Annotated in this window: 96 protein-coding genes and 2 pseudogenes (2 of these 98 only partly in view); 43 read left to right on the top strand and 55 right to left on the bottom strand. The window is 62.3% G+C overall.

Annotated features, from left to right (window positions below; translation table 11 throughout):
• The 4 genes in view from hutI to hutU are tightly spaced (at most 1 nt apart) and all read left to right on the top strand, a layout consistent with a single transcriptional unit that may run on beyond the window.
• Nucleotides 1-504, top strand: partial view of an imidazolonepropionase gene (hutI, locus tag AYK65_RS27050; protein ID WP_081162243.1) — the 3' end only. It extends 744 nt beyond the left edge of the window; only the last 504 of its 1248 coding nucleotides appear in the window; the start codon falls outside the window, past its left edge; its stop codon occupies nt 502-504.
• Nucleotides 501-2036, top strand: coding sequence for a histidine ammonia-lyase (gene hutH / locus AYK65_RS27045; protein WP_081162240.1), 1536 nt, complete (start codon nt 501-503; stop codon nt 2034-2036). The genes hutI and hutH overlap by 4 nt, the downstream gene beginning before the upstream one ends.
• Before the next feature lies 1 nt (nt 2037).
• Nucleotides 2038-2853, top strand: coding sequence for an N-formylglutamate deformylase (hutG, locus tag AYK65_RS27040; protein ID WP_081162237.1), 816 nt, complete (start codon nt 2038-2040; stop codon nt 2851-2853).
• Nucleotides 2850-4529, top strand: coding sequence for a urocanate hydratase (hutU, locus tag AYK65_RS27035; protein ID WP_026614954.1), 1680 nt, complete (start codon nt 2850-2852; stop codon nt 4527-4529). Before hutG ends, hutU begins: the two co-directional genes overlap by 4 nt.
• A gap of 173 nt (nt 4530-4702) precedes the next feature.
• Here hutU and AYK65_RS27030 read toward each other — a convergent pair whose 3' ends face one another.
• The 5 genes from AYK65_RS27030 to AYK65_RS27010 are packed head-to-tail and all read right to left on the bottom strand — an operon-like array spanning nt 4703 to nt 10160.
• The gene (locus tag AYK65_RS27030) at nt 4703-6136 is read right to left on the bottom strand and encodes a M81 family metallopeptidase (protein ID WP_081162234.1); all 1434 of its coding nucleotides are present in this window, start codon (nt 6134-6136) and stop codon (nt 4703-4705) included.
• Nucleotides 6137-6147: 11 nt separating this feature from the next.
• Nucleotides 6148-8067: a beta-N-acetylhexosaminidase gene (locus AYK65_RS27025; RefSeq protein ID WP_081162231.1), complete on the bottom strand. Its 1920-nt coding sequence runs from the start codon at nt 8065-8067 to the stop codon at nt 6148-6150.
• A gap of 23 nt (nt 8068-8090) precedes the next feature.
• Entirely contained in the window at nt 8091-8867 is a 777-nt protein-coding gene (locus AYK65_RS27020) for an SDR family oxidoreductase (RefSeq protein ID WP_081162358.1), read from the bottom strand.
• Nucleotides 8868-8886: 19 nt separating this feature from the next.
• A complete protein-coding gene (locus AYK65_RS27015) occupies nt 8887-9750 on the bottom strand; it encodes a MurR/RpiR family transcriptional regulator (protein ID WP_081162228.1) in 864 nt (287 codons plus the stop codon).
• A 20-nt stretch (nt 9751-9770) separates the two neighbouring features.
• Nucleotides 9771-10160, bottom strand: a complete 390-nt coding sequence (locus tag AYK65_RS27010) for a RidA family protein (RefSeq protein WP_026614949.1) — start codon at nt 10158-10160, stop codon at nt 9771-9773.
• A gap of 115 nt (nt 10161-10275) precedes the next feature.
• Between AYK65_RS27010 and AYK65_RS27005 the strand changes: the two genes are divergently transcribed.
• Both AYK65_RS27005 and AYK65_RS27000 read left to right on the top strand, forming a co-directional pair.
• On the top strand, nt 10276-10767 hold the full coding sequence (locus AYK65_RS27005) for a hypothetical protein (protein WP_046119257.1): 492 nt from the start codon (nt 10276-10278) through the stop codon (nt 10765-10767).
• A 22-nt stretch (nt 10768-10789) separates the two neighbouring features.
• A complete protein-coding gene (locus AYK65_RS27000) occupies nt 10790-12265 on the top strand; it encodes a M81 family metallopeptidase (RefSeq protein ID WP_046119256.1) in 1476 nt (491 codons plus the stop codon).
• A 182-nt stretch (nt 12266-12447) separates the two neighbouring features.
• Here the strand turns inward: AYK65_RS27000 and AYK65_RS26995 are convergent, their stop codons facing one another.
• From AYK65_RS26995 to AYK65_RS26970, 6 genes are all read right to left on the bottom strand, one after another.
• Complete coding sequence (locus tag AYK65_RS26995) at nt 12448-12948, bottom strand: GNAT family N-acetyltransferase (protein WP_026614946.1); 501 nt, start codon at nt 12946-12948, stop codon at nt 12448-12450.
• A gap of 2 nt (nt 12949-12950) precedes the next feature.
• Nucleotides 12951-14084, bottom strand: coding sequence for an ABC transporter ATP-binding protein (locus tag AYK65_RS26990; protein ID WP_026614945.1), 1134 nt, complete (start codon nt 14082-14084; stop codon nt 12951-12953).
• Nucleotides 14085-14167: 83 nt separating this feature from the next.
• Nucleotides 14168-15382 (bottom strand): ABC transporter substrate-binding protein, encoded by a 1215-nt coding sequence (locus AYK65_RS26985; RefSeq protein WP_051440513.1) that lies wholly within the window; start codon nt 15380-15382, stop codon nt 14168-14170.
• Nucleotides 15383-15417: 35 nt separating this feature from the next.
• The gene (locus AYK65_RS26980) at nt 15418-16275 is read right to left on the bottom strand and encodes a carbohydrate ABC transporter permease (protein ID WP_026614943.1); all 858 of its coding nucleotides are present in this window, start codon (nt 16273-16275) and stop codon (nt 15418-15420) included.
• Nucleotides 16272-17156 carry a carbohydrate ABC transporter permease gene (locus AYK65_RS26975; protein WP_026614942.1) on the bottom strand — a complete coding sequence of 295 codons (885 nt, stop codon included), beginning with the start codon at nt 17154-17156 and terminating at the stop codon, nt 16272-16274. The genes AYK65_RS26980 and AYK65_RS26975 overlap by 4 nt, the downstream gene beginning before the upstream one ends.
• A gap of 12 nt (nt 17157-17168) precedes the next feature.
• Entirely contained in the window at nt 17169-18329 is a 1161-nt protein-coding gene (locus tag AYK65_RS26970) for a Gfo/Idh/MocA family protein (protein ID WP_046119254.1), read from the bottom strand.
• Nucleotides 18330-18779: 450 nt separating this feature from the next.
• Between AYK65_RS26970 and AYK65_RS26965 the strand changes: the two genes are divergently transcribed.
• On the top strand, nt 18780-19235 hold the full coding sequence (locus tag AYK65_RS26965; RefSeq protein WP_026614940.1) for a hypothetical protein: 456 nt from the start codon (nt 18780-18782) through the stop codon (nt 19233-19235).
• Between the two features lie 116 nt (nt 19236-19351).
• Here AYK65_RS26965 and AYK65_RS26960 read toward each other — a convergent pair whose 3' ends face one another.
• From AYK65_RS26960 to osmF, 4 genes are all read right to left on the bottom strand, one after another.
• Entirely contained in the window at nt 19352-20089 is a 738-nt protein-coding gene (locus tag AYK65_RS26960) for an ABC transporter permease (RefSeq protein ID WP_026614939.1), read from the bottom strand.
• A complete protein-coding gene (locus AYK65_RS26955) occupies nt 20090-21028 on the bottom strand; it encodes an ABC transporter ATP-binding protein (protein ID WP_026614938.1) in 939 nt (312 codons plus the stop codon).
• Complete coding sequence (locus tag AYK65_RS26950) at nt 21025-22224, bottom strand: ABC transporter permease (RefSeq protein WP_081162225.1); 1200 nt, start codon at nt 22222-22224, stop codon at nt 21025-21027. Before AYK65_RS26950 ends, AYK65_RS26955 begins: the two co-directional genes overlap by 4 nt.
• A 73-nt stretch (nt 22225-22297) precedes the next feature.
• Nucleotides 22298-23215, bottom strand: coding sequence for a glycine betaine ABC transporter substrate-binding protein OsmF (gene osmF / locus AYK65_RS26945; protein ID WP_026614936.1), 918 nt, complete (start codon nt 23213-23215; stop codon nt 22298-22300).
• A 463-nt stretch (nt 23216-23678) separates the two neighbouring features.
• Here osmF and AYK65_RS26935 point away from each other — a divergent pair, with 463 nt between their 5' ends.
• Nucleotides 23679-25055: an FAD-containing oxidoreductase gene (locus AYK65_RS26935; protein WP_081162355.1), complete on the top strand. Its 1377-nt coding sequence runs from the start codon at nt 23679-23681 to the stop codon at nt 25053-25055.
• A gap of 206 nt (nt 25056-25261) precedes the next feature.
• On the opposite strand, the gene AYK65_RS26930 is transcribed toward AYK65_RS26935, so the two are convergent.
• The 9 genes from AYK65_RS26930 to AYK65_RS26890 form a co-directional block, all read right to left on the bottom strand.
• A complete protein-coding gene (locus tag AYK65_RS26930) occupies nt 25262-25804 on the bottom strand; it encodes a hypothetical protein (RefSeq protein WP_026614934.1) in 543 nt (180 codons plus the stop codon).
• Between the two features lie 172 nt (nt 25805-25976).
• Nucleotides 25977-26783: an arginine deiminase family protein gene (locus AYK65_RS26925; protein WP_026614933.1), complete on the bottom strand. Its 807-nt coding sequence runs from the start codon at nt 26781-26783 to the stop codon at nt 25977-25979.
• Between the two features lie 170 nt (nt 26784-26953).
• Complete coding sequence (locus AYK65_RS26920) at nt 26954-27475, bottom strand: DUF2231 domain-containing protein (RefSeq protein WP_338031520.1); 522 nt, start codon at nt 27473-27475, stop codon at nt 26954-26956.
• A gap of 288 nt (nt 27476-27763) precedes the next feature.
• Complete coding sequence (locus tag AYK65_RS26915) at nt 27764-28192, bottom strand: OsmC family protein (RefSeq protein ID WP_081162222.1); 429 nt, start codon at nt 28190-28192, stop codon at nt 27764-27766.
• A gap of 11 nt (nt 28193-28203) precedes the next feature.
• Nucleotides 28204-28659 (bottom strand): RbsD/FucU family protein, encoded by a 456-nt coding sequence (locus tag AYK65_RS26910; RefSeq protein ID WP_081162219.1) that lies wholly within the window; start codon nt 28657-28659, stop codon nt 28204-28206.
• 136 nt (nt 28660-28795) lie between these two features.
• Nucleotides 28796-31180 (bottom strand): aldehyde dehydrogenase family protein, encoded by a 2385-nt coding sequence (locus tag AYK65_RS26905; RefSeq protein ID WP_026614929.1) that lies wholly within the window; start codon nt 31178-31180, stop codon nt 28796-28798.
• A gap of 4 nt (nt 31181-31184) precedes the next feature.
• Nucleotides 31185-32198 carry a deoxyribose-phosphate aldolase gene (deoC, locus tag AYK65_RS26900; RefSeq protein ID WP_046119246.1) on the bottom strand — a complete coding sequence of 338 codons (1014 nt, stop codon included), beginning with the start codon at nt 32196-32198 and terminating at the stop codon, nt 31185-31187.
• A gap of 146 nt (nt 32199-32344) precedes the next feature.
• Entirely contained in the window at nt 32345-33100 is a 756-nt protein-coding gene (locus tag AYK65_RS26895; RefSeq protein ID WP_046119245.1) for a DeoR family transcriptional regulator, read from the bottom strand.
• 147 nt (nt 33101-33247) lie between these two features.
• On the bottom strand, nt 33248-33958 hold the full coding sequence (locus AYK65_RS26890) for a GntR family transcriptional regulator (RefSeq protein WP_046119244.1): 711 nt from the start codon (nt 33956-33958) through the stop codon (nt 33248-33250).
• A 255-nt stretch (nt 33959-34213) separates the two neighbouring features.
• Between AYK65_RS26890 and AYK65_RS26885 the strand changes: the two genes are divergently transcribed.
• The 7 genes from AYK65_RS26885 to pbpC all read left to right on the top strand — a co-directional run bounded on the left by AYK65_RS26885 (nt 34214) and on the right by pbpC (nt 47060).
• Complete coding sequence (locus AYK65_RS26885; RefSeq protein WP_026614925.1) at nt 34214-35302, top strand: ABC transporter ATP-binding protein; 1089 nt, start codon at nt 34214-34216, stop codon at nt 35300-35302.
• Nucleotides 35303-35380: 78 nt separating this feature from the next.
• Entirely contained in the window at nt 35381-36679 is a 1299-nt protein-coding gene (locus AYK65_RS26880) for an ABC transporter substrate-binding protein (protein WP_081162216.1), read from the top strand.
• Nucleotides 36680-36922: 243 nt separating this feature from the next.
• Nucleotides 36923-37804 (top strand): ABC transporter permease, encoded by an 882-nt coding sequence (locus AYK65_RS26875; protein WP_046119340.1) that lies wholly within the window; start codon nt 36923-36925, stop codon nt 37802-37804.
• A gap of 1 nt (nt 37805) precedes the next feature.
• A complete protein-coding gene (locus tag AYK65_RS26870) occupies nt 37806-38627 on the top strand; it encodes an ABC transporter permease (protein WP_026614922.1) in 822 nt (273 codons plus the stop codon).
• 5 nt (nt 38628-38632) lie between these two features.
• On the top strand, nt 38633-39370 hold the full coding sequence (locus AYK65_RS26865) for an aspartate/glutamate racemase family protein (protein WP_026614921.1): 738 nt from the start codon (nt 38633-38635) through the stop codon (nt 39368-39370).
• Between the two features lie 146 nt (nt 39371-39516).
• On the top strand, nt 39517-44967 hold the full coding sequence (locus AYK65_RS26860) for an alpha-2-macroglobulin family protein (protein WP_081162213.1): 5451 nt from the start codon (nt 39517-39519) through the stop codon (nt 44965-44967).
• Between the two features lie 8 nt (nt 44968-44975).
• Nucleotides 44976-47060, top strand: coding sequence for a penicillin-binding protein 1C (gene pbpC, locus AYK65_RS26855; RefSeq protein WP_081162210.1), 2085 nt, complete (start codon nt 44976-44978; stop codon nt 47058-47060).
• A gap of 77 nt (nt 47061-47137) precedes the next feature.
• On the opposite strand, the gene AYK65_RS26850 is transcribed toward pbpC, so the two are convergent.
• Complete coding sequence (locus AYK65_RS26850) at nt 47138-47449, bottom strand: DUF982 domain-containing protein (protein ID WP_081162207.1); 312 nt, start codon at nt 47447-47449, stop codon at nt 47138-47140.
• 302 nt (nt 47450-47751) lie between these two features.
• Between AYK65_RS26850 and AYK65_RS26845 the strand changes: the two genes are divergently transcribed.
• From AYK65_RS26845 to groL, 4 genes are all read left to right on the top strand, one after another.
• The gene (locus AYK65_RS26845; protein ID WP_026614917.1) at nt 47752-48231 is read left to right on the top strand and encodes an Hsp20 family protein; all 480 of its coding nucleotides are present in this window, start codon (nt 47752-47754) and stop codon (nt 48229-48231) included.
• Between the two features lie 121 nt (nt 48232-48352).
• Entirely contained in the window at nt 48353-48865 is a 513-nt protein-coding gene (locus tag AYK65_RS26840) for an Hsp20/alpha crystallin family protein (protein WP_081162202.1), read from the top strand.
• A gap of 250 nt (nt 48866-49115) precedes the next feature.
• Nucleotides 49116-49430 carry a co-chaperone GroES gene (gene groES, locus AYK65_RS26835; RefSeq protein WP_026622712.1) on the top strand — a complete coding sequence of 105 codons (315 nt, stop codon included), beginning with the start codon at nt 49116-49118 and terminating at the stop codon, nt 49428-49430.
• Between the two features lie 38 nt (nt 49431-49468).
• A complete protein-coding gene (groL, locus tag AYK65_RS26830) occupies nt 49469-51097 on the top strand; it encodes a chaperonin GroEL (protein WP_046119238.1) in 1629 nt (542 codons plus the stop codon).
• 180 nt (nt 51098-51277) lie between these two features.
• Here groL and guaD read toward each other — a convergent pair whose 3' ends face one another.
• Nucleotides 51278-52621, bottom strand: coding sequence for a guanine deaminase (gene guaD, locus AYK65_RS26825; protein ID WP_081162199.1), 1344 nt, complete (start codon nt 52619-52621; stop codon nt 51278-51280).
• Nucleotides 52618-53856, bottom strand: coding sequence for a urate hydroxylase PuuD (locus tag AYK65_RS26820; protein ID WP_081162196.1), 1239 nt, complete (start codon nt 53854-53856; stop codon nt 52618-52620). The genes guaD and AYK65_RS26820 overlap by 4 nt, the downstream gene beginning before the upstream one ends.
• Before the next feature lie 147 nt (nt 53857-54003).
• Between AYK65_RS26820 and AYK65_RS26815 the strand changes: the two genes are divergently transcribed.
• The 3 genes and pseudogenes from AYK65_RS26815 (at nt 54004) to AYK65_RS26805 (ending at nt 56695) form a co-directional block, all read left to right on the top strand.
• Complete coding sequence (locus tag AYK65_RS26815) at nt 54004-54954, top strand: LysR family transcriptional regulator (protein WP_046119235.1); 951 nt, start codon at nt 54004-54006, stop codon at nt 54952-54954.
• A gap of 114 nt (nt 54955-55068) precedes the next feature.
• Nucleotides 55069-56052: a L,D-transpeptidase family protein gene (locus AYK65_RS26810; protein WP_046119234.1), complete on the top strand. Its 984-nt coding sequence runs from the start codon at nt 55069-55071 to the stop codon at nt 56050-56052.
• 241 nt (nt 56053-56293) lie between these two features.
• Nucleotides 56294-56695 (top strand): annotated as a pseudogene (locus AYK65_RS26805) (GFA family protein).
• Between the two features lie 77 nt (nt 56696-56772).
• Here the strand turns inward: AYK65_RS26805 and AYK65_RS26800 are convergent.
• A complete protein-coding gene (locus AYK65_RS26800; RefSeq protein ID WP_081162193.1) occupies nt 56773-57663 on the bottom strand; it encodes an arginase family protein in 891 nt (296 codons plus the stop codon).
• Between the two features lie 262 nt (nt 57664-57925).
• On the opposite strand from AYK65_RS26800, the gene AYK65_RS26795 reads away from it, so the two are divergent.
• From AYK65_RS26795 to AYK65_RS26785, 3 genes are all read left to right on the top strand, one after another.
• On the top strand, nt 57926-58630 hold the full coding sequence (locus AYK65_RS26795) for a molybdate ABC transporter substrate-binding protein (RefSeq protein WP_081162190.1): 705 nt from the start codon (nt 57926-57928) through the stop codon (nt 58628-58630).
• Nucleotides 58631-58864: 234 nt separating this feature from the next.
• Nucleotides 58865-59341 carry an SRPBCC family protein gene (locus AYK65_RS26790; protein ID WP_046119231.1) on the top strand — a complete coding sequence of 159 codons (477 nt, stop codon included), beginning with the start codon at nt 58865-58867 and terminating at the stop codon, nt 59339-59341.
• A 143-nt stretch (nt 59342-59484) separates the two neighbouring features.
• Complete coding sequence (locus AYK65_RS26785) at nt 59485-59907, top strand: c-type cytochrome (protein WP_081162188.1); 423 nt, start codon at nt 59485-59487, stop codon at nt 59905-59907.
• A 110-nt stretch (nt 59908-60017) separates the two neighbouring features.
• Here AYK65_RS26785 and AYK65_RS26780 read toward each other — a convergent pair whose 3' ends face one another.
• Complete coding sequence (locus AYK65_RS26780; RefSeq protein WP_081162185.1) at nt 60018-60689, bottom strand: Crp/Fnr family transcriptional regulator; 672 nt, start codon at nt 60687-60689, stop codon at nt 60018-60020.
• Between the two features lie 210 nt (nt 60690-60899).
• Between AYK65_RS26780 and AYK65_RS26775 the strand changes: the two genes are divergently transcribed.
• Nucleotides 60900-61247 carry a hypothetical protein gene (locus AYK65_RS26775; protein WP_046119228.1) on the top strand — a complete coding sequence of 116 codons (348 nt, stop codon included), beginning with the start codon at nt 60900-60902 and terminating at the stop codon, nt 61245-61247.
• A gap of 205 nt (nt 61248-61452) precedes the next feature.
• On the opposite strand, the gene xdhC is transcribed toward AYK65_RS26775, so the two are convergent.
• The 4 genes from xdhC to uraH are packed head-to-tail and all read right to left on the bottom strand — an operon-like array spanning nt 61453 to nt 66548.
• Nucleotides 61453-62328 (bottom strand): xanthine dehydrogenase accessory protein XdhC, encoded by an 876-nt coding sequence (gene xdhC / locus AYK65_RS26770; RefSeq protein ID WP_081162183.1) that lies wholly within the window; start codon nt 62326-62328, stop codon nt 61453-61455.
• Nucleotides 62329-62333: 5 nt separating this feature from the next.
• On the bottom strand, nt 62334-64679 hold the full coding sequence (gene xdhB, locus AYK65_RS26765) for a xanthine dehydrogenase molybdopterin binding subunit (protein ID WP_081162181.1): 2346 nt from the start codon (nt 64677-64679) through the stop codon (nt 62334-62336).
• 13 nt (nt 64680-64692) lie between these two features.
• Nucleotides 64693-66171 carry a xanthine dehydrogenase small subunit gene (gene xdhA, locus AYK65_RS26760; RefSeq protein ID WP_081162178.1) on the bottom strand — a complete coding sequence of 493 codons (1479 nt, stop codon included), beginning with the start codon at nt 66169-66171 and terminating at the stop codon, nt 64693-64695.
• Between the two features lie 5 nt (nt 66172-66176).
• Nucleotides 66177-66548: a hydroxyisourate hydrolase gene (gene uraH, locus AYK65_RS26755; protein WP_081162175.1), complete on the bottom strand. Its 372-nt coding sequence runs from the start codon at nt 66546-66548 to the stop codon at nt 66177-66179.
• Nucleotides 66549-66716: 168 nt separating this feature from the next.
• Here uraH and puuE point away from each other — a divergent pair, with 168 nt between their 5' ends.
• Nucleotides 66717-68132: an allantoinase PuuE gene (gene puuE / locus AYK65_RS26750; protein WP_081162172.1), complete on the top strand. Its 1416-nt coding sequence runs from the start codon at nt 66717-66719 to the stop codon at nt 68130-68132.
• Between the two features lie 106 nt (nt 68133-68238).
• On the opposite strand, the gene AYK65_RS26745 is transcribed toward puuE, so the two are convergent.
• On the bottom strand, nt 68239-69531 hold the full coding sequence (locus AYK65_RS26745; RefSeq protein WP_026614901.1) for an NCS2 family permease: 1293 nt from the start codon (nt 69529-69531) through the stop codon (nt 68239-68241).
• A gap of 665 nt (nt 69532-70196) precedes the next feature.
• Here AYK65_RS26745 and AYK65_RS26740 point away from each other — a divergent pair.
• A complete protein-coding gene (locus tag AYK65_RS26740; RefSeq protein ID WP_081162170.1) occupies nt 70197-70868 on the top strand; it encodes a protein-L-isoaspartate(D-aspartate) O-methyltransferase in 672 nt (223 codons plus the stop codon).
• Between the two features lie 70 nt (nt 70869-70938).
• Here AYK65_RS26740 and AYK65_RS26735 read toward each other — a convergent pair whose 3' ends face one another.
• The 8 genes from AYK65_RS26735 to AYK65_RS26700 form a co-directional block, all read right to left on the bottom strand.
• Nucleotides 70939-72342, bottom strand: coding sequence for a carbohydrate ABC transporter permease (locus AYK65_RS26735; protein WP_081162168.1), 1404 nt, complete (start codon nt 72340-72342; stop codon nt 70939-70941).
• On the bottom strand, nt 72339-73427 hold the full coding sequence (locus AYK65_RS26730; RefSeq protein ID WP_081162166.1) for a carbohydrate ABC transporter permease: 1089 nt from the start codon (nt 73425-73427) through the stop codon (nt 72339-72341). The genes AYK65_RS26735 and AYK65_RS26730 overlap by 4 nt, the downstream gene beginning before the upstream one ends.
• 67 nt (nt 73428-73494) lie before the next feature.
• Nucleotides 73495-74718 carry an extracellular solute-binding protein gene (locus AYK65_RS26725; protein WP_081162163.1) on the bottom strand — a complete coding sequence of 408 codons (1224 nt, stop codon included), beginning with the start codon at nt 74716-74718 and terminating at the stop codon, nt 73495-73497.
• A 190-nt stretch (nt 74719-74908) separates the two neighbouring features.
• Nucleotides 74909-75820, bottom strand: a complete 912-nt coding sequence (locus AYK65_RS26720; protein ID WP_081162161.1) for an SMP-30/gluconolactonase/LRE family protein — start codon at nt 75818-75820, stop codon at nt 74909-74911.
• Nucleotides 75821-75842: 22 nt separating this feature from the next.
• Nucleotides 75843-76793, bottom strand: a complete 951-nt coding sequence (locus AYK65_RS26715; protein ID WP_081162159.1) for an ABC transporter permease — start codon at nt 76791-76793, stop codon at nt 75843-75845.
• Entirely contained in the window at nt 76790-77737 is a 948-nt protein-coding gene (locus AYK65_RS26710) for an ABC transporter permease (RefSeq protein WP_026614894.1), read from the bottom strand. Before AYK65_RS26710 ends, AYK65_RS26715 begins: the two co-directional genes overlap by 4 nt.
• Nucleotides 77734-79188 carry a sugar ABC transporter ATP-binding protein gene (locus tag AYK65_RS26705; protein WP_081162158.1) on the bottom strand — a complete coding sequence of 485 codons (1455 nt, stop codon included), beginning with the start codon at nt 79186-79188 and terminating at the stop codon, nt 77734-77736. The genes AYK65_RS26710 and AYK65_RS26705 overlap by 4 nt, the downstream gene beginning before the upstream one ends.
• Nucleotides 79189-79256: 68 nt before the next feature.
• The gene (locus AYK65_RS26700; RefSeq protein ID WP_081162156.1) at nt 79257-80273 is read right to left on the bottom strand and encodes an ABC transporter substrate-binding protein; all 1017 of its coding nucleotides are present in this window, start codon (nt 80271-80273) and stop codon (nt 79257-79259) included.
• Nucleotides 80274-80653: 380 nt separating this feature from the next.
• On the opposite strand from AYK65_RS26700, the gene AYK65_RS26695 reads away from it, so the two are divergent.
• Complete coding sequence (locus AYK65_RS26695; protein ID WP_081162154.1) at nt 80654-81907, top strand: GAF domain-containing sensor histidine kinase; 1254 nt, start codon at nt 80654-80656, stop codon at nt 81905-81907.
• Nucleotides 81904-82629, top strand: coding sequence for a response regulator transcription factor (locus AYK65_RS26690; RefSeq protein ID WP_026614890.1), 726 nt, complete (start codon nt 81904-81906; stop codon nt 82627-82629). Before AYK65_RS26695 ends, AYK65_RS26690 begins: the two co-directional genes overlap by 4 nt.
• A gap of 134 nt (nt 82630-82763) precedes the next feature.
• Here the strand turns inward: AYK65_RS26690 and AYK65_RS26685 are convergent, their stop codons facing one another.
• The 7 genes and pseudogenes from AYK65_RS26685 to AYK65_RS26655 form a co-directional block, all read right to left on the bottom strand.
• Complete coding sequence (locus AYK65_RS26685; RefSeq protein WP_081162151.1) at nt 82764-85874, bottom strand: efflux RND transporter permease subunit; 3111 nt, start codon at nt 85872-85874, stop codon at nt 82764-82766.
• Nucleotides 85875-85888: 14 nt separating this feature from the next.
• Entirely contained in the window at nt 85889-87157 is a 1269-nt protein-coding gene (locus tag AYK65_RS26680; RefSeq protein WP_081162149.1) for an efflux RND transporter periplasmic adaptor subunit, read from the bottom strand.
• A gap of 232 nt (nt 87158-87389) precedes the next feature.
• Complete coding sequence (locus tag AYK65_RS26675; RefSeq protein WP_081162147.1) at nt 87390-88871, bottom strand: trypsin-like peptidase domain-containing protein; 1482 nt, start codon at nt 88869-88871, stop codon at nt 87390-87392.
• 146 nt (nt 88872-89017) lie between these two features.
• Nucleotides 89018-90082: a sensor histidine kinase gene (locus AYK65_RS26670; protein ID WP_081162144.1), complete on the bottom strand. Its 1065-nt coding sequence runs from the start codon at nt 90080-90082 to the stop codon at nt 89018-89020.
• Nucleotides 90082-90519, bottom strand: coding sequence for a response regulator (locus AYK65_RS26665; RefSeq protein ID WP_026614887.1), 438 nt, complete (start codon nt 90517-90519; stop codon nt 90082-90084). Before AYK65_RS26665 ends, AYK65_RS26670 begins: the two co-directional genes overlap by 1 nt.
• A pseudogene (locus AYK65_RS26660) lies at nt 90482-92009 on the bottom strand (sensor histidine kinase). The gene AYK65_RS26665 and the pseudogene AYK65_RS26660 overlap by 38 nt, the downstream one beginning before the upstream one ends.
• A gap of 133 nt (nt 92010-92142) precedes the next feature.
• A complete protein-coding gene (locus AYK65_RS26655) occupies nt 92143-93423 on the bottom strand; it encodes an MFS transporter (protein WP_081162348.1) in 1281 nt (426 codons plus the stop codon).
• Nucleotides 93424-93758: 335 nt separating this feature from the next.
• Here AYK65_RS26655 and AYK65_RS26650 point away from each other — a divergent pair, with 335 nt between their 5' ends.
• The 4 genes from AYK65_RS26650 (at nt 93759) to AYK65_RS26630 (ending at nt 97872) form a co-directional block, all read left to right on the top strand.
• On the top strand, nt 93759-95153 hold the full coding sequence (locus AYK65_RS26650; protein ID WP_081162141.1) for a sigma-54-dependent transcriptional regulator: 1395 nt from the start codon (nt 93759-93761) through the stop codon (nt 95151-95153).
• Nucleotides 95154-95325: 172 nt separating this feature from the next.
• Nucleotides 95326-96471: a DUF3734 domain-containing protein gene (locus AYK65_RS26645; protein WP_081162138.1), complete on the top strand. Its 1146-nt coding sequence runs from the start codon at nt 95326-95328 to the stop codon at nt 96469-96471.
• Nucleotides 96472-96580: 109 nt separating this feature from the next.
• Nucleotides 96581-97147 carry a DUF1003 domain-containing protein gene (locus tag AYK65_RS26640; RefSeq protein WP_026614882.1) on the top strand — a complete coding sequence of 189 codons (567 nt, stop codon included), beginning with the start codon at nt 96581-96583 and terminating at the stop codon, nt 97145-97147.
• Between the two features lie 443 nt (nt 97148-97590).
• Complete coding sequence (locus AYK65_RS26630; RefSeq protein ID WP_051440510.1) at nt 97591-97872, top strand: hypothetical protein; 282 nt, start codon at nt 97591-97593, stop codon at nt 97870-97872.
• 324 nt (nt 97873-98196) lie between these two features.
• Here the strand turns inward: AYK65_RS26630 and AYK65_RS26625 are convergent, their stop codons facing one another.
• Nucleotides 98197-100194 (bottom strand): acyltransferase family protein, encoded by a 1998-nt coding sequence (locus AYK65_RS26625; RefSeq protein ID WP_046119212.1) that lies wholly within the window; start codon nt 100192-100194, stop codon nt 98197-98199.
• Nucleotides 100195-100598: 404 nt separating this feature from the next.
• On the opposite strand from AYK65_RS26625, the gene AYK65_RS26620 reads away from it, so the two are divergent.
• Nucleotides 100599-101900 carry a calcium-binding protein gene (locus AYK65_RS26620; protein WP_026614879.1) on the top strand — a complete coding sequence of 434 codons (1302 nt, stop codon included), beginning with the start codon at nt 100599-100601 and terminating at the stop codon, nt 101898-101900.
• A gap of 174 nt (nt 101901-102074) precedes the next feature.
• Here AYK65_RS26620 and pdxA read toward each other — a convergent pair whose 3' ends face one another.
• The 4 genes from pdxA to AYK65_RS26600 all read right to left on the bottom strand — a co-directional run bounded on the left by pdxA (nt 102075) and on the right by AYK65_RS26600 (nt 106695).
• On the bottom strand, nt 102075-103055 hold the full coding sequence (gene pdxA / locus AYK65_RS26615) for a 4-hydroxythreonine-4-phosphate dehydrogenase PdxA (RefSeq protein ID WP_026614878.1): 981 nt from the start codon (nt 103053-103055) through the stop codon (nt 102075-102077).
• Nucleotides 103056-103128: 73 nt separating this feature from the next.
• Nucleotides 103129-104262, bottom strand: coding sequence for an iron-containing alcohol dehydrogenase (locus AYK65_RS26610; protein WP_026614877.1), 1134 nt, complete (start codon nt 104260-104262; stop codon nt 103129-103131).
• Nucleotides 104263-104572: 310 nt separating this feature from the next.
• Complete coding sequence (locus AYK65_RS26605) at nt 104573-105775, bottom strand: sialidase family protein (protein WP_081162132.1); 1203 nt, start codon at nt 105773-105775, stop codon at nt 104573-104575.
• 11 nt (nt 105776-105786) lie between these two features.
• Nucleotides 105787-106695, bottom strand: coding sequence for a dihydrodipicolinate synthase family protein (locus AYK65_RS26600; RefSeq protein WP_081162129.1), 909 nt, complete (start codon nt 106693-106695; stop codon nt 105787-105789).
• A gap of 331 nt (nt 106696-107026) precedes the next feature.
• Here AYK65_RS26600 and AYK65_RS26595 point away from each other — a divergent pair, with 331 nt between their 5' ends.
• The 8 genes from AYK65_RS26595 (at nt 107027) to AYK65_RS26560 (ending at nt 115174) form a co-directional block, all read left to right on the top strand.
• Nucleotides 107027-108670, top strand: a complete 1644-nt coding sequence (locus AYK65_RS26595) for an ABC transporter substrate-binding protein (protein ID WP_081162126.1) — start codon at nt 107027-107029, stop codon at nt 108668-108670.
• A 205-nt stretch (nt 108671-108875) separates the two neighbouring features.
• Complete coding sequence (locus tag AYK65_RS26590; RefSeq protein ID WP_081162123.1) at nt 108876-109832, top strand: ABC transporter permease; 957 nt, start codon at nt 108876-108878, stop codon at nt 109830-109832.
• A 1-nt stretch (nt 109833) separates the two neighbouring features.
• Complete coding sequence (locus tag AYK65_RS26585) at nt 109834-110793, top strand: ABC transporter permease (protein WP_046119210.1); 960 nt, start codon at nt 109834-109836, stop codon at nt 110791-110793.
• On the top strand, nt 110790-111797 hold the full coding sequence (locus tag AYK65_RS26580) for an ABC transporter ATP-binding protein (protein WP_081162120.1): 1008 nt from the start codon (nt 110790-110792) through the stop codon (nt 111795-111797). The genes AYK65_RS26585 and AYK65_RS26580 overlap by 4 nt, the downstream gene beginning before the upstream one ends.
• Complete coding sequence (locus tag AYK65_RS26575) at nt 111797-112780, top strand: ABC transporter ATP-binding protein (RefSeq protein WP_026614869.1); 984 nt, start codon at nt 111797-111799, stop codon at nt 112778-112780. The genes AYK65_RS26580 and AYK65_RS26575 overlap by 1 nt, the downstream gene beginning before the upstream one ends.
• Nucleotides 112781-112784: 4 nt before the next feature.
• Entirely contained in the window at nt 112785-113861 is a 1077-nt protein-coding gene (locus AYK65_RS26570) for a four-carbon acid sugar kinase family protein (RefSeq protein WP_081162117.1), read from the top strand.
• A 17-nt stretch (nt 113862-113878) separates the two neighbouring features.
• Nucleotides 113879-114637: a FadR/GntR family transcriptional regulator gene (locus tag AYK65_RS26565; RefSeq protein ID WP_026614867.1), complete on the top strand. Its 759-nt coding sequence runs from the start codon at nt 113879-113881 to the stop codon at nt 114635-114637.
• A gap of 252 nt (nt 114638-114889) precedes the next feature.
• Nucleotides 114890-115174, top strand: a complete 285-nt coding sequence (locus tag AYK65_RS26560; RefSeq protein ID WP_026614866.1) for a DUF982 domain-containing protein — start codon at nt 114890-114892, stop codon at nt 115172-115174.
• 145 nt (nt 115175-115319) lie between these two features.
• Here the strand turns inward: AYK65_RS26560 and AYK65_RS26555 are convergent, their stop codons facing one another.
• Nucleotides 115320-115343: the end of a DUF4142 domain-containing protein gene (locus AYK65_RS26555; protein WP_081162114.1), read on the bottom strand. Its footprint extends 486 nt past the window's final position; the window shows 24 of its 510 coding nt (coding positions 487-510); its start codon lies off the right edge, out of view; the stop codon is at nt 115320-115322.

Genomic DNA, 115343 nt, shown 5'->3' with positions numbered 1-115343 from the left:
CTCCACGCTGAACAGCTTTCCAATCTCGGTGGCGCCAGGCTTGCCGCTTCCTATGATGCGCTTTCGGCGGACCATCTCGAATATCTCGATGCCGAGGGTGCTGCGGCGATGGCGACGGCAGGCACCGTCGCCGTCCTTCTGCCCGGCGCGTTCTATACCCTTCGCGAAAAGCAGTTCCCGCCGGTCGAGGCACTTCGCGCCGCCGGAACACGCATCGCCGTCGCGACGGACTGCAATCCCGGCACTTCGCCGCTGACATCCCTGCTCCTGTCCATGAACATGTCGGCGACGCTTTTCCGTCTGACGGTCCAGGAATGCCTCGCTGGCGTGACGCGCGAGGCGGCCCGCGCGCTCCGGATCCTCGATGAAACCGGCACGCTCGAGGCGGGGAAATCGGCGGATCTCGCGATCTGGAACATCGATGCGCCGGCGGAATTGATCTACCGCATCGGCTTCAATCCTCTGCATGAGCGGATTTTCAAGGGTGAAAGGATTGCCGTATGACCATTGTGCTGAAACCGGGTGCGGTTCCGCTCAAGGATCTTGAGACGATCTACTGGACCGGCGAGCCCGCCCGCCTCGACCGCGCCTTCGACGCCGGCATCGCTAGGGCTGCGGAGCGGATTGCCGAGATCGTCGCGGGCAATGCGCCGGTCTACGGCATCAATACGGGTTTCGGCAAACTCGCCTCAATCAAGATCGACAGCGCCGACGTGACCACCCTCCAGCGCAATCTGATCCTGTCGCATTGCTGCGGCGTCGGTCAGCCGCTGCCGGAGAATATCGTGCGACTCATCATGGCGCTGAAGCTCATCTCGCTCGGCCGCGGCGCCTCCGGCGTGCGCCTCGAACTCATCCGCCTCCTCGAGGCGATGATGGAAAAGGGCGTCGTTCCGCTGATCCCGGAAAAGGGTTCGGTCGGTGCCTCCGGCGACCTCGCACCGCTCGCTCACTTGGCCGCCGTCATGATGGGGCATGGCGAAGCTTTCTTCTCCGGTGAACGCATGGCAGCCGCGGCCGCCCTGGGCGCGGCCGGTCTTTCGCCGGTGACGCTCGCCGCCAAGGAGGGCTTAGCGCTGATCAACGGCACGCAGGTCTCGACGGCGCTCGCACTTGCCGGCCTCTTCCGCGCGCATCGGGCGGCCCAGGCGGCGCTTGTCACCGGCGCGCTTTCGACCGATGCGGCCATGGGCTCTTCCGCCCCGTTTCATCCGGATATCCATACGCTGCGCGGTCATCGCGGGCAGATCGACACGGCGGCCGCGCTTCGCCGGCTGCTCGACGGATCGGTCATCCGCCAGAGCCATATAGAAGGCGACGAACGGGTGCAGGACCCCTATTGCATCCGCTGTCAACCGCAGGTCGACGGCGCTTGCCTCGATCTCCTGCGCTCAGTCGCCGCCACACTCACGATCGAAGCCAACGCCGTCACCGACAATCCGCTGGTGTTGTCCGACAATGCCGTCGTCTCCGGCGGCAACTTCCACGCCGAGCCGGTCGCCTTCGCCGCCGACCAGATCGCGCTCGCGGTCTGCGAAATCGGCGCCATTTCACAGCGCCGCATCGCACTCCTCGTCGATCCGGCCTTGAGCTACGGCCTGCCCGCTTTCCTTGCGAAAAAGCCCGGCCTCAATTCGGGTCTTATGATCGCCGAAGTCACCTCGGCCGCGCTGATGTCGGAAAACAAGCAGCTCGCGCACCCCGCTTCCGTCGACTCGACGCCGACCTCGGCCAACCAGGAAGACCACGTCTCGATGGCTTGCCATGGCGCCCGCCGCCTGCTCCAGATGACGGACAACCTGTTCTCGATCGTCGGCATCGAGGCGCTCGCAGCGGTCCAGGGCATCGAGTTCCGCGCGCCGCTTGTGACGAGCCCGGAACTTCAGAAGGCGGCGGCCACCCTGCGCGCCGTCGTGCCCACGATCGAGGAAGACCGCTACATGGCGGATGACCTCCGGGCCGCAGGCGAACTCGTCGCTTCAGGCCGGCTCGCCGCCGCCGTCTCCGACGGTATTCTCCCGACGCTGGAGGGCTGATATGGCGGTCTATGAAGTCCGGCAGGGCACCTCGCCCGTCATTCTCGGTTTTCCGCATACGGGCACGCACGTGCCCTCTTCGATATGGGAGCGGCTGAACGACAATGGCCGCATCCTCGCCGACACGGACTGGCATATACACGAGCTCTACGAGGGCCTGCTGCCGGACGCGACCACCGTCCGCGCCACCTTCCACCGCTACGTCATCGACGCCAATCGCGACCCGGAGGGCGTCAGCCTCTATCCCGGCCAGAACACGACGGGGCTCGTTCCAGAAACGGATTTCGATGGCGTGCCGATCTGGAAGGATGGCGAGGGCCCGACGGAGGCCAATATCGCAGAGCGCCTGCGCGCCTTTCATGCGCCCTATCATGGCGCCCTTGCCGCCCAGATCGCCCGCGTCAAGGCGATCCACGGCGTTGCCGTGCTCTATGATTGCCACTCGATCCGCTCGCACATCCCCTTCCTTTTCGAAGGCAAGCTGCCGGACTTCAACATCGGCACGGATATGGGGCAAACCTGTGCGCGAGCGATCGAAAGATCGGCGGTCGAAATCGCGGCAAAAGCAGATGGTTATAGCCACGTGCTCAACGGTCGCTTCAAGGGCGGTTGGGCGACGCGCCACTATGGCCGCCCGCAACAGGGCGTGCACGCCATCCAGATGGAACTGGCGCAATCGACCCATTTGACTGCGGAAGCACCGCCCTTCGCCCTGGACGTGGCGAAAGCCGAAAGGCTTCGACGTCATCTCCGGAACATCCTGGAAGCCATTGAAGCAAAAGCATTCGACCTCCAACGCACAGGGAGTGAGGCATGAACACGAACAATCCGCGCCACAATATTCGCGAGGTGCGCAGTCCGCGCGGAACCGAGATCAGCGCCAAGAACTGGCTGACCGAAGCGCCGCTGCGGATGCTGATGAACAATCTCGATCCGGATGTCGCCGAGAACCCGCACGAACTCGTCGTCTATGGCGGCATCGGCCGCGCCGCCCGTACCTGGGATGATTTCGACCGCATCGTCGCAGCGCTCAAGGACCTGAACGAGGACGAGACCTTGCTCGTCCAGTCCGGCAAGCCCGTCGGCGTCTTCCGCACCCACAAGGATGCGCCGCGCGTGCTGATCGCCAATTCCAATCTCGTACCGCACTGGGCGACCTGGGACCACTTCAACGAGCTGGATAGGAAGGGTCTCGCCATGTATGGCCAGATGACCGCCGGCTCCTGGATCTATATCGGCACGCAGGGCATCGTGCAGGGCACCTACGAGACCTTTGCCGAGGCCGGCCGCCGGCACTATGGCGGCAATCTCAAAGGCAAGTGGATCCTCACCGGCGGCCTCGGCGGCATGGGCGGTGCCCAGCCGCTCGCCGCCGTCATGGCCGGCGCCTGCTGCCTTGCCGTGGAGTGCAATCCGGACTCGATCGATTTCCGCCTGCGCACCCGTTATCTCGACGAGAAGGCCGAGACGCTCGATGAAGCTATGGCGATGATCGAGCGCTGGACCAAGGCCGGCGAGGCCAAGTCCGTAGGTCTCCTAGGCAATGCCTCGGAGGTCCTACCCGAAATGGTCCGCCGCGGGATTCGGCCGGACATCGTCACGGACCAGACCTCGGCGCATGATCCGATCAATGGTTATCTGCCGAGGGGCTGGACGATCGCCGAATGGAAGGCCAAGCGCGAGAGCGATCCGAAGGCGGTGGAGAAAGCCGCCCGCGCTTCGATGCGCGACCATGTCGAAGCGATGCTCGCCTTCTGGGATTCCGGCGTCCCGACGCTCGACTACGGCAACAACATCCGCCAGGTGGCGAAGGACGAAGGTCTCGAGCGCGCCTTCGATTTCCCGGGCTTCGTCCCCGCCTATATCCGTCCGCTCTTCTGCATGGGCATCGGACCGTTCCGCTGGGCGGCGCTTTCCGGCGACCCGGAGGATATCTACAAGACGGACCGGAAGGTGAAGGAGCTGCTGCCCGACAACAAACACCTGCACAATTGGCTCGACATGGCCCGCGAGCGCATCGCTTTCCAGGGCTTGCCTGCACGCATCTGCTGGGTCGGCCTTGGCGATCGTCATCGCCTCGGCCTCGCCTTCAACGAGATGGTGCGCACGGGCGAGCTGAAGGCACCGATCGTCATCGGCCGCGACCATCTCGACTCCGGCTCGGTCGCTTCGCCGAACCGTGAGACCGAAGCGATGAAGGACGGCTCGGACGCGGTTTCCGACTGGCCGCTGTTGAACGCCCTGCTCAACACCGCCTCCGGCGCCACCTGGGTATCGCTGCACCACGGCGGCGGCGTCGGCATGGGCTTCTCGCAACATTCCGGCATGGTGATCTGCTGCGACGGTACCGACGATGCAGCCCGGCGCATCGAACGGGTGCTCTGGAACGATCCGGCGACGGGCGTCATGCGCCATGCCGACGCGGGCTACGACGTAGCGCTCGACTGCGCCAAGGAGCAGGGTCTCCGCCTGCCGGGGATACTCGGGAACTGATGGACCGGGTGGCTGCTCCAGATTGCACAACATCCACGCCTTCCCAGCCCGCAAGCGCCCAGCTCGCGTCTTGCCGATCTCCCCCCTTGTGGGGGAGATGCCCGGCAGGGCAAAGGGGGTTAACACGACCAATCGCTGGCCGCCATAATCCAATGGGTTTCCGCGGTAATCCCCTACTTCCACCGCGCCGATAGGCGCGCCTTCGGCGCGAAATCGAAATCCCGATCGAAGGGGAAGACCGGCCGCAGGCGGCGCTCGCTCGCGAGGTGTTCTATGTCCTGATTGACGACTCCATGAGTGAGCGCCATCAGGTTGGGATTGGCGATCGGCGCGAGCTCCGGCGAAAGATAGCCGGACTTGACGACGAGTAGGCGCATGGTTGCGGGGTCGAGGCCGAGGCGGCGAAAGTCCTCGATATTGTGATAGGGACGGCGCCGCGCCGACAGCACGATCACGATGCCTTCCGCCTCGACCACCGCCTGACGCTCGGCGGCAGATCCCGGATCATCAACGCGCATGACCTTCACCGTCACCTCTGCGGGAGCGCTCGACGGGTCGAGACTGCCGCCGATCCGCAACGTCAGCGTCTCGCCCTCGCCGGCGGCGAAGCAGGCCTCCACAGCCGGTCGATCGGCGATGCCGGCAATCAACGCGTCCTGCCAACCGCGGTTGAGAAGCGCATTCAACACATCGGCGCGGTCGCCGACACCGCCGCCGGTTGGATTGTCGCCGGAGTCGGCCAGAATGACGGGCTTCGTTGTTGCGCCTTCGGCAATGTCGAGCATTGCCTCGAGCGGTCCGGTGACCGGCCCGAAGGAAAAATTCTTCCGCTCATTCCAGTAGCTTGCAGCGATTTCCTCCGCCGCTTTCGAAGCCGCCGTCCTGTCCGAGCCGGTGACTACGGCGCAGGCAGTCGCCCGCGGCTCATCGGCCCAGACATACCCCACCATCAAATTGGCATCGAGAATGCCGGGCCGTTTGTCGATTTCCGGCAGAGCCAGGTAGAGACTCTTGGCCGGGTCGTCCTCCGTCGAGGTGCGTTCCCCGGGTAGGAGCACCGGCACGGGTGCCCAGGCGACGCCGGGGCGCGTGCCATGACGCAATGCCTCGATCAGCATCGACCAGGCCCGCACCATGGTTTCGCGCGTGTCGATATGTGGCGCAGTTCGGTAGGCGGCGAAGATATCGATCTGGTCGATGATCCGTTGGCTGACATTGCCATGGAGGTCGTAGCTGACCGCCAACGGACAATCGTGACCGACGACGGCGCGAGCGGCGGAGATCCAGTCGCCTTCCGCATCGTCCATCCCGTCGACCTTGATCGCCCCGTGCATCGCAAGATAGAGCCCGTCGAGCGGCAATGCCGCTTCGAGCCGTTCGAGGAACTCCGCCCGGAAGACATCGTAGGCCGCACGGGAGACCGGACCGCCTGGGACGGCCCGCGCATGCAGGAGCGGAATATGCCCGATCCCTTCCGCCTCGAGGAAATCGAAGTATTCCGCCCTCAGGAGGTCCTCTCCCCTGAGCACCCGGAAGTCTTCGACCGTCATCAGAACGGGCGAATAGGTGCTGCATTCCGTATGGATTCCACCGACGGCGATCCGCATGGCCGGTCAGCTCACAGCATAGGGCTCAAGGGCGCGATAGCGGCGAAGCGCAGCCAGTTCTTCTGCTCCTTCGGCGTCCAGGCGGCTTCCGCGATCGCCGGCAAGCGCGGGAACACCAGGCGATTGAAGTAACCACGCGACAGGAAATGCTCCGACCAGATGCAGGCCTGCACGCCCTTCATGCGGCTCTTCAGCTCTTCCGGGAACTCGCCTTCCGCCTCGTAAGCATAGGTATGCGCCGGCGTTGCCGTGCCGGCCCAGCTCGCACCGGGCTCCTGCCAAGCCTCCGCCTGGGCCATGTCGAGATAATAGGCCTGGCCGGGCGTCATCACCACGTCGTAACCTTCGCGCGCCAGCTCGATCCCGACCTTGGGATTCTCCCAGGCCATTAAGAGCGTGCCGTCGGTTCCGACGCCGCCGCCGTGCGCGACCTCGTTCCAGCCGACGAGCTTGCGGCCGCGCGCCGTTAGCATCTGTTTCACCTTCTTCAGGAAGTAGGACTGCAGCGCGAAGGTGCCGGAAATCCTCTCCTCTTCCATCAGCTTGCGCGCAAGCGGTGACGCCATCCATGAACCATCGGCCACTTCGTCGCCGCCGACGTGGATGTACTGACTCGGGAAGAGCTCGACCATCTCGTCGAAGACCTTTTCCAGGAATTCGTAGGTGAACGGCACGGCCGGATTGAGGGCGTTGTTGGGATAACCCTGGACCGAATAATAGCTCTCCGGCGCCTCCTGCCCGTCGGCGAGTTCCGGAAGCGCGACGAGCGCGGCCGTGCTGTGACCGGGAATGTCGATCTCCGGAACAACTTCGACGTGGAGCGCCGCCGCATGGGCGACGATCGCCTTGACCTCTTCCTGGCTGTAGAAACCACCGACCGGGTCGGCGCCGTTGCCAAGCTGCGGCAGCATAGGCTCGTCCGGACCGCGCAGCACGCCGAGCGCCGTCAAGGTCGGGTAGGCCCTGATCTCCAGTCGCCAGGCCTCGTCGTCGGTCAGATGCCAATGGAAGATATTGAGCTTGAACCAGGCAAGAATGTCGATGAGACGCATGATGTCGGCGGTCGGGTAGAATTGCCGCGAGACATCCAGATGGCAGCCGCGCCAGCCGTAGCGGGGTTGATCGACAATCGTGCCCGCGGCGGGAAAGCGGAATTTGGTCGCATGATTGCGGGCGCCGTCGATAAGCTGCGCGAGCGTCGTCAGACCATATTGCCGTCCGGCGGCTGCACCGTATTCGAGCCGGATTTCCCGACCTGAGAAGGCAAGCCGGTAGGCTTCGACGCCAAGGTCACCCCTCTTCGCGAAGACGATCGGTTGGCCCTGCCCGGACGGCGCAAGGCTGAACGGAGCGTGGCCAGCCGGGAAGAGCCTATGGAAAAGCGCCAGCACATCGGAGATCGCCCTGATGTCTTCTGTGCTGCTGTTCGCCGCGGGAAAGAGAACGGCCGGAAGTCCTTCTCCGGCCACCGCATCGATCTTCGCCGGCCAGGGCTGCAGCGCGAAGGGCAGGCCAACGTGGCCCTCCGGCAGGCGTGCCGGCGGCGGCTCGCTCGTAGCTCCTTCCAAACGCAGGTCGGATACGGCCACCGGCACGTACCGCGCATCGGAAAGCGTCAGATAGGCCGACTTCGCCCCGTCGGTGCAATGTTTCGCCTGCCGGTTGAGGCCGCCGACGGTGAAGGTCCAGTTTTCCCCTGGCGCAAGAGCGAAGCCCTCAGGCGGCGCGAACTCATGGAAATTGGCGTTGCGGCGGAGGAAGGTTGCGTTATCGCAAGCGGCCGGATCGACCACACGGGTGAGCGACGTGTAGGCCAGGCGGAAGCCGCTGAGCGGCGAATCCGAAAGATTGAAGAGAGTGAAGGTGAAGCGTCCGTGGGGGCCGCCCTCCGGTTGCCAGGCAGATTCGAGGCGATAAGAAACCGGCAGCATGGGCATTCTCCAAAATGGATTGATCAGTAGTGGTTGGATTGCGAGAACGTACGCGCCACCTCGGCTTGGCCAGCGGTGAGGCCGCAGTCGACCGGCAGGCAGACGCCGGAGATGGCTTTCGCCAAGGGGCTCGCAAGGAAGCGAACGGCCTCAGCGATATCATCGGGATCGACGATGCGCTCAAGCGGATACCAGCGCTTCGCCTCTTCAAAGACTTGCGGATTGGCCGCCGCACGCGCCTCCCAGGCTTTCGTGCGCACCGTGCCCGGCGCGACCGCATTCGCGCGGATGCCGAACTTGCCGTATTCCACGGCGATCAGCCGCGTGAGATGCAGAAGGCCCGCCTTGGCGGCGCTGTAGGCCGGATGGCCGAACACGTTCATGCCGTTGACCGAAGCGACGTTGACGACCGAGCCTTGGCTCTCCTTCAGCATCTCCTCGACCGCGCGGAAGCAAAGGAAGGCGGCTTCGAGATTGAGCGCGTTGTCCATGCGCCAGATCGCCTGCGTCGTGTCGTGCAGGCTGACTGCGCGCGCCGCGCCGGCATTGTTGACGAGCGTGCGCACCGTGCCGAGCGACCTGGCTTTGGCTGCCATCGCCGCCACGCTTGGGGCATCGGTCACGTCACAGGAGACGGCGACGAAATGCTCCTCGGCGCCAAGATCGTGCGCCGCCCTCTCGGCAGCATCGCCGTCGATGTCGGCGAGCAGCACCACGTCATGTCCGTCAGCGAGCCGCCTGGCGATCGCGCGGCCGATATCGCCGGCAGCTCCGGTGACGATCGCGACAGATTTCGGCATACGCGTTTCCTGCGGCACATTAATCTCCGAGAAGTTGGCGGTCGTCTCCATCTCTGTGCACGACGAGTTGCTGCTTGATGCGCCTCAGCGTCGCCGTGGCCTGCGGCTGAACGCGGTAGGCGACGAGGCTCGCGAGGATATCGAGCAGCGCGAGATAGGCGATGCGCGTGGAGGTCGGACGATAGATGTTGTGCCCTTCCGGTAGGTCGACCGGGACGGTGATATCCGCGGCTTCAGCGACTGGACTGCCGCTCTGGGTAAGCGCGATCGTGGGAACCTTGGCTTCGCGCGCGAGTGTGAAGGCACGCACCAGCTCCGTATTGCGCCCCGAAAAGGACGAGCCGACGATGACATCGGCGGGGCGTGCCGCCGCCGCCATCATCAGTTGCATGCTGTGGTCGGAGCTCGAGGTGATGCGCAGCCCCAGACGAAACAGGCGGTTCTGCAATTCGCCGGCGATCATCGAGGAATTGCCGCCCGAGCCGAAGGCATAGATCATTTCCGCCTGCGCCAGCCGATCGGCGGCCTGCTCGATCGCCGCAAGGTCGAGCGAGCGGTGCAAGAGGAACAACGCATTCTGCGCCTTGGTGATGATGTCCTGCGCCACATCGGCCGGCTCCTGGCTTTTCGGCTCCGGTTTCAGATAGCGCATGCCGATATAGGGCGTGCGCGCCAGTTGCACCTTAAAGTCGGAAAAGCTCTCGCAGCCGAGACGCCGGCAAAAGCGCGTGACCGTCGGCGGCGAAACATCGGCCTTGCCCGCGAGCTCGATGATCGACGCATTCACGGCAAACTCGAAGTCATTGAGCAGGATGTCGGCAATGCGGTTTTCCGACTGCGAGAGCCGCCCCTTTTCCTCCTGCAATGTCGCGAAAATATCCATCGAGCGGCGCCCTTTCCTGCTCAGGCGTCCTTCGGCTTATCGGCGACGCAGTCGATCTCCACCTTGCAATCGACCATCATGGAAGACTGCACGCAGGCGCGTGCCGGCGGATGAGCTCCGAAATAATCCTGATAGATGCTGTTGAAGCTCCAGAAATCGCGCGGATCGTCCAGCCAGACGCCAACTCTCACCACGTGCTCGACACGGTAATCCGCCTCTTTCAAAATAGCGAGCAGATTGCCGATCGCCTTGTGCGCTTGCGCGACGATGTTGCCGTCGATGATCTCGCCCTTCTCCATCGCGACCTGACCGGAGACGTAGAGCCAGCCGTCCGCCTCGACGGCGCGCGCGAAGGGCAGTGATTTTCCGCCCGCACCAGCCTGTTCGCCACCGTAGCGCTTGATCGACACGGAACGCCCTCTCTGCAAATTATTTTCTTCCTCCGTTGACAAGTGACCATAGAATGCGGAATTTGGCCAGAGAAAATCTTATTTATGAAAAGAATTTCAATCCGGGGCGAAACATATGCGGAACCCGTTCCAGAATCCGTTTGCTGAAAGCGACGTTGCCCGGCACTCCATCTGGGAAATGCTGGTGACCCGCGATATCGACGCGTTCCTCGCCGCCGATTGGTCGATGGTGGCCGACGATTTCGTCGAGGAGAGCTTCATCGGCATCGATGGAAGGCGCGAAACGGACCCGGACGAGTGGCGACTCACCTTTCCGACGCTCGCCGCTTACCGGGATGAATGGTTGCGTCAGGCGAGGGCTTTCGCCGAACAATCCTTTGCCGAGGATCCGCGGGCCGCAATCTTCGCGACAACCACGCTCGAGGATATCGAGATCAACGGGGAACTCGCGCTCGCGCGCAAGAAGTTCGACGGGCGCTTGACGAGATCGGATGGCAGCTTCGATGTCTTGAAATGGCAGACGGTCTATTATTGCCGCCTGCATGAGGGGCGCTGGAAGATCTGCGGCTTCACCGGCTACCTTCCCAACCCGATGGGGTCCAACTGAGGTGAAGGAAAAGGCAACGGCAGTGCGCATCTTCACCGCGGCGCTCGCGACCGAGACGAATACCTTCTCACCGATCTGCATCGACCGGCGCGCCTTCGAGGCCTCCCTTTACGCCGCGCCCGGCGAGCATCCGCAAACGCCGACGCTTTGCACCGCGCCGATCACCGTCGGCCGGCGCATAGCGGCGGAGAAGGGTTGGCAATTGATCGAGGGTACGGCCGCCTGGGCGGACCCGGCGGGGCTCGTGAACCGGCAGACCTACGAGGCTTTGCGCGACGAGATCCTCGCCCAACTGCGCGACGCCCTGCCCGTCAATGCCGTCGTTCTCGGCCTGCACGGCGCGATGGTCGCCGACGGTTACGAGGACACCGAGGGCGATCTGCTTCAGCGCGTGCGCGAAATCGTCGGGCCGGACGTGCTCGTCTGCGCCGAACTCGATCCGCATAGCCACCTCACGGAGAAGCGAGTCGCGGCCGCCGACTTTTTCGTCTTCTTCAAGGAATTTCCACACACGGACTTCGTCGACCGTGCCGAAGACCTCTGGCGGATCGCCGTCGATACGCTCGAAGGCCGCGTCGCCCCGGTCATGTCGATCTTCGACTGCCGCATGATCGACGTGTTCCCCACTTCGCGCGAGCCGATGCGCAGCTTCGTCGACAAGCTCATGCGGATCGAGCGGGACGATGCCGATGTGCTGTCGCTATCGGTGGTGCATGGCTTCATGGCCGGCGATGTACCTGAAATGGGCACCAAAATGCTGGCTGTGACCAACGGCAATAGCGCAAAGGGTGACGCGCTTGCCCGGGAACTCGGGCTCGAGCTTTTCGCCGGTCGCGGCACCTATCGCATGCCGGAAATCGACGAGCGCCAGGCCGTGGCGCAAGCGATGACCGCGCCGGCCGGCCCGGTGGTGATCGCCGACATGTGGGACAATCCCGGCGGCGGCACGGCGGGCGACGCCACCGTAGTGCTGGAAGAACTGCTCGCGAACAACGTCACCGATGCGGCGATCGGCACCATCTGGGATCCGATGGCAGTACGGATCTGCATGGCCGCCGGAGAGGGCGCCGAGATCCCACTGCGCTTTGGCGCGAAATCGGCACCTGGCACGGGCAGGCCAATCGATGGCATCGTCAAGGTGGTCAAGCTCGTGCGCAATGCCGAGATGCGCTTCGGAGAGAGCTTCGCTCCTTTCGGCGATGCCGCGCATATCGAATTTCGCGGCATCGACATCATCCTGAACTCGACACGCGCGCAGAGCTTCGACCCGAGCCTTTTCTCGGTCATGGGGATCGATCCGACGTCGAAGAAGATCCTCGTGATCAAATCCACGAACCACTTCTTCGCCTCGTTCTCGAAGATCGCCTCCGAGATCATCTATTGTTCGGCGGGAACCCCCTACCCCAACGACCCGGCGAAGACGCCCTACCGGCGCGCAAAACGCGACATCTGGCCGATGGTCGCCGACCCGCACAGGCCGGAGCGCGGTGCGGCTTGAGGCATTCGTCGGGTGCAAAGGAATGTAGCTGATCCCAATGGTTTATAGGGAACCTGCCCTCCCCCCAGCCCTCTCCCCGCACGCGGGGGCGAGGGCACGGAACCCGCGCTGCGAGTCCCCTTCGCCCCGCTGGCGGGGAGAAGGGGCCGTCAGGCGGATGAGGGGCTCATCACGTTCGGCGTTTAGTCGACGATGCGCTTCGCCATCAGAATATCGTCGACTTCCCGGCCGTCACGAATACAGCCGCCCGGGATGCGGCCGACTTCGGTAAAGCCCATCCGCACGTAAAATCGGACCGCAGCCGAATTCTCCGCGCTTGCGGCAAGCTCCAACTGCCGGACACCGATGCCTCGTGCATGATCCGTGACTGCGTCCAAGAGTCGCGACGCGAGGCCGCTACCGCGCAAGTCGCGACGCACGTAGACCATGATGAGCGTCGCCCGGTGCGCCATCTTGCTTGCACGCTGGCGCATCAGGCCCATGAGGCCGACCGGGACGTGGTCATCAAAGGCCACGAAGACAGGATTATCGAGCATTCGCCGGCGCCACTCGTCGTCCGACAAGCTTTCCCAATCTTCGGCACTGCTGGCAAAGGAATTTGGTTCGGCGCGCAGCGATTCCAGCCGGATATTGCGAAAGGTGTCGACGTCGCCGGGGCCGAGCAGTCGGATGATTGCAACCACGATCAAGCCACCGCCGGATCGAACAGGCTCATGTCGATGTCCGACATCTCCACCCGACGCTCGAAGGCGACGCCGTTTTCGTCGAAGAGGTGGCAATCGGCGGCGCGGATGCCGGTCTTGACCTGTTGGTCCGCGCGGATGGCGATGTTCCCCGGCAGCATGGCGCAATAGTTCTCGCCCTCCCCGCCAAGCGAGGCATAGGCGACAGTGTGCGCGCCGAGGCGCTCGATCACCGACGGCGTGACCGTGAGCGTCAGGTCCGCGGCCCCCAGCTGGATGTGCTCCGGACGCACGCCGAGGGTCAGCGTGCGGCCGACCATGCCGCCGCGAGGCACGACCGGAACAAGGGCCGTCTCGCCCCGATAGTCGAACTCGACGCCCGCGTCGCTCGCACCCGTGCAGGTCACCGGCAGGAAGTTCATCTTCGGATGGCCGATGAAGCCGGCGACGAACATATTGGCCGGCTTGTGGTAAAGCTCGAGCGGCGCACCGGTCTGTGCGATCTCTCCGGCATTCAGCACGACGATCCGGTCCGCCATCGTCATCGCCTCGACCTGGTCGTGCGTGACGTAGATCATCGTCGCCTTCAATTGCCGATGCAGTTTCGCAAGCTCAATGCGCATGTCGGCCCGGAGCGCCGCATCGAGGTTCGAGAGCGGCTCGTCGAAGAGGAAGATCTTCGGCTCGCGCACGATCGCGCGGCCGATCGCGACGCGCTGGCGCTGGCCGCCGGAAAGCATGCCCGGCTTCTGCTGCAAGCGCTGATCGAGATGAAGGATGCGCGCGGCATGCTCGACCTTCGCCTTGAGCTTCTCCTCCGGCATTTTTTCGACCCTGAGCGGAAAGGCGATGTTCTCGAACACGGTCATATGCGGATAGAGCGCATAGGACTGGAAGACCATGGCGATGCCGCGCTTGACGGGCGGCAGGTCGTTCACCCGCTTGCCGTCGATGACGATGTCGCCCGCCGTCGTCTCGTCAAGGCCCGCGATCATTCTGAGCAGGGTGGACTTGCCGCAGCCGGAAGGCCCAACGAAGACCACGAATTCGCCGTTCCTGACTTCGAGTTCGACGCTCTTCAGCACCTCGAACGTGCCGTAGAACTTCTGAACCTTGTTGAGTTTGAGCTGTCCCAAGAATCTGTCTCCAACCGCCGGCGCGTGAGGCGGCGCCTAAAAGCTGGGACCGCGGACTCCGAAGCCCGCGGCCCCGACAGGCATTATTTGTACTGTTCGAGCTCGCCAGCGGCCTTCTTCAGCGCATCGGCGGGCTCCGCCTTGCCGGTGACGACCGACTGGACCATTTCGATCATCGTGTTCTGCAAGCCCTTGTAGTCGGTAAAGAGCGGCTCCGGCCCGCCGAAGGAGATGCCGTCGATGAACGGCTTCCAATAGGGATTGGCGGCGACCATCTCGTCCACGGCCTTGCCCGGGCGCAGCGGCGTCAGACCTTCCTGCGCTTCATAGATCGGCTGGTTTTCGGGATTGGTCAGGAACTTGGCGAACTCGATCGCCTTCTCCTCGACACCCGTGCCGCTGAAGACTGCAAGGCTGTCGGTGATCAAGAGCGTGCCCGGGCCCTTGGCGCTCGGCCCGAGCGGCAACGGCGCGACGCCCCAGTCGATCTTCGTTTCCTTCAAACGGTTCACCGCGCCGACGGATGCATGGATCATGCCGAGCTTGCCGTCGAGGAAGATCGCGCGCACCTCGTTCTGCTCATAGGAGGTCGGGCCTTCTTCGGCATAGGGCACGATGTCCTTCAGCGCCGTCAGCGCTTCGAGGTTCTCCTTGCTGTCGAGCGTGATATTGCCGTCGGCGTCGATGACCGAGCCGTTATTGGTGTAAACCCAGTGCAGGAACTGGTGCATGGTGTTGTCGAAGGTCTTGGCCACCACGCCAAACCCGGCGATGCCTGTCTTCTCCTTGATCGTCTTGGCGTATTCGAGCTCTTCCGCCCAGGTCTTCGGCGGCTTCTCCGGATCAAGGCCGGCCTGCTTGAACAGTTCCTTGTTCCAGAACAGCGACTTGGTGGAGAAGGCGACCGGAACGCCCCATTGCTTGCCGTCGGTCGTCACCGTGTCCATGATGTAGGGGTAATAGGAGGCCTTCTCTTCGTCCGTAAACGGGATCGGCACGATCAGTTCATTCTGTGCGAATTCCTTGAGCGTGCGCGAGCCGACATAGGCGAGCGCCACGGGCGTGCCGGAGGCAGCAAGCGTCGTCACCTTGTCCTGGCACTGGCCCCAGCCGACCACTTCCGCGGCAATCTTATAGCCGGGATTGGCCTCCTCCCACTTCTTGATGAACTCGGCGTGTGCCGGCTGCATCTTGTCGCCGCAGGCGAGAAAGGTGATCTCGGTATCGGCCAGCGCCGGCAGCGCCGTGGTGGCGAGAAGCGCGAAAGTCCCGGCAATCAATGAGGCATGCTTTCTCATGGTATTCCCCTCGCTTGTGAAGCTCGTTGTTGCGGTTACTGTTTCACGGCGCCGGCGGTCAGGCCCGCGACGAGATAGCGTTGCATCAGGAAAATGAGGACGACGGCCGGCGCGATGCCGACGAAACTTGCCGCCATGAGCTCATTCCAGACCACTTCCTGCCGGCCGAAATAAGCATAGAGGCCTATCGGCAGGGGCATGTATTCGGACTTCGAGTTGAAGGTCAGCGCGAAGATGAATTGCTGGGCGTAGGATCCGATGAAGGTAGTGATCGCGACCACCGTGATGCCGGGCATGGCGATCGGCAGGATGACGCGGCGAAGCGTGTAGAAATGGCTTGCCCCGTCGACGAAGGCAGCCTCGTCGAGCTCCCGCGGGATGCGCATCATGTAGGTGCGCAACAGCCAGATGGCAGACGGGATGAGGAAGGCGACGCCCGGCACGATCATCGCGAAATAGGTGTTCAACACCCCGAAGCTGCGCATCAGCCTGAAGAGCGGGATGAGCAGCACCGCGCCTGAAAACATGTTGACCGCGAGGAAGGCCGCGAGCAGCGCGCCACTGCCACGGAACGTGAAGCGGGCAAAGGCGTAGGCAGACGGCACCACCAGCACAAGCACGACCGCGGTCACGATCGTGGAGATGAAAAAGGAATTGAAGATGTAGCGGGCGAAACCCGGCACGCTTACCCACATCGTACGATAAGCCTCGAAAGACCCGTTCTCGGGCCAGAAGCGGTAGGGCGAGGAGAACAAGAGCGCGAGCGGCTTCAGCGACACCAGGAAGCCTTCGACGAAGGGAGCGAGAATGAAGGTCAGGAAAACGAAGATGCCCGCATAGATGCCGACAAGTTCGTACCAGCGATAACGATTGATCATGGCCGGCTGGCTCATCGGCTTTCTCCCGAGGCGAGGCGGTGGGTCACGCGGAAGTAGGCGATGCAGAAGATCGACAGGAAGATGCAGATCAGCACCGCGCGAGCTGCCCCTTCGCCGTATTTCTTCGAGCCGATCGCCGTCCGATAGGTGTCGATGATCATCGTCGTAGTGTCGCCGTTCGGCCCGCCCTGGGTCAGGATCCAGATGATGTCGAAAGAGTTGAAAGTGGCGATCAGCGACAGCATCGACATGGTGATCATCGCTGGCACGAGAAGCGGCAGGGTGATGCGGCGGAAGCGATAGAATCGTCCGGCCCCATCCGTCCAGGCCGCCTCATAGAGGTCCTGTGGGATCGCCTGCATCGAAGCGAGCAAATAGAGCGTCACCAGGGGCACGCCGATCCAGACGTCGGTGATGATCGTCGCCCAGAAGGCGGTGGAGCCGTGGGCGAGGAAGGCGACCGGACCATCCACCAGTCCCAAATTCTGGAGCATGCCGGAGATCATTCCGAACTGGCCGTTATACATCCAGCCCCACATGAAGATGCCGATGGCCATCGGTACGATCCATGGCGGCATGGTGAGCACCCGGAACAGCGCCCGTCCCGGCACGGCCGCGTTCAGCATCACCGCACCGAAGGTGCCGATGATCATCTTGATCGCCACGGAAAAGGCGGTCCAGACGAAGGTGCGGATGATCACTTGTGCGAAAGTGCCGTTGAAGATCTTCTCGTAATTGGCGGTGCCGACCCAATTGGTCGTCTTCTTCAGCGAAGCGTCGGTGAAGGAAAGGATGAACGTGTCGACCAGCGGATAGGCGACGATAACGGTGACGTAGAGGACAGCCGGAAGAAGCAGAAGCCAGGCAAAGATGACGGTGCTGCGCCGAACACTCATCCCCTGCCCCTCTCAGGCTGCACGAGCGTGCAGCGCTTCGTCGAAGCGGTCCCAGAGCGGCCGCAAATCGACGACCGCCCGCTTCATCCGCGCCTCGTCCATGGAGAGAGCCAGGATGCCGGCCTCGAGCGCATCGAGCGGCGAGACCGGCAGCGGGCCGCCATCCCTGACATGAGCGATGATCTCCGCCGCCATCTGCTCATCGGCGCCGTAATGCTGCGACAGCGCCGTCTCCTTGGCATAGCGCTTCTCGACGACCTTCTTGCCGGAGAGCGCCTCGTGCACGTCGAGGTAGCCGCGGATGAAATCGCCCTCCGCCATGCCGCGCGAGCCCATCACGCAGAAGCGGCGGAACTGGTCCGGCACGTTGAGATTGGTGTGGAAGTTCATCGCGACCCCGTTGGCGTATTCGATGATCGCGACCTGGTAGTCGATGATGTCGCCGTCGCTGTCGAAGACCTTGTCCGTGGCGTTCCAGCCGCTCGGCTTGCGGTGGAAAAGCTCCAGGTCGTTGATGCCTTCGCGGGCGGGATCATTGGCCGGGATGAAGCTCTTGCGGCCGCCGAAACTCGCCACGCGCTCAGGCCGCGCACCCACGACGCCATTGTAGAGATCGAGGTCATGGCAGCATTTTTCGAGCATGAAGCTGCCGGCATAGCGTCCATAGCGGCGCCAGTCGCGCATGAAGAATGCGCCATGATAAGGTTCGATGTGCTCGGACGCCTCGATCGAAACGATCTCGCCCAGGGTTCCTGCCGCTTGAGCGGCGCGAAGGTCGCGGTACATCGGCGCATAGCGCAGCACGAGACCCACCATCAGTCTGTCGTTGCCGTGTTTCGCCAGCAGCACGGCAAGCTCCAGGCTCTGCTCGATCGTGCTGACGATGGGCTTCTCGCAGAAAACCTTGAGCCCGGCCTCCAGACCGATGCGGATGTGATCGAGATGCATGTGGTTCGGGGAACCGATCATCAGGAGGTCGAGCTTCTCGTTGGCGATCAGCTCCTCGGGCGTGGCATAGGCCTTGCCGGCGGAAATGCCCTTTTCCGTGAGAGTCGCAAGGCCCGCGGGCGCCGGGTCGACATAGCCCGCGATCTCGAAGCCTTCGTCGATCGCCTTGAAGACATAGCCCAGATACCCGAGACGGAATCCGAGTCCGATTATCCCGACTTTCATGCTCTCGCTGTTCCCTGCCTTTTGGCGTAATTTATTTTCGTAGACTGGGATAGAATTTTTTACACGTCAATACAGAACGGCTAATTACCCGAAAATGTGAAATTTATTTTCATGTCGGTTGGGCTACGCGGCCGAACGACGACGACGAGCGCTGAGCACGCGAAGCGAGACGCCTTGCTGAATAAGAATGCTTTTGCGTCGTGGCCGGTAACCTCGGCTCACGGTGTGCACATGACAGAGCCCGGTGTTTTAGTGCCCGGTAACAGAAATGGAGACCGCCAAAGCTCTCATTGACTCTGGTAACGGGCGCAATCTACTCGTGCAAAGCGCACTGGGGCAACGATATTGCCGTGACGAAACTGGCCGGCACTTTCGTCACGATAATGAAAGATGGCGGCAACAAGACCTCTGTGCAAAGGGCTCGAGGAACCAATCACTGGAGAGTTGGCGATGTGGGCAAAAAACGCCTTGAATTCGACCTTGGCGCGTGTTGATGGCAAAATATATGCATATGGGGAAAGTCTCCATTTCGAGCGTCCTCAGGCCGTACGGTTTCGGTTCAGCGGAACGGAGGGAATTACGTTCTTCTGCCACAGCGGCGGCGAAACGCTGACGTGGGACACGTCAGAACTGTCGGAAGTTGACTTGGACGAATATGGCAAAGAACTGGTGGTGAATCTCGCAGATCACGCCCCTTGGTCCCGCTTGATTGGAAGGACGCTCACGAGCGTTAGCGAGATTGTCTCTCCAGATGGGCCTGTCATTGGGTATGAGTTCATCTTCAAGCCTGACGGAAATCTTCTTTTGTTGAACTTGGGCGACGAGATGGCGGTGTTCGACGAACCGCAGGAAGTTATTCTTAAGGAGGAGTCGTTCCTTAGCAGGCGGTACGCGCCTCCAGATTGAGTTCTCTCCAAACAACGACGACCACGCACGGAGTCCCGCCAACTACCGTCGACGCACTTCGGTATTTCTCCGTCACCATCGTCCAAGCGGCTGAACTCAAGAGCGCTGAACACGCCTCACACGTGCGCGCGGCTGGAGAGCGCCCGCTCCAGCCCCTGAAGTGCATCATGGATGAGGACCGCGAGCACGGCGACGATGAGCCCGCCCTGGAGCACGAAGGCGAGATTGTTCGACTGCAGCCCGGCGATGATGACCTCGCCGAGCGTCTTGGCTGCGACCGTGGAGCCGATCGTCGCCGTCGCGAGGCTGATCACGACCGAAAGGCGGATGCCGGTCAGGATAACCGGCAGCGCCAGCGGGAGCTCGATCTTGAAGAGCTGCTGGCGTTCGGTCATACCCGCGCCGCGTGCGGCCTCCATGACCGCGGGCGGCAGTGTCGTCAGTCCCGTCAGCGCGTTCTCGAAGATCGGCAGCAGGCCGTAGAGGAAAAGCGCGATCAGCGTCGGCTTCTCGCCGAAGCCGAAGATCGGAACCGCGAGCGCGAGGACCGCCACCGGCGGAAAAGTCTGGCCGATATTCACGAGGCTGCGCGACACCGGCAGGAACTCGGCGCCGGCCTTGCGCGTGACGAGGATCGCGAGCGATACGGCGACGACGGTTGCCGCAACCGTCGCAATGAAAACCGTTCGAAGATGCAGGATGGTCAGCCAGAACAGGCTGCCCCGATTGTAGATCGCCGGCGCGTTCGCCTGCACCAAGGGCCTCAGCAGCGGCTCAAACCAGATGGGTTGGAGCAGGAAGACCAACAACAGGAGCAGCACCGAGAGGCGCGCAAGATTTGAAAGGGACGCCATCTATTCAGGCCTCGCGGCGCGCTTGACCAGGCCTGCGAGGCTCACCTTGCCGATGACAGCGCCATCCGCCGCGGCGACCGGGAGGGCCGCACGCCCGGACCAGAGGAGCTCGGATAGGGCATCGCGCTGGCTGAGTGTCGCCGGTATCGGCTCACCTTCGGCACCGCCGGGCTCGACGGCATCGCCGGCCGTTTCGATCGCAAGCAGCCGGAACGGCCTTTCGCTGCTGCCGATCAATGCTTCGACGAAGGGGGTGGCCGGCCTCACCAGCATTTCGGCCGGCGTCGCATATTGCAGCACCTCGCCCTTGTCCATGACGGCGATCTTGTCGGCGAGACGAAAGGCCTCCTCCATGTCGTGGGTGACGAGGATGATGGTCGTGCCGAAATGCTTTTGTATGGCGAGCAGATCGTCCTGCGCCTTGGCGCGGATGATCGGGTCGAGTGCGCCGAAGGGCTCGTCCATCAGCAGCAGGTTCGGCTCCGCCGCAAGCGCCCGCGCGACGCCGACCCGTTGCTGCTGGCCGCCGGAAAGCTCATGCGGATAGCGCGCGCCGAAGAAGTCGGGATCGAGTTGGAACAGCGTCAGGAGTTGCTCGACCTTCGCCTTGATCCGCGCATTCTCCCAGCCGAGTAGTGTCGGCACGGTGGCGATGTTTTCCGCTACCGTGCGGTGCGGAAAGAGACCGTGTCCCTGGATCGCATAGCCGATGCGGCGGCGCAGTTCGAATTCGGGCACCGACCGGTTGTCCTCGCCGTCGATCCTGATCATGCCGGAGGTCGGCTCGACCAAGCGGTTGACCATTCTGAGAAGCGTGGTCTTGCCCGAGCCGGACGTGCCGACGACAACGGTAACCGTATGCGGCTCGACGGTCAGCGACACGTCGCTGACCACTTCGGTATCGTCGTAACGCTTCGTGATGTGGTCGAATTCGATCATGCGGCTCTGCCTTGGCTGCGATCGGAGGCGGCCATCTCGATCAAGGCATCGAGCACGATAGCAGCGGCGAAAGCGAGGACGACGGTCGGGACCGCGCCGAGCAGCACGAGATCCATGGCCGTCTGACCTATGCCCTGGAAGACGAAGACGCCGAAACCGCCGCCGCCGATGAGGGCGGCGATGGTCGCAAGGCCGATATTCTGGACGAGCACGATGCGAATTGCGGTAAGGATGACCGGAAAGGCCAGCGGGAATTCAACAGTGGCAAGCCGTTGCCAGTCGGTCATGCCGAGGCCACGCGCCGCATCGTTGGCGGCACGCGGCACGCCGGCGAGGCCGACAACTGTATTGGCGACGACGGGCAGCAACGAATAGAGAAAGAGGGCGACGAAGGCCGGCGCAACCCCGATGCCGCGAATGCCTATCGCCGCCGCTCCGGGGACATACGCCGCGATCCAGCCGAGCGGCGCGATCAGAATGCCGAAGAGCGCGATCGACGGAATGGTCTGAATGGCGTTGAGCACACCGAGCACGCTGTTCCGCAGACGATCGACCCGATGACAGAGGATACCAAGTGGCAAGCCGACGACGGTTGCCGCCGCGAGCGATCCGAGCGCCAGCGTCAGGTGGCGGCCCGCCTCCGCCCAGAACGTGTCGGCTCGGCTCGCATATTCCTTCAGTATCGACAGCCCGTCCCACACGCCGGCAAAAAGCATGCCGCCAACGAGTGCCAGTACGGCCGCGAGGAAGAGGAGGCGGACGACCGGCCCAGGATTGAGCCGCGTTAGCGCATCGGCGACAAGGAGCGCGAAGGCGAATAGAAGAATCCAGAAGCCGGAGGCCGGAGAAACGCGGGCATAGGCATTGTCCGGCGGCGTCAGATTGTCGGCGGCAGCTCCGGCGAGAAAGCACAGCGCGACCAGAACTGCGAGGGCCGAAGCCATTCGCACCGTCAGGGGTGTCCTCAACAGTGCAATGACAGCCGCCACTGTCACAAGAGCGATGAGCCCATAGCCGAGCAACGGCGGCAATGCCTCCCAAATCGCCCTGGTTTCGCCCTGAACGATGCGGTTGGCCTTGAACGTTGCGAAGGGGGCAAGCAACGCACCATAGGCTGCAAGGGCTGCTACTATCGCGCCGAGCTTATCAAAAGCGAGAGGCTTGCGTTCTGTGTCCCCGATGATACCGATCGCCATGAAATGATCCGCTCGACGCGCTATTCCGGGGGCGTTGCCCGATCCGGACCGGGCAACGTCTCCTGTCGCAGACTTACTTCAGAAAGCCATTCTTCTTCAAGAAATCCTCGGCGACCGCCTTGGCCGGCTCTCCGCCGACCTGCACGCGCCCGTTGAGCTCCTGCAGCGTCACCAGATCGAGCTTTTCGAAGACGGGCTTCAAGAGGCTCTCGATCCCGGGATTTTCCTTGAGCGCCGCCTCGCGGATGATCGGCGTCGGCTGGTAGACAGGCTGCACGTTTTTGTCGTCCTCGAGAACGACGAGGCCGGAGGGCGCGATGCCGCCATCGGTGCCGTACACCATCGCGGCATTGGCGCCGTTCGTCTGGTTGGCTGCAGCGGCGATCGTCGCGGCGGTATCGCCGCCGGAAAGCGTGATGAGCTGTTCCGGCTTCAGCTCGAAGGAATAGGCCTTCTGGAAGGCGGGCAAGGCTGCCGCGGAGTTGACGAATTCCGACGAGGCTGCGAGCACGACCTGACCGCCGCCGGAGACATATTTGCCGAAATCCGAGAGCGTCTTGAGGTTGTTCTTCTCGGCGACATCCTTGCGCAGCGCGATCGCCCAGGTGTTGTTGGCGGGCGACGGCGTCAGCCAGACGATCTTGTTGGCTTCGTAGTCCAGTTTTTTCGCCTGCTCGTAAGCCTTGGCAGCATCCTTCCAGGCCGGATCGTCGGCCTTTTCGAAGAAGAAGGCGGCATTGCCGGTATATTCCGGATAGATGTCGATCTCGCCGGCGGTGATCGCCTTGCGTACGACGGGGGTTGCACCGAGTTGTACCCGATCGGTGGTCTTGATGTTGTTCGCATTCAAGACGGCGAGAATGATGTTGCCGAGGACGCCGCCTTCCGTGTCGATCTTGGAGGAGACCACGACGTCGGCCCTGGCCACCGCGGAGGTGAGTGCAAGGGCCAGAGCGGTGCCGATAAATGTCTTCAACAGGGTCAGGCGCATGATTGGTCTCCCTCGATAGTCTGTTCCCCTTGGCCACGGATTCTCCGGTGGCTCCGACTAGAGAATCCCATATATGTCAGGGTTCCGCAAAAGGACAGGGCACTGGCACCTTCGCGGACCTGCGGTTGAGCCTCGGCAGTATCGCCGATCTAGCCGCGTGCGGCCAGTTGCATTCGACGCCGAAGTCGGTCACTCTCCTCGCCAATAGTTGGGCCGCCTTCATGGGCTTCGGCCATGCCTTATATTTTGGTCTGCAGGCATTCTGAAAATACGTCACGGACCGGCAGCCGAGCACGCCCAGCCGTACGGTTCCGCAGCAATTCGGAGCGCGCATCGTCAGCGGTGGCTCCTGCGGCGCGGTCATCGGCACGCTCGGCGGCTATCAGGCCCGCAAATGCCTGGTTGCAATGATCGGCGGCGAGGATCTGGTTGCCATCTTACTCGCACTTTGGGTGGTGTCGTCATGAGCAGGAACTTCGACGCGATCATCATCGGCGCCGGCCAGGCTGGGCCGTCACTCGCAGGACGGCTGACGGAGGCCGGCCGGACCGTCGCCCTCGTCGAGCGCAAACTTTTCGGCGGAACCTGCGTCAACACGGGCTGCATGCCAACGAAAGCGATGGTCGCGAGCGCCTACGCGATCCACACCGCGCGCCGCGGCGCCGAATACGGCATGACGACCGGGCCCATCTCGGTCGATTTCGCCCGCGTCATGGCGCGAAAGGAGAAGGTCCGGCTCGATGCCCGTGCGGGCGTCGAAAGCTGGCTGAAGAACATGAACAACTGTACGGTGCTGGAAGGCCATGCGCGCTTCGAAAGCCCGACCGAAATCCGCGTCGGCGAAGAGCTGATCTCCAGCGAACAGGTCTTTCTTAACGTGGGTGCGCGCGCCGCTGTCCCGGATTTTGCCGGTATCGACGAGGTTTCCTATCTCACCAACAGTTCGATCATGGAGCTCAACCATCTGCCCGGCCATCTGGTGATCATCGGCGGCAGCTATATCGGGCTCGAATTCGCCCAGATGTTCCGCCGCTTCGGCTCCGAGGTCACGGTGATCGAAAAGGGGCCACGCCTGATCGCACGCGAAGATCCGGATGTCTCCGATGCAATCCGCGCCATCCTCGAAAAGGAGGGAGTTCATATTCGCCTCAACGCCGAATGCATCCGCTTCGCCAAGCATCCGAACGGTGTGGCCGCCGGTGTCGATTGCACGTCGGGAGCGCCCGAGGTCATCGGCTCCGATGTGTTGCTTGCCACCGGCCGCCGTCCGAATACGGACGATCTCGGCCTCGACAAAGCGGGCGTGAAGACTGACGCGCGCGGCTATATCGAGGTCGACGACTTCCTGCGCACCAACGTGCCGCATATCTCCGCGATGGGCGAATGCAACGGCCGCGGCGCCTTCACACACACCTCCTACAACGACTTCGAGATCGCCGCCGCGAACCTCATCGACAACGACCCGCGCCGAGTTAGCGATCGCATCCAGACCTATGCACTTTATATCGATCCGCCGCTCGGCCGCGCCGGCATGACGGAGACCGAGGCGCGCAAGAGCGGGCGTAAGCTCATGATCGGCACCCGTCCGATGACACGGGTCGGGCGCGCCGTCGAAAAGGGCGAGACGCAGGGCTTCATGAAGGTCATCGTCGACGCGGACACGAACGAAATCCTCGGCGCGTCGATTCTCGGAACGGGCGGCGACGAGGCGATCCAGAGCATCCTCGACGTCATGTATGCGAAGAAGCCCTACACGACGATCTTGCGGGCCGTGCATATCCATCCGACGGTCTCGGAACTGATCCCGACGGTGTTTGGGGACATGTCGCCGGCGACGTAGTGCGGAGGTCATCCCCGCCGAATCTGGAGGTAGCTGCCAAAACCGTGATCAGAGATCCGATGCGCCGCAGGAGGATTCTTTCCTGCAATGTCTTAGCGATCGTCCTCCCAGCGACGCAGCCAAAACCCCTCCGATGAACAACCCAGCACATAGCTGCAATTCGCGGGCGCGAACGCCCGTTCGCGCCCGCGGCTTTTTCGCTGTCGCTATTTCACCGGTATCATAAGATGAGCGTAGGGAGTGCCGGCCCACATCACGTACGGCCGGGATGTGTCGGGCTTGGCCTCCGTCGGATAGCCTTGCATCATGTCCGTCGCATTGACGATCATGACGTGCGGACCGGTTTCCACCCAGTTGTTACCCTCTTCGGGTTTTGTCGCATAAGGATCGGTGTTGCTCGCGTCGCTGCCGCCGGCCAGCATATAGATGAAGCCCACCTTCCCTTTGGGCGGCTCCTTTTTTTGGATCCATGCCGTCGCCCATTCCATTGCATTCGCATCGCCGCACATCGGGTCCGGGCCAGGCGTGGCCGGAACGTCCGGCATGCACCAGAAACCGTTCGTGCCCTCCCTCAACGTGCGCATGTTGCCCTTCTCGTCCATAGCATGGATCGCAGCACCGCTTGCTACCCCGGAGGGCGCAGCGGATTCAGCGCTTTTGATCAGTGCAGCGTCGTCGGCGGCTGCGCCCTGCACTGCAACCAAACTGCTCGCTGCCAATAGGGCAGCGGCCGTTAGAAGCCGTTTCATGGCCGTTCTCCCGGATCGCGTTCATCGTTGTCATTGTGTCGGCCTGCGGCTGTCCCAAGCCGTATTAGCTGCACCTAAAATGATAGCAGATTGGGCGCGCCCGAACAATTAAGTAGGGCAGCTCGCGCGCCTGCGACGATCCGGTATCGTCCGTTGCCTGTGCGGCTCCGACTCACGCATCTTTTCCGCAGCTGAACCATCTCAGCGACATGCAGGAGAGGCCGGCATCGATCTTGCCGATGTCCGTGGTCTTCAGCGGCACGACCTTGTAGCCGGCCTTGTCGAGCATCTCGGTCGTGCGCGGAAAATCGGAACCGACCATGACGACGTCGTTGACGCGAAGGGCGTTGGCGGCCGGCTCCTCGCCTTCGGGAATGATCATCTGCCTGAAGTTTTCAAAGACGCCGGAACGCGCCAACCGATTGGTGGAAAGGATCGTCTCGTCATCGAGCAGCGAGCAATCGGTCTTGAAGTGTAGCACGCCTGCGGGTGTCGCGACGATCTCGCTCTTGCGTCCGAGCTTTGCGAGGCAGCCCTGCAGCGCTTCGGCGCCCGCCCTGTCGGTGCGCGCGGAAAGCCCGATCATGACGCTTTCCCGGGTCGTCAGCACGTCGCCACCATCGGCATAGCCGGCCGGCAGCTCAAGGACGGTTTCGAACATATCGTGGAGCGTCGGCGCGATTTCCTCGACTTCCTTGACGCGCGTGGCCGCGCCTGGGCGCAGCAGGATCGCGCCTTCAGTGAAGACTAGCGCGGGATCCTCCACGAAGATCGAGTCCGGAAAGGCCTCGAGCGCCGGCAACACCGTGACCTTCACGCCGGCCTCATGCATCGCCTGGACATAAGCCTCGTGCTCGGCCTTGACGCCCTCATAGGTCGGGCTGCCGCGATCCTCCGCGCGCAAGCCGTTGACGACCGAGCGCGAAGGGGTACGGACGATGATCTGATTGAAGTTGAAGGCAGAGCGCGGCTGCGACATTCGTTCGGCACCTTGGCTTGGAGCTGTTTCGTTGCTGATCAGTCGATCAAAAAATCACGATCGACGCCAGCAGGTTTGCGCAGAATGCCGGTGCCAATAAACAGAATTCGACCCCCACGCCTATCGGGAAACGTGCCTTGCAGTTCAGACGTAGGCACGATGCAGTGAGATTACAGCTCGTCGGAGACGCCGACCCGATGGCGATAAACCATCTCCCAGCCCTGCCAGCCGGTGAAAAGGAAAATGCCGACCACGATGAGAGAAAGCAGCAACCCCTCCGGGATCACCGCTTGATCACCGTTCGCATACCGCAGATAGAAGTTGATCGCCGTCAGTGCGATTGCCGCCGCATTGCCGATGAAGTGATACCAGGCAGCCGTCAGTTGCCGGACGAGAGGCTCGCCCAGGAAATCCGTCAAACCGGCGAGTGCGGCCAATGCGCCAAAAACCAACGCTCCTCCGAGCAGCCATAGCGCCGCGACTGACCAGGATGACGAGCCTGTTTGCCAGAAGGCGAGGTCGCAGAACAACGTGGTCACGACGAAGACAACGGGAAACGGAATGAGCATCGGGTGAATTGGATGGCCGGCAATCTGCAGCGTGCTGCGGGGGTTGCGGGTCGTCCGTGCCATTGTCGGCGTGGACGCGGCTCCTTGCGGCGCCGTCGAGGTGTTACTGTCGTTCCAAGTCATGACACTGCCTCCTCATGCGGGAGGGAGGCGGGCGTCATCTTCGCGTCACGTTCGGCTGAAGCCTGATGTCGCGAAGCGGGTCAGAGGTGTCCGTGGAAACGCTCGACAACCTCCCGAAGGTCACTGCCCTGCGTGTTTCCGGTGCCGCGCGATGCCAAGCTCGCAGTTATGAAAATCGCAGTCAGCAATTACAAACGCGGCTTGCTACGCGAAGGTTCCCACGACCGCAGGTACGCCCTCCTGCGATCCCGTCCCAAGTCCTCGAGGCAAAGCCGCGACGGCTTCGTATTAGCCGACAAGTTTGCTCGCGAACTCTGGATTGCCCCGCAAGGTGTTGCTGACCGTGCAGATTTCGTTTTCCGCCGCCTCGGCGATGGCATGCCGGACCGTATCGTCGAAATCGCCCTTGATGACGAATTCGATGTCGAAACGCGCCACCCGCGACGGTTCGTCATGAGCCTTCCCGCCGGTCACTTTGGCCGAAACCTCCGTGAGCTTGTCGAGCACCCCGAATCGGCTCGCCGCGATCCGAGCGCTGAGGACTAGACAGCTCGCGAGCGAGGCATAGAGCAGATCGAGCGGTCCGAACCCCGGCTGAGAAGGGCTGGTGACGATGTCGAGCTCGCCGCCGGTGAGCGACGTGACCTGCGGGAAGCCGGTGCGGCCGACGACGGCGGTGGCCCCTGTTTCCCGCGTCCTCACTTTGAGCTCGGCCATACCGCGATCTCTCAGATTGATTCCGGCGGGATGACACCCTTGGTGAAAAGAAAGCAGCCGTAGAAGCGCGTCTCGCCGGTGGTGATGACACAATAGGCCTTCTTCGCTTCCTCGTAGAAGGCGAAGCGCTCGATGCCGTACATGGGGGCGGGGTTGCCCTCGGCGCGATCGATTTCGGCCTGGACCTCGCGCTGCACCGGCGGGATTTCGTCGGGCGCGCCCATGACCTCCATGCGCCCCGCCGAGGGCTGGAGCGGCGTGTCGAGCGGCAGAACCGAAAGCACGGCCTTCACCGCGCGCGCGGCTGAAACGTTGTCGATGTGGAGCAATTTGCCGAGTGTCGTCTGGCGGGCGATCGCATCCGACGGGAAATTGGTGTCGGAGATCACCAACGTATCGCCATGGCCCATTGAGCGAAGCGCGTGCAGCACGTCCGCATTGAGGGCCGGATCGAGATTCTTGAGCATTTCTGTCTTCCTCCAAAACGCCACCGCTTACGGGTGGCGCGGGTCGCATCAGGCCGTTTCCGGCGCCGATCGTCAACAGGGCTGCTCCGCTTTCCCCACTCTTCCGGCTCTCTCCGCGGCCGAAAAGGGCGGATCCCTACTCGCCGTAAGGAATCCAGATGTTCTTGACATCGACCGCTCGGCGCAGAAACGCCTGCCCCTCGGCGGCCGAACGATCCATCCAGTCGATGGCCTTACCGTAGTCGACGAAGGTGCGCTTCAGATTGCCGACCGACAGCTTTTCGACGAGCGTCGAGAGCTCCGGCGAGCCGAACGCCCAGAGCGCGTCAACGTCATTATGGGCGGCGAGCGTTTTGGCGAGTTCGATCGTCGAGCCGGTGACGATATTGATCACGCCGGCAGGGACGTCGGAGGTCTCGAGGACGGAATAGAAATCGGTCGCGGCCAGCGGATGCGGTTCGCTTGGAACGGCGATGACGCGATTGCCGACGGCAATGAGCGGCGCGACAAGACTGACAAGCCCAAGCAGAGGCGCTTCCGGCGGGCAGATGACGCCGACAACCCCTTGCGGCTCCGGCATGGCCAGCGCCACGCCGCGCAACGGCGGCTGGTGTACGACGCCCTCGTATTTGTCCGCCCAGGCGCCGTAGCTGAAGAGACGCGCAATCGAGGCGTCCACCTCCGTCCTGGCATTGGCGGCCGAGGCCCCGGTCATCGCAGCGATGCGATCGGCGAATTCCGGCGCTCGGGCGCTCAAGTTCTCGGCGATGTAGTAGAGGATCTGCGCCCGGTTATGCGCGGTTGCCGACGACCAGCCGGAGGCCCCCCGTGCGGCGGCGACGGCGTTGCGGATGTCCTTGCGATTGCCCTCGCCGACCTCGCCGATCACCTTGCCCTTCGGCGAAAGCACCGGCCGCGAATAGTTGCCGTCCGGCCGCGCCTGCTTGCCGCCGATGAAGAGCTTGGCGGTGCGGTCGAGTGTCGGCGTCGCGAACTCACCGGCCACGGGCTTCAGAACCGGCACGTTGGATTCGGCACGGAGCTTGCGCCCGACCCAGGCCTTCGGCTTCAGATATTCGTAGCAGCCTTCCTTTCCGCCTTCGCGGCCGAAGCCGGATTCGCGTTTCCCGCCGAAGCCGCTCGATGCGTCGAAGAGATTGGTGGCGTTGACCCAGACGACGCCGGCGGCGAGCTTTGCCGCGACATGCAGAGCCAGCCCGATCGTTTCGCTCCAGACGCTGGCGGCAAGGCCGTAGCGGGCATGGTTGGCAAGCTGGATCGCCTCCTCCGGCGTGCGGAAGGTCATGGACACGGCCACCGGCCCGAAAATCTCCTCCGAGGCGACAACGGAGGTCGGCTGGACATTGGTGAGCAGCGTCGGCGGATAGAAGCTGCCGCCCTTCGGCAACTCGATCTTCGGCTGATGCAGCGACGCGCCTTCGGCCAAGCCCTTCGCGACCATGCCTTCGATGCGCTGCAACTGCACGGGCGCGACGATCGCCGCCATGTCGATCGCCTTGTCGAGCGGATGGCCGACGCGGAGCGTCTCCATGCGCCGCGCCAGCCGTTCGTGGAAAACGGGCGCCACGCCCTCCTGCACGAGGAGGCGTGATCCGGCGCAGCAGACCTGACCCTGATTGAACCATATCGCGTCCACGACGCCCTCGACCGCCCCGTCGATATCGGCGTCGTCGAAGACGATGAAGGGCGACTTGCCGCCGAGCTCCAGCGTCAGCGATTTGCCCGAACCGGCGGTCTTCTCGCGGATCAGACGGCCGACCTCGGTCGAACCGGTGAAGGCGATCTTGTCGATATCCTCGTGCTCGACCATCAGCGCCCCCGTCTCACCCTCGCCCGTCACGATGTTCAAGACGCCCGGCGGCAAACCGGCCGCGGAGGCGAGTTCCGAAAACAGCAAGGCCGTGAGCGGCGTGAACTCGGCCGGCTTCAGGATCACCGTATTGCCGAGCGCCAAAGCCGGCGCGATCTTCCAGGCAAGCATCAGGAACGGAAAGTTCCAGGGGATGACCTGGCCGACGACGCCGACCGGCACCTGATCGGCAAATTCCGTCTCCTGAAGCTGCGCCCAGCCGGCGTGGTGATAGAAATGGCGGGCAGCAAGCGGGATGTCGATGTCGCGCGTCTCGCGGACCGGTTTGCCATTGTCGAGGGCTTCTACGACCGCGATCAGGCGGGCATGACGCTGGACCATGCGGGCGAGTGCGTAGAGATGACGGGCACGGGCATGGCCAGGCAGTTTCGCCCAGGGGCCTTGCGCCTTGCGTGCGGCCGCTACGGCGGCGTTCACATCATCACGGCCGCCGAGCGCTATCTTCGCGAGGAGCGCCCCCGTTGCTGGCTCGAAGCTGTCAAACGTCTTGCCGGAGACGGACTCGACGAACGTGCCGTTGATGAAGTGGCCGAACTTGCCCTTGTGGCGCGCGAGCCACTGGCGTGCCTCCGTATCGGCTTCGGGCGCGGGACCGTAAGACATTTCGTCGAAGAATTTGGCGACGCTCATCGGATTATCCTATCGGGTGTCTGTTGAGGGCCGAATAGGCACCGCTGACATGATGTTCGAGCTGGCGCTCGATGTCGGCGAGCAGGCTCGATGCCCCGATGCGGAAGAGGTCGGGTTCCAACCATTCCCGCCCGAGCTCCTCCTTCATCAGGAACTGGTAGTTCAGCACGTCCTTCGCGGCGGAAATGCCGCCGGCCGGCTTGTAGCCGACCTTGATGCCCGTCCGCTCCTCATAGGCGCGGATCATTCTCAGCATGACGAGGGTGACGAGCAGCGTCGCATTCACGCCCTCCTTGCCGGTCGAGGTCTTGATGAAGTCGGCGCCCGCCATCATGCAGACGAGCGAGGCGCGCGCGACATTGCGCAGCGTCTTGAGATCGCCGGTTGCGAGGATCGCCTTGACATGCGCATCGCCGCAGGCGGCACGGAAGTCGCGCATCTCCTCGTAAAGCGCCTGCCAGTTGCCGGTCAGCACGTGCTCGCGGGTAATCACGATATCGATTTCCCGCGCGCCGTCAGCGACCGAGGCTTCGATTTCCTTAAGCTTCACGTCATGCGGCACGAGGCCGGCAGGAAAGCCCGTAGAAACGGCGGCGACCGGAATACCCGAGCCCTTCAGCGCCTCGACCGCCGTCGAAACGAAGCGATGATAGACGCAGACTGCACCGGTCGTAATGCCGCGATCACCCATGCCAAGCGCATCGAGAATATCCTGGCGCACCGGCTGGCGTGCCTTGGCGCAGAGACGCTTGACGCGCTCCGTCGTGTCGTCGCCATTGAGCGTGGTGAGATCGATGCAGGTCACCGCTTTCAGCAGCCAGGCGGCCTGCGCATCCTTCTTGACCGTCCTCCGCCCCGGCAGCGTCGCGACGCGCCGCTCGGCGGCAGATAGGTTTACGCGCTGGTCGAGCACCCAGGAAAGGTCGAGCTCGACGCCGTCGTTGCGCGGCCAGTTATGACCAGCGCCGGCGGGATGTTCTTCCACCGCCACCACACTTTTCCGAGCAAGATCTTCCAACAGACTTCTCCTCGATCTTCCAGAATCACAAGGCGGTGCACCGCAAGCCGTCCGGCGTGGTGTTATTTTTATAACAACGTTATTGTTACGATCACATCATTTTACCCAGCGTGTCAAGCGAGGGCGTCCCGCTCCGAGGCAAACTATCATAACTTGCTGGACAGCGGGACCGCGTTGGCGGCTGTTGCCGCCGCCCCTTCTTCCGTAATAACCGATTGGAAGACGCTGAGTGGCGCGAAGAAGGCCGCCTTCAGCCTGCCGATCTTGCTCGTGTCCACGACGAGGTAGCTCTCGCGCGCCAGCGAGATCGCCTTCTGCTTGACCGGCACCTCATGAAAATGAACGCAGGTCGCGCCCCTCACCGGATCGACGCCGGCCGCAGAGAGGAACGCGACGTTGATGCCGAGCTGATCCAGCGTGTCGAGCCCGGAACCGCCGGAAAAGGAAGCCGAGGACGGGTGATAGACGCCGCCGAGCATGACGATCCGAACATTCGGCTTACGCGTCAGCCGCTCCGCCGCGTTCAGAGAGTAACACACTGCTGTTATTGAGTAATTTTCCGGTATCAAGTCGACCAAATATTCAAGCGTCGTACCGCAATCGATGAAGATCGTCTCATCGGGGCGGATGTGCTTGGCGGCGTGGACGCAAGCCTCCCGTTTTGCCGCCGCATGGCTGTCGGCCGCGCGCGCGAGTTCGTAGGGCGCATCGCCCTCGATCTCCGCGGCCGGAACGATATGGCCTCCAAGATATCCGAAGAGACCGGGATTGTCGGCCACGTCGCGGCGGATCGTCATTTCCGATACGCCGAGCAACGCCGCCGCCTCTTTCAAGTGTAGCACCCGTCGCGCCGCAAGCGCGTCGGCCATTGCGATGATACGTGTCGACTTGCGATTGGCCATGGTCTTTCCGTACCAGCGACTTGCGAATGTGGCGCAACATTTTTTGTGAGAAATATCACAGATCAAGCTCTGGCCGCAAGGCGTGCGTCAGGCGGCACGACGGTCGAGAGAATGCCAATCAAGCAGGCCCGCGCGCTGCGCGTTCCATCACAACTGCAGGGCGTCCCTGAGATCGCCGCCCTTCTTCGTCGTTCGCAAGTCGAGATCCGCCTCGATGTGATCGATATGCTTGAGCATCAGCGCGCAGGCGCCGTCGACGTCATTTTTCTCCAGGGCATCGACGATTTCCTGATGTTCGTTGTGGCCGCAGCTCGAGATCACCGACTGGCCGTAGAGCGCGATCACAAGGGAAGAACGCGCGATGAGTTCGTCCATGAACCGCTTCAGAATGGCATTGCCCGTGATCGCGGCGATCGCCAGATGGAAATCGCCCGACGCCTTGATCTCGGCCCGGCGGGCGGTGGCGCCGCGCTGGTTCGTCAATCGCTCCTCTTGCGCCAGCAGCTCTCGCAGGTCCTTGATCTCAGCCTTTTGAATGTGGCGCGCCGCATCCCGGATCACACTGGGTTCGATAAGCCGGCGCGTCGCGAAGATTTGCTGCGCCTCGGCGACGGAAGGATGGGCGACGAAGGCTCCGCGGTTCTTCTCGACATTGACGAGCCCTTCATATGCCAGGGCCTGAAGGGCGGCACGCACGAGCGTGCGGCTGACATTGAACAGGCTGCCGACGTCATTTTCGGAAAGCTTCGTTCCGGGCGCCAGACGGCGTTCGACGATCGCCTCGCGCAACGCGTCGCGAATCTGCTGGGCGCCGATGTCGATGGCGTTTTCCGCCGCGGTGAAATTGGCTGAAGTCATGAGACTGGGAATCCGAACAGTGCCGACACTCTAGCGCGCGGCATGCTCGAAGTTAACCATTAATTGTGCTCAACTCGCTGCTTAGATTGTATACAATAGTAGGCATTCTTTGCTGACAAACGCCTATTAAATGTGCAGGCAATTTCGGCTGCGGGCGGAACGGACCGGCTCGTTCGACGAACTTAGCCGCGAAATCAGCCTTTTAGCAAACTGGCATGCTTGATGCTTCTTGTCCGCTGCAAGGAGAAAGCGGGCATGTCCAAAGCAGCAGAAATCGATATCGCCTCCGTTTCAAAGGTCTATGGCGCCACGACGGCTGTTCACGCCATCAGCCTGAAGATCCCGGCCGGCAGCTATTGCTGCCTTCTCGGTCCCTCGGGCTGCGGCAAGACATCGACGCTGCGCATGATCGCCGGACATGAAAGCATCTCGTCGGGCGATATCCGCCTCGGCAACGTCGTCGTGACCGACTTCCCGCCGGCAAAGCGCGGCACCGCGATGATGTTCCAGTCCTATGCGCTCTTTCCCCATCTCGACCTTGTCGACAATGTCGCCTTCAGTCTGAAGATGATGGGCATTGAGAAGCAAGAACGCCGGGCCAAGGCGCTCGAAATGCTCAAGCTGATGCAGATGGAGGCCTATGCGACGCGCCGGCCGGCGCAGCTTTCCGGAGGCCAGCAGCAGCGCGTGGCGCTCGCTCGCGCGCTCATCACCGACCCGGAAGCGCTGCTCCTCGATGAGCCGCTCTCAGCGCTCGATCCCTTCCTGAAGATCCGCATGCGCGCGGAACTCAAGAAGCTGCAGAAGACGCTCGGCATCACCTTCGTGCATGTCACGCACAGCCAGGAAGAGGCGATGGCTCTCGCCGACGTCATCATCATCATGAACAACGGTCGGATCGAACAGGCGGCAGCACCCCGAACCGTGTTCGAAAGGCCGGCGACCGCCTTCGTCGCTCGTTTCATGGGCGACCACAACGTGCTTTCCGGCCGCGTGGCCGCAATCGAAGACGGCATCGTTACGCTGGCTGTGCCGGAGGGCCAGACGTTCGCGGTTCGCGATATCGCGCAGGAGGTTGGAAAGCCCATCGATATCGGCATCCGTACAGATCGTGTGCGGCTCGGCCCCGCCTTGGAGAAATCGCTCGGCTTTGAGGGCGTGGTCTCGAATGTCGAATATCGCGGCGCCTCCGTGAAGATCACCGTCTTCGGAGCCGGCAGTGACGACTTCAACGTCCTCGTCCCCGACGCCGAATACTTCAAGAAACCCGTGTCGACCGGCGACGCGGTATCGCTCAGTTGGGCCTTGGAGGATGTGATCCCCCTCGGCCGCATTTCAGTCTGAAGCGGGGAGAAGAAGCGGCTAACTGCCCGATCCTGCTCAAATCAGCCCATCAAGCACCACCAAAAGGGGAACGAAAGCATGACCACTGAAACAAAGAGTGCTACGCCCGCAAAGGGCATCTCGCGGCGTTCGTTGCTGAAGACAGGGGCGGCCGCCGTCGGCGCCATTGCCGGTTCGGGCGCGATCACCGGCTTCCCGACCATCTGGGCGCAGAACCCGATCACGCTCCGCCAGTTCGGCACCGGCGTCTCAAACATCAATGCGATCGCGGAGAAGTGCAAGGAAGACCTCGGCATCACGCTGGAAATGACGGCGACCGACTCCGATGCCGCGGCGCAGCGCGCCGTCACCCAGCCGGACTCCTACGATATCGCCGACATCGAATATTGGATCGCCAAAAAGGTCTTCCCGACCGGCGTCATGCAGCCGATGGATGTTTCGAAGATCAAGTATTACGACAAGATCGTGCCGCTTTTCATTAATGGCAAGCTGAAACCGGATAGCGTGGTCGCGCAAGGCACCGCTCCGCATACGGTCGGTTTCGTGGATGCACAGGACTCGAAGGCCTTCGCCAAGGAGCCGACGCAGTGGATGACGCTCATCCCGACCATCTATAACGCCGACACGCTCGGCATTCGCCCGGATCTCGTCGGCCGCGAGATCAGCACCTGGGCCGACATCATGGACCCGGCCTTCAAGGGCAAGACGGCGATCCTCAACATCCCGTCGATCGGCATCATGGACGCCGCGATGATCATGGAGGCTATGGGCAACATCAAATATGCCGACAAGGGCAACATGACCAAGGACGAGATCGACCGGACGATCGATTTCCTCATCAAGGCCAAGCAGGACGGCCAGTTCCGCGCCTTCTGGAAGTCCTTCGACGAGAGCGTCAACCTCATGGCCTCGGGCGAGGTCGTCATCCAATCCATGTGGTCGCCGGCCGTCGCTGCCGTCCGCTCGAAAGGCATCGCCTGCAAGTACCAGCCGCTGAAGGAAGGCTACCGCGCCTGGGGCGGCGGCCTCGGCCTTGCCGCCCATCTCCAGGGCGCGCAGCTCGACGCGGCTTATGAATATATCAACTGGTATCTCTCCGGTTGGGTTGGCGCCTATCTCAACCGTCAGGGCTACTACTCGGCGGCCATGGAAACCGCGAAGGCCCACATGTCCGAGGACGAATGGGGCTTCTGGGTCGAAGGCAAGCCCGCCAAGGGCGACATTCTCTCGCCGGAAGGCAAGGTCATGGAGAAGGCCGGCGCCGTGCGCGACGGCGGCTCCTTCGAGGAACGCATGGGCAAGGTCGCCTGCTGGAACTCGGTGATGGACGAAGACCGCTACATGGTCCGCCGCTGGAACGAATTCATCGCGGCCTAACCGGTTGCGCAGGCGGTCGCTTTTCAAGTCGGCTGCCCCTCACCACTAGCCCTCTCCCCGCGCGCGGGGATAGGGGACGAGAATGCCGCCCGCACCTCTCTTCCGCGACGGCTGAGAGGGACGAGAATGCCGCCGCGCGTCCCTTCTCCCCGCCTGCGGGGAGAAGGTGCCAGCAGGCGTGAGGGGCTGCCAGAAAGCTTTTGGAGAAGATAGACCATGACGGCAGTCACAACCTCGGGAGAAATGAAGGCGGGCAAAGCGCCCCGCTCCCTCGTCGCGCCCCGATGGCTCACAGCCTACCTCCAGGCCACGCCCCTCCTCCTGATTCTCGGCTTCTTCTTCATCCTGCCGATCCTGATGATCATCGTCGTGAGCTTCTGGGATTACGATTTCGCGGGCCTCTACCCCGATTTCCTGACGATGAACTATACCGACACGCTCGGCTCCTGGGTTACCTGGAAGACCTATCTCAACACGCTGAAGTTCACCGTCCTTACCTGGGCGCTGACGCTCGTGATCGGCTTTTGGGTCGCCTACTTCCTCGCCTTCCATATCCGCACGACGACGATGCAGATGGTGCTGTTCCTCGTCTGCACCGTGCCGTTTTTCACCTCGAACATCATCCGGATGATCTCCTGGATCCCCGTTCTCGGCCGCAACGGCCTCGTCAATTCGGCTTTGATCAAGCTCGGCGTCATTCCCGAACCGATCGAATGGCTGCTCTATTCTGATTTTGCCGTGGTCCTCGCCCTGGTGCATCTCAACACGCTCTTCATGGTGACGCCGATCTTCAACACGCTGATGCGCATCGACCGTTCGCTGATCGAGGCCGCGCGCGACTGCGGCGCAAACGGCTGGCAAATCCTCTGGAACGTGATCCTGCCGCTCGCAAAACCGGGCATGGCGATCGGATCGATTTTCGTCGTGACGCTGGTCATGGCCGATTTTTCGACCGTTCAGGTCATGTCGGGCGGCCAAAGCGCATCCGTCGCGCTGATGATGAAGAACCAGATGTCCTTGCTGCAGTATCCGGCAGCCGCCGCCAACGCGGTCGTGCTCTTGGTCGTCGTCCTTCTGATGGTCGCGGCGATCCTGAGGATCGTCGATATCCGCAAGGAGCTCTGACATGAGTCGCGAAGCACGATCCAAGGAATTCTACGTACTTGCCGCCTTCTTCGCGCTCTTCGTCCTGTTTCTCTATGGGCCGCTCTCGGCCGTCCTGATCCTCTCCTTCCAAGGGCCGGATGGCGGCCTCACTTTCCCCATGCACGGCGTTTCGCTGCGCTGGTTCTACAATCTTTTCGAGAAGCAGGCGGTCGGCGATTTCGGCGCCTCGTTCCGCCGCTCCTTCATGCTCGGACTGATGGTGATGGTCGTCAACGTCGTCGTGGCGCTGCTGGCAGGCCTTGCCTTCCGCCACCGTTTCCGCGGCTCGACGGCGCTGTTTTACATGACTGTCGCAAGCCTCGTCGTGCCCTCGATCATCATCTCGCTCGGCATCGGCGTCGTCTTTCAGCAGTTCGGGCTGAAGCCAGCCTGGTATTCCTCGGGGTTCGGCGCACACTTGACCTGGACGCTGCCCTTCGGCGTGCTGATCATGTTCGCCGTTTTCAACCGCTTCTCGCCGGCCTATGAGGAAGCCGCGCGCGATCTCGGTGCCACGTCCTGGCAGACCTTCCGCCATGTGGTGCTGCCGATGATCGCTCCGAGCCTCGTCGGCGTCGGCCTCTTCGGCTTCACCCTCTCCTATGACGAATTCGCCCGCACGCTGATGACGTCCGGCACCTACAATACGTTGCCGCTCGAAATCTATGCGATGACCACCAATGTGACGACGCCGGTGCTCTATGCGCTCGGCACAGTCACGACGCTGTTCTCCTTCACAATCATCCTCATCGCACTCGCCGTCATCCTGGTACTCAGGCGCCGGCAGGCAAGAATAAGCTGACATCCATGCGCATTCTGATCGTCAATCCGAATACAACCGTCTCGATGACCGAGAAGGCCGCGGCAGCTGCGCGCGGGGTGGCCGCGCACGGCACCGAAATCATCTCCGCCACGTCGAAGAGCGGACCTGCCTCGATCGAGGGGCACTACGACGGGGCGATCGCCGTGCCCGGCCTGCTTATGGAAATCCGTGATGGTCAGGCGGCCGGGGCTGATGCCGCGATCATCGCCTGTTTCGACGACACCGGGCTCGACGCGGCACGCACGCTTGCCGACATCCCCGTGCTCGGCCTTTGCGAGTCCGCCGTGATGACGGCCGCGCTGCTCGCCGAGCGCTTCACCGTCGTCACCACGCTCGAGCGCTCCCGCGTGCTCATCGAGAACCTGGTCCGCCGCTACGGCGCGGGCGAACGGGCCAAGGTCCGGGCCGCCGATGTTCCGGTGCTCGAACTGGAGGACAAGGCGTCCGCGGCGCTCCCCAAGCTGAAACGCCAGATCGAACTGGCGCTCGATCAGGACGGCGCCGAGGCGATCGTTCTTGGCTGTGCCGGCATGGCCGACCTCGCCCAGTCGCTCCAGCGCGAATATGGAGTGCCGGTCATCGACGGCGTCTCGGCCGCCGTCAAACAGGCCGAGGCGCTGGTGGCGCAAGGGCTTAAAACCAGCAAGCGCGGCTCCTACGCATCGCCGCTCGAGAAGCCCTATAGCGGCGCAATGAGCGCCTTCGCGCCGGTACTCGCCTAAGCCTCCCCAAAGAATGCCTCCGGTTGCAGCGCCGGTCGATCGGCGAGCTGTGCCTTCCTCCTCGCTGCTCGGTTGACAACGCCCGAGGAAGGTTGAAAGAGTGATGCTCAATCGAAACGGGCAGCGTTGGGGAGGACGTCATGTCTATGCGCGCGTTTTTCGGCCTTTCGACCCTTCTTCTCACGCTCGTTTCCCTTGGAACGCCTGCCGCGGCGGCTGAAACCGACCGCAGCATCGAGCTCACGCGCGATGCCGACTATTTCGGCTTCGACCTGCGCACCGAGCAAAACGTCTCGCTCGATCAGTGCCAGAACGCCTGCATTGCCGATCGATCCTGCAGGGCCTTCACCTACAATCCAAAGGTGAAGTGGTGTTTCCTCAAATCCGACTTCAATCAGCTGAACACGTTTACAGGGGCGATCGCCGGAAAGATCGTCGCGACGCCGTCCGGCGAGCCCGACATCGGCGCCCCGCCCAGCCTTTCCTTCATCTCGGAGGAACTCCTGCAGCAGGCGCGCGAAGTCAAGGCGAACCTTGCTCTGACTGAAGACCAGCTTGGTTTCGGCGTGAATGGACTGATCGAAACGGCCCGCAGAGAATCATCCTCCGGCAACTTCGTTCAAGCGCTCAAGGCGTTCCGCGGCGCGTTGGCGATCACGCCCGACGACGGTGCGCTGTGGCTGGAAACCGCCCAGACGGCAAACCGTTTCACCAACGGCGCGGACATGGCGAGCGAGGCCGCCCTGGCCGCGCTCAACGGCTACCAACTGGCCCGGACAACCCAAAGTCGCGCGGAAGCGCTCGCCGTTCTCGCTCGGGCGCTCGAAAACCTGCAGAACTATCGCGCGGCGCTCAGCGCCTACAAGGCGAGCCTTGAGCTCGTCCAGGCAAAGACCGTGGAAACCGCCTATCTCGATCTCAAAGCGCGCCAAGGGTTCCGCGTTACCGGGCACACGATCGATGCCGACAGCGCCAGCCCCCGCGCCTGCGTGCAATTCTCCGAGCAGCTCCTGAAGAACGGTCCGGATTACGCCTCCTTCGTCACGCTCGACGGCGCGGCGCCGCAGGCCGTCGAAGCGAAGGGCAGCGAAATCTGCGTCGAAGGCCTGAAGCACGGGCAACGCTACAAGCTTGCATTCCGACCGGGTCTGCCCTCCTCCGTCGACGAAATCATCGAAACGCCGGTCAGCCTCGACATCTATGTCAAAGACCGCTCGCCGATGGTGCGCTTCACCGGAGACAGCTTCGTGCTGCCGTCCACCGCGCGGCGCGGCATCCCGATCGTTTCGGTGAATACGGAAAGCGCCAACCTCAAGCTCTACCGCATCGGCGACCGCAGCATCTCGTCGCTGCTCACCAGTTCACAGTTCCTGACCCAGATCGACGGTTACGGCGAAGAGCTCATCAAGGACCAAAGCGGCGAACTCGTCTGGCAAGGTGGCATCGACATCGAAACCGAGCTGAACAAGGAAGCGGTCACGAGCTTCCCGGTCGACGAAGTGCTGCCGAAGCGCAAGCCAGGCGTCTACGTGCTGACGGCCACGTCGGGGACCGGCCTCACCCAGGATTGGGATGCACGTGCCACGCAATGGTTCGTCGTCTCCGACATCGGCATTTCGACCTATGCCGGCACGGACGGGCTCAACGTCTTCGTCCGCTCGCTCGCGAGCGCCAAACCGCTCGGTGATGTCGAACTGCAGCTCGTCGCGAAGAACAACGAAGTGCTGGGCACCGCGACGACCGACGCGGAAGGACGCGCGACCTTCGCCGCCGGTCTGATCCGTGGCACGGCCAGCATGACGCCTGCCGTCATCACCGCCAAGAAGGGCGATGACGACTATGTCTTTCTCGATATGACGCGCGCCGGTTTCGACCTCTCCGACCGCGGTGTCACCGGCCGCGCGGCCCCCGGCGCGATCGACCTCTTCTCCTGGACCGAGCGTGGCATCTATCGCGCTGGCGAGACCGTTCATGCGGCCGCACTTGCCCGCGACGTCAATGGTGCGGCGATCGAGAACCTGCCGCTCACCTTCGTCTTCCTGCGGCCGGACGGAGTGGAGGATCGCCGTCTCGTCAGCGGTGGCGGCAAGCTCGGCGGCCACACACTCGATCTGCCGATCCCCGAAAACGCCATGCGCGGCACCTGGACGATGCAGATCTTCACCGATCCGAAGGGCCCGGCGATCGGCGAGAAGCAGTTCCTTGTCGATGATTTCGTGCCGGACCGGACCGAATTCGACCTGACCAGCCAAGCAAAGGCGATCGAGGTCGGAACGCCGATCGAGGTCGCCGTCGACGGCCGCTTCCTCTATGGCGCGCCGGCCGCGGGCCTGACGCTCGAAGGCGGGATTTCGGTCAAGCCGACACGTGAGAGCGAAGCCTTCAAGGGCTACTTCTTCGGCCTTGCCGACGAGGAGGCGAGCGAGGACAGCCGTTTGCCGCTGGAAGGTCTCGAACCGCTCGACGAGAACGGGAAATCCGGCTTCAACGTGGATCTGACCGAGGTTCCCGCGACCACGCAATTGCTCAACGCCAATGTAACGGTGCGCATGCGGGAGGCCGGCGGGAGGGCGGTCGAGCGTTCGCTGACCCTGCCGGTGAAGCCGGAAGGGCCGATGATCGGCATCAAACCGGAGTTTTCCGGCGATCTTGCCGAGAATTCGGTCGGCAAATTCCACGTCATCGCTCTCGGCGCGGACGGGGCGAAGGTGCCGATGCCCGGCCTCGTCTGGAAGCTCGTCAGCGTCGAGCGGAACTATCAATGGTATCGCGACGGAACCGCCTGGAAATATGAGCCGGTGATCTCCACCAAACAAGTGGCGAACGGCACGGTGGATGTCGCGCAAGGCGGCGCGGAGATCGCCGTGCCAGTCGGCTGGGGTCGCTATCGGCTCGAGATAGAGACGGCGGCAATGGATGGCCCTACCTCTAGCGTCGAGTTCGACGCCGGCTGGTATGTCGCGGCGACGTCGACGGAGACCCCGGACGGGCTCGAGATCGCCCTCGACAAGGAGAACTACGCGGTCGGAGAGACGGCGAAGCTCAAGGTCTCGCCGCGATTTGCCGGCGAGCTCCTGGTCACCGTCGGTACGGAGAACCTGATCACGACGAAAACGGCGTCGATCGCCGAAGCCGGTGGCGAAGTGGAGCTGCCGGTCACCGCCGATTGGGGTGCCGGCGCCTATGTGACGGCGACGCTCTATCGCCCCGGCGACGCTCAGGAAAGCCGCATGCCGATGCGGGCGATCGGGGTCAAGTGGTTGGCGGTCGATCCTGCGGAACGCAAGCTTGCCATAACGCTCGACGTGCCTGAGAAGACGCAGCCGCGCCAGCCCCTCGATATCAGCTTGAAGGTGAGAGGCGCCGGCGCGAACGAGGACGCCTACGTTACGGTTGCCGCGGTCGACGTCGGTATTCTGAACCTGACGCGCTATGAAACTCCCGATCCGGACGGCTGGTATTTCGGCCAGAGACGGCTGGGCCTGGAGATCCGCGATCTCTACGGGCGGCTGATCGACGGCTCGCTCGGTGCCACCGGTCGGCTGCGCACGGGCGGCGATGGAGGCCAGATGCCGCTGCAGGGCAACCCGCCGACGGAAAAGCTGGTTGCCTTCTTCTCCGGGCCCGTGAAGCTCGATGCGGACGGCGAGGCGAAGGTCCGCTTCGATATCCCCCCGTTCAACGGAACGGCGCGGGTGATGGCGGTTGCCTGGACGAAGTCCGGCGTCGGCGATGCGGTTAAGGACGTGGTCATCCGCGATCCAGTGGTCGTAACCGCAAGCCTGCCGAAGTTCCTGGCTCCGGGAGACCGGGCGGAATTGCGGCTCGATATTGCCAATACGGACGGTCCCGCCGGCGATTATCAACTGCAGGTGACGTCGAACGGTCCGCTGACCGTCGAACAGACCGGCGCCGCGCAAACCCTGCGGCTTGAAGCCGGCGGCAAATCCGCCGTGAAACTGCCGCTCGTCGGCCAGTATCCGGGCGGCGGCCTGGTGACGGTGACGCTCGCGGGCGCTGCCGGCCCGTCGCTCGAACAGACGCTGGACATCCCGGTGCGACCGGCAACGCTGCCGATCACTGAGCGCCAGGTCGTCAATATCGCCGCCGGCAGCAGCCTGACGGTCGACGACCAGCTGCTCGCCGACAGCGTGCTGCAGGGCGCCTCCGTCAGCCTCAATGTCACGCGCTCTGCCGCTTTCGATATCCCTGCGCTCCTGATGGCGCTCGATCGCTACCCCTATGGCTGTGCAGAGCAGACGACGAGCCGCGCCCTGCCGCTGCTCTACCTCAGTGAGCTTTCGAAGCAATCCGGACTGGCCGAGGACGAAGCCGTGGCCAAGCGCGTGCAGGAGGCGATCTACACCGTGCTTTCCTATCAGTCGTCTGCCGGCAGCTTCGGCCTGTGGAGCCCCGGTTCCGGCGATCTCTGGCTCGACGCCTATGTCACCGACTTCCTGACCCGTGCGCGGGAACAGAAGTTCGACGTCCCGGAACAGGCGATGGTGCAGGCACTCGAAAACCTGCAGAACACGCTGAGCTACGAGACGAATGTCAAGGACCGGGGCAACGAGATCGCCTATGCGCTGTATGTGCTTGCGCGCGACCGCAAGGCCGCGATCAGTGATCTTCGTTACTATGCCGACACGATGCTCGGCGATTTCCCGACGCCGCTCTCAAAGGCGCACATCGCCGCAGCACTGGCGCTCTACGGCGACGCCGAGCGTTCACAGGAGATCTTCGCGGCCGCGGTCAACATGTCGACGGGTCTCGTCAATGTCAGCCTCGCCCGCTCCGACTACGGATCGTCGCTGCGCGACGGTGCCGCGGTGCTGGCGCTCGCCGCCGAAAGCCGGCCCGTGCCGCCGATCATTCCGGAACTTTCGAAGATCGTCGCCAAAGAGTGGCAGCAGTCACGCTACACGAGCACCCAGGAACAGGCCTGGATGCTGCTTGCAGCTCGCGCCATCCAGGGTGGCGATGAGGACATGAGGCTGGAGATTAATGGTGCGGGACGCAGCGGCAGCTACGCCGCGCGCATCACCGGCGACGCGCTGATGGAACATCCGGTCGTCATCCGCAACAACTCCGCCGATGCTGTCTCTGCCGTCGTGACGACGGTTGCCGCCCCTCAGCAGCCACTCTCGGCCGGCGGCAATGGCTTCACCATCGAACGGACCTATTACACGCTCGACGGCGTCGAAGCGAATGTCATGGAGGCGCGGCAGAACGAGCGCTATGTCGTCGTGCTGAAGGTCACGGAGAGCAATGACTGGCCGTCGCGCGTGCTGATCACCGATCTCCTCCCCGCCGGTTTCGAGATCGACAATCCGAGCCTCGTGGACAGTGCCCAGCTTTCGAACTTCGAATGGATCGGCGAGGTCGAGGCCGCCCACACCGAATTCCGCAGCGACCGCTTCGTTGCGGCCTTCGACCGATCGACGGGCGACAACCGCGAGATAACCCTCGCCTATGTCGTGCGCGCCGTGACGCCCGGCACCTATGACCATCCGGCCGCAAGCGTCGAGGACATGTACCGGCCGCAATTCTCGGCGCGCACGGCGACGGGCCGCATGGAGGTGCTGGCAGCCCAGTAGGACGCGCTATGGTCTTCCGGCGGAAACTATTAGTCGCCTTGCCAATCGGCCTCGTCATGACCGCGCTAGCAATAGCCGGCCTCGAATGGGCGAACCGCGCCTTTCCGCCGCCGCTCGAACAGGCTCAAGCCCTCTCGACCGAAGTTCTCGATAAGGACGGGCAGCTGTTACGCGCCTTCGCGACCAAGGACGGTCGTTGGCGCCTGAGGACGACGGTGGACGATGTCGACCCGCGCTTCATCGAGATGCTGATCGCCTACGAAGACCAGCGCTTTGGCGAACATCGCGGGGTCGATCCCTTGGCGCTCGGTCGTGCCGCGCTGCAGTTTGTCACCAACGGCCGCATCATCTCCGGCGCCTCCACCCTCTCGATGCAGGTGGCAAGGCTGATCGAACCGCGCGAACGGCGGACATGGACCGCGAAGCTGTTGCAGATGGCGCGGGCCATCCAGATCGAACGGCGCCTCAGCAAAAACGAAATCCTCGACCTCTATTTGACCCACGCGCCCTATGGCGGCAATCTCGAAGGCGTGCGCGCCGCAAGCCTCGCCTGGTTCGGCAAGGAGCCGCGTCGCCTGTCCATCGCCGAAGCCGCACTTCTCGTCGCCCTGCCGCAATTGCCGGAAAAACGCCGCCCCGATCGCAACCTCGCCGCCGCCGAAGCCGCCCGTGACCGGGTTCTCGCCCGCGCGGCGGTGGCCAAGGTCATCGGCGAAGGCGAGGCCGAGCGCGCGGCAATCGCCGCCATGCCGACCCGGCGCCTGCAGCTACCGGCTCATGCCGCCCATCTCGCCGAAGCGGCGCTGCGCAAGGATCCGAAGGCGGTGCGGCATCAAACGACGCTCCGCCGCGACGTCCAGCGCGGTCTCGAAGCCGCGGCACGCGAGGGCGCCGCAAGACTCGGCCCCAGGGTCTCCGTTGCCATGGTCATGGCTGATGTCAGAACCGGCGAGATCGTCGGAGGAGTCGGCTCAGCCGACTACTTCGACGCCAGCCGCTCCGGCTGGATCGACATGACTCGGATCACCCGCTCGCCAGGCTCGACTTTGAAGCCGTTCATCTATGGGCTTGCGTTCGAGGAAGGGCTGGTCGCCCAGGAAACGATCATTGAGGACAGGCCGGCCGACTTCTTCGGCTACCGCCCGCGCAATTTCGACATGAGCTATCAGGGCGACGTCAGCGTGCGCCAGGCGCTGCAACTATCTCTGAATGTGCCAGCGATCCGGCTCCTCGACGCGGTCGGGCCCGCGCGACTGATGGTGCGCTTCCGTCGCGCCGACGTTCGGCCGAGGCTTCCTCCCAACGAGGCGCCTGGACTAGCCATAGGCCTCGGCGGCGTCGGCATCACCTTGCGCGAGCTCGTCCAGCTCTATGCGGGCCTTGCCAATCGCGGCTGGCCGGTGCGGCTCGGAGACGGCATAGAGGGCAAAGCGGGATTAATCGATGGCGAGCCGCTTCTCTCGCCCGTTGCCACGTGGCAAGTCGCCGATATCCTCTCGGCAGTGTTGCCGCCGGCCGGCAGCCGCCAGCGCGGCATCGCCTATAAGACCGGCACCAGCTATGGCTACCGCGATGCTTGGTCCGTCGGGTTCGACGGCCGCCATGTACTCGGCGTCTGGGTCGGGCGGCCCGACAATGGTGCGGTACCGGGCTTGACCGGTTACGGCGCGGCGGCGCCGATCCTCTTCGAAGCCTTTACCAAAGCCGGGATTGCGATCACGCCCCTACCCGACGCGCCCGGCGGCGCTGTCCGCCTCTCCCAGGCGGATCTGCCGATCAGCCAGCGGCGTTTTTCCATGACGGCGAGCGGCCTGTTGTCGGCGTCGATCCGCGAAACCCCGCCACAGATCGTCTTTCCGCCGGAAGGCGCCCGCGTCGAGCTTGGGGTAAAGAGCGGCAGCGCGATGATGCCGCTGACGCTGAAGCTGCAAGGCGGCCGCGCGCCCTTCCGATGGCTCGCCAACGGCCGTCCGCTGCCGGAAGTCACGCGGCGCCGTGTCAGCCAATGGCTCCCCGATGGCGGCGGCTATTCCACACTGACGGTCATCGACGCGCTCGGGCGGGCAGCCAGCGTTCGCGTATTCGTCGAGTGAGTGTGTGATGCGCCAACGCCCGGTTTTACAAGCTTTGCGCCATCGGCCGGAAGGCGTAGCGTGTCCGGCCGATGAAGCTATCCTCGTTTCAGGCTGACAAGCTTCGTCGCCGGGTCTTGCGGCTCGCGCGCCGGCGCATTCATGACAAGAGGCATGCCCGCCTCAAGGCAAGCGGCAATGAACGCTTCCCGCGCCACTGCGGCCGGCGTCATGCGGTTAAGCGCACGCCGGCAGGTGCGGACCGCCCGCTCATAGCGCTCTCCCTTGCGCAGCGGCCACTCGTTCTCAAGGAAGTCGAGGGCCTCATAAACGGAGGTGAAGGTACGCGTCAGACCGTTCGAAAGGCGCACCGTGAGGGGGATGGTCCAGGGAATCTCATTGAGAAGCATTTTTCCTCCTTTCACATGCCGTCAATGGATTGACACACAGAGAGATATTGGCGCTCGCAGGGCAAATTCAAGAACCCCGGAAAGCTATGTTGTGCAGCAATTTATGCCGCTTCTACTACCGGTTCCGAGAGGGTTTGCAGGTCTTTTTCGGGCCCGTCGAAGGTCAGACAGGATACCCCTTGAAACCGCGATCCGAGTAACTAAATCGAGGGTGCGAGCCGCCTTTTTAGGGGCTCGCAGTCGGGGAGCGCCGGTCTCTTCGGCGTTCCTCATCGTCCATGTTGCTCAAGGAGGATATGGCTATGAGAACAAGCTTCGATTTCTCGCCCCTTTCGCGCTCCAGCGTAGGCTTCGATCACCTCTTCGACCTGCTCGACTCAGCAAGTCGCATGGCGCCGACCGACAATTGGCCGCCCTACGACATCATGCGCACCGGAGAGAACCAGTACCGGATCGCCATGTCGGTTGCTGGCTTCGCACCCGATGAAATCACGATCACGCATGAACAGCAACTACTGACCGTAAGTGGTGAGAAAGCTGGAGAAGACGACGCCGAATACCTCTATCGCGGCATCGCTGCTCGCAATTTCGAGCGCCGCTTCCAGCTTGCCGACTACGTGACCGTAACCGGCGCGAACCTCGCCAACGGTCTCCTGACGATCGATCTCGTCCGCGAGCTGCCCGAACAGATGAAGCCGCGTCGCATCGAGATCCAGCAGACCGAAAAGCTGCCCTCCGGCGACGGCAAGAAGCAGATCGAGGGCGAAAAGCACGCTGCATAAGAGCAGTGGGCGACGCAACCCCGATCCCGCCGAAGAGCCGGCGGCGGCCGGCCCTTCGGCTCGACAATTGGTTAGGGCGGGATTCTCGATCCCGCTCCAGCGAGAAGAAAGGAACCGACCGATGAATGTACGTGATCTCATTCCGTGGGGCCGCGGACAGGCACAGGTCCCCGCGTCCTATCGCGACAGTGATCGCAATCCTTTCCTGGCATTGCACCGGGAAATGAACAGGCTGTTCGATGACGTTTTCCGCAGCTTCGACACACGCCTGCCCTTGGCTTATGGCGGCCTTTCAGGCTTCGGCGGTTGGCCGAGTGTGGAAGTCGCCGATCGGGATAAGGAAATCAAGGTAACAGCCGAACTGCCGGGGCTCGAGGAGAAGGACATCGAACTCTCCATGGCCGATGGCGTGCTGACGCTGCGGGGAGAAAAGCGGGCCGAGACCGAGGACCAGGAGCATCAGTTCTCTGAGCGCTTCTACGGTCGTTTCGAGCGGCGCATCCCGCTCGGATACGACATAGACGAAGGCAAGGTGAACGCTACATTCAAGAATGGCCTCCTGACGGTCACGCTGCCCAAGACCGAACAGGTCCAGGCCAAGACCAAGCGCATCGCCATCAACAGTAGTTCGTAGTGGGTGAGCCAAAGATGTGGCGGCCCGGTTCACCCGCCACTCGTCGATCTTCCGGACGGAAATACCCTTGCTGCACAGCGCATTAGCACTCTCGACGAGAGAGTGCTAAAATTTTCTGTGCCCCTCTTGAATTCGCTTCCGGGCAAACCAGATCAAAAGTGCCAGTCGCCAGAACAAGGGGGCAGGCCCGTCCGGGCTGGTCAACGGTCCGGCGGAGCGGGTTTTCGCTTTGTTTGTCCAGGAGGAAGACATGAAGTTCCAACCGCTCCATGACCGCATTCTCGTCCGCCGTCTCTCATCCGAGGAGAAAACCAAAGGCGGCATCATCATTCCCGACACAGCCAAGGAGAAGCCGCAGGAAGGCGAAGTGATCGCCGCGGGTCCTGGCGCGCGCAACGAGCAGGGCCAGCTCGTCGAACTCGACGTGAAGGTCGGAGATCGCGTGCTCTTCGGCAAATGGTCCGGCACGGAGATCAAGATCGAAGGCGAGGACTTGCTGATCCTGAAGGAAGCCGACGTGCTTGGCGTCATCGAGGACCTGGGCAGCGAAAAGAAGGTCGCCTGAGACCGCTCGGCCCATCGAAGTCAGTGAAGGAGTGAACCATGGCTGTCAAAGACGTAAAATTCCATACCGACGCCCGTGAACGCATGCTGCGAGGCGTTGACACGCTTGCCAATGCGGTCAAGGTGACGCTTGGACCCAAAGGCCGCAACGTCGTCATCGACAAGTCCTTTGGCGCACCGCGGATCACCAAGGACGGTGTTACGGTCGCCAAGGAGATCGAGCTCGAGGACAAGTTCGAGAACATGGGCGCGCAGATGCTGCGTGAAGTGGCATCGAGAACGAGTGAGATTGCTGGCGACGGCACGACGACCGCAACCGTGCTGGCACAGGCGATCGTCAGGGAGGGCGCCAAGGCGGTTGCCTCGGGCATGAACCCGATGGACCTCAAACGCGGCATCGATCTCGCGGTCGATAAGCTCGTCGGCGAATTGAAGGGCAATGCGCGCCAGGTTTCCAAGAACGAGGAAATCGCCCAGGTCGGCACGATCTCGGCCAACGGCGACGCGGAAATCGGCCGCTATCTCGCCGAGGCGATGGAAAAGGTCGGCAACGAGGGCGTGATCACCGTCGAAGAGGCAAAAACGGCCGAGACCGAACTGGAAGTGGTCGAAGGCATGCAGTTCGACCGCGGTTACATCTCTCCCTATTTCATAACCAATCAGGATAAGATGCGGGCAGAATTCGAAGATCCCTACATCCTCATCCACGAGAAGAAGCTCTCGAACCTGCAGGCGATGCTGCCCGTCCTCGAGGCCGTCGTCCAATCGGGCAAGCCGCTTCTCATCATCGCCGAAGACGTAGAGGGCGAGGCGCTCGCGACACTCGTCGTCAACAAGTTGCGCGGCGGCCTGAAGGTGGCTGCCGTCAAGGCGCCCGGCTTCGGCGACCGCCGCAAGGCGATGCTTGAGGACATCGCCATCCTGACCGGCGGCTCGGTCATTTCCGAGGACCTCGGCATCAAGCTCGAGAATGTCACTCTCGACATGCTCGGCCGCGCCAAGAGAGTCTCGATCGAGAAGGAGAACACGACCATCATCAATGGTGCCGGTTCGAAAGCCGATATCGATGGCCGCATCACCCAGATCAAGGCGCAGATCGAGGAAACGACGTCGGATTATGACCGGGAGAAGCTGCAGGAGCGGCTCGCCAAGCTTGCGGGCGGTGTCGCAGTGATCCGCGTTGGCGGTTCGACCGAGGTCGAGGTCAAAGAGCGCAAGGATCGGGTCGATGATGCGCTTCATGCAACGCGCGCTGCCGTCGAGGAGGGCATTCTGCCCGGCGGCGGCGTCGCGCTGCTCCGCGTCGTCAAGGCGCTCGACGAGGTGCCGACGGCGAACGACGACCAGCGGGTCGGCGTCGAGATCGTCCGCCGTGCGATCGAGGCCCCCGTTCGCCAGATCGCTGAAAATGCTGGCGCCGAAGGCTCGATCATCGTCGGCAAACTGCGCGAAAAAACGGACTTCGCCTATGGCTGGAACGCCCAGACGGGCGAATTCGGCGATCTCTTCTCGATGGGAGTGATCGACCCGGCGAAGGTCGTCCGCACGGCTCTCCAGGATGCGGCCTCCATCGCCGGCTTGCTGGTCACCACCGAAGCGATGATCGCCGAGAAGCCCAAGAAGGAGGCGCCGCCTGCAATGCCGCCTGGCGGCGGAATGGACTTCTAAGAGAAGGCGCGAAGCCCGTCGACCGCCTGCCGGCCACCCTTCTCCCCGCGAGCGGCGCGCGGGGAGAAGATTAAGGCGAGGGTGTCGACCCTCCCGGTGAGTAGGTAAATTCAACGAATTACGACCGCCTTTTCACCTTCTTGATGAGACGAGCCATCAGCGGCCTCACCTGACGATGCGCTATGCTGTCTCCAGTGCCCGCGGAACATCCCGTCTGACCCCCACCCGACCGCTCTTCATCGGCTTGCCCGCGACATAGACCTCCGTGACTGAGCGATCGTCTCCCATCGTCTGCAGCACGAAGAGTTCTTCTGCCAGAGACGATGCTACCTGCATTCTGAGTTCCATCGCCGGTTTGGCGCGGCTGTCGAGGACGACGATGTCTGCATCTGCTCCGGCATGCAGCGATCCGATCCGGTCTTCGAGGTCGAGGGCGCGCGCATTGCCGAGCGTCATCATGTAGAAGGAATTGAGCGGGGAAAGCCGCTGGCCCTGCAGGTGCAGCACCTTGTAGGCCTCACCCATGGTCTCCAGCATCGAGAAGCTTGTCCCCGCGCCGACATCGGTCGCGACGGAATGGCGGGCGCCGAGCTTGTCGAAGCGGTCGCGGTCGAAGAGGCCACTGCCGAGGAAAAGATTGGAGGTCGGGCAGAAGACGCCGACGGCGCCTGTTTCGGCGAGCACGGATATCTCACGGTCGCTCAGATGAATGCAATGGCCGAGCAAGGTCTTGCGGCCAAGCAGCCCGTAGCGCCCATAGATGTCGGTGTAGTCCTTCGCCTCTGGATAGAGCGACGTGGCGAAGGCGATCTCGTCCCTATTTTCGGAGAGATGCGTTTGAACGTAGCAATCCGGATGTTCCGCGACGAGCGCCCGGCTCATCTCCATCTGTTCGGGCGTCGAGGTGATGGCGAAACGCGGGCTGACCGCGTAATGCGCGCGGCCGCGTCGGTGCCACCTGGCAATGAGCTGCTTCGTTTCGTCATAGCCCCTCTCCGGCGTGTCGCGCAGCGCGTCGGGGGCATTGCGGTCCATCATCACCTTGCCGCCGATCATCAACATGTTTCGCTCCTCGGCCGCGGTGAAGAAAGCATCGACGCTTTCCGGATGCACCGAGCAATAGGCGACGGCCGTCGTCGTGCCGTTCGAAAGAAGCTCGTCCGTGAAGCGGCCGGCAATAAAGGCCGCGTGCTCTGGCGCCCTGAATTTCTGCTCCTCGACGAAAATATAGGTGTTCAGCCATTCAAGAAGCTGTGCGCCATAGGAGGCGATGGCCTGCGTCTGCGGGAAATGCAGGTGAGTGTCGATCAATCCGGGCAGGACGAGATGCGGTCGATGGTCGGCGATTTGCACGCCGCCGTCCGCCTGTTTCGCCACGTCGCCATAGGGGCCGACTGCGGCGATTTTGCCGCTGCTGACAAGCACGGCGCCATCTTCGAAGAAGCGGTAGGACGTTTTGTCGTCAATGCCCTCGGGCTCCCGGACGAAGGTCAGCACCCGGCCGCGGATCAGCAAATCGCTCATTGAATTTTTCCTTCCTTCACGGCGGTCTCGTACCAGGCGGCGAGCAATTGCCGTTCTTCCTCGGTGACCCCGGTGACATTGGCGGGCGGCATCGCATGCGAGCGCCCCGCTTGGAGGTAGATCTCGCGGGCATGCGCGACGATGTCGTCATCAGTTTCGAGGACGACGCCCTTCGGCGGCACGATGATGCCCTCCCAGCCTGGCTCCCGCGCGTGGCACATGGAACAGCGGCCAAGCACCGTATCGCGGACTTTCGAGAAGTCCGGCGACGCGGCGACGGCCTCACCGGCCGTCGAAGCCCTCGCCTCCCCGCCTTCGGAGAGAACCTTGGGCGCGGTGGAAAGCCACATGATGACGATGAAAAGGAGCACCGTGACGAGCCACGTCCAGGTCGGGCTGCCGGCGCGGGCATGCCGCGTGTTGAACCAGTGGCGGATGGTGACGCCCATCAGGAAGACCAGCGAGGCGATGATCCAGCTGTATTGAGTGCCGAAGGCGAGCGGATAGTGGTTCGACAGCATCAGGAACAGGACCGGCAGCGTCAGGTAGTTGTTGTGTGTCGAGCGCTGCTTTGCCTGCTTACCGAGCGCCGGATCGGGCGTGCGGCCGGCGATCAGGTCGGCGACGACCTTTTTCTGGTTCGGAATGATGATGAAGAAGACGTTGGCCGACATGATGGTCGCCGTGAAGGCGCCGAGATGCAGATAGGCGGCACGGCCGGTGAAGAGCTGGGTGTAGCCCCAGGCGACGGCGACGAGCACGAAATAGAGCAGTATCATCAGCCGCGTGTTGTCCTTGCCGAGTGGGGAGCGACAGATCGTGTCATAGGTGAGCCAGCCAAAAGCAAGCGAAGCGAGCGAGATGGCGATCGCCATCGGCTTCGACACGTCGAGAACGTTCGGATCGATCAGGTAGAGATCGGCGCCGGCATAATAGACGAGCGCAAGCATGCCGAAGCCGGAAAGCCAGGTGACGTAGGATTCCCATTTGAACCAGGTGAGGTGCTCGGGCATGTTTTCCGGCGCCACCAGGTATTTCTGGATATGATAGAAGCCGCCGCCATGGACCTGCCACTCCTCGCCATAGGCGCCCACGGGCAGACCGGGGCGCTGCCTGAGGCCGAGATCAAGCGCGACGAAATAGAAGGATGAGCCGATCCAGGCGATGCCGGTGATGACATGCAGCCACCTCACCGCAAATGTCAGCCAGTCCCAGGCGATGGCGTATTCGTACATTGAGGCCTCCCATTTCTCTGGCCTGTATTATGTGTCATTGCTTGCGGAGGCGAGAACGCTGCGAGATCACCAACTCTTTCAAAAAAAACTATAAAATGGTCGAGCCGAGAGCACGGTAATCTGGCCACGAGGAGCAGAGGCGGGAGCATGTCCTATCTCGATAATGTGCGCGTTTTCGTGCGCGTGGTGGAACTTGGAACGCTATCGGCCGCAGGCCGCGATCAGCGCGTGACGCCGGCCGTCGCCAGCAACAGGATCAAGGAACTGGAGCGGCATATGGGGGTGCGCCTGTTCAACCGCACCACGCGCAAGCTGACGCCGACCGAGCACGGCCGCGTCTTCTATGAAGGCGCCGTCAAGATTCTCGAAGCGGTGAACGAAGCTGAGAGCGCCATCGCCGATCTTTCGCGCAATCCCAAAGGCGCGCTGAAGATCACCGCGCCGCTCGGCATCGGCCGGCGGCTGATCGCCCCCGGCATCCCCGAATTCCACGACCGCTATCCCGACATCGAGGTGCGGCTGCGCCTTTCCGACCACAACGTCGACATCCTGAGCGAAGGCGTCGATGTCGCGTTCAAGCTCGGCATTCTCGAGGATTCGAACCTTCGCATGCGCGGCATCATGAATTGCGATCGCGTGCTCTGCGGCTCACCGGCCTATTTCGAAAGACGCGGCGTGCCCGCGACGCCCGACGAGTTGATCACCGAACGTCACGACTGTCTGTTGCTGCGCTATCCCGGCTCGAAGGAATATTACTGGACATTGCAGACGCCGGACGGCGTGCGCAAATTCGAAGTCGCCGGCCCCTATGATTCAGACGACGGCGACGTGTTGACCCAATGGGCGCTCGACGGACGCGGCATCATCAACAAGCCGCTCTTCGAGGTGAAGCAGTACATCGAGGAGGGCTCACTGGTGCCGATCCTAGAGGAGACTCCGCCACTCAGCGCGCAGCTCGCGGCGATCTATCCGCATAAGCGCTTCCAGGATCCGAAGGTGCGGCTGATGATCGATTTCATGGCCGAGCGCTGTCAGCGGCTGATCGGCAAGGTGCTGGCTGAGCCTGCTGCGGCGCGGGTGCAGGAGCCCGTGACTTAGACGAAGTCGAAACAGAGTTCTGAGGCGAATACGCGCTTGAACCCGCGTCAGCAAGGTTTGTATCACACCTCGGGAACCAGCGGGCGGAACAAAGTTCGGCCGCTGTAGATTTTCATGTTCATGAAGAACATGACGCTTGTTGCAACATCGCTGATATCGGGGCTCTGTGGTACCGCCAGCGCTCAGGAGCTTCGGCCAGACGCCGTCAACAGGGCTTCTATTGCTTCCATCCCGTCAGAGCGACCGTCTGATGCCCCCACTCAGCCGGACCCCGCCATCGTTCATCTCCAAGTTCTTCTGGATCGCGCTGGTTCATCTCCCGGGGTGATCGACGGCTACTACGGCGAGAATGTCGCCAAAGCGATTGCCGGGTTTGAGGCCATGCAGGGCCTTCCCGCTGATGGAAAGCTGGACCCTGAGGTCATCGGCCGGCTTGCCGACGAAAGGCCGCCAATCCAGCCTTATGTCATCTCTGAAGGCGACGCCAAAGATCTGGTCGATCGCATCCCTGAAGACTACGCCGAGCAAGCCAAGATGAAACACCTCGGATATACAAGCGTCCCGGAGAAATTGTCCGAGCGGTTTCACATGGACATCGACCTCCTCAAGGCGCTCAATTCCGGCTCGGCATTCGCCGTCGGGGACACGATATCCGTTGCGGCGCCCGGCGTCGCGAAGGAAGGCACGGTCAAACTGATAGAGGCGCGGAAGGGAGCGGGGCAGGTCCTCGCCTTTGCCGATAACGGCACGCTGCTTGCGGCATATCCTGCCACGATCGGCAGCAAAGAGACGCCTTCGCCTTCGGGCACGCACAAAGTCAAAGGTGTCGCTCGAATGCCCACCTATACCTACAACCCCGAAGTCAACTACCAGCAGGGCGACAACACCGAGGTTCTGACGCTCCCGAGCGGCCCCAACGGCCCGGTGGGAACCGTCTGGATCGATCTGTCGAAGCCGACCTACGGGATTCACGGCACGCCTGAACCGTCCCGCGTCGACAAGGACCCGTCGCATGGATGCATCCGCCTGGCAAACTGGGACGCAGAGGAACTGGCCGCGATGGTCAAGCCGGGGATTGTCGTCGAGATCACCGAGTAGCTTCGGAGCCGGCAGACATCGGGAAAACAGCGGCCCGATGCCGACGTCCGAACCATGGCGGCGGAATCCGCCGTGATGTGTCTGGGCCGCATGGGCCGATCTTTTGGTGCTCGGAAGTCGCAAAGTGGTGAGCGGAAGTCTAACACCATCGCGCTGGACGGCTAGCTTGCGCCGATTGCGGCTATCGCGTGATTGGGCCAGGATGCGGTCTTGAATATGTAGCAGGATCGAACCTACGCTCATGCTGACGGGCTCATGTCATTGCGGCAAGGCGAGCTGGACACTCAAAGGTGATCCCGGGCTCGATCACAGCGTGCAACTGCACGCTCTGCCGACGCTACGGCCCTCTGGGGCCTATGATTACGAAGGGGAGCGTATTACGGTCACCGGGCAGACTGCCTCCTACACCCGCGCCGGGAGGGACAAGTCGTCTCTCGAAATATTGTTCTGCCCATCCTGCGCCTGTGTATTGAGCTGGCGCGGCTTACGGCTTGAAGAGGATGGCCGCCGGCGCATGGCTGTAAACTTGCGGCTTGCGCCTCCAGACCTCGTTCAGGATCTGCCCATTGATCATTTCGACGGCCTGGACACTTTTGAAGACCTTCCTTCCAAAGGGCGCTGTGTGCGCGATCTTTGGTTTTAACAGCATGCCACGTGCCTGCGTCGAGGTGGAAAGCGGCACTTCGCCTTGGCAACGACAATTGCCGCGACAATGCCGGATCACTCCGCCAAGGCCTCGGAAAGTAAGCCGATCAGCCGTCTGAAGCTTTCCGCCTCGTCCGGCGCGTGGTCTGGGTTCACTTCTGTCACAGTTAACACCCGGCGGTTCGGCAATGCACGCAGTTCAAAAAGCGCGGCGCTGAGTTCCTCAAGAGTGAGGCCCAATCCGCGACGCGTGTTCTCCGCAAGAGGAAAGTCGGCGAAGTCCAGCACGTCGATGTCCAGATGGACCAGGATAGTGTCGAATGAGCGTGCCCATTGTGTGGCTCGGCGCGCAGCTTCAATGGGATTTGACTTCACCTCCTGGAGGCCGATCATGGACAGGTTGCGAACTCGAATGGTTTCTGCCTCGCCGTCCGTCACATTAGCGACAGCGAAGAAGAGGATGTCAGCGGCACTCAGCATAGGTCGCCTCGGCGCGAGGCCCGCCAATTCGTTGGCGGCGCCAGGAAGGTCAAGGAGATGGGCGACACCGGTCCAGTCGAGTGCGCCGTCACTCGCGACAGGCGGGTTCAGGTCGGCATCTACATCGATATAAATCAGCCCGAGAGAAGCGTAGCGCGTGAGCGCTCCCGCTACCACCCCGAGTTCGATCGTGCAGTCGCCGCCGACGACGAGGACGTTGTGCTCGTCATCAAGCGCGGTGGTCACGACTGCTGCCAACTCTTTTGCAACGTTGCGCACCGTCTCGAGGTTCATCGCCTTCGAGTTTGATGGATCGGGCCGCCAGCGAAAGCCGCCCACATCACCGCGGTCAACCACATCAAGGCCTGACCGCTCCAACTGCGAGACCAATCCATGATGACGAAATGTCGACGGCGCTTTTTCCTGTCCTGGGGCATAAGCGCCTGCACTGCTGGGAGCGCCGATTATGCTGAGCGTGCGAGCCATTTCCTCTACCTTTCAAGATCAGATGAAAACAGCACCACAGTATAACGCCCGCCCGGGACGAAATCTGTGCATTGCCGTAATGTCGGCTCTGGCGTCGCAAGCCGAGGTTCGGCGGCCTGCTCGACTCAGGTCCGGTTCGCGCCGCCACGAGCGCCGCCTTCGACAATGACTCCGCGTTAGATTCGGCTGCAGTCGCGGAGCCCGGCCTTCCTGGCTATATCAGCAATGTAACGAAGTCGTTTGCCCGATTTCAGGTTAGGCCATGAATCAGGAAATCCGACTTTTTGGAGCTGTTGCGGTTCGACCGGCCGTCCTTGCTCTCGTCTCTCAGTTCGAGACGGCGACAGGATACCCAGTTGCGGCCAAGTTCGAGCTCAATCCGACCGTAAAGAAGCGGATTGAGGCCGGGGAGCCTTTTGACCTCGTCATCATCAATCCGCATATGGTTCAGGATCTGACCTCCTTGGGAAAGGTCAAGGCTGGGAGTCAGGTAGCATTTGGCCGAATAGCAATGGGGGTGGCAGCCAAGGCAGGCGGTCGACCACTGGACATAGGGTCCGTGGAAGCCTTCGAACACGCATTGAAGAGCGCCAGATCAATCGCCTACGCCGCTGACGGAACCAGCGGCGGCTACTTCTCCGGTTTGCTGGAGCGCCTGGGGATAGCGGATGAGGTCAAGCCAAAGCTGGTGAGCATACCAGGAGGGCAGACAGCGCTGGCTGTAGCCCGTGACCAAGCCGAGTTGGCGGTCGTTCCCGTGACTTCAATTCTCGCCGCCGCTCCCGATGTCATGCTTGTCGGTCGTTTTCCGGCGGAACTCCAAAGTTACATCGACTTCGCCATAGCCGTCAGCGCCGATTCAAGGGACACAGAAGCTGCCAAGCAACTGTTGGAGTTTCTGATGTCGGCTGACGTCGATGGCACTTTGGCGGAAAGGGGCGTCGAGCGTCCCTACGGGCACGTTTGATAAGCGGCGATCGGCGCCCGCTCTGGGCTCCATCAAGACAGTCGTCGCGCCCCTCACCGATGTCCGAAAAAGGGGCGATCCTCCCCGTTCCTCAAGCCCTCGCAAAGGTGGCTTGCTGGTGTTGCTTTCGCTCGCCTCCATAGAAGCTCGTCAAATTTGTAACTCCCACCATGTCGACGCCCGGAGCTAAGTCACTCCTGCGAATTGCAAGAAGGGACTCGAAGGAGAGCGACGATGACCAAAGAGACGATCAGCTTTGTTTATATGATCTACATCCGAGCGACGCCGGAGAAAGTGTTCGAGGCGATCACGCAGCCCGACATCGCGCGCCGCTACTGGGGACACGAGAACGTCTCCGACTGGAAGCTCGGTTCAAGATGGGAGCATATCCGCGCCAATGACGAGCGGAGCGTCGAACTCGTCGGCGAAGTGGTCGAGCACACGCCGCCCCGGCGTCTCGTCATCACCTGGGCCAATGCATCCGATGCCAACAACCCCGCGAAATACAGCCGGGTGACTTTCAGCCTCGTTCCGTTTGACGGCATGGTGCAACTGACCGTCAGCCATGACGAGCTGGAAGCCGGCAGCGGAATGGCAGCGGGGATCAGCAAAGGGTGGCCGATCGTGCTGTCCAGTCTCAAATCGTTCCTCGAAACGGGCCAGGCGATCGACGTCTTCGCGAAGCCGCGCCACACCGAACTGATGGCCTGACCCTGAAAAGGAGCCGAGCGGCTGTCGTGTACTGTGATCAGACGCGCAAAGGTCGCTATAGCACTTAGAATTGCTGCATGTTTCCTTAAATCGGTTACGATTCAAGGAAACATGCAGCAGACGCCATTCGAGGCAACGGAAGAATGCGTCCATTTCAGCCACTGCAACTGGTTCTGTTCACGGTTGTTGCCTGCGGCCTCGTAGTCGTTTCCGGGAGATCCTCGCAAGAAACCGCTGCCGCCGACAAATTCTACCGGGTGATCGACGGCAAGGCCGATGCCCGGACCTACAACGGATACCGGCGTTATCATGGGGGCTGCAGCCATTGCCACGGCCCGGACGGAGTCGGCTCGACCTTCGCCTCCTCTCTTGTCGATCGGCCAATCGACATAGAGACGTTCAGGCGCATCGTTCGCGATGGCCAGAGCAGTAGCGGGAGCTCGGTTATGAAGGGGTTTGCCAACGATCCCAATTTCGCTCCCTACATCGACGACATCTACGCCTATCTGCAGGCCCGCGCCGACGGCGCTCTCGGCCGCGGACGACCGAAAAGAATGGGGCCTTAGACCCGGTGTCGACTATCGAGGTAATTCCATGCCGGCCACTTTTTCGGAAGCCGAGCTTCGTCACCCGCTCCGACTGAGCGGCGCTAACCCTAGGCGAAGAGTCTCAGGTGTTACTCCTCTTTTCCTGCGAGCATTTCGAGAGCCGCAACGTCGCAGAGCAGGAGCCGGCGTCCGCGTCTCTCGATGAGCCCCTTCTTGGCTAGAGCGCTCATCTCGCGAGAGACCGCCTCCCTGTGCGTGCTGATTGAGGCCGCCAGTTCGAAATGGGTGGGCGCCGGGTCTATGACGACCGGGCTGGCGGCTTCATGCGGCTTCTCCGCACGGCGCAGCAATTCGAGGATGAGGCGCCTTCGCACGACGAAGGTGCTGAACTCATAGACCCGCTCGGTCATATGCCTTATGCCCGCCGCGAGGTGCTCGAGGAGGGCCCACGAAAACTCAGGATGGTCGGCAATCAGCCTGCGGAACGCCGGCGCCGGCAATCTTGCCGCACGGGTTGCCTCAAGAGCCACGACACTGGCCGACCGCGCCTTGCCGTCAATCGCAGCCACTTCGCCGACGATGTCGCCAGGGCCGCGATCGCCGTAGAAGATCTCGCGGCCGTTTTCGGAAAAAAGCGTAATGCGGGCGTGCCCCTCGAGTATGAAGAAGACGTCGCGTCCGCTTTCGCGATGCGCGATGATCAACTCGTCGGGGGCATAAGTGCGAACGGTCCAATGTTTGGACAAGGCAGCGACGGCTGTATCACCCAGCCTCGAAAGAAAAGTTGGCGAACGCGTCATGGCCCTCATTTCCGTTCGGCCGAATCTACTTCCTTCGGCCCTGGCGGTAAAAGAAAATCCGGCCGCCCCTCCGGACGCGTGGGCACACCGATCGTTTATTGAATTGCGTTGCCGTGCCTGTGCGAATTCTCACAGACGGAGCCTAGCCACGCCTCATATCCTTCGGGCACCGGTCTTGTTCGGGCCCTTCGGTTGAAGAGGAGAACTTCCATGTACAGATACACAATCCTTGCCGCGCTTTGCTTGACGGCGGGCAACGCCTTCGCAGATGAACTTAAGGCCCTGCAAGGCGGGAGCATCGATCTCGGCGCTTACCATGGCGTCATTTATTACACGGAGGCCGATGGCGGTTTTCGAGTGGTCACCACGATCGCCGATGGGGCGGAGGGCTCGCCCGTTCGCTTCGAGGCAACGCTCGAGGAGGGCCAAAGCCTTGCCATTTCGGTTCCTGGCGGTTTGGGCGAGCCCAGCAAGGCTCTCGAAATCTCGCGTGCCGGCGGCAGGCTCCTCATGAACGGGATCGATACAACCCCCAAACTCGTTCATGCCGGCCGGTGAATCCGTTCGCGGTGATACCCGCGCAGCACGAATTTGATCGTCTACAGCGCCGTGCGTCTTTTCAGACGCACAAGGGACGCTGTAGCATTTTGAATTGCTGCATGTCTTTGTCCCTAAATCGCTAGGATTTAAGGACGCATGCACTTGCGCCGGAATGGATCGAAGCCAGCATTCGATTAAGCGCCAGAGCGTCAGACTTTCACCACTAAAAGGACGAGGAACTGGCCTCTGCCTTTACCGGCTTTTCCTTGTTTCGCGCAGCACTCTTCGGCCGGTCATGAGTGAGTACCGCGGTGAGAACCTCCGCCGCGGCCAACGCTGCAATCACAGCCGGCCGCTTGTCCTTCACCGCCGTGCCGCCGATCGGGCAGACGAGCCGGTCGAAGAGTTCGGGGCGTTCGATTTCACGGGCAAGCCATGTTTTGAAGGTGGCGCGCTTCGTCTTCGAGCCGATCATGCCGACATAGGAGGCATCCTTTCGGCCGAGCGCCTCCGCTGCGATCAGGAAGTCGAGCGCGTGGTCATGCGTAAGGATGACGAAGGCGCTGCCTGAAGGCGCATCACGCACAAGCTCCTCGGGCATTGCCGTCAGGCAGGTCTCGATTCCTAGCACGTCGATCGCCGAGAGCTCGTGCTCGCGGGTGTCGACGAGCACAGTCCGGACGGGGAGCAACGACAGCGCCATCGCCAGCGCGTTGCCGACATGACCCGCGCCGAAAATATAGACGTGCGGCCGGCGCGCGATCTCAGCATCGCTGCGTGCGACGAGGGCCGTGCGCGCCTCCTTGTCGACGGTCTTGAAGGAAAGCGCCACGCGGCCGCCGCAGCATTGTCCGATCTCCGGCCCCAGAGGAATTGTCAGCCGCTCGTCCGCAACGGCTCCGTGAATGAGCTTCCGAGCATGATCGATCGCCATATATTCCAACTGCCCGCCGCCGATCGTGGCGAAGGTGCGATCCGTCGAGACGAGCATCCAGGCATCCGTGTCGCGCGGCGTCGAACCGGCCGCGTCCGTCACCTCGACGAGGATGCACGCCCCCTCTCGAGCCAGGAAATCCCGGATATCCTCTTTGTTTGCCATCTCCGTCAGCCATTCGCTGCATCGCGCGCCGCCCCGCGCAGACGCTCGATCGCCATCAGCACCCGTTCCGGCGTCGCCGGCGTATCGATGCGCGGCGGGAGACGATACGCCGCAACGCTCGCCGCTGCCATGGATATAGCTTCAAGGACGGAAATGCCCAGCATGAAGGGCGGTTCCCCCACCGCCTTCGATCGGCGGATCGTCTCTTCCCGGTTGACCGACCATTCCGCCAGCCGCACGTTGAAGACGCGCGGGCGATCGGAGGCAAGCGGAATCTTGTAGGTGGAGGGCGCATGGGTGCGCAGGCGCCCCTTCGCATCCCACCAGAGTTCTTCCGTCGTCAGCCAGCCCATGCCCTGCACGAAGGCCCCCTCGACCTGACCGAGATCGAGCGCCGGATTGAGCGACTTGCCGACATCGTGGATGATGTCCGTACGCTCGACCTGGTATTCGCCGGTAAGCGTATCGACGCTGACCTCCGAGCAGGAAGCACCATAGGCATAGTAATAGAACGGCCTTCCCCTGCCCTCGGCGCGGTCCCAATGGATTTTCGGCGTCTTGTAGAACCCGGCGGCCGAGAGCTGCACCCGCGCGGCATAGGCGGATTTTATGAGGTCGGCGAAGGCGATGCGTTCTGCGCCGATCCTCACCATATTCGGTTCGAACGCGACGTCGGCTTCGTCAACACCGTAACGCTCCGCCGCGAAGCGCACGAGCCGCGCCTTGATCTGCTGCGCCGCATTTGCGGCCGCCATGCCGTTCAGGTCGGAGCCGGAAGATGCTGCCGTCGCCGAGGTGTTCGGCACCTTGCCGGTCGAGGTTGCCGTCACTTTGATACGGTCGAGATCGACCTGGAACTCGTCCGCGACCACTTGCGCCACCTTGGTGTAAAGCCCCTGCCCCATCTCGGTGCCGCCGTGGTTCAGTTGGATCGAGCCGTCCGTATAGACATGGATCAACGCGCCAGCCTGGTTGTATTCGGTCTTGGTGAAAGAGATGCCGAATTTCACCGGTGTCAACGCGATGCCGCGCTTGATGACGTGGTTCCGACGGTTGAAGGCAAGGATGGCTTGGCGCCGGGCGGCATAGTCCGACGAAGTCTCGAGCTCCTCGATGATCCGGCCGATGATGTTGTCCTCGACTGTCTGGTGGTACGGTGTCAGGTTGCGCCCCTCGCCGCCGTAGAAATTGAGCTTGCGGATTTCGAGCGGATCCTTGCCGAGCGTGTACGCGATGTCCTCGATCATCCGTTCGCCGCCGACCATGCCCTGCGGCCCGCCGAAACCACGGAAGGCGGTATTCGAGACCGTGTTGGTCTTGAGCGGGCGTGAGCGCAGCCGGACGTTCGGATAGAAATAGCAGTTGTCGGCGTGAAAGAGCGCGCGGTCGGTCACCGGCCCGGAAAGGTCCGCCGAGAAGCCGCAGCGGGCGGCGAAGACTGCGTCCACCGCCTCGATCCGGCCGTCGTCGTCAAAGCCGATCTTGTAGTCGACGTGGAAGTCGTGCCGCTTGCCGGTCGCCGTCATGTCGTCGTCGCGATCCGGGCGCACCTTGACGGCGCGGCGGTATTTCCTCGCCGCAAGCGCCGCCACCGCGGCAAAGAGGTTTGCTTGCGTTTCCTTGCCGCCGAAGCCGCCGCCCATGCGGCGAACATTCACCGTCACGGCATTCGACGGCACGCCTAGCACCTTGGCGACCATGTGCTGCGTCTCGCTCGGATGCTGCGTCGAAGCAAAGACTGTCACCTCGTCGTCCTCGCCGGGAATGGCAAAGGAGATGTGGCCCTCGAGATAGAAATGGTCCTGGCCGCCGATCCGCATTTCGCCCTCGACGACATGCCTCGCCCTGGCAAAGCCGGCGTCGATGTCGCCGCGTTCGAGCTTCAGGGGATCGATCACCAGCGGATAGTTGGCGGCCGCGGCTTCGACGACGTCGGTCACATGCGGCAGATCGCGATATTCGATCTTCACCTTCGCCGCCGCGCGCCGGGCGGCATCGCGCGAAGTCGCGATCACGGCGAAGATCGGCTGGCCGTGGAATTCGACCTTGCCGGTGGCGAACACAGGATCGTCGTGCTTGTGGGCTGGGCTGATGTCGTTCTCGCCCGGAATGTCGTCCGCCGCCATGATCCCGACGACGCCGGGGCTGTTCTTTACCGCCTCGAAGTCGATCGACAGGATTTCGGCGTGCGCGCGCTCAGAGAGTCCAAGATAGCCGTGCAGCGTGCCGGCCGGCTCCGGAATATCGTCGATATATTCGGCCATGCCCGACACATGCTTGTGGCCGGACTCGTGGCGTTCCTTTTCGTGGACGCCGCCGCGGATGCGGTCTATGGGCTGCATCACATTCATGGGTTCACCTCCTCTAGACAGCGACTGCGGCGGCGCGAGCGATACGAACGTTGTTCGTGTCCTGCGTTTCCAGATAGAAGCGCCGCAGCAGGTTTTTGGCAACCAGCATGCGGTAGCCGGCCGAGGCGCGCCAATCGGTGAGCGGCGTGAAATCCTGCTCGAAGGCAGCGACAGCAACGTCGATGCTGGAATCGTTCCACGGCACGCCCTTGAGAGCGGCCTCCACGTTCGACGCGCGCTTCGGCGTGCCTGCCATACCGCCGAAGGCAATCACCGCATCGGCAACCCGGCCGGTGCCATCGAGCTTCAGCCGGAAGGCACCGCACACTGCGGAAATATCCTCGTCGAACCGCTTCGAGACCTTGTAGACGGCGAAGCTGTCGCCATCGGCGAGAAACGGAATCCGGATACTCTCGACAAACTCGCCGGGCTCACGATCCTGCTTGCCGTATTCGATAAAGAAGGCCTCGAGCGGCAGCGTCCGGCGCCTCGTCCCCTTGCGCAGGGTTATCGTTGCGCCAAGAGCGATCAGCGCCGGCGGGGTATCGCCGATCGGCGAGCCGTTTGCGATGTTGCCGCCGACCGTGCCCATGTTACGCACCTGCTCGCCTCCGATCCGCTCCCAGAGTTCGCGCAATTGCGGGAAGTGCCGGACGACCACCGGGAAGGCCTCCGTGTAGCTGACGCCGGCGGCAAGCGTGACCCCTTCGGCGTCGACGGAAATCCGCCGCAGTTCGTCGAGATGCGAGAGATGGACGACCGGCGCGATGTCGCGCATGAACTTCGTCACCCACAGGCCGACGTCCGTCGAGCCGGCGACGATCGTCGCCTTCGGATTGGCCTCGAGAACCGCGGCGAAATCGTCGAGCGAAGCCGGAAGCACGACGCGTTCGTCTTCGCCGCCGATTTCGACCCGGCGGCCGTCCCTAAGGGCGGCCAGTTGTTGCGTGATCTTCTCACGTTCCGCGACCAGCGGGTCTTTGCCGACCTCGCCGATCGATGAAATCGCCTGCGCCGCGCGGATGATCGCCGCGTAGCCGGTGCAGCGACAGAGATTGCCCTGCAGCGCTTTCTCGATTTCCTCGATGCTCGGCTTCGGATTCGCCATCCACAGACCATAAAGGGACATAACAAAGCCCGGTGTGCAAAAGCCGCATTGCGATGCGTGCGTGTCGACCATTGCCCGTTGGACCGGATGGAGCGGACCATTCGGCTGCGCGAGCGCCTCGACCGTCACGACATGGCAGCCGTCGAGGGAAGCGACGAAACGGATGCAGGCGTTGACGGACTCGTATGTCAGCTTCCCGTCGAGGGGCCGGCCGACGAGGACGGTGCAGGCGCCGCAGTCGCCTTCCGCGCAGCCTTCCTTGGTGCCGCGAAGGTTGCGTTCAATTCGCAGGAAGTCGAGCAGCATCTGGACGGGCGAGACGTCGGCGAGCTCGATGAGGCGGTCGTTCAGGAGGAAACGGATCGTGTTGCGGATCTCGGTCATGACCGTCAGCTCCCGCGATAGGTGGAATAGCCGTAGGGCGAAAGCAGGAGCGGCACGTGATAATGCGTGGCACGGTCGGCGATCCCGAAGCGGATCGGGATCAGATCGAGAAACGGGTGCGCGCCGCGATCGCCCGCGGCGCCGAGATATTCGCCGGCGTGAAAGTGCAGCTCGTAGGTGCCCGTCTCCATCGCGGCCCCCTTGAGGAGCGGCTCATCGCAGCGCCCGTCGTCGTTGGTCCGGGTTGTGGAGAGATGCTCCATCCGATCACTCTCGATGCGGTAGAGATCGATGCGAAGATTGTTTGCCGGTTTGCCGTTCGCCGTGTCGAGCACATGTGTTGTCAGGCGCCCGGCCGTTCCGCCTTGAGATTGCATGCTTTATCGCTCCTCCGAAGTCAGCATCGAGGACGAGTATCCAAAGCGCGGGCGCCTTTGGGTAGCAAGCTCAACCTTCGAGACTTTCAAATTTTTCGAGGGGAATAGGCCGGTGATTTTCTCGCTACCAATCGTCGTCACGATACAATCACCGGAGGAGCTGTTGCTATGAGATACCCACGCGATCTTCTGGGTCATGGTCCGAACCCGCGTGTTGCCTGGCCCGGCGAAGCGCGGATCGCCGTGCAATTCGTGGTCAATTACGAAGAGGGCGGAGAGAACTGCGTCGTTCATGGCGACGCGGCGTCGGAGGCGTTTCTGTCGGAAATCGTCGGCGCGCAAGCATGGCCGGGACAGCGGCACTGGAACATGGAGTCTATCTACGAATATGGCGCGCGCGCCGGCTTCTGGCGGCTGCACCGGCTCTTCATCGAGAGGCAAGTGCCGGTCACCGTCTATGGCGTCGCCACGGCCCTCAAGCGTTCGCCGACCCAGGTCGCCGCCATGCAGAATGCCGGCTGGGAAATCGCTTCACACGGTTTGAAATGGATCGAGTATAAGGACTTCGACATCGAGCGCGAGCGCGCCGAGATCGCCGAAGCGATCCGCCTGCACACGATCGTTACCGGCGAGCGGCCGCGCGGCTGGTACACCGGCCGCTGCTCCGCAAACACGCTCGACCTCGTCACCGAGACTGGCGGCTTCGATTACGTCTCCGATTCCTATGCCGACGACCTGCCCTATTGGCACGAACATGCCGGCCGGCATCAGCTCGTCATCCCCTATACGCTCGACGCCAACGACATGCGCTTCGCGACGGCGCAAGGCTTCAACAGCGGCGATCAGTTCTTCAGTTACCTGAAGGACAGTTTCGACGTCCTCTATGCCGAAGGTGCCGCCGGCTCGCCGAAGATGATGAGCATCGGCCTGCACTGCCGGCTCGTGGGCCGTCCGGGCCGGGCGGCCGCGCTGGCGCGCTTTCTCGATTATGTGAAGAGTCATGAGAAGGTCTGGCTCGCCCGCCGCATCGATATCGCTCGTTACTGGACAGAAGCCTATCCGTTCCAACCGAACGAGAACCGTCCCTCGCGGCTTTCCGAAGAGACCTTCGCCGACCGCTTCGGCGGCGTCTTCGAGCATTCGAGCTGGATCGCGAAGCGCGCCTTCGCCGGCGAGCTTGCCCCCGCCAACGATACGGCAACCGGCCTGCACGCGGCGTTGACCGCGGTGTTTCGCGAAGCGAGCGAAGAGGAACGGCTTGCTGTCATGAACGCGCACCCGGATCTTGCCGGCAAGCTCGCCGAAGCGAAACGCCTGACCGAAAGCTCCACTGAAGAGCAGGCTTCGGCTGGCCTCGACGCCCTGACGGACCGCGAGCGGGAGCGCTTCAGGGCGCTTAACAGCGCCTATGTCGAAAAATTCGGCTTTCCCTTCATCATGGCCGTCAAGGGCCGCAGCAAGGACGAAATCCTCGCGGCCTTCGAAAATCGGATCGACAATGACCGTGAGACCGAATTCCACACTGCCTGCCACCAGGTGGAGCGGATCGCACTCCTGCGACTCCGCGACATGCTGCCGGACTGAGGAAAAAGGCGGCATTCTCTAAACGAAGATCGGCCGGCCCGAGTTTCGGGCCGGCCGTTTTGTATGTCCCCTCATCTATGGAGAGTTTTGGAAGGAAGCTGCGACCTCACCCGCCGAAGAAGGCGAAGCGGACGACGAAGAGCGCCGCGACGAGCTGGGTCGCCGGATGGATAACATTCCACTTGCCGGTGCAGATTTTCAGGACGACGTAGCTGACGAAGCCGAAGGCGAGGCCGTTGGCGATCGAGTAGGTGAATGGCATGGCGATCGCCGTCAGCGCCGCAGGTGCTGCTTCCGTCAGATCGTCCCACTCGATTTCCGTGAGCTCACGCATCATCAGGCCCGCGACGTAAAGCAGCGCCGGCGCGGTCGCATAGGACGGGACGGCGGCGGCAAGCGGCGAGACGAAGAGTGCGGCGAGGAACAACACCGAGATCGTGAGCGCGGTGAGACCGGTGCGGCCGCCGGCTTGCACGCCGGAAGCGCTTTCGACATAGGCTGTGGTGCTGCTGGTGCCGATCAGCGAACCGGCGATGATGGCCGAACTGTCGGCAAGCAGTGCGCGTCCAAGGCGACTGGGCTTGCCCTCCTCCACCAGTTTCGCGCGTTTGGCGACACCGATCAGCGTGCCGGTCGCATCGAAGACTTCGACGAGCACGAAGACTAGGATGACATGGACGAGGCCGCCATGCAGGGCGCCCATGATATCGAGCTGCAGGAAGGTCGGGGCGATGCTCGGCGGCGCCGAGACGACGCCCTTGAACTCGGAGACACCGAGAAGCATCGATAGGACGGTGACGACGAGTATGCCGATGAGGATCGATCCGCGCACTTTGAGCGAGTCGAGAACGGCGATCACGAAGAAGCCGAGGATAGCGAGCAGCGGCCCCGTCTGTTTGAGATCGCCGAGGCCGACCAGCGTCGCCGGATTGTCGACGACGATGCCGGCGTTCTTGAGCGCGATAATGCCGAGGAAAAGGCCGATACCGGCCGCAATGGCGCTGCGCAGCGAATGCGGTATCCCGGCAATGAGCCAGCTCCGCACACCGGTAACCGTCAAGAGCAGAAAGATGAGACCCGAAATGAATACGGCGCCGAGCGCCTGCTGCCATGTGAAGCCGAGCGCGGCGACCACGGTGAAGGCGAAGAAGGCGTTGAGCCCCATGCCCGGAGCCATACCGATCGGCCAATTGGCGACGAGCGCCATGACGGCCGAGCCGAGGGCGGCGGCGAGACAGGTCGCGACGAAGACGGCGTCGCGATCCATGCCCGTCGTCGACAGGATATCCGGGTTGACGAAGATGATGTAGGACATCGTCAGGAACGTCGTGACACCGGCAATCACTTCCGTGCGGACGGTCGTGTCATGTTCTTTCAGCTTGAAGAGTCGTTCAAACATATTTCCTCCCTGAGACCACCATGATCTTGGATCAACCCGAGATCATGACGTGATCGCCTCTCTTTAAGTTGGAGCGGGATGCAGCCGGAAAACCGCTCACATTTTTCCGCATCCCGCTCTGGCGGCGTCATCGCGACGCAGCCGAACGACAGAGACCGGATAGCTGCTCCTCCAACTTCCGGCCGTTGCATTTCGATCGCCCGCACCCAGCTTTCTACAGGCGGTGATCCAGGCCGTGCGGCCTCGCCGGATGGAAGCCATCACAAGTACACCGATTGTGCGGCCTCGTGCGCAGGATCGCTAGCCGCTGATTTCGACGGCGAATGCGAAAGACTTTCAAATTTTCCAGTGCATTCCGGCGGGATTCCCTCAGGAATCGCCATGTCTCCGGTGTCGGGACCGGTCGTCGTGATGACGAGCCAGAGCCTCTGTTTTAACGATAAGGTGCATCATTAGCCGATCGGCCAATAATGCTGCCGTGGCTGTCATCCTTCTCGACATCCACAGCGGTGTCCGCTTTCTTGCACGACTTAAGCCGCGCGGGCGCCGTGACCTTGCTCATGAGGCGCCATCGTTCGCTTTTTGATCTTGCCATCGCATGTCCGTGCCCCTTTAATGTTGAGAGGTCTCTCTGGCGGCCAACCGGCTTAGGAAAGCCCACCCCCATGAAGGCAATGAACGAAAAGCACCTCGGAGTTCTGCGCAGGCACATGGTCGAGGTGATTGCGATCTATGCCGACCTTGCAAGCGAAGAACTCGGTAAAGCAGCGCTCGATGAAAGGGTGATGGCGGCGATGCTGCGGGTGCCCCGGCACCTCTTCGTGCCGGCTCCGGTCGCGCCGTTTGCCTACCAGGACATGCCGCTGCCGATCGGCTTCGATAAGACCGTGTCGCAGCCCTTCATGGTCGCCCTCATGACCGATCTCCTTGCTCCCCAACCGCATGAGGCAGTGCTCGAAATCGGCACCGGTCTGGGTTACCAAACCGCAATTCTCGCGCAACTCGCCGGGCAAGTTTGGAGCGTCGAAATCATCGAAGAGTTCGCAAGCCATGCCGAGGCTCTCCTGCAGGGCTTCGGCATGTCAAATGTCGGCATTCGTGTCGGCGACGGGTCTCGCGGATGGCTCGAGCACGCGCCATTCGACAAGATCCTGGTCACCGCCGCGGCCGAGGAGGCGCCACCCGCTTTGCTTGAGCAACTCAAGCCAATGGGCCGCATGGTTCTTCCTCTGGGATCTGAAGAACAGGTGCTGACCGTCATCGACAAGGATGAGCAAGGACAAGTTGAGGAGCGGAAACTCATCCCGGTTCGGTTCAGCCAACTCGAGGCGTCATAGACTACTTTGGCGAGGAGCGCTTCCGGCACAGAACGAGGACACCAACAAAGGGCCGCTTTGGGTCGTAGTGCTACGTGATGCCCTTGGTGACTTGGGTGGAGACGATGTGTCGCTGGAAGAGCACGAAAAGGATAACGACCGGCACGATCGAGATGAACGCTCCTGCAAGAACAAGTCCCCAATCGCCCTGCGCGCCCCCGTAGGAACGGCGCAGGCTGAGAAGCCCGACTTGGACCGTCAGCGCTTCGGGCGGGCTGGTGATAAGCACGAGTGGCCAAAAGAAGTCGTTCCAGGCGCCTTGAAAGGCGAGAATCGCATTGACCAACAAAGCCGGCTTTGCGTTTGGCACAACGATCTTCAAGAACACTTGAAAGCGGTTGGCGCCGTCGACGATTGCAGCTTCCTCTATCTCTCTTGGAAACCCCTCGAAAAACTGCTTCATCAACAGGACATTGGCTGAGGCGACGAAGACGACGATTACGCTCCAGGGGGTGTTCAAAAGCGACAGATCCCTGAAGATGAGATAGTTCGACACGAAGGTCACTTGCGCCGGAATCGTCATTGAGAAGAGCAATGCAGCGAACAGTAAGCGGCTGCCCCTGAAGTCGAGCCGCGCAAGCGCATACCCGGCAAGGCTGGCGACAACGAGCGTCAGGACCAGGCGCCCGATGGCGATGGCAAGACTATTGACCAGCCAGCTTCCAAACAGGCTTTTCCCGGTCTGCAGGTCAGCCGTCTCCTTTATCACCCGCCGGTAGTTGTTGAAGATCAACCCGAGAGCACCTGGTGTGATGTTGTCCCAACTCAGCAGGCGTCCGCGACGCTCGGATCGCGATGGCGAAATCGGACTGTCGATAAGCGTTTGAGAGGGCGGAGCGGTCAGATTGAGGGGCGTGCGTTCGATCCAGGGCCCGTTCCGGCGGTCGGTGCGGTAGGTGATCTCATAGACGAATGTCCGCGTCTGCCACTCCTCCCAAACTCCCGTCTCCTCGTCACGAACCTGCATCACTGCCGAACTGGAACTCTTCAGCGCAATCGACGCATAATCCGCGGCATAATCCCGCATGAGCGCAGCGGCGATGCCCGAGCCCGGGCGGCGACGAGGAATCTCGGCGTTCGGTTCGACGATGGTGGTGCCGACGGGCGCTGCGTAAGTGACACTGAAGTCAACTTTGGCGCCAGGAGAAAACCCTCCCCACAAAGCATCACCCGCGCCCTCCTGCCCCAAACGGGCGGCGGCGATCCATGCGGCCGGGTTGAGCTGGTCGAAATAGAGACGGAACGGTCTTTCCAATGGGTCGACCTTCAGGCTCGCCATGAAGGCAAGAACGAATGTCCCCGCCAGTATGGTCGCGACGGCCAGAAAGGTCAGATACAACCACGCGCTTACCGCAAGCTGGCGGCGGCGAAGCGCGCTAGCCGGCAGGCGGCGGCGCGACGGCACGGCCTCGGCAGCGGTTAGCCTCGCCATCATTCGGCCCTTTCCTTCACACCGACCGATTTTTGAGCGTAGACGACAGCAATTGTGAGAATGCCAAGAACGAGCGCCGCAGCACTTGCCATGCCGATCCTCGAAGAGGCGCCTGCCGGAAAGGCACTCTCATAAACGTAGTAGGCAAGCGTTACTCTACTTGCGAGTGGCGCCGCATCCCCCAGAATCGCGACCTGATCGAACATCTGCAGGGTACCGATGACGCCCATCGTGACGACGGCAAAGGTCACCGGCCTCAGCGCCGGCACGGTTATGTGGCGAAATCGCTGGAAAGCGTTGGCTCCGTCGATCTCGGCCGCGTCGTATAACGCGCTCGGGATTGACTGTAGCCCCGCCAGGAACAACAGCATCAGGGTCGGGACCGTCGTGAAGATATTCATCAACGCGACGGACCACAGCGTGACCGGCATGAAAAGAAAATGCCGCTGGGTATTGAGCCAGGAGATCAGCAGATCGTTATCGAAAACAGGCAGCAGTCCCGCAAGCGCACAGGCAACGATAAGCGCCAGCGCGCCGAAGGCCGCTGCGAGCAGAAAGAAGGGATCGAAGATCGAAACGCCTTCGTAGCTCCGCCGCGCGTTGAGAACGAGTGCGCCCTGCAATGCAGCCATGCCCACGAAGAACAAAAGCATGTGCCGGCGATAGGCTAGCACAGTGCTGACGATCGCGGTCATGAAACCATCTCTCTGAAAGAGCCAGAGAAAGATGAGCGTCATGGCCGCACTGGACATTATGGATGGCAGGTAAAACACCGTCCGAACGAGTCCCCTCACCCGGACGGCGTGGTTCACGAGAACCGCAAGGGCAAGCGCAAGCACGGTCTGGACCGTCGTGACGATGAGCGAGAAGCCGATCGTGTTGCGCAGGGCGATGAGGAAAAGTTCATCGGAGACGAGTGTAGTGTAATTGGACAGCCCGACGAAGCTCGGAGCCGTGAACAAGTCGTATTCGGTAAAGCTGTAGTAAGCTGTTCGGACAATCGCGTAGACGAAAAACAGCGTCATCGAGATTGTGAAGGGCAACACGAAAAGCCAGCCACTCCTCTCGTCTGAACTAACTCGCGACATGCATGTCCTCCCACGGGTGCCCTGCTTCACGCGTTCTCTAACCGCTCGACCCGAGATCAATTCAGCCTTATTTTGCGAGCATCCGGTCAAAGGCGCTTTGTGCGGATGCCAAAGCTGTGTCTGCATCCGCCTCCCCGAGGATCACAGAATTGAGCGCAGCATTAATGGGCTGCATCCAACTTCCCCCGACGTCTCCGAAGAAATACGGCGTGACGTGATCGTCCGACAGGCCCTCGAGAACTACTCGGCTTGTCATCTGTTCGGGCTGGCCGCCCCGCAGCCAAGGGTTGTCAGCGAGACCCGTCCGGCTCGGGAGGGCCAACCCCTGCTCCAAAACCCATTGCTGGGCCTCCTCTGTGGTGAGGAGCGCGGCGACTTTTGCAGCAGCCCTACTGACCTTCGAGGCCGCGTTGACCGCCCAGCCGACGGTGAAAACGATATTGCCTCGTTTGCCGCTTTCAGGGTCTTTCGGCATCCGGACAGTGCCGAGATTCATATTGGGAGCACTATCGCGCAGGGCGCTGATGATCCAGGCACCCTCGATCGCTATGGCAGCCCGCTCGGACGCCAAGCAACCGCCGGTCCAGCTTTGACCTGCGTCGGCGGCCATGACGGCAGCCCCGGACTTCACGAGCCCGGTGTAGAAATCGAAAGCCCGACGAAAACGCTCGTCGAGCACGGTTTTTCCCTGACGATCGAAAGGGGACCAGCCTGTCGACAATGCAAACGCGCCGAACCGGGCATATTCCGGAACGATGCAGAGGCCATCGACCTCCGGAAGAGCCGTGTGCACGGCTACCAGTTTCTCCTGCAGGGTCGTCCACGTATCGTCGTCGCTCGGATAGGCAACCCCCGCATCGTCGAAGATGTCTTTGTTGAAATGGACGGCCAGCGTGTTGAAGTCCTTTGGGATGGCATAAAGCTTCCCGTCATAGGTGAAGGCCTCGAGGAGATTGGCTGAAAAACCAGAAACGTCCTGTGTCACGGGGGCCGCTTGACCGGCGCTGAATATGGAGCGCGCCCAGAAGACATCGACGTAAAAAAGGTCCGGAGCGGTGCCCGCCGACAGGCCGTTGATGATGAATTGCGAAAAGTCGCCATCAACGGGCTCGTACTTCACCGTGATGCCCTCTTTCGCGAGCTTTTCGGCAAGAACGTTGGTCAACAAGCCATTGACAATGGCGACCTCGGACCCGCCCCAACCCGATATCCGCACGGTCTCGTCAGCCAACGCCGGCAAGCCAAGGAGCATGATGGCTACGGCGAGAGCTTTCGCAGGACGGAACAGCATATCGGCTCTCCCTCCGATCAATGGCCACGGAGCGGCAAGTGCGGGACTAAAAGGCGTCCCGCTGCTCAGGAGGTAGATAGCTTCGTAAGCGAAAACGTCGAGCGACACTCCGCTACGATGCAGCGGCCAGGGCAGCGTTTAGCCGGGATGCGCGACGCATTCACCCGCTCAGTGTTCCACTGGCGAATTCTCACGGCATTTGGGCACCGGTCGCCGTGACATAGATCGAGTAGAGCGAGGTGGTCGCAGCGATGAAGAGGCGATTGCGGCGCGGCCCGCCGAACGTGAGGTTTGCAACCGTCTGCGGCACGAGGATCTTGCCAAGGAGCGTGCCGTCCGGGGCAAAGCAGTGGACGCCGTCGCCGGCGCTCGACCAGAGATTTCCCGCCATATCCGTCCGGATGCCATCCGGAATGCCGTTGTCGATCGTCGCGAAGACGCGGCCGTTGGCGAGCCCGCCAGAGGCAACGTCGAAGGCACGGATGTGGCGCGGCAGGCCCTCGTCATGACTCGCGCCGGAGTCCGCGACATAGAGGATCTTCTCGTCGGGAGAGAAGGCGAGGCCGTTCGGCTGGTTGAAGTCGGTGACGACGGCTTCGAGCTCGCCGATCTGCGGATCAAGCCGGTAGACGTTGCGGGTCTCCTGTTCCGGCTCGGCACGATAACCCTCGTAGTCGGAGAGAATGCCGTAGGTCGGATCGGTGAACCAGATCGTTCCATCCGATCGGACGACGACGTCGTTCGGTGAATTGAGTCTTTTGCTCTGGTAACTTTCCGCAAGCACCGTGATCGAGCCGTCCATCTCCGTGCGGGTCACCCGCCGCGTCCCATGCTCGCAAGAGATCAAGCGCCCTTGGCGGTCGCGCGTATGGCCGTTGGCGAAATTCGAAGGCTGGCGGAAGACGGAGACGCCACCCTCCGGCGTCCAGCGCAGCATCCTCTGGTTCGGGATGTCGCTCCAGAGGAGCTGGTTGGCATCGCTGAACCAGACAGGGCCCTCGGCCCAACGGCAGCCGGTATAGAGCTCCTCGAGGCGGGCACTGCCGACGATCATTCGGGCGAAGCGCGGGTCATGAATCTGGTAGATCGGGTTCTTGGCCATGAATGGTGCTTTCTTTATCCCGCTAGCGCGCACCCGGCTGGCGACCGCCTGCCAGCATGATGACGCTGATGATGATGAGGCCGGTCATGATCAGGCGGATGCCCGCGCCGAGCCCGTAAGTGTTGAGCATGGAAACGACCAGGAACATGAAGAGCGAGGCACCCCATATGCCCGGCACGTTGGAATCGCCGCCCGCGACCGCCGTACCGCCGAGGACGACAACGGCGATCGACATCAACAGGTATTCGGAACCCATGTTGAGCGCCGCGCCGCCGGAGAAACAGGCGAGCAGATACCCGGCCAGCGAGGCAAGCACGGCGCAGAAGACGTAGGTGACGAAGCGGGTGCCGTCGACCGGAATGCCTGCCATCTTCGCCGCCGGCGTACTCTGCCCGATCGCAGAAATCCAGCGCCCGTAGACGGTCTTCTCGAGCAGGAACCAGGCGAAGATCGAGATGATGAGAGCAATGATAGCGACGTTGGGAAGCCCGAAACTATTGGCAGTCGTGAAGTCCGCAAGGAAGCTCGGCGGCTTGATGCGCAAGCCGCGATTGGTCCAGATCGCAGCCGACTGGACGATGAAGCTCACCGACAGTGTCGCGATGATCGGCGGGATGCGCAGTGCCTTTATAAGGGCATAGTTCAGCATTCCCACTCCTATGCCGATCAGCACGGCGACGACCAGTCCCGGTACGATCATCGCATTGTCCACGTCCATGAGCTTCAGCGCCACCGTTCCCGCAAGCGTCATCGTGGACGGGACCGAAAGGTCGACATTGCCGGGGCCAAGTGTAATGACGAACATTTGGCCGATGCCGACGATGATCGAGAAGGCGGCGAAGGTGAGCGCTGCCTGGGAGAGGTCGAGCGTGCTTGCGCCGCCCGTCACCATGATAGTGGCGAACCAGACGACGAAGGCAGCGAGCCACGACCAGATCCACGGACTGCGGGACACGCGATCAAGCATCCTCATCGGCCCTTCTCCCGTTTCTCGACCCTGTTGAGCAGCAAGCGCAGCGCCAGCACGATGATGAGGATCGCCCCCTGTGCGCCGATCTGCCAGTCGGGCGAGATGCGCAGGAACGACAGGAACGAGCCGGCAAGCGTCAGCGTCAGGGCGCCGATCACGGCACCGACCGGCGAAACGCGCCCGCCGATGAATTCTCCGCCGCCGAGGATCACGCCGGCGATCGAAAGCAGCGTGTATCGAAGCGCGATATTTGCGTCCGCCGAGGTGGTAAGCCCGACGAGCGCGATGCCGGCGAGAACCGCGAAGAAGCCGGCAAGACCGTAAGCCGCCGCCCGGGCGGCAAGCACCGACCAGCCGGCCCGTTCGACCGAACGCTCATTGCCGCCGACGCCGCGGATCAGTACCCCGAGCGAGGAGCGCATGACGAGAAGATGGGCGGCGGCGGCGATGGCGACGCTTACGACGATCGCCATCGGGGCAAAGGGCGGCTTCATCGTCATCAGCGCGCGCACCCAGTCCGGCGCCTGCCCGCCGGGTGCCGGCAGCAGAAGGACGGCGAGGCCGGCCCAGACAAAGCTCATCCCCAGCGACACGACGATCGAAGGAAGATTGCGCAGGTGGATGACGACGCCGAGCACGGCGTAGACCATGACTACTCCGGCAAGGATGAGCGCTCCGATCATCGGCGCGTCTCGCAGGAAGGTTGCCGTGACACAGGCGACGAAGCTGACGAACGTGCCCATCGAAAGGTCGAGGTCGTTGACCGCCATGATGAGCATCTGCGCGATCGTCGCGAGCGCGATCGGAACGGCGAGATTAAAGAGGAGGTTGAGCCCGACATAGCTCATCGCGCGCGGCTGCAGCCAGAACACGGCGGCAAGCAGCATGGTCAGCGAAAGGGCTGGGATCGCCAGCCGGATCGCGTCCGCGGAAATCGTCAGCCTCATGCCTCTGCTCCCCGGAACGAGGCGGCGAGAATATTCTCCTCGGTGACGGCACCACCCGCGAGTTCCGCGACGATTGCGCCCTCCCGGAAAACATAGACGCGGTCGCAGAGGCAGACCTCCTCCATCTCCGTCGAATACCAGACGAAAGTCCGGCCGCCCGCGGCCTGCTGGCGCACGATTTCGTAGACCTCCTGCTTCGTGCCGACGTCGACGCCGCGCATCGGATCATCCATCAGCACCACCGGGGCGCGCGTCGAGAGCGCCCGGGCGAACAGCACCTTCTGCTGATTGCCGCCCGAGAGCGACAGGATGCGATTGGCGAGATCCTGGGTCCGTATGTCGATGCGGCGCTTCCAGTCGGCGCCTCGCTCCGCCTCGGCCGCCGCATTCACGACCCCGCGCTTGGCGAGATCACCGAGCGAGCCGATCGAGAGATTTTTCAGGATGCTCCAGAGTTCAAAGACGCCGTTCAAGCGCCGGTCCCCCGCCACGAAGGTCACGGCAAGGTCGCGGCGCGGCAGCCAGTCGCTAGTTTTGGCGGCATGAAGTTTCATCAGCATGCGCGTCTGGCCGTGGCCGGCGAGCCCGGCAAGCCCGACGATCTCACCGCGCTTCGCACGGAACGGCATGCCGCGGCCGCCCTGCTCGATAACGACGGGAGCGGCGGCGAGATCGCGGGTCGCGCGGCGATGCGCCTCGCCTTTCACCACACTACCCATGGCTTCAACAAGGCTTTGATCGGTCCAATCCGCGGCAGGCCTGTCGGCGACGATGCGACCGTCCTTCATGACCACGATGCGGCTCGCCGTCGACAGGATCTCATTCAGGATGTGCGAGATCAGGATGACCGATCCGCCGGCGGCGACGAAGTGGCGGACATAGGTGAGCATCTGCTCCGCAAGGCTGGCGTCGAGGGAGGAGGTCGGCTCGTCCAGGATGACGAGCCGCGGCGCGACACCGGCATCGGAGAAGGCCATGGCGATCTCGACCATCTGCCGCTCGGCGATCGAAAGTTCGCCGACACTCCTGTCGCTGGCTATTCCATGTCCTGGGAAAACCGCATCGAGACTCCGCTCGATCACCTCCTTGGCACGTTTTCGCCAGCCGAAGCCGCCGAGATGACGGTGCAGGATGCGGGTATTCTCGACGACGGTTAGATTGGGGCAGAGCGACAGTTCCTGGAAGACGCAACGCACGCCGCGCTCCCGGGCGGCATTAATGCCGTAGTGCGCCAGGATGTCGCCGTCGGCCGAAATACTGCCCTGATGCGGCGTCAGTCCGCCATTGATGACGCTCACGATCGTCGATTTACCGGCGCCATTATGGCCGACCAGGCCCACGCATTCGCCGGGCCTGATGGCGAGCGTCACGCCGTCGAGCGCCTTGACCGCTCCGAAACTGACCTTGGCGTCCGCGACCTCGACGATCGCCTTCGGCTTATCACCTGTCATTGATGTCGGCTTGCTCCAAGAAAATTCGCCGCGCGGCCCTACAGCGCCGCGCGGCATGCGAGGCACCCTTACTTGGCCGCTTCGATGACCTTGATCGCGTCTTCCTGCGTATACTCGACGTTGGCGACGCCGCCAGCCTGGGTGTTGGCAAGGTTCTCTTCGAGGTTGGCCTGGTCGATGCGCAGGAACGGCACCACGAGGTCCTTCTTTACTTCCTTGCCGTCGAGAATCTGCTGCGCGACCCAGAAAGCGAGCGTCGAGACGCCGGGGGCGATGGAGACGGACATGGTCTCGTAGCCGCTCGCGTCCTTCTGCTCCTTCCACCATTTTAGCTCGTCTTCGCGGTTGCCCATGACGATCACCGGCATCGGCCGCTTTGCGGCCGCAATTGCCTGCGCCGCGCCGTATCCGTCGCCGCCCTGCGTCACGACGCCTGCGATCTCCGGCAGGCTCGGCAGAATGCCCGCGACTGCCTTCTGCGCGACGTCCTGTGCCCAGTCGCCATGAACGGAGCCGACGATCTTGAACTGTGGGAACTGCTTGACGCCCTCGTGGATGCCGGCCGAGATCTCGTCGTCGACGAAAACACCGGCAAGGCCGCGAATCTCGAGCAGATTGCCGCCCTGCGGCAGCTTCTTCGAGAGATATTCGACCTGGCTGCGGCCCATTTCCTTGAAGTCGACGGCGATGCGCCAGGCGCAGGGCTCGGTCACGATGCCGTCGAAGGAGACGACCGTGATCCCCGCGTCGCACGCCTCTTTCACCGCACCGTTGAGCGCGGTCGGAGACGCGGCGTTGAGGACGATCGCGTCATAGCCCTGCAGGATCATGTTCTGGATCTGCGCGGCCTGCTCGGTCGCCTGGTTCTCGGCCGTCGTGAAAGCGTCGGCGGCAGCAACGACACCGGATTTGACCGCCTCGCCCGTCACCTTGTTCCAGCTCGTCAGCATGGCCTGCCGCCACGAGTTGCCGGCATAATTGTTGGAAAGGGCAATCTTCTTGCCCGATGTGTCGGCGATAGCCGATACCGGCATGGCTGCGCACGCGACGGCGACAGACGCCATAAGCATCTTACGAATTGTCATGTCTCCTCCCTTCGAATCCGTCCTTCGATCGGATCGCTTCATTGCCGCGGCTGTTCGCGCGCGGCTGAAATTAATGCTTGCACTACAGCCCAGTGCGTCTTTCAGACGCACGAAGGTCGCTGAGCATTTTGAATTGCTGCATGTTCTTTCCCTCAAACCGGCTACGGTTTAAGGGAACACGCACTGAGCTTCCTCCTCTCAGCAAGGGCAGGATGAGCGAGAACGGGGCGGCTGTACAGGCGGCACAAGGCAAGACGTTTGCGGGTTTTGCACGAGGGGATGCGGGTTTACGCAAGACGCGAGGCCGTCTCGGGCGCTTAACTGGGCAGACGATCGCGACTTGGAGGAGCACGGAAGCGATCGCGGGAGGAACTGCGGACATGCCGCATCTGGCGCCGGCCGCACTGGTCGATCATTATCTCGGTATTTCGCGGCTGCTAGCCGGCCAGCTCGATTTCCGTTCCGCTATCCGTGCGGTCGCGGCCGAGATTGCGCACATCATCCCACACGACCATCTCGACGTTTGCATGCTGATGGTCGACGGCAATTACCACACGGCCTACGAAACCGGCATGGACACCGCCTGGGGAAATGTCGCATCGGCGCCGGTCGCCAACAGTCCGATACGTACCCTGCTCTGGGGCGAGGTGGACCATCTGCTGACGGATGATGCCGTCAACGATCCGCGCTTCCACTTCGAGGGTGCCTTCAAGCGGCCGATCATCGAGCAGTCGCTGCGCAGTCGCGTGCACGTGCCGCTGAAGGTCCAGGGAGCAATCATCGGGGCGCTGAGTTGTTCGTCGCAGACGCCGGGCCTCTATGCCCTGGAGGATGTCGACCGCGCGCGCATCATCGCCGACCTCCTGGCGCCCTATTTCTTTGCGCTGCGCGCCGCCGAACAGGCGCAGCAATCGGCGATCGTGGAGGCAGAAGCACGGGCACGCGAGGAAGGCTTGCGGCAGGGGGCGTTGAAGTTGACCGAGGCGCTTGAGCAGGAGCGGCAGCGCATCGGCATGGACCTCCACGATCAGACGCTCGCTGACCTCACCCGCCTCTCGCGTCGCATCGACCGGCTGGCGCGCTCCGGCGAGTTGACCGGCGAAGCGCTCGAGCCGGTATCGCGCGGGCTCCAGCACTGCATGCAGGATCTGAGACAGATCATCGAGCAGGCGAAACCGTCGATTCTGCAGCTCTTCGGTCTCGCCCAGGCCGTCGAGAACCATCTCGACCGGTCGGTCCGCGACAGTGCCACGCCGATTGAATGGGCCCTCGTCGACGAGACCACGGGCACCCTCGACACTCTGGAACCGACGGTCAGCGTCGCGCTGTTCCGGATCGCCCAGGAAGCTATCAACAATGCGGTGCGTCATGCTCAGCCACTCGCGATCACCGTCCGTCTCAAAGTCGAGGCCGGGCAGCTCGCGATCGAGATAGCAGACGACGGATACGGTATTGCCCGGCACCGCGGGCGCATCGGCGGCGGAATCGACAACATGAAGACACGTGCGCGGCTCATCTCGGCGAAGTTCACGATCGGCCCCGGGCGCAACAATCGCGGCACCACGGTAGCCGTTTCGTTGCCGCTCCACCGGAGCGTGGAAAGGCCAGCCATTCAGCGGGAGGAGCAGCGATGAAGGTTCTGATCGTGGAGGACGACCCCTTGCACCGCTCCTACCTTCACGAAGCGGTCTGCTCGGCGCTCCCCGAGTGCGAGACCGTCATCGAAGCGGAGAATGGCATCGCGGGCGAGCAGCTCGCCCGCGATCATAAATCCGCACACATTGTCATGGATCTGCAGATGACGGGCCGCAACGGGATCGAGGCTGCCCGCACGATATGGAAAGAGCGCCCCGACACGCGCATCCTCTTCTGGTCGAACTATTCCGACGAAGCCTATGTGCGTGGGGTGTCGCGCATTGTTCCCGATGGTGCAGCCTATGGCTACGTGTTGAAGTCCGCTTCGGACGAGCGACTGAAACTGGCCCTCCGTTCGATTTTTGTCGAAAGCCAATGCGTAATCGATCGCGAAGTGCGTGGGCTCCAGCAGAAAAGCATCGGGCACGCCAACAGCTTCACCGATTCCGAGTATGAAATCCTAGTCGACATCGCGCTCGGTCTGACCGACCGGGCAATCGCGAAACGCAGGAATCTGTCGCTGCGCAGCGTGCAGAATCGATTGCAGCACCTCTATGACAAGCTTGACGTTTATCAGGCCAGTCCCGAGGATCGCCTCGACAGCCAATTCAACCTTCGTGCTCGCGCAGTGACCGTCGCGTTCTTGCGCAAGTTGCTGAACTACAGCGCTTTGGAGAGAGCCGAGGCGGAGTTGCAAGACTGGCTCAACGATCAGTCCTGAATTCCGATAGCCGAAGACAGTGTTGGTTGCGGCTCGGGAGCGGCCGCCACTCGGTTCCAGCAAGCCGCACCTGATTTGCTTCAGCCCTACTTGAGAAAACCTGGTGAGTAGTCCTTGTGTCGCTCATTCGTGGTTTACCGCGTCGCAGGGCGGACAGCCTCGACCCGGGCGTTGAACAACCGTTTTGACCTGTCGGCGAGCTTCTCCATGTAGAGATAGATCACCGGTGTGACGAAGAGCGTCAGCGGCTGCGAAACGAGCAGGCCGCCGACGACGGCGACGCCGAGCGGCTGGCGCAACTCCGCGCTTGCGCCGCTGCCGAGCGCGATCGGCAGCGTCCCCATCAGGGCAGCGAGGGAGGTCATCATGATCGGCCGGAAGCGCATGAGGCAGGCGCGGTGGATAGCCTCTCCGGCAGACATGCCGGTGCGCTGCAAGGAGAGCGCCACGTCGATCATCATGATCGCATTCTTCTTCACGATGCCGATCAGCATCAGAAGCCCTATGACGGCGATGATCGAAAGGTCGAAGCCGGCGAGGCTGAGCGCCACCAGCGCTCCCGATGCCGCCGAAGGCAGGCCGGAGAGGATCGTCAGCGGATGGATGAAGCTCTCGTAAAGCATGCCCAGAACCATATAGATGGTGAGGATCGCTCCGAGGATGAGCCAGACCTGATTGGACATGGCATCCTGGAAGAGCTGAGCCGTGCCGTAATAGCGGGTCGTAACCTCCGACGGCATGCCGATCTCAGTCTTCAGGCGGCTGATCTCGTCGACGCTGTTGCCGAGCGCCACTCCTGCGGGCAGGTTGTAAGAGATGGTGACTGCGGGCAATTGCCCAAGCTGGTTGACGGTGAGCGGCCCGGGAGTCCTGTCGATACGCGCAAACGCGCCGAGCGGCACCAGCGTGTTGCCGCTGGTCGGCACCTGCAATTCGGCAAGTGCGGCCGGAGACCAGCTCCTCGCCGGATCAAGCTCCATGATCACCTCGTAGCTGTCGCCGGAGGTGTAGATGGTCGAAATCTGTTCCGAGCCGAAACCGCCATAGAGGGTCGAGCGCAGCACGTCCGCGGTAATCCCGAGTTCCGCGGCCTTGTCGGGGTCGATCACAAGCCGGGCCTGCGGCGCATTGTTCTCAAGGTCGCTGTCGACATCGGTGAAGAAGGCACGGTCCTCGCGCATCGCTTCCGTCAGCTTGTCCGCCCATTCGTTCATCAAGCCCTGATCGAGACTCTGGACGACGAGCTGATATTGGCTGGCGGAGCTGCGCGCACCGACGGAAAGATTCTGGACCGGCGTGATGTAGCTCCTGATGCCTGCGATCTCAGAAAGTTGCGAACGCAAATCCGAAAGGATCTTGGGCAATGCCGGCCGCTCGCTCTTCGGCTTCAATTCGACGAAGAGCCTTCCGGAATTCAGCGCCGACGAGCCGCCGTTGCCGACCGAACTTGCCACATGCGCGACATAGGCCGAGCGGGCGAATACGTCTTCGACCTTGGCTTGCAATGCCGACATCACCGCAAAGGAAATATCCGGTCGGGCCTGCGTCGTCACCTGAAGCTGACCGATATCCTCCTGCGGGAAGAAGCCCTTCGGCGTCGTCCGCACCTGATATACCGTCAGGCCGATGGTCGCGACGAACAGGACCAGGACTGCGAAGCGATGGCGCAGGCAGAGCGTCAGCAAACGCTCGTATCCGCTGAGAAGCGCCTCGAAACCGCTTTCGAGCAGTCCATCGAGGCCACGTCTTTCATCGTCATGCGCTGGCGCCTCCGGCAAACGTGCCGCGAGCATCGGCGTCAGCGTCAGGGAGACGAATGCGGAGGCGAGGATCGCGATCGTGACGACCACCGCGAACTCGTTGAAGATTCGGCCGATGACGCCGCCCATGAGGAGGACCGGAATGAACACCGCCACAAGCGACAGCGAAATCGCGATGATGGTGAAGCCGATCTCCCGCGAGGCCGAGATCGCCGCTTCGAAGGCGCCCTTTCCCTTCTCCTCCATATGCCGGACGATGTTTTCCAACATCACGATAGCGTCGTCGACCACGAGGCCGACGGAGAGGGTCAGTGCCATCAGCGAGATATTGTCGATGGAGAAGCCGAAGAGGTACATCACCGCGAAAGTGGCGATGATCGAAATCGGCACTGCAAAGGCCGGGATGAGCGTTGCCCAGAGCCGACGCACGAAGAGGAAGATCACCAGGATGACCAGGCCGATCGTGATGGCAAGGGTGAACTCCACATCGTCGACGGCGCCGCGCACCGACTGCGAACGGTCGTTGAGCATTTCCAGCGACGCCGCCGCCGGCAGGGACTGGCGGAAGGACGGCAGCATCGCCTTCACCTTGTCGACCACGGCCACCGTATTCGCGTCCGGCTGACGCTGGACGGCGAGGATGATCGCGCGCGAGCCGTCATGCCAGCTTGCGGTCTGGATGTTCGCGACCGAGTCGATGACCTTGGTCACGTCGCCGAGCCGAACGACCTTGCCATCCGCGCTCTTGATGATCAGTTTGGAAAAGGCGGCGGCATTATCGAGTTGCGTGTCGGCGATGATCGTCATCTGCCGCCCGGTCGACTGGACCGTGCCGAGCGGCGAATTGTCGTTTGCCGCCGCGACGGCCGCTTTCAGTGCGTTGAGCGAGATGCCGCGGGCGGCGAGCGCGTCGGGATCGATCTCAATGCGGACGGCAAATTGCTGGCTGCCGAAGATCGAGACTTCCGCAACGCCGTCGAGGGTCGAAAGCGCCGGCGAGATCACCTGCTGCGCCAAGGCGTCGAGCTTGGTGAGCGGTACCGTCTCGCTCTTCAGCGCCAGGAGCAGTACCGGCGCATCCGCGGGATTGACTTTGCGAAAGCTCGGCGGCGAGGGCATGTCCTGCGGCAAGATGCGGAGTGTCCGGGTAATGGCAGCCTGGACGTCGGCGGCAGCGGCGTCGATATCGCGGTTGAGTGCGAACTGGATGGAGATCGACGTCGAACCGAGCGCGTTCGTCGTCGATATGCTGTCGATTCCGGCGATCGTGTTGAACTGTTTGATGAGCGGCGTTGCAACGGACGTCGCCATGGTCTCGGGGGATGCGCCCGGCAGGGTCGCGGACACGTTGATCACCGGAAAATCGGTCCGCGGCAGCGCGGCGACTGGGAGCGCGGTATAGGCAAAGAGGCCCGCGGCCACGAGTGCCAGCGACATCAGCAGCGTAGCGACTGGGCGGCGAATGCAGAATTCTGAGATCGGCATGACCGTTTTCCAGGTTAGGCGGCGGGGGGTTTCACGGATGCAGCCGCCGCATCACCAGTCTCGTTCGCTGCAGGCTCTGCGAATTTGTTGGTTATGGAGACCTTGTCACCCGCTTGGAGATTCAGCTGACCTTCCGTCACGACCCTGTCGCCGGCGGAAAGGCCGGAGGTGATCGCCGCGTTTTCTCCATTCTCGGCCGCCACGACGACCGGGCACACCTCCACCGTATCGTCTGCTTTGATCCGATAGACGAAAGAGCCATTCTGGCCCGGTTGGATAGCGACCGCTGGAATGACGGCCGCATGAGAGAGCGTGCTCTCCGCGATGTCGACGTCGAGATATTGACCCGGCCAGAGCTTCTGCTCCCGATTGTCGAACCTGGCCCGCATCATGACCGTGCCCGAGGCCGTATCGACCGCCGAATCGATGAAGTCGAGCACACCCTCGCCGATCACCTCTTCCGTGCCGCTGACCCGCGCGGTGACGTGAGGCGGGGTGCCGGTATCGAGCCGGCCCTTGAACGCCTGTAGGTGTTCTTCCGGCAGACGGAAAGCGACCTCGATCGGATCGATAGCCGTAATGGTGACGAGGGTGGTCGGCGAGCCGCTTGCGGCGGCGCCCACCAGGTCCCCGACCGCCACCTGCACCACACCGAGGCGGCCGCTTATCGGGGCGACGATGCTGGTCAGGCTGAGTGCGACTTTGTCGGAGTCAACCGTCGCCTGGTCCGCCTTCGCTGTAGCATCCGCGGAACGCTGCGCCGAGAGAGCAGTATCGTAGGCTTGCTCGGTGCCAGTCTTGTCGTCCCGCAGCGTTTTTGCACGCTCCAGTTCGACTTGGGCGTCGGAAAGCAAAGCTGAATCTCTTGCCAGAATCGCTTCGTCGCGGCTGAGCTCGGCCCGCAAGGCTCGGTCATCGAGTGAGAACAGAAGATCGCCGGCTTTCACCAACTGCCCGTCCTTCACATGAATGGCCGTGATCTGGCTTGAGATGCGTGCACTGATTGCAACGGTTTCGGGCGCCTCAACGTTGGCGAAAGTGCTGATGACGATGGGAAAGGCTTCCGTCTTGGCTTCGGCAATCTCGACGGCCGTTGCGGCACCTGAGGAACCGCCGGTCGCTTTGCGCGCGGGATCACTGGTCCTGCCGGAGGGGTCGACGCTCGCATCGGCATGGATGTTCGACAGCGCCAATGCCGGCAATTTCGCCAAGACCGGCGAAACGACCATCCCCGCCAAGGTGCAGACAAGAGCGACTATGGCTATGACAAACCGGCTAGGCATTCCATGCACTCCGCTTTTCCGGGAGGGAGACATGAGGCGATCATCCTCGTTCGTTCTATGAAAAGGACCCTGGTTCCCATGACCCCGCAAAGCTGTCCCCAAAACAGCTGGATCCGCAGAGCGAGGGGTTGGCGCAGCCCGCTTGCGGCGGGCTGCGGCTCCCTGGAGTCGGCGTCAGTGCCAGGCAACTGGCGCCGAGTTCGGCCCGTCCTGGAATGTGCCGGCGACAGGCTTACACGTGCTGCAGTGGCAGTGCGACGAAATGGGTCGTGTCGCCCGACTGGAGCCGTACCAGCGCCTCAGACTTGCCTTCCTTGCGAAGCGAGACAAGGTCCTGACGGAAGTCCTTGGCATTCGACACAGCCTTGCCGCTGACGTCGAGAATGATGTCGCCAACGGTGAGACCATGCTGGGCGGCCTCACCGTTGGGATCAATGGCGACGACGACCATGCCTTTTTGGCCAGGACCCGCCACCTTGCTTGCCGGCGCAAGCAGCATGCCGAGATTTTGCTGGTTCTGGGCTGCGCTGCTGCTGTCGCTTGCCGCCACGACCTCGGGAGGACGATCGACAGGCATAGTTCCGAGAGTCAGTGCGATGTCCTTCGTTGCGCCATCGCGCAGGACGCTCAACCTAACCGAAGTGCCTGGCGCGATCTTGGCGATTTTCTGCGCCAATTCGCGCGGGTCGGTAATCGCTTTGCCGTCGAGGGCGGTGATGACATCGCCCGGCTTGACACCCGCCTTCTCAGCCGGGCCTTTCGGCTCGGCCTCGTCGACGAGCGCGCCCTTGGCCTCTCTCAGCCCGAGGCTCTCAGCGATATCCGGAGTAATCTGCTGTTGTTGGATGCCGATCCAGCCGCGCGTGACATAGCCCTTTTCCTTCAGTTCGGCGATCACGGCTTTGGCGGTGTCGGCAGGAATATCGAAGCCGATGCCGACCGAGCCCCCGGAGGGCGAGAAGATAGCCGTGTTGACGCCGATGACATCGCCATTGACGTCAAAGGCCGGCCCGCCCGAATTGCCGCGGTTGATCGGTGCGTCGATCTGAATGAAGTCGTCATAGGGCCCGGCGCCGATGTCGCGTCCCTCAGCGGAGACAATGCCGGCGGTGACCGTGCCGCCCAGGCCGTAGGGGTTGCCGATCGCGATCACCCAATTGCCGACACGCGGGCGCCCTTCGGCAAATTTGACATGCGGAAAGTCGCTGCCGTCGACCTTGATCAAAGCGAGGTCGGTTTTCGGATCGGTACCGACGACCTTTGCGCTGTGGCTCTGGCCGTCGTTCGTCGTGACCTCGACCGATTTCGCGTGATCGACCACGTGATTGTTGGTGACCGCATAGCCGTCCGCCGAGATGAAGAAGCCGGAGCCCTGGCCGATCATGACTCCGCCTCCGCCGCCGCTATCGGGAGAGCCGTCCTGACCGTCGTCTGCGGTCTGTTGAGTTCCGTCAAGCTCAACCCGCACGGAAATGACCGCAGGCTTCACCCCCTCGACGATGTCGGCAAAATCGGGCTCCGCCGCAGTTTGCCGCTGGGCGGGGCCGGTCGCCGCCCGCGCAGCAGCATTCCAGCTTTGCGCAGCCGGATGGTGCAGGGCGACGGGTTCCATCACGATCGCCGCCAAGCTCAGGACGGATACGGACGAAAGGGCCGCCAGAGCCGCCGTCAACCGGCGAACCCGCGAATTCTTGGCTTTTACAGATCTGGCCATGACGTGTTTCCTTCTAGTAAGTCGAAGTTGCCGATCGCGGCTGTCAAGGGCGATGCACACGGTGTGCCAGATGCTAGATGTTTGATTTACGTGATGTTTTCCGACTGATGGGCGAATAGCAGTGGATATCAACCACTCGGATCAGGCTAATCCACCACTCGTGTGGCCTCCGCTCCGGAAAAATCGACAAGGACCCGCGTTCCGCCGTCGCTTGCGTGGACGGTGACAACGGCCCCGAGCTTCACCGCCATCGCCTCGATGATGAGCTGTCCAAGCCCTGTGGAACCCTCTGCGGACCGCGATCGGTTACCTATGCCATCATCCTCGACGCAAAGACGAATGTCGCCTCCGGATGGCGCATGCAAAGTCACGCGAACGGGACCCTTTCCTGAGGGGTACGCGTGTTTCATCGCATTGATGATCAGTTCGGTAACGATAACGCCCACCGCGACCGCGCGGTCCGGGTCAATCGCGACCGGATCCGCCGCAAGCGAGAGCCACTCGTCGTCGGCCGCGGAGGCGCCAATATCTGCGACGAGCGCACGGAGGTAGTTGTCGAGCGCGACGGTGCGCACATCGTCTGAGGTATAGAGGCGCTTGTGCACCTGGGCGATGGCAAGCACACGGCCATAGGCGGAGGCGAGAGCCCCCTTCACGTGCGCATCAGGGCTCACGTCGCTTTGCATCAGGAGGAAGGAAGAGACGAGTTGCAGACTGTTGCCGACCCGATGGTTCACTTCGCGAAGCAGCACGGCTCTTTCGGCCGCGAGCGACTCGAACCGGTCCCGCGCGGCGCGGACCTCCGCTTCCGCCTCCTCCTTCTCGCGCCGCAATTTCGCCTGAGCCAGGGCGCCCTCGATCGCAACCCGCAACAGTGCGAGAAACTCGCCACCGACATCCTTGATGACGTAGTCTGCCGCGCCTGCTTTGAGTGCGGCGATTGCCACACGACCCTCGTCCGAGCCGGTTACGTAGACCACCGGCGGCGCATCAGGATCGGCGCGGATGGAACCGAGCGTCTGAAGCCCATCCTGGCCCGGCATGTAATGATCGAGCGCCACCACATCTATGCCGCCTGCGCGCAAGCGGCGAAGCCCCTCCTCTCCTGTCGCTGCGAGCTGGACGCTATAACCGTGCCGCTCGAACTCCTTGCTGACCAGGCGCCGGAGAGCGGGATCGTCGTCTATGTAAAGGAGCCGGATGGGCGCCATCACGAATTCTCTGCCACTTGGATAACCGAGAAAAAGAGCCCCAATTGCCGGATGGAATGGGCGAAGCTTTCATATTCGACCGGCTTGGTGATGTAGACGTTGCAGCCAAGATCATAGCACCGCTTGATCTCGTCCTGATCGTCCGTCGTTGTCAAAATCACCACGGGCGAGCGCTTCAGATGCTCGTCTGCCTTGATGCGTTTCAGAATGTCGACGCCCGACATGTCCGGCAGGTTGAGGTCGAGCAGTATGAGCAGTGCCCGGCGGGCATGCGCGCGGCCCGCGCCATCGCCGCCGAACAGATACGCAATCGCGCTCGTGCCGTCGCGGAACGCGACGATGTCGTTGCGCACGCCGGCCCGCTTGATATTTTTCTCGATGAGGCGCGCGTGGCCCTCATCATCCTCGATCATGACGATCGTGACGTGCGTAGTCATGGGTTTTTCTCCGGCAAAGCGCCCGCGTGGCGCGGCAGCGTCACCGTGAAGGTGCTCCCCCGACCAGCATCGGAACGGACGGTAATCGCGCCGCCAAGGCGACGGACAAGAGTTCGTACATATGTGAGGCCAATCCCCTCCCCCGGACGGTCCTGGGGGCCCGAGCGGCGGAATATCTCGAAGATCCGTTCGCGGTCGTTGGGATCGATGCCGCGTCCGTTGTCATTCACCTCGTAGACGACCTCCGACGCCGTCGCTCGACCGGTCACACGGATCTGGCCAGGCGTGTCGTCGCGCAGGTACTTCAAGGCGTTCTCCAGGAGATTGGCGAAAATCTGCTCGAGAGCAAGGCGGTCGCCGATGCAGGACGGCAGGGGCTCGATGGTGATTGAGGCTCCGGACTCCTGGGCCTGGTAGCTGAAGCCGTCGGCCGCGGTTCGGGCCAGATCCGTCATATCGATCAGTTCCAGGCGGAGCTCGCGGCGGCCCTCGCGCGTGAGCTTGAGAATGGCCTTGATCAGCCGATCCATGCGCACGATCGAGTTCTTGATGAAGCCAAGCGCTTCATCAAATTCCTGCGCAAGCCGCTCATCCGGTTCCGGGTCGACTTCGAGGCGTGCCCTGAGCAAGGAAATGCGTCCGAAGAGCTCCTTGCGCAGCACTTCCAGCTCACCCGTAAAGCCCATGATGTTAACGAGCGGCGAGCGCAGGTCGTGACTGACGATATGGGCAAAGTGTTGGATTTCCTCGTTGGCTTCCCGTAGTTCGGCAGTGCGTTTGGCCACCGTGACTTCCAGGGACTCGTTTGCCTCTTCCAGCGCTCTCTGGGCGGTCTTCAGCCGGCTCGTCGAGTGACGCACCAGGGCAACCGACGTCGCCGCCAGGGCAATGATGAGCGATGCGCCGAAGAGGCTGGCGACAAGGAGCAGGTGCGCCGTGCTCTGCGAAGCGCCGATCGCCTGTGACAGCAACTGCTGTTCGTGCCGGACGAGCTGCGCAATATTTGTCCTGATGTCCTCAGCTCGCGACTGTACCAGCGCATCACTTCCAAGAGAGGGGGAACGCTCGAGCTCGCCGCTTTCCAGTTTGGCAACGGACTCTTCGAGAAGAGCGAGTTCCGCCGTTACGGCCGCATCAAGCTTTGCCACAAGCGGCAGACGGCTTTCCTCCCCAACGTGACTGGATAGCGCTGCCTTGGCTTCAGCCAATGCATTTTTCACGGCCTCCACGTCGGCGAGAAAGGCATCACGATAACGTTCGGCTCCGGTAAGGAGCAATCCACGCTGATCGCTTTCAGCGCGCCAGATCTGACCCTGCAAATTGAGAAGTTTTTCCTTGGCGTTGAGCGTCCAGATCACCTGCCTGGAATCACCGCGCGCCTGGGCGACCAACCATACGGATGTTCCGCTGATCATTGCCAGGATCGCGAAGCCGAGCGCGAGAAGAACGGGCTGGCTCACGGTGAAAGAAGGAGAAAATCTCGACATCATGTTGGCACTCGCCTTCAAATCGCCCGATGCAGACTGCCCCGACTCATTGTTGATCGGGCGGACGGTCGAGCCGCCCGATCGGCCATAAGCTGGACCGGAAATCATAGCAAACATGTTCCCACCGGTCCTCTGATCAGGGCGATACAACGGGGTCCCTTTCCAGCCAGCCTCTGTCCCCGTTCCTACTCTCATCCCGCGTTTTTCCGAATTCGACTCCTTTCGCCTCCACACCGAAGCCGGCCAAAAGCGCAACAGCGATGGCGACGACGCCGACGACCGTGGCAAGGGCGAAAGCATAGTCACCGTTATAGCGCTCGGCCAGTCCGGCCTGCAGGGTTGCATTGGCGGAGGCGAGGAGGTTGCCCAGTTGATAGGTGAAGCCCGGGAACGTGCCGCGGATTTCGTCGGGCGAGAGTTCATTGAGGTGCGCGGGGATGATGCCCCATGCGCCCTGGACAGCGAACTGCATGAGGAACGCGCCGAGCGCCAGCAGCAGCGGACCGGATGAGTACACCCAAAGCGGAATAACGGGGATGGCAAACAGGGCTGCGAGCACGATAGCGCGCCGGCGGCCGATCCTTTCCGACAGGAGACCCAAGGTGATGCCGCCGAAAATTGCACCGAGATTGTAAACGACGGCAATCGTTCCAACGGTCGTAGTTGAGAACTTTTGCTGCACCTCGAGGAAGGTTGGGTAGAGATCCTGCGTGCCGTGGCTAAAGAAGTTGAAGGCTGTCATCAGGAGGATCGTATAGATCGTCAAGCCCGCATGCCGCCGCAGTGTGCGCCACAAGGCGCTCCGGTCAGGATTTCGGCGGTGCGCCAGGAAGATGGGCGATTCGTCGATATTCGAGCGGACATAGAACACGACGAGCGCAGGCAGCGCGCCGATCATGAACATACCCCGCCAGCCGACCAGCGGAAAAAGCAGGAAGAAGGCCAGAGAGGCGAGGAGATAGCCCGCCGGATACCCGGCCTGCAGGAGCCCGGAAACGAGGCCACGCGTCTTCGGCGGGATCGTCTCCATCGTCAGCGACGCTCCAACACCCCATTCGCCGCCCATCGCGATGCCATAGAGCGCTCGCAGAATGATGAGCACGGTCAAGGTCGGTGCGAAGCCGGAGGCGAATTCGAGTGCCGAATAGAGGAGGATGTTGACCATCAGTGTCGGCCGGCGGCCAAAGCGGTCGGCGGCGTAGCCGAAGATGAGCGCTCCCAGGGGGCGCATGGCCAGCGTCAGCGTGAGAGCGATGGTGACCACTGCGATGTCTGTCCCGAATTCCTCAGCCACATATTTCATGACAAAGACAAGGATGAAGAAGTCGAATGCGTCGAGCGTCCAACCAAGAAAACTCGCGACGACGGCGTTGCGCTGCGGCGAGGTCAATGAGCGCAGATCTGATAGTATGGGCATGTCTTCCTCCTTGGTCTCGGCGGTTCGCCGCAACACTGACTGTCTCGCGAACATGCGAGGCAGATCCGGCACCCCGGTTTTTCCAGGACGATGGGCGCGCCGCCCACTAGCGCTGCCTGGACCAAGACCACCAATCAAGGAATGGGCCAACCGCGCGATCGGAGGCTTTCGATCAGCGTTTCCAAGGAAAGCTGCATCGCCGGACCTTCACAGTTCCGGCTGTTGTGGTTTCGGATCTGGGCCACCTCAGCCAATTGGTGGTTTTCAACCACTTCTGTAGGAGGTAGCGTGCAAAACACAGCCAGGATCGCGCAGCCGCCGAAAGTAGAAGTACGATGAGTGACGAGCTTCTGATCATCGAGGACGACGCCATGCTCGGCATCGACCTCAAACGCTACTTCGAACGCGTGGGCTGGAGGACGCGGCTTGTCCGCAGCCTCGAGGAAGCGGGCTCTTTTGTCTTCGGATCTGGCTATGAAGGGCTCGTCGTGCTGTCGGATCTGCATTTGCCCGACGGCAACGCGCTCGACCTTCTGGAACGCGCCCGCGGCGAGGGCGATAGCCGGGAATGGATCTTTCTCACCGGCTTCGGCGAGGCGCCGGATGCCGAGCGGGCGAAAAATCTCGGCGCCTTCGACTTTCTGACCAAACCGATGGATCGCGAGCGGCTCGAGCGCATCGTTGCCGCAGCGCGGCGCGGCGCGCGCGCCCAGAGGCGAATCGCCGACGAAGCCTCGCAGCAGCGCAACCGCTACAGCCCGACCGCCTTCATCGGTCGCAGCAAGGATGCCGCGCGCGTACGCGATACGCTTGAAAGGCTGTGCCAGATCCCGCTCAGCAGCGTCATCATCTCGGGGGAGACCGGCACCGGTAAAGGCCTTGCGGCGCGAATCCTGCATCACAGCGGCACGCGCGCCGACGGCCCCCTCGTCGAGGTTAACTGTGCAGCCTTGCCGCGCGACCTCGTGGAATCCGAGCTCTTCGGCCATGAGGCCGGTGCCTTTACCGGAGCGAAAGGCAGCCATCGCGGCTTCATGGAGCAAGCGAGCGACGGCACGCTGTTTCTCGACGAGATCGGCGAACTCGATCTCGACCTTCAGGCGAAACTCCTCAAGGCGCTCGAGGACAAGGCTATCCGGCGAGTCGGCGGCGAGCGCATGATACCAGTCGACGTGCATGTCGTGGTGGCGAGCAACCGAAATCTGCCGGAACTCGTGGCCGAAAAAGCCTTTCGGGCGGATCTCTATCACCGGCTCAGCGTCTTCCAGCTCGATCTGCCGCCGTTGCGGGCCCGCAAAGCGGATATCGACGAGATCGTCGACGGTCTGATCCGCGAGTTCAACGCGATTGCCGGCAAGCGGGTTAAACGCGTTCCCGAAGCCGTGCGCGCGCTCCTTGCCGCATACGACTGGCCGGGAAACGTGCGCGAACTGCGCAATGTCGTGGAGCGGTCGGTGCTTCTCTCCACCGGCGAAGAGCTGCCGGCCGAATGGCTGCAGATCGCGCCGGGCGGTGCCCCGGCGAAGACGACGGCTTCAGGCGACGTCATCTCTCTTCCCTTGGACGGCTCCATGACATTCGACGCCATGGAGAAGTTGATCGTGGAGTCGGTCCTGCAGCGTGAAAACTACAACGTCATGGCGGCAGCGCGCAGGCTTGGTCTCACGCGCGAAACCCTGCGCTACCGCATGGCTCGCCATAACCTGCAGCGGCAGAGCCCGCCGCGCTGAGAGCGAATACATGCCACCGATGCATGGTGGATATCCACCTTCCGCGTCCCGTTCCGTCCCCCAATAGCTTAGCCGAGACGACAACCTCTCTGCGAAAACAAGGTGTTGCCGTGCTGGCACATGACTTGCTTGATCATGATGGCGCCAATTCTCCTAACCACAGGGAGCGATCATGCGAGCTTCAGATATTCCGAAACTTAACCGTCAAAAGAGCGCTTACGCCCAGACCGCGCTTGTCCTTCAGGGCGGGGGAGCCCTTGGCGCCTACCAGGCTGGCGTTTATCAGGCCCTCTCGGAGGGTGGCTACGAGCCCGACTGGGTGTGTGGCGTCTCGATCGGCGCGATCAATGCGGCGATCATTGCCGGGAATGAACCCGAGGACCGCCTGCGTCGTCTGAAGGCGTTTTGGGAACGCATCACCTGCGCTTTCCCTTGGCCCGCGCCCGCATGGGACACGACCGCGCGCCGGTTCTTCAACGCGGTCAGTACCGGTGCATCGGTGCTTGCTGGGCAACCCGGTTTCTTCCAGCCGCGCCTGTCTCCCGGCGCATGGCTGCAGCAACGCTCCCCGGATGTCGTGAGCGTCTACGACACCAGCCCTCTGCGCGAGACGCTCGAAGAGCTCGTCGATTTCGATCGGATCAATGCGGGCAAGACTCGCCTCTCGCTGGGAGCGGTCAGCGTCAGCACCGGCAATGGCATCTACTTCGACAGTGCCGAGCGCGCGATCACCGCCGATCATGTGATGGCCAGCGGAGCGCTTCCGCCCGGCTTCCCCGCCATCTGTATCGACGGCGAGTTCTATTGGGATGGCGGCCTGATCTCCAATACGCCTCTCGTCCATGTTCTCGACGAGGGGCCGAAGCAGGACACGCTCGTGTTTCAGGTGGACCTCTTCGATGCGCGCGGGGCTTTGCCCGGCGACGCGATCGAAGTCGAGGAACGCCGAAAGCACATCACCTTCTCAAGTCGAACGCGGTTCAGCACCGACCATTTTCAAGAGTTGCATGCGCTGCGGCGAGCGATCGTCAAACTGTTCGAGCAATTGCCGTTGCGAGCCAGACAGGATGCAGAGGTGCAGCGCCTCAGAGATCTTGGCACGTCTCATGCGATTTCGATCGTGCACCTGATCTATCGCCGCAGGGACTTTGAATGCATGGCGATAGATTACGAGTTCTCGCGGGCTTCGATGGAGGAGCATTGGCGCTCGGGCTATGAGGACGGAAACCGCACACTCGAACAGCCGCTCTGGCTCTCACCGCCGGCGGAAGAAGACGGTGTTCGGATCATCGACGTCGCCGGGACGGACCCCGACTGAAAACGAGTAAATAGTGTGCTTGCCGTCCCGCAAGCCGCGAGATGTATGCGGAGCGATCCGATCACTTCCTCGGCGACCGATATCGCTACCTCGAAGCGCGGAGATGAGAATGCAAAACAAGACTATTGCCGAACTGGCGGACCGCTGGCTGGATGAGGATCCAGGCGACCTTACTGAACTCGAGCAGACGGTGCTGCGAAGCGCCATCGAGAAACGCGCGGTTTCCAGGGATCGCAACGAGGCCTATGAGAAGGAGCTGACATTTGGCGAACGCGTAGCGGACGAAATCGCCCGGGTCGGCGGCTCGTGGACCTTCATCTTCGCCGCCTTGGCGTTTCTGTTGCTGTGGACCGTCGGAAACAGCCTGCTGCTCGGGCGCGACCAGTTCGATCCGTATCCTTACATTCTGCTCAACCTTGTACTGTCGATGCTCGCAGCACTTCAGGCGCCGGTGATCATGATGTCGCAGAACCGGCAGGCAGCGCGCGACCGTCTGGATGCCGCGCACGATTACCAGGTCAATCTCAAGGCTGAGATCGAGATTTTGGCGCTGCACGACAAACTCGATGAACTGCGCCGTAAAGAGATCCTGCAGATACGCGACCAACTAACTGAACTGGCGAGCCACCTGCAGCGCATCGAGAAAGGTGCGGCCGCGGAAAGCCGGCCGGAATAGCGAGAGATGAGAGACTTATGCGATCTCTTGAGCACAGAAGGAGAGCATCCACGTCTGTCGACCCTAATCGCTGCTCACCGTGGCGCTGTTCAAAACCATCCAGTCTGACGCATGCATGAAGATGCACGACAGAAATCACAGTCTTGCACTGGAAGGCATCAAGTTATCTATAGGTACATCGAACTTGATTCAAGTGGAGTATATCTATAGTCGTCTCTCTGTGCACTGTTTCGCAATATTTACACATACAATACGAGGAATATCCGGCGAACACTTTGTCGAGATGGTGGCAATATTATTAATTATTATTAAGATGACTGTCGGTATGAAGGGACGTATTATTATTTTGAGGCTGGATACTGCTGACGACCGAAAGTCGCGACACACCAGTATCGGACAGCCCGACTGGAAGCTCATGCTTCCCAATTCTAGGAGACTTTAAAATGCGCTCGTTTATCAAGACATCCGCAATGGCAGCAATCGCCCTGTCATTGGCCGCAGGCGGCGCTTTCGCAGCCGAACATCACGGGCACGAGGATCGTGGCATCTCCTCGAGCGGCCCCTACAATGGCGACTACTACCAGGGCATCCTCGGCGACGATGGCGCTGCGACGGCTGCGCAACCTGTGTTCCGGCCGACAGCTACTGTGCTTCCGAGGGGATCCCATGCGCAGCTGCAAAAGGATGTACATAGGCTCGAGTGGGACCTTGCACGGTCGGGCTGAAAACTAAGCGCCGAGGCGGATACCGCCCGCGAAGCTGGGCTGTTTCGTGATAACAGTGCAGCGCCTCAGAGCATCGCCGCAGCTGAACTGCGGCGATGCTCTCGCAATACGGAACAGCATATCGGCCCTCCCTCCGATCAGATGGCCACGTAGCGGAACGGCAAGTGCAGGATGAAAAGGCGTCCCGCTTCCTATTCTGCGTGTTTTGCATGGCGTCCAGATGTGGCCCGTTGAGTTCAAGGACGAAAGCAGCGGAGTCGCCACATCGGCCGGTAACGGAGTGCCGCTCGACGTTTTCACTTATGAGCAGAGAAACTGAGTTCTTCACCCATACCTGCCTCCGGAACCTGCGGCATCGCGGATAATCGGCGCGAGTTGGCGGCCGAGTTCGTCGCTCAAGGTGCGCATGTAAGTCGCTGTCACGTGATGCCTGTCGTAGTAGACCAGCACATTGCCGATGACCGGCGGGCAGGCTTCGGAAGTGCAGAAGAAATCCGTGAAATCCAGAAAGTGCAGCTTTTCCCCAGGGGGAAGTGCCGAGGCCGGACTGGAGCGCGACAGCACCAAATCGCGCTTCACGACGCATTTTGGTGAGAAGCGCCCATTGATTTCGACGCACTCCGGTACATCGAAGCCGAACCAGGGCGTGTCGCGCATCGCCACCACCTGGATTCCCGCCCGGGTGAGCCTCTGCCATTGTTGGCGAAAACCAGCCGGGGTGTCTTCGATCCCGCCGACCACACGTGTCGAAGTCGTAAAAACCAGATCCGGCTTTTCCGACAGGAGTCGTTTCATCAACTGCTCCTGCCATTTCGCACAGGCTTGGCGATACTCCGGTGATTCCGACATTTCCTGCGCGCTCAATACGCAACTGCTCTTTGTGTAGGTAACGATCTTCCAGCCGGGATACCGGGAGAAGACGCGCTGGAGGGCTGGTAGCCAATGCACACTGTGTGATCCGCCGACGAGCGCCAGCACATGGGGCGCATCTGCCGGGCCGAAAACGCAGCTAAGCAAGGAGGTCCCCAGCAAAGTCTGATGGCAGCCCAGGCGATACACATCTGCATCATCCCACCTTGCGGTCAGCGGGCCGGGGTGGACGGGGATCTCACTCGATAACGGGAACGGTTCGTTGATGGCCGCTGCACCGGGATAATGTGCGGCGTCAGCGACTCGCAGCCGCTCCTCGTTCATCATTCGGCTAACCTGACCGTTCCAGATCAGCAGGCCGGTGGCGATCGCAGCGAGGGCACCGGTCGCGGCGATCGCCGTCGGCAACGGGCGATCCTTGCCTGCCGAAAAACGTGGCTCAATAAGCTGCGTGGTAACATGAGACAGGAGGATTGAGACGAGCAAAACGCCCGTGCCTCCAACGATTCCCGCCGATGTCTGATAGGAGAGGGTCAAATACAAGACCAGGATCGGCCAGTGCCAGAGATACAAACTGTACGAGATGTTCCCCAGCCACTTCAGAGGGCGCGCGCCCAGCAATCTGGCAACACCAAATCGCAAAGGCGGACCATCGCCGCAAACGAGAATTGCTGCCGCAGCCAGCGTCGGCCAGAGCGCTGCGTAACCGGGGAAAACTGTCGAGACTTCGAGCAGAATACCGCAGCTCAAAATGGCCAGTAGACCAATCCACCCGCCGATGGTGCGTTGTATGGACGTGAGTTTGATATTGGGGAGCAGCCGCGAAACGACGCCACCGAGCGCGAATTCCCATATTCGTGCAAAAGTATCGTAATACGCGAATGCCTGATTTCGCGACGTCGCATAAACCGAATAGGCGAGCGACAGCGCGAAGGTGCCCGTAAGAAACGCCAATAGGCTGACCCGCGATGGTCGCCGCCTGATGAAAGTGAACACGGCGAGTCCAACAGCCAGGATCAGCAGCGACTGAACCTGCGCGGAGAGTGCCCAGTAATGCTGGAGCGGGCTTCCGACTTGATCTCGTGCGAGGTAGTCGATCGCCGCGTTCGCCAAGTACCAGTTTTCGACGTACGCAGAGCTTGCGGCGAGCTGGTCGATAACGGTCTCCCATCGCATCCTCGGCAGCCAGAACGGCGCCGAAAGAGCAATAACTGCGATCACTAATAAGGAAGCAGGTAGAAGCCGGCGAGCCAACCTCGTGGCGAAGAGAACAAGGTCGACGGCATGCCCAGCTTCCGCCTGGCGCGCGAGCGACCCGATGACCAGATAGCCGGATACGATGAAGAACACATCGACACCTCCTGAGACCCGGCCGATCCATATGTGATACACCGCGACCAGCATTACGCCGATCGCCCGCAGGCCCTGAATATCATTCCGTCGCGCTGCCATTGCGTGGAGTCACCCCAGCGACGTCTACGAACGTCTTAGAATATCACAAGCTGAAATTGAGTAAGGTCGCGGTTTCGCTTCCTGAATCGGCGTGAGAACTGCTGACGTCACAATGCACTTGAGACGGCCGGCCCCTCCAAGCCCTAACCCGAAGGGCGTACATCTAAAGGGCGATTTGATACTATCTCCCAACTACTTTAGCGTGCTCTTCGCCCGCAATCAAAGGGTGGGTCGAATGCGAACTTTAACTCAGACGGGTGCAAGCTGCGGTTCGACAAGGGTGGGCGGAATATAATCTTGTCCCTGTCGCTTGCGTAATTGCCTGATCGCGGCGTCCCGGAAGCGGATCCTCGCAACAGGACAGTTCAAAAGCAAAAGAGCGCCAAACACGAGGGAGAAGATTCATGGCAAACCTGATCGGTGGAATCCCGCCTTATCGTGGCATCAATAACTTCATCACCGGCACGTTCGACGGTGACTTCATCTTCGGTGACCCCTATACGACTGGTAACACCCTTGGCGTGCGTGAGATCGGCGGTCCGTTAATCGCCGGCAGTGGCGGCAGTGACTGGCTCATCGGTCTCGGCGGCCACGACTGGCTCTTTGGCGATGCCTGGGAGATCGGCGGTACGGGCCGGGGCGGCAACGACTGGCTCATTGGCCTTAGCGGCGACGACTGGCTCTTTGGCGACGCTTGGGAGATCAGTGGTGAGGGCGAAGGCGGCAACGACTGGCTCGCGGGCGGCAAGGGGGATGACACGCTCTACGGCGATGCCAACACCATGTCCGACCGCGCCCACGGGGGTGACGATCAACTCTTCGGTGGTGAAGGGAACGATACGCTCTACGGCGATGCAGAGGTCATGGGCCCAAATACTGTGGGTGGCGACGACCATCTCGTCGGCGGCTCAGGTGACGATCGACTTTTCGGTGATGGAGCTCAGGTGTCTCAGTTCCCCCTATTTGGCGCCACCGGCGGCAACGACCACCTCGAGGGTGGCGCGGGAAACGACACCCTTCTTGGCGATGCCGACACTTCGTCCGGCATAAGCTTGGGCGGCAACGACTGGCTCGAGGGCGGCTCGGGGGACGATCTTCTTGTCGGTGAAGGCGGCATCTACCCCTTCGGCGGCATAGGCGGCGACGACCGGCTCGATGGCGGCGCAGGAAACGACGCTCTCTACGGCGACGACCTCGGTGGCTTGGCCGAAAGCGCCCGAGGCGGCAACGACCAGCTCAACGGCGGAGCGGGAAACGACGTCCTCTACGGCGAGGGCTTATTCATGTACGACCACGCCTCCGCCGGCGACGACCGGCTCGACGGCGGCTCGGGAGACGACATCCTCGTCGGCGATGCCGAGTCGGTGGGACTCGCCTGGGCCGGCACTGACCTCCTGATCGGTGGGAGCGGTAACGACCACCTGTACGGTGATGAGATCGATTTCTCTTTCTTTCAGGGCACCGCCGACCAGTTTCTGTTCGAGCAACACAGCGGGCGAGACACAATCCATTTCTTCGAGCTCGGCATGGACACCATCCTGATCGACAGTGGCTACGGCTATACCAGCTTCGCGGAATTACAAACCAACATTAGCGATGACGCAAATGGCAACGCGGTCGTGCATCTGAACGGCACGGTCGACCAGATCACTTTGACTGGCGTTCAGGCCGCCAATCTCACGGCTGCCAGCTTCTTCTTCGTCTGATTGGCACCGCTTGCGAATGCGGAGAAGACGGGCAGCACGCGCTCGACATGATCGTTTGCGGGAGACGGCGTGACAGCGGAGCGACTAGATCCGATTTTGACCAGCCGCGCCACCGGCTGGTCATCGGAAGCGAGGCCTCCGCAGCGACCTGCTTGGCCTTGGCCGCCAGGCTAACTATTGCGGCCGCCTCGGCGAGGCAGCAACAAGACGTGCATAGGCGATCGCTGACAGCATATTGACGTGGTTGGCCTTGCCGGTTCCGGCGATGTCGAAGGCGGTTCCGTGGTCGACCGAGACGCGATCGATCGGCAATCCGAGCGACACGTTCACGGCCGTGTCGAAGGCGACGAGCTTGATCGGGATGTGACCTTGGTCGTGATATTGCGCGACGACGAGATCGAAGGCGCCGTTATAGGCGCGCGCATAGACAGTGTCGGCAGAAATCGGGCCGGAAACATCGATGCCCTTGGCCTTGGCGAGCTCGACGGCGGGCGCCAGGAAGCGCGTGTCCTCGTCACCGAAAAGGCCGTTCTCGCCGCAATGCGGATTGAGGCCGGCGACGGCAATGCGTGGCTTCCGGCCGAGCCGCATGAAATGATTGTGGCCAGCCTCGATCGTCGCCAATACCCGCTCGACCGTCGCCCGCTCGATGGCGCCGCGGAGCGACACATGCGTCGAGACGTGGATGGTGTTGAGCCGCTCCGAGGCAAGCAGCATGAAGGAGCTCTTGGATCCGGTCAGGTGCGCCAAAAGCCCGGTATGACCGTCGAAGTGATGACCGGCGAGGTTCATCGCCTCCTTGTTGATCGGTGCGGTGACGATGCAGTCGGCCTCCCCCGCCAACGCCATCTCGACAGCGCGGCGAATATAGCGGACCGAGGCTTCGCCGGCCGCGGCGCTCACCCTGCCGATCTCCGGCAAAGCCGCGCCGAGAGGCACCTCCTCGACCAGAATGGCGCCATCCGTCCTGCTCGTCGTAAGGCCCAGGGAAACCCCGGTCGCTTGCTTGGCGCGCTCAAGCGCCTCGATATTGCCGATCACGGTGAAATTCGCGCGCTCCTTGTGCGGGAGCGTCGCGAGCGCCTTGACGATGACTTCCGGCCCGACGCCGGCGGGATCGCCGAGCGTGATTGCGACGCGGGTCTCCTTGCCCATTTTTTCTCTCCCTCAAGGAACGCTCATCGGCGCCGCGCGTGTCCGCAGCCGTGCGCACACCGGGCGGCATGCATCAGTAAGCCGCCTCGTAGATCGCGAGAATGTCGGCGCGCGAGAGGTCGCGCGGATTGTTGTCGAGCAGGCGTCTGATGGCAAAGGCATCGTCGGCCATCGTGCCGAGATCATCGGCCGGGACGCCGAGCTCCGACAGCTTCATTTCAATGCCGAGCGCCGCACAGAAGGCATGAGCTCCCTCGAACACGGACCCGACCTTGTCCGTGACGGGCAGGTTCAGCGCATCGAGGACCGCTTTCGTCTTCTCAGGCACCGCCGGCGTGTTGAAGGCGAGCACATGCGGGAAGATCAGCGCATTGGCCGCGCCATGCGCCACGTGCCAGCGGGTGCCGAGCGGATAGGCAAGGGCGTGGCCGCCGGCGGTGTTGACAGGTCCGAGGCAATAGCCGCCGTAGAGCGAGGCCAGCGAGAGCCCGGCGCGCGCCTCCGCATCGCTGCCATCGCGCACGGCCCGCGCGAGATAGCGCCCGACCAGCCGCGCGCCCTCGATGGCATAGATGTCGACTGCGGCGTGCGATTTGCGATTGGTGAAGGCCTCGACGCAATGCGCCAGCGCATCGACTCCGGTCGCCGCAGTCACCTTCGGCGGAACGGTAAAGGTCAAAGCCGGATCGATGACGGCCATGTCGGCAAGCATATGGATGCTTTCGACCGCCAGCTTGGCCTTTGTTGCTGGGTCGGTGACGAGCGCCCGGATGCCGGCTTCGCTGCCCGTCCCGGAAGTAGTCGGCACTTGCGCAAGCGCCGCCTTGCCTGGCCCGGCGACCTTGCCGGCGCCGACGACGTCGACGAGCCGTTGGGACGATCCCGACAGGACCGCCGCAAGCTTGGCGAGATCCATGGCACTGCCGCCGCCGAAACCGACGATGAGATCGGCATTCGCGCCCTCTGCCGCCTCAAGGACGCGGTCGAGATCACCCGTATCCGGCTCGGCCTTGACGTCGCCGTAGACGGTGATCTCACCGGCGAGCCCGAGAGCCTCGATACGCGACGCATTGAAGGCATCCGAGATGACGAGAGCACGCCGATATCCCTTGCTCTTCGCCCATGCCCCCAGCCTCGCCGCCACGCCTATACCGAATTCGATCAGGCCCGGCCTCACCATGGAAATGGGCGCTTCCAGATTGTTCATCCGATCGATCCTCCCTGAGCGTGACAGCGGCAACGGCAATCACTAAGATGTAAAGTTGTTATCGCTGATAACATCAAATGGCAAGTGCATCTCGCGATTTTCTGTCCCGCCCTTGCCGTTTCATGATCCTCGACGACGGGCGCAGCACCTCGTAACCGAGGCATATCTGTTTGAAATCAAATGTAAGTTCGCGGTTGCAGCCCGGGTCGGCATGCCGCTACGCATGCCGCGTCCTGCAACCGCCGGATCGCGCGACCTCGAGCGAAAGAGTTGTCATCTTCAGTAGAAGGTGGGGCGGTTGCCCGCAAGTTCACCTTGTCGCTTCGAAGAACTCCGGCTCCAGCCGGACATATTTGATCGCCCGACGGAAATAGGTGTAGGCGATGTGCAGCCTGCCCTCGCCGTCCTCGACGATCGACGGATAGGAAAATTCGCGGTTGAGCGAGTCTTTGGAATTGTTGCTGAGGCAGAAGCCGTCGCCGGTGTCGAGATCGATGCGGCGCGGGAAAGACCGCCCGTTATCCGTCGAAAACGCGAGGCTGAGCGGCGCCCGGGGAACGCCCCAGACGGCCGGACGAGCGGAGGCGATCGCCTCGCCTGAAGTGCCGCTGACCTCCCCGCCCTCACCCTCGATCTCGTCATAGAGCGAGTGGCGGCGCGCATCCGACGTGGATGCATTGCTGTGGTTGTAAACCATTGCGATCGCGCCGTTTTTCAGGCGCACCGCCTGGATCGAGGAGTTGTTGTTGGGCAGATCCACGGGCTCGGGCGGCGTCCAGTGCAGCCCGCCATTCTGCGAGCGACTGCTGAGAACATTGGTCGCGAAGCGGTTGCGGTAGAAGGCAACCATGGCGTCACCACCGCTCGGCACGATGCTCATGTGCACCGCACCTATACTGTCCGGAACCTCCTCCATCGTCCAGCTCTTGCCTTCGTCGCGCGAAATCAGGACGGCCGCACGGTCGACGTCGCCGGTCCAGCGCCGCCCGGGCTGGCTCACGCAGCGGAAGACCGGCAGCAGCCAGTTGCCGGCGCCATTCACGACGACCGGCTGGCGCACGAAAGTTCCGGGAATGTCGCAAAGCACGTCCGCCGGGCCGAAGGACTTGCCGCCATCGGCGGAAATCCGGCGTTTGACCACGGCCCCGTCCTGGTTGCCGGAGGTTTGTGAGGTGAAGAGCAGCCACACGCGCCCGTCGGGTGCCGTAAAGATGAGCGGATTTTGCTCTGACTTTTCCCGATCGTCTGACATCTTTTCCGGGTCGGACCAACGGCTTGTACCGGGCTCCAGCCGCGACATGTAAACGGAGATGTCGCCCATCCCCTCCATCGTTCCGCCGAACCAGACGCAGCTCAAGGCGCCGTCGGGAAGAAAGCCGAGATTTGCTGCATGGTTTTGCACCGAGGGCGAGGGAAGAAAAGCCTCGTACCGGCCGGGCTCCCCGGGGATTGCTGCCACCTCCCCCGTCATGCGGGGCGGGACCTCATGCGGCTCCAGAGCGGAATACGCCATGCGACCCTCCCTCACGCCAAAGCCGCAAATTTAACCGCGAGGTCCGCGCGCTCGCTCGCGCTGAGCGGCATCAGCGGCGGCCGCGTCCGGAACCAAGCATTCTCGCCGTGTCGCAAGCCGAGCATCGCCTTGATCGTCGGGATTTGGACATAGGAGTTCGACAGCGTCCGGTAGGCATTGATGCGCGCTTGCGCCGATTCCACCTCTGCCGTCCTGACCGCGTCTGACACGTGATCGAAAATGAATCTGAGCGAGTCCGCAATGAGGTTGGATGTGGCGGTGATGCAACCTGCGCCGCCCGCTTTAAGGAGCGGCAGCAGCAGCGGATCGGCACCGGCAAGTATCGAGAAACCCGGTAGTTCGGCGACCAGAGCCTCCATGTTGGCGAAATCGCCGGCGGAATCCTTGATGCCGACGACGGTGTCGGGAAAAGCGGCGGCGAGCCGTTTGACGAGCGGAATCGAAAGCGGAATGCCGGAGACCTGGGGAATGTGATAGAGCACCACCTTCAGCCGGTTGTCGCCGACGGCTTCAATGATTTGCGAGTAGGCGGCGAAGAGCCCCTCATCGCTCACGCCCTTATAGTAGAAGGGCGGCAGCATCACGACCCGGTTCACGCCGAGGGAAAGCGCATGCTTCGTCAGCGCGATCGTTTCTGGTATCGCCGCAACGCCCGTTCCGGGCATCAGCCGGTCGGGCGCAATGCCCGCAGCAAGAGCGCTTTCCAGGATGGACCTTCGCTCATCTTGGGAAAACGAATTGGCCTCGCCCGTCGTGCCGAGCAGGGCGATCCCGTGACATCCACTACCAATGAGCCGCCGGCAATGATCTGCGAAGAGTGCGAGATCGGGCTCGCCGTTTTCCTTGATCGGCGTCGCCGCCGCTGAATAGACGCCGGCCACCGCATGTTTCATCTTCATGTGCATCTCCTCCGGCCGCTCTCGGCAAGACGTTTTTACAAGATCACCGGCTGGCGCCTTCGACCGCCATTCGCCTCGGCTCGTGCCTGCTCCGCCCTGCGCTTTTGTCTTCAACATCGGCCTTGTTGTCAATATGGAAATCCGGGCAGAAAATTTGGTAGTCAGCTAATGCGTTGACATATATGCATTATTCCTCAAACGAAAATTCGGAGATGCCGGTTCTCCGCATTTTTCGTTGACATATTTACAATATAAGTGAAGTCTAAGGCCAATCAGAGCGCCGCTATCCGGGGAGAGCGGAGGCGCTCGATTTCACGCACGGGAGGAAGAAATGACCAAACGGAATGATCTCGAGGTTGCCGGCATTTCGCGGCGAGAAGCGCTGAAGCTCGGATTGGGCGCCACCGTAGCGCTCACGATCGCGGGCATGAATGCACGCATGGTCATGGCTCAGGAAGGCCAGGTGCTGAAAGTCGCCAATCCGGCCTTCAACCAGGATTGGTCGCCGCTGCGCGGGGGCGGCGTGCCCTACCGGTGGAATTCGGCCTGGTGGGCCTCGCCGATGTATTTCGACAGCGAAGGCAAGATCCATCCTTATGTCTTCGCGAGCTGGGAAGCTTCAGAGGGCAACAAGGTCTGGACCTTCAAGATCGACCCGAAGGCGACCTTTTCCGACGGCAGCAAGATCACGGCCGAGGACGTCAAGGGTTCATGGAACGTCTCGGCGATGCCGAACACCAAGAACCAGCGCGCCGACCAGGTCCTGAGCAAGGTTGCGGGCTACGCGGATGTCAGCAGCGGCAGCGCCAACGAGCTTTCAGGCGTGGCGACGCCGGACGAAGGCACTGTCGTCGTGACGCTCAGCGAAGCCGATCCGATCTTCTTCATGCGCCTTGCCAACCACATCGCCCCGATCACCAAGGCCTCGCAGTCGCGCGGCGAGGACGGCGAGGAGATCCAGGATTGGTATATGCCGGACAGCGGCGCGGTCTATTCTGGGCCGTTCAAGCTGACGGCAATCGACCTCGACGCCGGCACCCTGACATTCGAGCCGAACGAGAACTTCTTCGGTCCGAAGCCGAAGCTTGCCCGCATCGAGATCGCCTCGATCGAAGATAACGTCACGGCGACGTCGCTCATCAAGTCCGGCGAGTTCAACGCGCACACGGAACTCGTCACCTCGACGATCATCCAGGATCTCGGCGCCGAGTTCGCAGCCGGTCCGATCATCCCCACCAGCCAGCACTTCTGGTTCAACACCGCGCGCAAGCCGATGGACGATCCGAAGGTGCGTGAGGCGCTGATCCGAGCGGTCGACCGCGACGGCCTCATGAAGGCATCCTTCCCGGACGGCCCGCACAAAAAGACGGATCAGATCCTGAACTCTGTGCCGGGCGCTGACAATTCCGGCTTCGAGCCTTACCCCTATGATCCCGAGGGCGCCAAGAAGCTGCTTGCCGAATCGAGCTATGGCGGGCCGGAGAAGCTTCCGAAGCTTCTCTTCGTCGGCATTTCCGGTCCGGCGATCGAGGCGGCGGCGCAGTTCATCGCCGAACAATGGCGCCAGAACCTCGGCATCTCGGCGGTCGACATGAAGCCGCAGCAGGATGCCTATGCCGGTCCCGACCAGAACGCGGTCCAGATTTTCCGCGACGACGTCGGCACGCGCGTGCCCGATGCCGCCTCCTATCTGCAGGGATCAATCGCCTCGACCTCCTCGAATGCGCAGAACAAACTCGGCGGCTACAAGAACGAGAAGGTCGACAGCTTGCTCGCGGAAGCCGCCACCAAGGCAGCCGACGATCCTGAGCGCATTGCTCTGGCGCAGGAGGCACAAAAGGCCTTCCGCGACGACTGGGCCTTCATCCCCTGGTATGCTCAGGCGATGTCGCGCTGGGCCACCGCCGACGTGAAGGGCATCGAGAAGAACCTCGACTGGCAGGTCGCAGAGCCCTGGAACATTTCGATCGGCTGACGCCGACGACAAGATTGCTCGCGTGCGAGGCCCAAAGCGCCCTCGCACGGGAGCGGATGCATGGATCGAAAGCGACGTTCTCGAAGCGGTCCGTGTTGAGAATAGCCGGTTCAAGCAGCCTTCGGACGCTTGCACCGGCCACGAGTGAGTATGGCGTTCGGGACCTGATCGGGGCCCGCCGGCGTCATGCGGGAGGATTTGCGGCATGCTTCGCTACATCGCGACACGATTTGTCATCTGGGTGCCGTCGGTTCTTCTGGTGATGATGGCAGTCTATGCCCTGGCCTTCTATGGAGCCGGCGACCCGATCAAACTGATTTTCCTGAGAGCGCCCGGCGACGTCGCCTACAATCCCGAGCGCATCGAGGCGATCCGCGAGAGCGCCGGGCTGAACAAGCCCTTCATCGAGCAGTTCGGCTATTACATCTGGAACCTTCTTCAAGGGGATTTCGGCAACTCGCTGAGTTCCGGGCGCTCGGTCTGGGCGATGGTCAAGGCGGCCGCCCCCGTGTCCTTCAAGCTGGCGCTTTGTTCGATCGTCCTGACGGCACTCGTCGCGATTCCACTCGGCATGATCGCCGCACTCAACCAGAACCGCCGCCTCGATTACATCATCCTCGGCTCGGCGCTCTTTCTCTGGGCCATTCCGGCCTATGTCGCCGGGCCGCTACTGATGGTCGGCCTGATCGTCCTCCTTCCCGGCGTCAACGTCCCCTATGGCTGGGGCGGCGTCTTCGACATCCGCATCCTCCTGCCCTTGATCGTGCTCTCGTTTCAGCCGATCGCTCTCATCATCCGGCAGACCCGCGCGGCGGTCATCGAGGTGCTCTCCGAAGATTTCGTCCGCACCGCGCGGGCAAAGGGCGTGCCCGAGATCGTGGTGGCGCTGAAGCACATATTGAGGCCGGTGCTGACGCCCGTCGTCACCCAGCTCGGCCTCATCATGATCACGATCGTCAATGGCGCCATCTTCGTCGAGCTCGTCTTCGGCCTGCCCGGTCTCGGACGCCTCACGGTCAAAGCGCTCACCAATTCCGACTATCCGGTGATCCTCGCGATCACGCTCATCGGGTCGTTCCTTGTGATGATTTCGAACCTGCTCGTCGACATCCTCTATCCGCTGCTCGATCCGCGCGCGGCGGACGCAAGAAGGAGCCGCTGACATGTCCGCCGTTCAAACCGAGCCCGCAACGCTTTCCGAGGAGCCGCCCGTCAGCCTGTGGCGTGATGCCTGGTACCGGCTGAAAAGAAACCGGCTCGCGATCTTCGGCCTCTGCGTTATTGTCCTGCTCGCCTTCACGGCCATATTCGGCCCCTATCTGACGCCTTACGACTTCCTCGGTCAGGATCTGGAGGCGCGTAACCAGGCGCCGTCGTTTGCGCATCTCTTCGGCACCGACGACCTCGGTCGCGACGTCTTCAGCCGCGTCGTCTATGGCACGCGGACAGCCTTTCTCGTCGCCGTCGTGGTTACCGCCATCGCACTTGTCATCGGCACGGTGCTTGGTGCGGTCGCCGGCTTCTTCGGCAACCCGTTCGATCGCGTGATCATGTGGCTGACCGACGTGACCATGTCGGTGCCGAACCTGCTTCTCGTGGTCGTCATCAACGCGTCGCTCAAGACGCCGATCGCGCAATGGATGGAGGCGCGTTATCTCGAAACGCTCAACCCGTTCTATCGCGAGACGGTTTGGATCGACTTCCTGCTCGTCTTCGGCTCCATGGCGCTGATCTCCTGGCCGCCCTATGCGCGGCTCGTGCGCGCCCAGGTGCTGTCGATCCGCAGCCGGCCCTATATCACGGCCGCGCAGGCGCTCGGCCTTTCGAACCGGATCATCCTCACTCGCTACGTGATACCGAATGCGCTGGGGCCCCTGATCGTCGCCGTCAGCGCCGGCCTCGGCACGGCAATGGTGCTCGAGAGCGCCTTCTCGTTCCTCGGTGTGGGGGTCAATCCGCCGACACCGAGCTGGGGCAACATGATTTCGGACGGACTGCGCGTCTGGCAGCACTACCCGCATCTGCTTGCAGCACCGGCAGCCGTTCTCGGTCTTGCGTCTGTCGCCTTTTCCTTCCTCGGTGACGGCCTCAATGACGCTCTCAACCCGCGAGGCAGCAAATGACCGGCACGAAGACGGAGAACCGCCTGCTCGACGTCAAAGGCCTGACGGTTGAGATCGAAACCCGCAGCGGCCCCGCAGTCATCGTCGACGGCATCGACCTTCACGTCGACCGGGGCGAGACGCTCGGCGTCGTCGGCGAGTCGGGTTGCGGCAAGAGCCTGACGATGCTGAGCCTCATGCGGCTCCTGCCCAATAAAATCCACGTCGCCAAGGGCGAGGCGCATTTCGACGGCCGCGACCTGCAGAAGATGTCCAATCGGGAGCTGCGCAAAGTCCGCGGCGGCGACATCGGCTTCGTCTTTCAGGATCCGATGACCTCGCTCAATCCCGTAATGCGGATTGGCGAGCAGCTTGCCGAGCCCTTGATCTACCATCGCGGCATGAGCAAAAAGGAAGCGCGAGCGCGAGCGGTCGAGCTCCTGCGCCTCGTCGGCATTCCAGGGCCCGAGCAGCGAATCGAAGCTTATCCGCACGAGCTCTCCGGCGGCATGCGCCAGCGTGTGATGATCGCGATCGGCCTTGCCTGCGAGCCGAAGCTGTTGATCGCCGACGAGCCGACGACGGCGCTCGACGTGACGATCCAGGCGCAGATCGTCGATCTCGTGAAGGGCCTGCGGGAAAAGCTCGGCATGTCGGTGGTCTGGATTACGCATGACCTCGCGCTGATCGCCGGGCTCGTCGACCGCGTCATCGTGCTTTATGCCGGCACCGTCGTCGAGGATGCGCCGGTCGACGAGCTCTATGCGCATCCGCGCCATCCCTATACGCGCGGGCTGCTCGCCTCGATCCCGAAGCTCTCCGATCAGCCGGCATCGCGGCTGAATTCGATCGGCGGAACGCCACCCGAGCCCGGCCGCAGGCCTCAGGGTTGTCCCTTCGCGCCCCGCTGTCCGCTGGCCATGGACATCTGCCGCACACATGTGCCGAAGCTCGAACCCGTCGCCGCCGCGGGCAGCCATCGCACCGCCTGTTTCGCCGCCGAGAAAGCCCGGGAGGCCGCCTGATGGGTGCAGAACCTCTTCTGAAGATCGAAAACCTGGTCAAACATTTCCATGTCCGCCTCGGCGCCTTCGGCGAGCGGGCAGCGACGGTGCACGCCCTCGACGATTTCACCCTCGATATCGAGGAGGGCGAGACCTTGAGTCTCGTCGGGGAATCGGGCTGCGGCAAGTCGACGACCGGTTTCACCATCCTGAACCTGCACCGGGCGACCGCCGGCAAGGTTCTCTACAAGGGCCAGGACCTGACCGCGCTCGACGAGAAGCGCATGCGACCGTTCCGACGCGATCTGCAGATCGTCTTTCAGGATCCCTATTCGACGCTCAATCCGCGTATGACAGTCGGCGAAGCGATCGGCGAGCCGATCCTCTTCCACAAGCTCGCCACCAAGACGGAGCTCGAGGGAAAGGTGGCGGCACTACTCACGGATGTCGGGCTGCCGCCGCGCTTTGCGTCGCGCTACCCGCACGAGCTTTCGGGCGGGCAGCGCCAGCGCGTGGTGATCGCGCGGGCGCTCGCCTGCCAGCCGAAGTTCATCGTCTGCGACGAGGCGATCTCGGCCCTCGACGTGTCGATTCAGGCCCAGATCATCAACCTGCTCCTCGACCTGCAGGAGAAATACGGCCTCACCTATCTTTTCATCGCCCATGACCTCGCCGTCGTGCGCCACATCTCGACCCGCGTCGGCGTCATGTATCTCGGGCGGCTGGCGGAGCTCGCTAGCCGCGACGAGCTCTTCGACACGCCGCTGCATCCCTACACCAAGGCGCTGCTGTCGGCAGTGCCGGAGACCGACCCGCAACATGAGCGCGACCGCAAGCGGCAGATCCTTCAGGGCGACGTCCCAAGCCCGCTCGACCCCCCCGCCGGCTGCCGCTTCCATACACGCTGCCCGATCGCCATGGAGGTCTGCCGCCACAAGGTCCCGAACTGGAAGGAGGCGCGCCCGGGGCACCTCGTGGCCTGCCATGCGGTGAACGGCGAATAGAGCCATGACCATTCGCGTCGCCATTGTCGCTGACGATTTGACGGGCGCTCTCGACACGAGCGCGCCCTTGGTCGATGCCGGCTTGAGCGTTGCCGTTGCGCTGGACGTCGAAGCCGTCGAGGAGGCGATTGAGACCGGGGCGGACGTCATCGTCGTCAACACGCTGTCGCGCGCGCTTGCTCCCGTCCAGGCGGCCGAGCGCGTTGTGAGAGCGGCAATCCTGCTTAAGCGGGCCTCGCCTGAATTTGTCTTCAAGAAGATCGACTCGCGGCTCAAGGGCAATGTCGCGGCGGAGAGCGAGGCGCTCGCCGCTTCCTTTAACCGCCGCCGTCTCCTCGTCGCGCCGGCCGTTCCGGACCAAGGGCGCCACACGCGCGCGGGTCATGTGGTCGGTTTCGGTGTTGCCGAACCGCTGCCGATAGAGCCGCTTTTTGCCGGCTGTGAGGCGAAGGTACGGATTGCCGACGCGGCGTCCGACGCAGATTTGGATCACATCGTCTCGAGCGTGGATGGGTCCAAAACCATTGCCGTCGGTGCGCGCGGCCTCGGCTCGGCACTTGCGCGCCGCTTGGCGACCCGGTCTGCGAAGAGCCCTTTCGAGCCCTGCGAGCGAACCCTGTTCGCCTTCGGTTCGCGCGACCCGATTACGGGCGCGCAGATGGACGCACTGCTCGCAAGCGGCCTTATACGCGACTATCGCGAAGCGCCATTGGGGGAAGTTCCCGCCGACGGCAGGCCTGCGATGCTTCCAATGCTACTGAGATGCTCCGGCGAGGTGAGCGATGCGGCGGACGAGGTGGCGCAGCGCTTTGCCGCTGGCGCCTCGCGTATCGCGAATGACGCTGAGCCCGACATGGTGATGATGGGCGGCGGCGACACGGCATATGCTATCCTGCGCTCGCTAGGTGCCCGCGTGCTTGCGCCGAAAGGCGAGATCGAAGCCGGTATTCCCTGGTTCGAGGCGGGGTGCTCAGCCGGCAGGCGAATGCGCTGCGCGGTGAAGTCAGGGGGCTTTGGCAATCCACAATCTCTGATAAAGATCTTGCAGGATAGGCCGGAGACACTGCAAGTCGGGCAATGAGAAGGATGGTGAATCGCATGACGGACAGGGCCGAGACGGGCCGGGAGATCGCAACCGAAGCGAAAGCGGAGCGTGGCAGATCGGTGAAGCTCGTCGATCGCGTCTTCGACAAGTTGCATGAGCGCATCCGCACCGGCAACTACGCCCCCGATTCACGCCTGCCCGGCGAGCACGAGCTCGCCTCCATGCTCGGCGTCTCCCGTCCGGTGGTCCGCGACGCGCTGAGCCGTCTGCGCGAACAGGGGCTCATCTATTCGCGCCAGGGTGCGGGCACCTTCGTCAGCGCCCAGGTTTCGGCGGCCGCCCAGCTTGCCTACTCGCCCGTCAAATCGATCGCCGACATCCAGCGTTGTTATGAGTTCCGCCTGACGATCGAGCCGGCCGCGGCCTACTACGCCGCTCAGCGACGAGACGAGGCGGCGATCGCCCGGATTGCAGCGGCCTTGGCCGAACTGCGTGAGGCGACGAGCCACCAGCTTCACCGCACCGACGCGGATTTCCTCTTCCACAAGGCCGTGGCAGAGGCGTCGAACAACCACTACTACACCGCCTCGCTTGAAGCCTTGCGTGCGCATATCGCCGTTGGCATGCATCTCCATGGGCTTTCCCTCATGGGCCCGCGGCCGGGTCTCGAGCAGGTCTATGAGGAGCACAAAGCGATCTTCCGCGCGGTCGCCGATGGGCGCGCAGAGGATGCGCGGGACCTGATGCTGAAACACCTGGAAGGTTCGCGCGACCGGCTTTTCGAGGGAAAGGTGCTGGATCTGTCCTTCTGAGGCGGGATCAGGACAAGCGCCGGCGGGTCTCAGTCCACATCGGGCCCGAGCACGCGGGCAGCGTAACCTATCCGAAACCGGAAAGACGAATTTGCTCGACACGGATGTCGACGAGCACGATCCGATCCTCCTGATCATGGCTTCCCCAATTCCGCCCAGCGGCGCACACTACGCAATCATCAATGTGATTCGGGCGGGGAACGGAAACAGAAGTTCTCGCAGTTGATCGGCGAGCAATTTCAGGAGGTCTCGATGAAAGAGATTCCCTGGCGTGCACCCCTCGCGGTGACGCTTCAAAGCGGTATTCAGCGGCGGTTCTGCGGACCCTATGACGCGCTGGACTTCCTCGAACACGAGTGGCCGACCCACGGCAGTCGCTACCAACGGGCCGTCAGCGACTGCCGGGCGGCGATATCGCGGGCGCAAAGTCCCGATATCTCGAGGGCATCGTTCATCGGCGCATGCGTGGAGGCTTCGCTGATGTTTACGGATTTACGAGCCCGCACTCCACGAAGCAAGCGCGCCAGCGCGGGATGAGGAAAAGTGTGCGCGGTTTCCGCCCACGTCCCGTGCTAACTTATTAGAATCAATCACGTTCGTGATTTTAGGTCGATCCGACCTAAAATCATCGTGATCTAAGAGCGAGGCCCGTTTGTAGCGTCACGTTTGCCCCGCGCGCCGATCAAGGCCCCGTCAGCGACTGGAC

This window comes from Ensifer aridi (genome assembly GCF_002078505.1).
Classification (GTDB): Bacteria; Pseudomonadota; Alphaproteobacteria; order Rhizobiales; family Rhizobiaceae; genus Sinorhizobium; species Sinorhizobium aridi.
The sequence above is the reverse complement of the archived record's forward strand: the minus strand, read 5'-3'. Positions and strand labels throughout refer to the sequence as shown.

What these genes read in the sequence shown, in the direction of transcription:
- hutH (WP_081162240.1), top strand. Translation starts at nt 501, where the DNA reads ATGACCATTGTGCTGAAACCGGGTGCGGTTCCGCTCAAGGATCTTGAG.
- hutG (WP_081162237.1), top strand. Translation starts at nt 2,038, where the DNA reads ATGGCGGTCTATGAAGTCCGGCAGGGCACCTCGCCCGTCATTCTCGGT.
- hutU (WP_026614954.1), top strand. Translation starts at nt 2,850, where the DNA reads ATGAACACGAACAATCCGCGCCACAATATTCGCGAGGTGCGCAGTCCG.
- AYK65_RS27030 (WP_081162234.1), bottom strand. Translation starts at nt 6,136, where the DNA reads ATGCGGATCGCCGTCGGTGGAATCCATACGGAATGCAGCACCTATTCG.
- AYK65_RS27025 (WP_081162231.1), bottom strand. Translation starts at nt 8,067, where the DNA reads ATGCTGCCGGTTTCTTATCGCCTCGAATCTGCCTGGCAACCGGAGGGC.
- AYK65_RS27020 (WP_081162358.1), bottom strand. Translation starts at nt 8,867, where the DNA reads ATGCCGAAATCTGTCGCGATCGTCACCGGAGCTGCCGGCGATATCGGC.
- AYK65_RS27015 (WP_081162228.1), bottom strand. Translation starts at nt 9,750, where the DNA reads ATGGATATTTTCGCGACATTGCAGGAGGAAAAGGGGCGGCTCTCGCAG.
- AYK65_RS27005 (WP_046119257.1), top strand. Translation starts at nt 10,276, where the DNA reads ATGCGGAACCCGTTCCAGAATCCGTTTGCTGAAAGCGACGTTGCCCGG.
- AYK65_RS26985 (WP_051440513.1), bottom strand. Translation starts at nt 15,382, where the DNA reads ATGAGAAAGCATGCCTCATTGATTGCCGGGACTTTCGCGCTTCTCGCC.
- AYK65_RS26980 (WP_026614943.1), bottom strand. Translation starts at nt 16,275, where the DNA reads ATGAGCCAGCCGGCCATGATCAATCGTTATCGCTGGTACGAACTTGTC.
- AYK65_RS26975 (WP_026614942.1), bottom strand. Translation starts at nt 17,156, where the DNA reads ATGAGTGTTCGGCGCAGCACCGTCATCTTTGCCTGGCTTCTGCTTCTT.
- AYK65_RS26970 (WP_046119254.1), bottom strand. Translation starts at nt 18,329, where the DNA reads ATGAAAGTCGGGATAATCGGACTCGGATTCCGTCTCGGGTATCTGGGC.
- AYK65_RS26965 (WP_026614940.1), top strand. Translation starts at nt 18,780, where the DNA reads ATGTGGGCAAAAAACGCCTTGAATTCGACCTTGGCGCGTGTTGATGGC.
- AYK65_RS26960 (WP_026614939.1), bottom strand. Translation starts at nt 20,089, where the DNA reads ATGGCGTCCCTTTCAAATCTTGCGCGCCTCTCGGTGCTGCTCCTGTTG.
- AYK65_RS26955 (WP_026614938.1), bottom strand. Translation starts at nt 21,028, where the DNA reads ATGATCGAATTCGACCACATCACGAAGCGTTACGACGATACCGAAGTG.
- AYK65_RS26950 (WP_081162225.1), bottom strand. Translation starts at nt 22,224, where the DNA reads ATGGCGATCGGTATCATCGGGGACACAGAACGCAAGCCTCTCGCTTTT.
- osmF (WP_026614936.1), bottom strand. Translation starts at nt 23,215, where the DNA reads ATGCGCCTGACCCTGTTGAAGACATTTATCGGCACCGCTCTGGCCCTT.
- AYK65_RS26935 (WP_081162355.1), top strand. Translation starts at nt 23,679, where the DNA reads ATGAGCAGGAACTTCGACGCGATCATCATCGGCGCCGGCCAGGCTGGG.
- AYK65_RS26930 (WP_026614934.1), bottom strand. Translation starts at nt 25,804, where the DNA reads ATGAAACGGCTTCTAACGGCCGCTGCCCTATTGGCAGCGAGCAGTTTG.
- AYK65_RS26925 (WP_026614933.1), bottom strand. Translation starts at nt 26,783, where the DNA reads ATGTCGCAGCCGCGCTCTGCCTTCAACTTCAATCAGATCATCGTCCGT.
- AYK65_RS26920 (WP_338031520.1), bottom strand. Translation starts at nt 27,475, where the DNA reads ATGACTTGGAACGACAGTAACACCTCGACGGCGCCGCAAGGAGCCGCG.
- AYK65_RS26915 (WP_081162222.1), bottom strand. Translation starts at nt 28,192, where the DNA reads ATGGCCGAGCTCAAAGTGAGGACGCGGGAAACAGGGGCCACCGCCGTC.
- AYK65_RS26910 (WP_081162219.1), bottom strand. Translation starts at nt 28,659, where the DNA reads ATGCTCAAGAATCTCGATCCGGCCCTCAATGCGGACGTGCTGCACGCG.
- AYK65_RS26905 (WP_026614929.1), bottom strand. Translation starts at nt 31,180, where the DNA reads ATGAGCGTCGCCAAATTCTTCGACGAAATGTCTTACGGTCCCGCGCCC.
- AYK65_RS26895 (WP_046119245.1), bottom strand. Translation starts at nt 33,100, where the DNA reads ATGGCCAATCGCAAGTCGACACGTATCATCGCAATGGCCGACGCGCTT.
- AYK65_RS26890 (WP_046119244.1), bottom strand. Translation starts at nt 33,958, where the DNA reads ATGACTTCAGCCAATTTCACCGCGGCGGAAAACGCCATCGACATCGGC.
- AYK65_RS26885 (WP_026614925.1), top strand. Translation starts at nt 34,214, where the DNA reads ATGTCCAAAGCAGCAGAAATCGATATCGCCTCCGTTTCAAAGGTCTAT.
- AYK65_RS26880 (WP_081162216.1), top strand. Translation starts at nt 35,381, where the DNA reads ATGACCACTGAAACAAAGAGTGCTACGCCCGCAAAGGGCATCTCGCGG.
- AYK65_RS26875 (WP_046119340.1), top strand. Translation starts at nt 36,923, where the DNA reads ATGAAGGCGGGCAAAGCGCCCCGCTCCCTCGTCGCGCCCCGATGGCTC.
- AYK65_RS26870 (WP_026614922.1), top strand. Translation starts at nt 37,806, where the DNA reads ATGAGTCGCGAAGCACGATCCAAGGAATTCTACGTACTTGCCGCCTTC.
- AYK65_RS26865 (WP_026614921.1), top strand. Translation starts at nt 38,633, where the DNA reads ATGCGCATTCTGATCGTCAATCCGAATACAACCGTCTCGATGACCGAG.
- AYK65_RS26860 (WP_081162213.1), top strand. Translation starts at nt 39,517, where the DNA reads ATGCGCGCGTTTTTCGGCCTTTCGACCCTTCTTCTCACGCTCGTTTCC.
- pbpC (WP_081162210.1), top strand. Translation starts at nt 44,976, where the DNA reads ATGGTCTTCCGGCGGAAACTATTAGTCGCCTTGCCAATCGGCCTCGTC.
- AYK65_RS26850 (WP_081162207.1), bottom strand. Translation starts at nt 47,449, where the DNA reads ATGCTTCTCAATGAGATTCCCTGGACCATCCCCCTCACGGTGCGCCTT.
- AYK65_RS26845 (WP_026614917.1), top strand. Translation starts at nt 47,752, where the DNA reads ATGAGAACAAGCTTCGATTTCTCGCCCCTTTCGCGCTCCAGCGTAGGC.
- AYK65_RS26840 (WP_081162202.1), top strand. Translation starts at nt 48,353, where the DNA reads ATGAATGTACGTGATCTCATTCCGTGGGGCCGCGGACAGGCACAGGTC.
- groES (WP_026622712.1), top strand. Translation starts at nt 49,116, where the DNA reads ATGAAGTTCCAACCGCTCCATGACCGCATTCTCGTCCGCCGTCTCTCA.
- groL (WP_046119238.1), top strand. Translation starts at nt 49,469, where the DNA reads ATGGCTGTCAAAGACGTAAAATTCCATACCGACGCCCGTGAACGCATG.
- guaD (WP_081162199.1), bottom strand. Translation starts at nt 52,621, where the DNA reads ATGAGCGATTTGCTGATCCGCGGCCGGGTGCTGACCTTCGTCCGGGAG.
- AYK65_RS26820 (WP_081162196.1), bottom strand. Translation starts at nt 53,856, where the DNA reads ATGTACGAATACGCCATCGCCTGGGACTGGCTGACATTTGCGGTGAGG.
- AYK65_RS26815 (WP_046119235.1), top strand. Translation starts at nt 54,004, where the DNA reads ATGTCCTATCTCGATAATGTGCGCGTTTTCGTGCGCGTGGTGGAACTT.
- AYK65_RS26810 (WP_046119234.1), top strand. Translation starts at nt 55,069, where the DNA reads ATGTTCATGAAGAACATGACGCTTGTTGCAACATCGCTGATATCGGGG.
- AYK65_RS26800 (WP_081162193.1), bottom strand. Translation starts at nt 57,663, where the DNA reads ATGGCTCGCACGCTCAGCATAATCGGCGCTCCCAGCAGTGCAGGCGCT.
- AYK65_RS26795 (WP_081162190.1), top strand. Translation starts at nt 57,926, where the DNA reads ATGAATCAGGAAATCCGACTTTTTGGAGCTGTTGCGGTTCGACCGGCC.
- AYK65_RS26790 (WP_046119231.1), top strand. Translation starts at nt 58,865, where the DNA reads ATGACCAAAGAGACGATCAGCTTTGTTTATATGATCTACATCCGAGCG.
- AYK65_RS26785 (WP_081162188.1), top strand. Translation starts at nt 59,485, where the DNA reads ATGCGTCCATTTCAGCCACTGCAACTGGTTCTGTTCACGGTTGTTGCC.
- AYK65_RS26780 (WP_081162185.1), bottom strand. Translation starts at nt 60,689, where the DNA reads ATGACGCGTTCGCCAACTTTTCTTTCGAGGCTGGGTGATACAGCCGTC.
- AYK65_RS26775 (WP_046119228.1), top strand. Translation starts at nt 60,900, where the DNA reads ATGTACAGATACACAATCCTTGCCGCGCTTTGCTTGACGGCGGGCAAC.
- xdhC (WP_081162183.1), bottom strand. Translation starts at nt 62,328, where the DNA reads ATGGCAAACAAAGAGGATATCCGGGATTTCCTGGCTCGAGAGGGGGCG.
- xdhB (WP_081162181.1), bottom strand. Translation starts at nt 64,679, where the DNA reads ATGAATGTGATGCAGCCCATAGACCGCATCCGCGGCGGCGTCCACGAA.
- xdhA (WP_081162178.1), bottom strand. Translation starts at nt 66,171, where the DNA reads ATGACCGAGATCCGCAACACGATCCGTTTCCTCCTGAACGACCGCCTC.
- uraH (WP_081162175.1), bottom strand. Translation starts at nt 66,548, where the DNA reads ATGCAATCTCAAGGCGGAACGGCCGGGCGCCTGACAACACATGTGCTC.
- puuE (WP_081162172.1), top strand. Translation starts at nt 66,717, where the DNA reads ATGAGATACCCACGCGATCTTCTGGGTCATGGTCCGAACCCGCGTGTT.
- AYK65_RS26745 (WP_026614901.1), bottom strand. Translation starts at nt 69,531, where the DNA reads ATGTTTGAACGACTCTTCAAGCTGAAAGAACATGACACGACCGTCCGC.
- AYK65_RS26740 (WP_081162170.1), top strand. Translation starts at nt 70,197, where the DNA reads ATGAAGGCAATGAACGAAAAGCACCTCGGAGTTCTGCGCAGGCACATG.
- AYK65_RS26735 (WP_081162168.1), bottom strand. Translation starts at nt 72,342, where the DNA reads ATGATGGCGAGGCTAACCGCTGCCGAGGCCGTGCCGTCGCGCCGCCGC.
- AYK65_RS26730 (WP_081162166.1), bottom strand. Translation starts at nt 73,427, where the DNA reads ATGTCGCGAGTTAGTTCAGACGAGAGGAGTGGCTGGCTTTTCGTGTTG.
- AYK65_RS26725 (WP_081162163.1), bottom strand. Translation starts at nt 74,718, where the DNA reads ATGCTGTTCCGTCCTGCGAAAGCTCTCGCCGTAGCCATCATGCTCCTT.
- AYK65_RS26720 (WP_081162161.1), bottom strand. Translation starts at nt 75,820, where the DNA reads ATGGCCAAGAACCCGATCTACCAGATTCATGACCCGCGCTTCGCCCGA.
- AYK65_RS26715 (WP_081162159.1), bottom strand. Translation starts at nt 76,793, where the DNA reads ATGAGGATGCTTGATCGCGTGTCCCGCAGTCCGTGGATCTGGTCGTGG.
- AYK65_RS26710 (WP_026614894.1), bottom strand. Translation starts at nt 77,737, where the DNA reads ATGAGGCTGACGATTTCCGCGGACGCGATCCGGCTGGCGATCCCAGCC.
- AYK65_RS26705 (WP_081162158.1), bottom strand. Translation starts at nt 79,188, where the DNA reads ATGACAGGTGATAAGCCGAAGGCGATCGTCGAGGTCGCGGACGCCAAG.
- AYK65_RS26700 (WP_081162156.1), bottom strand. Translation starts at nt 80,273, where the DNA reads ATGACAATTCGTAAGATGCTTATGGCGTCTGTCGCCGTCGCGTGCGCA.
- AYK65_RS26695 (WP_081162154.1), top strand. Translation starts at nt 80,654, where the DNA reads ATGCCGCATCTGGCGCCGGCCGCACTGGTCGATCATTATCTCGGTATT.
- AYK65_RS26690 (WP_026614890.1), top strand. Translation starts at nt 81,904, where the DNA reads ATGAAGGTTCTGATCGTGGAGGACGACCCCTTGCACCGCTCCTACCTT.
- AYK65_RS26685 (WP_081162151.1), bottom strand. Translation starts at nt 85,874, where the DNA reads ATGCCGATCTCAGAATTCTGCATTCGCCGCCCAGTCGCTACGCTGCTG.
- AYK65_RS26680 (WP_081162149.1), bottom strand. Translation starts at nt 87,157, where the DNA reads ATGCCTAGCCGGTTTGTCATAGCCATAGTCGCTCTTGTCTGCACCTTG.
- AYK65_RS26675 (WP_081162147.1), bottom strand. Translation starts at nt 88,871, where the DNA reads ATGGCCAGATCTGTAAAAGCCAAGAATTCGCGGGTTCGCCGGTTGACG.
- AYK65_RS26670 (WP_081162144.1), bottom strand. Translation starts at nt 90,082, where the DNA reads ATGGCGCCCATCCGGCTCCTTTACATAGACGACGATCCCGCTCTCCGG.
- AYK65_RS26665 (WP_026614887.1), bottom strand. Translation starts at nt 90,519, where the DNA reads ATGACTACGCACGTCACGATCGTCATGATCGAGGATGATGAGGGCCAC.
- AYK65_RS26655 (WP_081162348.1), bottom strand. Translation starts at nt 93,423, where the DNA reads ATGCCCATACTATCAGATCTGCGCTCATTGACCTCGCCGCAGCGCAAC.
- AYK65_RS26650 (WP_081162141.1), top strand. Translation starts at nt 93,759, where the DNA reads ATGAGTGACGAGCTTCTGATCATCGAGGACGACGCCATGCTCGGCATC.
- AYK65_RS26645 (WP_081162138.1), top strand. Translation starts at nt 95,326, where the DNA reads ATGCGAGCTTCAGATATTCCGAAACTTAACCGTCAAAAGAGCGCTTAC.
- AYK65_RS26640 (WP_026614882.1), top strand. Translation starts at nt 96,581, where the DNA reads ATGCAAAACAAGACTATTGCCGAACTGGCGGACCGCTGGCTGGATGAG.
- AYK65_RS26630 (WP_051440510.1), top strand. Translation starts at nt 97,591, where the DNA reads ATGCGCTCGTTTATCAAGACATCCGCAATGGCAGCAATCGCCCTGTCA.
- AYK65_RS26625 (WP_046119212.1), bottom strand. Translation starts at nt 100,194, where the DNA reads ATGGCAGCGCGACGGAATGATATTCAGGGCCTGCGGGCGATCGGCGTA.
- AYK65_RS26620 (WP_026614879.1), top strand. Translation starts at nt 100,599, where the DNA reads ATGGCAAACCTGATCGGTGGAATCCCGCCTTATCGTGGCATCAATAAC.
- pdxA (WP_026614878.1), bottom strand. Translation starts at nt 103,055, where the DNA reads ATGGGCAAGGAGACCCGCGTCGCAATCACGCTCGGCGATCCCGCCGGC.
- AYK65_RS26610 (WP_026614877.1), bottom strand. Translation starts at nt 104,262, where the DNA reads ATGAACAATCTGGAAGCGCCCATTTCCATGGTGAGGCCGGGCCTGATC.
- AYK65_RS26605 (WP_081162132.1), bottom strand. Translation starts at nt 105,775, where the DNA reads ATGGCGTATTCCGCTCTGGAGCCGCATGAGGTCCCGCCCCGCATGACG.
- AYK65_RS26600 (WP_081162129.1), bottom strand. Translation starts at nt 106,695, where the DNA reads ATGAAGATGAAACATGCGGTGGCCGGCGTCTATTCAGCGGCGGCGACG.
- AYK65_RS26595 (WP_081162126.1), top strand. Translation starts at nt 107,027, where the DNA reads ATGACCAAACGGAATGATCTCGAGGTTGCCGGCATTTCGCGGCGAGAA.
- AYK65_RS26590 (WP_081162123.1), top strand. Translation starts at nt 108,876, where the DNA reads ATGCTTCGCTACATCGCGACACGATTTGTCATCTGGGTGCCGTCGGTT.
- AYK65_RS26585 (WP_046119210.1), top strand. Translation starts at nt 109,834, where the DNA reads ATGTCCGCCGTTCAAACCGAGCCCGCAACGCTTTCCGAGGAGCCGCCC.
- AYK65_RS26580 (WP_081162120.1), top strand. Translation starts at nt 110,790, where the DNA reads ATGACCGGCACGAAGACGGAGAACCGCCTGCTCGACGTCAAAGGCCTG.
- AYK65_RS26575 (WP_026614869.1), top strand. Translation starts at nt 111,797, where the DNA reads ATGGGTGCAGAACCTCTTCTGAAGATCGAAAACCTGGTCAAACATTTC.
- AYK65_RS26570 (WP_081162117.1), top strand. Translation starts at nt 112,785, where the DNA reads ATGACCATTCGCGTCGCCATTGTCGCTGACGATTTGACGGGCGCTCTC.
- AYK65_RS26565 (WP_026614867.1), top strand. Translation starts at nt 113,879, where the DNA reads ATGACGGACAGGGCCGAGACGGGCCGGGAGATCGCAACCGAAGCGAAA.
- AYK65_RS26560 (WP_026614866.1), top strand. Translation starts at nt 114,890, where the DNA reads ATGAAAGAGATTCCCTGGCGTGCACCCCTCGCGGTGACGCTTCAAAGC.